The sequence below is a fragment of the Alteromonas sp. W364 genome, from assembly GCF_031846205.1.
Lineage (GTDB): Bacteria > Pseudomonadota > Gammaproteobacteria > Enterobacterales > Alteromonadaceae > Glaciecola > Glaciecola blandensis.
The window spans coordinates 288357-403699 of sequence record NZ_JAVRID010000004.1 but is presented as its reverse complement, the minus strand read 5'-3'; the positions used below and the strand labels follow the sequence as shown (position 1 = coordinate 403699).

The 115343-nt window shown below is 43.1% G+C and carries 104 protein-coding genes and 5 tRNA genes (2 of these 109 cut by a window edge); 57 read left to right on the top strand and 52 right to left on the bottom strand.

The annotated features are described in order from the left end of the window. A protein-coding gene (locus RM556_RS09090; RefSeq protein ID WP_311374411.1) for an alpha/beta hydrolase crosses the window boundary here: on the bottom strand, positions 1-404 show its 5' end (the start). It extends 586 nt beyond the left edge of the window; only the first 404 of its 990 coding nucleotides appear in the window; its start codon is at positions 402-404; the stop codon falls past the left edge of the window. Positions 405-601: 197 nt separating this feature from the next. Here RM556_RS09090 and RM556_RS09085 point away from each other — a divergent pair, with 197 nt between their 5' ends. Further along, positions 602-1786: a saccharopine dehydrogenase NADP-binding domain-containing protein gene (locus tag RM556_RS09085; protein ID WP_311360603.1), complete on the top strand. Its 1185-nt coding sequence runs from the start codon at positions 602-604 to the stop codon at positions 1784-1786. Between the two features lie 41 nt (positions 1787-1827). On the opposite strand, the gene RM556_RS09080 is transcribed toward RM556_RS09085, so the two are convergent. Next, positions 1828-2379, bottom strand: coding sequence for an NAD(P)H nitroreductase (locus RM556_RS09080; RefSeq protein ID WP_311374410.1), 552 nt, complete (start codon positions 2377-2379; stop codon positions 1828-1830). A 157-nt stretch (positions 2380-2536) separates the two neighbouring features. Here RM556_RS09080 and RM556_RS09075 point away from each other — a divergent pair, with 157 nt between their 5' ends. The 3 genes from RM556_RS09075 (at position 2537) to RM556_RS09065 (ending at position 5305) form a co-directional block, all read left to right on the top strand. Next, a complete protein-coding gene (locus tag RM556_RS09075) occupies positions 2537-2716 on the top strand; it encodes a hypothetical protein (protein WP_311360605.1) in 180 nt (59 codons plus the stop codon). 97 nt (positions 2717-2813) lie between these two features. Next, positions 2814-4679, top strand: a complete 1866-nt coding sequence (gene sppA, locus RM556_RS09070; RefSeq protein WP_311360606.1) for a signal peptide peptidase SppA — start codon at positions 2814-2816, stop codon at positions 4677-4679. Positions 4680-4798: 119 nt separating this feature from the next. Continuing rightward, positions 4799-5305, top strand: a complete 507-nt coding sequence (locus tag RM556_RS09065; protein ID WP_311374409.1) for a SprT family zinc-dependent metalloprotease — start codon at positions 4799-4801, stop codon at positions 5303-5305. Here RM556_RS09065 and yfbV read toward each other — a convergent pair. Next, positions 5273-5719, bottom strand: a complete 447-nt coding sequence (yfbV, locus tag RM556_RS09060; protein WP_311360608.1) for a terminus macrodomain insulation protein YfbV — start codon at positions 5717-5719, stop codon at positions 5273-5275. The genes RM556_RS09065 and yfbV overlap by 33 nt on opposite strands. 325 nt (positions 5720-6044) lie before the next feature. Here yfbV and trxB point away from each other — a divergent pair, with 325 nt between their 5' ends. The 4 genes from trxB (at position 6045) to infA (ending at position 8855) form a co-directional block, all read left to right on the top strand. After that, positions 6045-6995: a thioredoxin-disulfide reductase gene (gene trxB, locus RM556_RS09055; RefSeq protein ID WP_311374408.1), complete on the top strand. Its 951-nt coding sequence runs from the start codon at positions 6045-6047 to the stop codon at positions 6993-6995. 58 nt (positions 6996-7053) lie between these two features. Next, positions 7054-7851, top strand: a complete 798-nt coding sequence (gene aat, locus RM556_RS09050; RefSeq protein ID WP_311374407.1) for a leucyl/phenylalanyl-tRNA--protein transferase — start codon at positions 7054-7056, stop codon at positions 7849-7851. Between the two features lie 9 nt (positions 7852-7860). After that, the gene (locus tag RM556_RS09045) at positions 7861-8556 is read left to right on the top strand and encodes an arginyltransferase (RefSeq protein WP_311374406.1); all 696 of its coding nucleotides are present in this window, start codon (positions 7861-7863) and stop codon (positions 8554-8556) included. Between the two features lie 80 nt (positions 8557-8636). Continuing rightward, positions 8637-8855 (top strand): translation initiation factor IF-1, encoded by a 219-nt coding sequence (infA, locus tag RM556_RS09040; RefSeq protein ID WP_006010397.1) that lies wholly within the window; start codon positions 8637-8639, stop codon positions 8853-8855. Positions 8856-8961: 106 nt separating this feature from the next. Here the strand turns inward: infA and clpA are convergent, their stop codons facing one another. Continuing rightward, on the bottom strand, positions 8962-11229 hold the full coding sequence (clpA, locus tag RM556_RS09035) for an ATP-dependent Clp protease ATP-binding subunit ClpA (RefSeq protein WP_311360611.1): 2268 nt from the start codon (positions 11227-11229) through the stop codon (positions 8962-8964). Between the two features lie 13 nt (positions 11230-11242). Next, positions 11243-11566: an ATP-dependent Clp protease adapter ClpS gene (gene clpS / locus RM556_RS09030; protein ID WP_311360612.1), complete on the bottom strand. Its 324-nt coding sequence runs from the start codon at positions 11564-11566 to the stop codon at positions 11243-11245. 217 nt (positions 11567-11783) lie between these two features. On the opposite strand from clpS, the gene cspD reads away from it, so the two are divergent. The 7 genes from cspD to RM556_RS08995 all read left to right on the top strand — a co-directional run bounded on the left by cspD (position 11784) and on the right by RM556_RS08995 (position 18588). Further along, complete coding sequence (cspD, locus tag RM556_RS09025) at positions 11784-12005, top strand: cold shock domain-containing protein CspD (RefSeq protein ID WP_311360613.1); 222 nt, start codon at positions 11784-11786, stop codon at positions 12003-12005. Positions 12006-12207: 202 nt separating this feature from the next. Continuing rightward, the gene (locus RM556_RS09020; protein ID WP_311374420.1) at positions 12208-12756 is read left to right on the top strand and encodes a pseudouridine synthase; all 549 of its coding nucleotides are present in this window, start codon (positions 12208-12210) and stop codon (positions 12754-12756) included. A gap of 199 nt (positions 12757-12955) precedes the next feature. Continuing rightward, entirely contained in the window at positions 12956-14119 is a 1164-nt protein-coding gene (gene mnmA / locus RM556_RS09015; protein ID WP_311360614.1) for a tRNA 2-thiouridine(34) synthase MnmA, read from the top strand. A gap of 14 nt (positions 14120-14133) precedes the next feature. Continuing rightward, positions 14134-14760, top strand: a complete 627-nt coding sequence (gene hflD, locus RM556_RS09010; protein ID WP_311360728.1) for a high frequency lysogenization protein HflD — start codon at positions 14134-14136, stop codon at positions 14758-14760. 23 nt (positions 14761-14783) lie between these two features. Then, complete coding sequence (gene purB / locus RM556_RS09005) at positions 14784-16160, top strand: adenylosuccinate lyase (protein WP_311374405.1); 1377 nt, start codon at positions 14784-14786, stop codon at positions 16158-16160. Positions 16161-16312: 152 nt separating this feature from the next. Beyond that, positions 16313-17428 carry an adenylate/guanylate cyclase domain-containing protein gene (locus tag RM556_RS09000; RefSeq protein ID WP_311374404.1) on the top strand — a complete coding sequence of 372 codons (1116 nt, stop codon included), beginning with the start codon at positions 16313-16315 and terminating at the stop codon, positions 17426-17428. Next, on the top strand, positions 17425-18588 hold the full coding sequence (locus tag RM556_RS08995) for a JmjC domain-containing protein (RefSeq protein ID WP_311374403.1): 1164 nt from the start codon (positions 17425-17427) through the stop codon (positions 18586-18588). The genes RM556_RS09000 and RM556_RS08995 overlap by 4 nt, the downstream gene beginning before the upstream one ends. A 119-nt stretch (positions 18589-18707) precedes the next feature. Here RM556_RS08995 and RM556_RS08990 read toward each other — a convergent pair whose 3' ends face one another. Then, entirely contained in the window at positions 18708-20936 is a 2229-nt protein-coding gene (locus RM556_RS08990; protein WP_311374402.1) for an NADP-dependent isocitrate dehydrogenase, read from the bottom strand. A gap of 433 nt (positions 20937-21369) precedes the next feature. Between RM556_RS08990 and RM556_RS08985 the strand changes: the two genes are divergently transcribed. Beyond that, positions 21370-21831 carry a YchJ family metal-binding protein gene (locus tag RM556_RS08985; protein ID WP_311374401.1) on the top strand — a complete coding sequence of 154 codons (462 nt, stop codon included), beginning with the start codon at positions 21370-21372 and terminating at the stop codon, positions 21829-21831. Positions 21832-21857: 26 nt separating this feature from the next. Here RM556_RS08985 and RM556_RS08980 read toward each other — a convergent pair whose 3' ends face one another. From RM556_RS08980 to hemA, 7 genes are all read right to left on the bottom strand, one after another. Then, complete coding sequence (locus RM556_RS08980) at positions 21858-22502, bottom strand: alpha/beta fold hydrolase (RefSeq protein ID WP_311360619.1); 645 nt, start codon at positions 22500-22502, stop codon at positions 21858-21860. Between the two features lie 9 nt (positions 22503-22511). Beyond that, positions 22512-23474 carry a lipoyl domain-containing protein gene (locus RM556_RS08975; protein ID WP_311374400.1) on the bottom strand — a complete coding sequence of 321 codons (963 nt, stop codon included), beginning with the start codon at positions 23472-23474 and terminating at the stop codon, positions 22512-22514. 45 nt (positions 23475-23519) lie between these two features. Next, positions 23520-24359 carry a 3-deoxy-8-phosphooctulonate synthase gene (gene kdsA / locus RM556_RS08970; protein ID WP_311374399.1) on the bottom strand — a complete coding sequence of 280 codons (840 nt, stop codon included), beginning with the start codon at positions 24357-24359 and terminating at the stop codon, positions 23520-23522. A gap of 20 nt (positions 24360-24379) precedes the next feature. Beyond that, on the bottom strand, positions 24380-24757 hold the full coding sequence (locus tag RM556_RS08965) for a SirB2 family protein (protein ID WP_311360622.1): 378 nt from the start codon (positions 24755-24757) through the stop codon (positions 24380-24382). Between the two features lie 129 nt (positions 24758-24886). After that, a complete protein-coding gene (prmC, locus tag RM556_RS08960; protein ID WP_311360623.1) occupies positions 24887-25813 on the bottom strand; it encodes a peptide chain release factor N(5)-glutamine methyltransferase in 927 nt (308 codons plus the stop codon). 9 nt (positions 25814-25822) lie between these two features. Further along, a complete protein-coding gene (gene prfA / locus RM556_RS08955) occupies positions 25823-26911 on the bottom strand; it encodes a peptide chain release factor 1 (RefSeq protein WP_311374398.1) in 1089 nt (362 codons plus the stop codon). Then, the gene (gene hemA, locus RM556_RS08950; protein WP_311360625.1) at positions 26908-28191 is read right to left on the bottom strand and encodes a glutamyl-tRNA reductase; all 1284 of its coding nucleotides are present in this window, start codon (positions 28189-28191) and stop codon (positions 26908-26910) included. Before hemA ends, prfA begins: the two co-directional genes overlap by 4 nt. Positions 28192-28446: 255 nt before the next feature. Between hemA and lolB the strand changes: the two genes are divergently transcribed. The 16 genes from lolB to RM556_RS08870 all read left to right on the top strand — a co-directional run bounded on the left by lolB (position 28447) and on the right by RM556_RS08870 (position 38190). Then, a complete protein-coding gene (gene lolB / locus RM556_RS08945) occupies positions 28447-29025 on the top strand; it encodes a lipoprotein insertase outer membrane protein LolB (RefSeq protein ID WP_311374397.1) in 579 nt (192 codons plus the stop codon). Next, positions 29010-29888, top strand: coding sequence for a 4-(cytidine 5'-diphospho)-2-C-methyl-D-erythritol kinase (gene ispE, locus RM556_RS08940; protein WP_311360627.1), 879 nt, complete (start codon positions 29010-29012; stop codon positions 29886-29888). The genes lolB and ispE overlap by 16 nt, the downstream gene beginning before the upstream one ends. 9 nt (positions 29889-29897) lie before the next feature. Next, positions 29898-29973 (top strand) — tRNA-Gln (locus RM556_RS08935). A 30-nt stretch (positions 29974-30003) separates the two neighbouring features. Continuing rightward, positions 30004-30951 (top strand): ribose-phosphate pyrophosphokinase, encoded by a 948-nt coding sequence (locus RM556_RS08930; protein WP_311360628.1) that lies wholly within the window; start codon positions 30004-30006, stop codon positions 30949-30951. Between the two features lie 203 nt (positions 30952-31154). Beyond that, on the top strand, positions 31155-31484 hold the full coding sequence (locus tag RM556_RS08925; RefSeq protein ID WP_311360629.1) for a hypothetical protein: 330 nt from the start codon (positions 31155-31157) through the stop codon (positions 31482-31484). 22 nt (positions 31485-31506) lie between these two features. Further along, a complete protein-coding gene (locus tag RM556_RS08920) occupies positions 31507-31986 on the top strand; it encodes a hypothetical protein (RefSeq protein WP_311360630.1) in 480 nt (159 codons plus the stop codon). A 189-nt stretch (positions 31987-32175) separates the two neighbouring features. Continuing rightward, positions 32176-32820: a 50S ribosomal protein L25/general stress protein Ctc gene (locus tag RM556_RS08915; RefSeq protein WP_311360631.1), complete on the top strand. Its 645-nt coding sequence runs from the start codon at positions 32176-32178 to the stop codon at positions 32818-32820. 5 nt (positions 32821-32825) lie between these two features. Beyond that, complete coding sequence (gene pth, locus RM556_RS08910; protein ID WP_311374396.1) at positions 32826-33410, top strand: aminoacyl-tRNA hydrolase; 585 nt, start codon at positions 32826-32828, stop codon at positions 33408-33410. An 80-nt stretch (positions 33411-33490) separates the two neighbouring features. Next, positions 33491-34582: a redox-regulated ATPase YchF gene (ychF, locus tag RM556_RS08905; protein WP_311374395.1), complete on the top strand. Its 1092-nt coding sequence runs from the start codon at positions 33491-33493 to the stop codon at positions 34580-34582. A 102-nt stretch (positions 34583-34684) separates the two neighbouring features. After that, positions 34685-34951, top strand: a complete 267-nt coding sequence (locus RM556_RS08900) for a hypothetical protein (protein WP_311360634.1) — start codon at positions 34685-34687, stop codon at positions 34949-34951. Between the two features lie 222 nt (positions 34952-35173). Next, a complete protein-coding gene (locus RM556_RS08895) occupies positions 35174-36190 on the top strand; it encodes a hypothetical protein (RefSeq protein WP_311360635.1) in 1017 nt (338 codons plus the stop codon). Positions 36191-36316: 126 nt separating this feature from the next. Beyond that, positions 36317-36393, top strand: a tRNA-Met gene (locus tag RM556_RS08890). Positions 36394-36431: 38 nt separating this feature from the next. Continuing rightward, a tRNA-Leu gene (locus RM556_RS08885) sits at positions 36432-36516 on the top strand. Between the two features lie 8 nt (positions 36517-36524). Next, positions 36525-36600 (top strand) — tRNA-Gln (locus RM556_RS08880). Between the two features lie 54 nt (positions 36601-36654). Next, positions 36655-36730: transfer RNA gene (locus tag RM556_RS08875), tRNA-Gln, on the top strand. A 53-nt stretch (positions 36731-36783) separates the two neighbouring features. Continuing rightward, positions 36784-38190: an alanine/glycine:cation symporter family protein gene (locus RM556_RS08870; RefSeq protein ID WP_311360636.1), complete on the top strand. Its 1407-nt coding sequence runs from the start codon at positions 36784-36786 to the stop codon at positions 38188-38190. Positions 38191-38449: 259 nt separating this feature from the next. Here RM556_RS08870 and RM556_RS08865 read toward each other — a convergent pair whose 3' ends face one another. Next, a complete protein-coding gene (locus tag RM556_RS08865; RefSeq protein ID WP_311374394.1) occupies positions 38450-39625 on the bottom strand; it encodes an FAD-dependent monooxygenase in 1176 nt (391 codons plus the stop codon). A gap of 328 nt (positions 39626-39953) precedes the next feature. On the opposite strand from RM556_RS08865, the gene miaB reads away from it, so the two are divergent. The 6 genes from miaB (at position 39954) to RM556_RS08835 (ending at position 47352) form a co-directional block, all read left to right on the top strand. Beyond that, entirely contained in the window at positions 39954-41381 is a 1428-nt protein-coding gene (gene miaB, locus RM556_RS08860) for a tRNA (N6-isopentenyl adenosine(37)-C2)-methylthiotransferase MiaB (RefSeq protein WP_311360639.1), read from the top strand. 67 nt (positions 41382-41448) lie between these two features. After that, positions 41449-42525 carry a PhoH family protein gene (locus tag RM556_RS08855; protein ID WP_311374393.1) on the top strand — a complete coding sequence of 359 codons (1077 nt, stop codon included), beginning with the start codon at positions 41449-41451 and terminating at the stop codon, positions 42523-42525. After that, positions 42515-43060: an rRNA maturation RNase YbeY gene (gene ybeY / locus RM556_RS08850; RefSeq protein WP_409220074.1), complete on the top strand. Its 546-nt coding sequence runs from the start codon at positions 42515-42517 to the stop codon at positions 43058-43060. Before RM556_RS08855 ends, ybeY begins: the two co-directional genes overlap by 11 nt. A 46-nt stretch (positions 43061-43106) precedes the next feature. Further along, positions 43107-43967 carry a CNNM family magnesium/cobalt transport protein CorC gene (gene corC / locus RM556_RS08845; protein ID WP_311360642.1) on the top strand — a complete coding sequence of 287 codons (861 nt, stop codon included), beginning with the start codon at positions 43107-43109 and terminating at the stop codon, positions 43965-43967. Positions 43968-43982: 15 nt separating this feature from the next. Then, positions 43983-45506: an apolipoprotein N-acyltransferase gene (lnt, locus tag RM556_RS08840; protein ID WP_311360643.1), complete on the top strand. Its 1524-nt coding sequence runs from the start codon at positions 43983-43985 to the stop codon at positions 45504-45506. A gap of 196 nt (positions 45507-45702) precedes the next feature. Then, positions 45703-47352: a SulP family inorganic anion transporter gene (locus RM556_RS08835; protein WP_311360644.1), complete on the top strand. Its 1650-nt coding sequence runs from the start codon at positions 45703-45705 to the stop codon at positions 47350-47352. 62 nt (positions 47353-47414) lie between these two features. Here the strand turns inward: RM556_RS08835 and greA are convergent, their stop codons facing one another. The 4 genes from greA to dapB all read right to left on the bottom strand — a co-directional run bounded on the left by greA (position 47415) and on the right by dapB (position 53649). After that, the gene (gene greA, locus RM556_RS08830) at positions 47415-47891 is read right to left on the bottom strand and encodes a transcription elongation factor GreA (RefSeq protein WP_311360645.1); all 477 of its coding nucleotides are present in this window, start codon (positions 47889-47891) and stop codon (positions 47415-47417) included. A gap of 224 nt (positions 47892-48115) precedes the next feature. Next, positions 48116-51337 carry a carbamoyl-phosphate synthase large subunit gene (gene carB / locus RM556_RS08825; RefSeq protein ID WP_311360646.1) on the bottom strand — a complete coding sequence of 1074 codons (3222 nt, stop codon included), beginning with the start codon at positions 51335-51337 and terminating at the stop codon, positions 48116-48118. A 17-nt stretch (positions 51338-51354) separates the two neighbouring features. Then, positions 51355-52494, bottom strand: a complete 1140-nt coding sequence (gene carA, locus RM556_RS08820) for a glutamine-hydrolyzing carbamoyl-phosphate synthase small subunit (protein WP_311360647.1) — start codon at positions 52492-52494, stop codon at positions 51355-51357. A 351-nt stretch (positions 52495-52845) separates the two neighbouring features. Beyond that, complete coding sequence (gene dapB, locus RM556_RS08815) at positions 52846-53649, bottom strand: 4-hydroxy-tetrahydrodipicolinate reductase (RefSeq protein WP_311360648.1); 804 nt, start codon at positions 53647-53649, stop codon at positions 52846-52848. Between the two features lie 187 nt (positions 53650-53836). On the opposite strand from dapB, the gene RM556_RS08810 reads away from it, so the two are divergent. Further along, entirely contained in the window at positions 53837-54535 is a 699-nt protein-coding gene (locus RM556_RS08810) for a cytochrome b/b6 domain-containing protein (RefSeq protein ID WP_311360649.1), read from the top strand. Between the two features lie 433 nt (positions 54536-54968). On the opposite strand, the gene RM556_RS08805 is transcribed toward RM556_RS08810, so the two are convergent. The 4 genes from RM556_RS08805 to grpE all read right to left on the bottom strand — a co-directional run bounded on the left by RM556_RS08805 (position 54969) and on the right by grpE (position 59572). Further along, positions 54969-55436 (bottom strand): cytochrome c, encoded by a 468-nt coding sequence (locus RM556_RS08805; RefSeq protein WP_311360650.1) that lies wholly within the window; start codon positions 55434-55436, stop codon positions 54969-54971. 153 nt (positions 55437-55589) lie between these two features. After that, positions 55590-56708 carry a molecular chaperone DnaJ gene (gene dnaJ / locus RM556_RS08800; RefSeq protein WP_311360651.1) on the bottom strand — a complete coding sequence of 373 codons (1119 nt, stop codon included), beginning with the start codon at positions 56706-56708 and terminating at the stop codon, positions 55590-55592. A 220-nt stretch (positions 56709-56928) separates the two neighbouring features. Next, a complete protein-coding gene (gene dnaK, locus RM556_RS08795; protein WP_311360652.1) occupies positions 56929-58854 on the bottom strand; it encodes a molecular chaperone DnaK in 1926 nt (641 codons plus the stop codon). 94 nt (positions 58855-58948) lie between these two features. Beyond that, positions 58949-59572, bottom strand: coding sequence for a nucleotide exchange factor GrpE (grpE, locus tag RM556_RS08790; RefSeq protein WP_311360653.1), 624 nt, complete (start codon positions 59570-59572; stop codon positions 58949-58951). A 272-nt stretch (positions 59573-59844) separates the two neighbouring features. Here grpE and RM556_RS08785 point away from each other — a divergent pair, with 272 nt between their 5' ends. Both RM556_RS08785 and RM556_RS08780 read left to right on the top strand, forming a co-directional pair. Beyond that, positions 59845-63222, top strand: coding sequence for a PAS domain-containing hybrid sensor histidine kinase/response regulator (locus RM556_RS08785; protein ID WP_311360654.1), 3378 nt, complete (start codon positions 59845-59847; stop codon positions 63220-63222). A gap of 151 nt (positions 63223-63373) precedes the next feature. Then, complete coding sequence (locus RM556_RS08780) at positions 63374-64474, top strand: GGDEF domain-containing protein (RefSeq protein WP_311360655.1); 1101 nt, start codon at positions 63374-63376, stop codon at positions 64472-64474. Here the strand turns inward: RM556_RS08780 and RM556_RS08775 are convergent. Both RM556_RS08775 and RM556_RS08770 read right to left on the bottom strand, forming a co-directional pair. Next, positions 64471-65103 (bottom strand): response regulator transcription factor, encoded by a 633-nt coding sequence (locus tag RM556_RS08775; RefSeq protein WP_311360656.1) that lies wholly within the window; start codon positions 65101-65103, stop codon positions 64471-64473. The genes RM556_RS08780 and RM556_RS08775 overlap by 4 nt on opposite strands. A 133-nt stretch (positions 65104-65236) precedes the next feature. Continuing rightward, positions 65237-67522, bottom strand: coding sequence for a TonB-dependent receptor (locus RM556_RS08770; protein ID WP_311360657.1), 2286 nt, complete (start codon positions 67520-67522; stop codon positions 65237-65239). A 217-nt stretch (positions 67523-67739) separates the two neighbouring features. Here RM556_RS08770 and RM556_RS08765 point away from each other — a divergent pair, with 217 nt between their 5' ends. From RM556_RS08765 to RM556_RS08730, 8 genes are all read left to right on the top strand, one after another. Beyond that, entirely contained in the window at positions 67740-69035 is a 1296-nt protein-coding gene (locus tag RM556_RS08765; protein WP_311360658.1) for an SLC13 family permease, read from the top strand. Between the two features lie 81 nt (positions 69036-69116). After that, the gene (locus tag RM556_RS08760; protein ID WP_409220073.1) at positions 69117-70292 is read left to right on the top strand and encodes a homoserine O-acetyltransferase; all 1176 of its coding nucleotides are present in this window, start codon (positions 69117-69119) and stop codon (positions 70290-70292) included. A gap of 18 nt (positions 70293-70310) precedes the next feature. Beyond that, entirely contained in the window at positions 70311-71387 is a 1077-nt protein-coding gene (locus tag RM556_RS08755; RefSeq protein ID WP_311360660.1) for a PHB depolymerase family esterase, read from the top strand. A gap of 33 nt (positions 71388-71420) precedes the next feature. Continuing rightward, positions 71421-72194 carry a 3-hydroxybutyrate dehydrogenase gene (locus RM556_RS08750; protein ID WP_311360661.1) on the top strand — a complete coding sequence of 258 codons (774 nt, stop codon included), beginning with the start codon at positions 71421-71423 and terminating at the stop codon, positions 72192-72194. A gap of 90 nt (positions 72195-72284) precedes the next feature. Further along, complete coding sequence (gene nadK / locus RM556_RS08745; protein WP_311360662.1) at positions 72285-73160, top strand: NAD(+) kinase; 876 nt, start codon at positions 72285-72287, stop codon at positions 73158-73160. Next, on the top strand, positions 73160-74392 hold the full coding sequence (locus RM556_RS08740) for an anhydro-N-acetylmuramic acid kinase (protein ID WP_311360663.1): 1233 nt from the start codon (positions 73160-73162) through the stop codon (positions 74390-74392). The genes nadK and RM556_RS08740 overlap by 1 nt, the downstream gene beginning before the upstream one ends. A gap of 104 nt (positions 74393-74496) precedes the next feature. Continuing rightward, positions 74497-76170 carry a DNA repair protein RecN gene (recN, locus tag RM556_RS08735; protein ID WP_311360664.1) on the top strand — a complete coding sequence of 558 codons (1674 nt, stop codon included), beginning with the start codon at positions 74497-74499 and terminating at the stop codon, positions 76168-76170. A gap of 199 nt (positions 76171-76369) precedes the next feature. Beyond that, the gene (locus RM556_RS08730) at positions 76370-76726 is read left to right on the top strand and encodes an outer membrane protein assembly factor BamE (protein ID WP_311360665.1); all 357 of its coding nucleotides are present in this window, start codon (positions 76370-76372) and stop codon (positions 76724-76726) included. Here the strand turns inward: RM556_RS08730 and RM556_RS08725 are convergent, their stop codons facing one another. From RM556_RS08725 to fabB, 5 genes are all read right to left on the bottom strand, one after another. Beyond that, on the bottom strand, positions 76727-77839 hold the full coding sequence (locus tag RM556_RS08725) for a GGDEF domain-containing protein (protein WP_311374391.1): 1113 nt from the start codon (positions 77837-77839) through the stop codon (positions 76727-76729). It abuts the gene before it with no gap. A gap of 6 nt (positions 77840-77845) precedes the next feature. After that, entirely contained in the window at positions 77846-81130 is a 3285-nt protein-coding gene (locus RM556_RS08720; RefSeq protein ID WP_311360666.1) for a FimV/HubP family polar landmark protein, read from the bottom strand. Between the two features lie 206 nt (positions 81131-81336). After that, on the bottom strand, positions 81337-82353 hold the full coding sequence (locus tag RM556_RS08715; protein ID WP_311360667.1) for an aspartate-semialdehyde dehydrogenase: 1017 nt from the start codon (positions 82351-82353) through the stop codon (positions 81337-81339). A 49-nt stretch (positions 82354-82402) separates the two neighbouring features. Next, positions 82403-83542 carry a 4-phosphoerythronate dehydrogenase gene (locus RM556_RS08710; protein ID WP_311374419.1) on the bottom strand — a complete coding sequence of 380 codons (1140 nt, stop codon included), beginning with the start codon at positions 83540-83542 and terminating at the stop codon, positions 82403-82405. A gap of 118 nt (positions 83543-83660) precedes the next feature. Then, entirely contained in the window at positions 83661-84875 is a 1215-nt protein-coding gene (gene fabB / locus RM556_RS08705; RefSeq protein ID WP_311360668.1) for a beta-ketoacyl-ACP synthase I, read from the bottom strand. Positions 84876-85130: 255 nt separating this feature from the next. Here fabB and mnmC point away from each other — a divergent pair, with 255 nt between their 5' ends. Next, the gene (mnmC, locus tag RM556_RS08700; protein WP_311360669.1) at positions 85131-87155 is read left to right on the top strand and encodes a bifunctional tRNA (5-methylaminomethyl-2-thiouridine)(34)-methyltransferase MnmD/FAD-dependent 5-carboxymethylaminomethyl-2-thiouridine(34) oxidoreductase MnmC; all 2025 of its coding nucleotides are present in this window, start codon (positions 85131-85133) and stop codon (positions 87153-87155) included. A 7-nt stretch (positions 87156-87162) separates the two neighbouring features. Here the strand turns inward: mnmC and RM556_RS08695 are convergent, their stop codons facing one another. The 6 genes from RM556_RS08695 to RM556_RS08670 form a co-directional block, all read right to left on the bottom strand. Continuing rightward, entirely contained in the window at positions 87163-87924 is a 762-nt protein-coding gene (locus tag RM556_RS08695) for a FlgO family outer membrane protein (RefSeq protein WP_311360670.1), read from the bottom strand. 1 nt (position 87925) lies between these two features. After that, positions 87926-88681, bottom strand: coding sequence for a FlgO family outer membrane protein (locus RM556_RS08690; RefSeq protein WP_311360671.1), 756 nt, complete (start codon positions 88679-88681; stop codon positions 87926-87928). After that, complete coding sequence (locus RM556_RS08685; protein ID WP_311360672.1) at positions 88678-89319, bottom strand: FlgO family outer membrane protein; 642 nt, start codon at positions 89317-89319, stop codon at positions 88678-88680. Before RM556_RS08685 ends, RM556_RS08690 begins: the two co-directional genes overlap by 4 nt. Positions 89320-89440: 121 nt before the next feature. Continuing rightward, entirely contained in the window at positions 89441-89737 is a 297-nt protein-coding gene (locus RM556_RS08680; RefSeq protein ID WP_311360673.1) for a YfcL family protein, read from the bottom strand. Positions 89738-89749: 12 nt separating this feature from the next. Next, positions 89750-90880: an ATP-NAD kinase family protein gene (locus tag RM556_RS08675; protein ID WP_311360674.1), complete on the bottom strand. Its 1131-nt coding sequence runs from the start codon at positions 90878-90880 to the stop codon at positions 89750-89752. Continuing rightward, positions 90867-91400 carry an elongation factor P hydroxylase gene (locus tag RM556_RS08670; RefSeq protein WP_311360675.1) on the bottom strand — a complete coding sequence of 178 codons (534 nt, stop codon included), beginning with the start codon at positions 91398-91400 and terminating at the stop codon, positions 90867-90869. The genes RM556_RS08675 and RM556_RS08670 overlap by 14 nt, the downstream gene beginning before the upstream one ends. A gap of 123 nt (positions 91401-91523) precedes the next feature. On the opposite strand from RM556_RS08670, the gene RM556_RS08665 reads away from it, so the two are divergent. Together RM556_RS08665 and RM556_RS08660 are read left to right on the top strand one after the other, a co-directional pair. Further along, complete coding sequence (locus tag RM556_RS08665; protein WP_311360676.1) at positions 91524-92090, top strand: acyl-CoA thioesterase; 567 nt, start codon at positions 91524-91526, stop codon at positions 92088-92090. Further along, complete coding sequence (locus RM556_RS08660) at positions 92087-93247, top strand: retropepsin-like aspartic protease (protein ID WP_311360677.1); 1161 nt, start codon at positions 92087-92089, stop codon at positions 93245-93247. Before RM556_RS08665 ends, RM556_RS08660 begins: the two co-directional genes overlap by 4 nt. Before the next feature lie 30 nt (positions 93248-93277). Here the strand turns inward: RM556_RS08660 and RM556_RS08655 are convergent, their stop codons facing one another. Both RM556_RS08655 and fadR read right to left on the bottom strand, forming a co-directional pair. Next, entirely contained in the window at positions 93278-95311 is a 2034-nt protein-coding gene (locus RM556_RS08655; RefSeq protein ID WP_311360678.1) for an NADPH-dependent 2,4-dienoyl-CoA reductase, read from the bottom strand. A gap of 58 nt (positions 95312-95369) precedes the next feature. After that, entirely contained in the window at positions 95370-96080 is a 711-nt protein-coding gene (fadR, locus tag RM556_RS08650) for a fatty acid metabolism transcriptional regulator FadR (protein WP_311360679.1), read from the bottom strand. Positions 96081-96204: 124 nt separating this feature from the next. Here fadR and RM556_RS08645 point away from each other — a divergent pair, with 124 nt between their 5' ends. After that, the gene (locus RM556_RS08645; RefSeq protein WP_311360680.1) at positions 96205-96360 is read left to right on the top strand and encodes a hypothetical protein; all 156 of its coding nucleotides are present in this window, start codon (positions 96205-96207) and stop codon (positions 96358-96360) included. Between the two features lie 44 nt (positions 96361-96404). Then, positions 96405-96920 carry a disulfide bond formation protein DsbB gene (gene dsbB / locus RM556_RS08640; RefSeq protein ID WP_311360681.1) on the top strand — a complete coding sequence of 172 codons (516 nt, stop codon included), beginning with the start codon at positions 96405-96407 and terminating at the stop codon, positions 96918-96920. Positions 96921-96973: 53 nt separating this feature from the next. Here dsbB and RM556_RS08635 read toward each other — a convergent pair whose 3' ends face one another. The 13 genes from RM556_RS08635 to RM556_RS08575 all read right to left on the bottom strand — a co-directional run bounded on the left by RM556_RS08635 (position 96974) and on the right by RM556_RS08575 (position 109631). Further along, positions 96974-97513, bottom strand: a complete 540-nt coding sequence (locus tag RM556_RS08635) for a YcgN family cysteine cluster protein (RefSeq protein WP_311360682.1) — start codon at positions 97511-97513, stop codon at positions 96974-96976. 48 nt (positions 97514-97561) lie between these two features. Beyond that, positions 97562-98239, bottom strand: a complete 678-nt coding sequence (locus RM556_RS08630) for a fumarylacetoacetate hydrolase family protein (protein ID WP_311360683.1) — start codon at positions 98237-98239, stop codon at positions 97562-97564. Positions 98240-98247: 8 nt separating this feature from the next. Further along, positions 98248-99249: a lytic murein transglycosylase gene (locus RM556_RS08625; RefSeq protein WP_311360684.1), complete on the bottom strand. Its 1002-nt coding sequence runs from the start codon at positions 99247-99249 to the stop codon at positions 98248-98250. Positions 99250-99296: 47 nt separating this feature from the next. Further along, on the bottom strand, positions 99297-99593 hold the full coding sequence (locus tag RM556_RS08620) for a YcgL domain-containing protein (protein WP_311360685.1): 297 nt from the start codon (positions 99591-99593) through the stop codon (positions 99297-99299). Then, positions 99574-100752 (bottom strand): ribonuclease D, encoded by a 1179-nt coding sequence (gene rnd, locus RM556_RS08615; RefSeq protein ID WP_311374390.1) that lies wholly within the window; start codon positions 100750-100752, stop codon positions 99574-99576. Before rnd ends, RM556_RS08620 begins: the two co-directional genes overlap by 20 nt. Continuing rightward, the gene (gene fadD, locus RM556_RS08610; RefSeq protein ID WP_311360687.1) at positions 100753-102405 is read right to left on the bottom strand and encodes a long-chain-fatty-acid--CoA ligase FadD; all 1653 of its coding nucleotides are present in this window, start codon (positions 102403-102405) and stop codon (positions 100753-100755) included. Positions 102406-102615: 210 nt separating this feature from the next. Then, a complete protein-coding gene (locus RM556_RS08605; protein WP_311374389.1) occupies positions 102616-103476 on the bottom strand; it encodes an alpha/beta hydrolase in 861 nt (286 codons plus the stop codon). A 92-nt stretch (positions 103477-103568) separates the two neighbouring features. Further along, positions 103569-104237 (bottom strand): Slp family lipoprotein, encoded by a 669-nt coding sequence (locus RM556_RS08600; protein ID WP_311360689.1) that lies wholly within the window; start codon positions 104235-104237, stop codon positions 103569-103571. Positions 104238-104462: 225 nt separating this feature from the next. Then, the gene (locus RM556_RS08595) at positions 104463-104795 is read right to left on the bottom strand and encodes a hypothetical protein (protein ID WP_311360690.1); all 333 of its coding nucleotides are present in this window, start codon (positions 104793-104795) and stop codon (positions 104463-104465) included. A 16-nt stretch (positions 104796-104811) separates the two neighbouring features. Continuing rightward, on the bottom strand, positions 104812-105522 hold the full coding sequence (gene tsaB / locus RM556_RS08590; protein ID WP_311374388.1) for a tRNA (adenosine(37)-N6)-threonylcarbamoyltransferase complex dimerization subunit type 1 TsaB: 711 nt from the start codon (positions 105520-105522) through the stop codon (positions 104812-104814). Positions 105523-105525: 3 nt separating this feature from the next. Then, positions 105526-107439, bottom strand: coding sequence for an ATP-dependent DNA helicase (locus RM556_RS08585; protein WP_311360692.1), 1914 nt, complete (start codon positions 107437-107439; stop codon positions 105526-105528). 177 nt (positions 107440-107616) lie between these two features. Beyond that, the gene (locus tag RM556_RS08580) at positions 107617-108822 is read right to left on the bottom strand and encodes an ABC transporter permease (RefSeq protein ID WP_311374418.1); all 1206 of its coding nucleotides are present in this window, start codon (positions 108820-108822) and stop codon (positions 107617-107619) included. 2 nt (positions 108823-108824) lie between these two features. Next, entirely contained in the window at positions 108825-109631 is an 807-nt protein-coding gene (locus RM556_RS08575) for an ATP-binding cassette domain-containing protein (protein ID WP_311360693.1), read from the bottom strand. A 219-nt stretch (positions 109632-109850) separates the two neighbouring features. Between RM556_RS08575 and RM556_RS08570 the strand changes: the two genes are divergently transcribed. Beyond that, positions 109851-110594 carry a YIP1 family protein gene (locus RM556_RS08570; protein ID WP_311374387.1) on the top strand — a complete coding sequence of 248 codons (744 nt, stop codon included), beginning with the start codon at positions 109851-109853 and terminating at the stop codon, positions 110592-110594. A gap of 26 nt (positions 110595-110620) precedes the next feature. On the opposite strand, the gene RM556_RS08565 is transcribed toward RM556_RS08570, so the two are convergent. Next, positions 110621-111499: a DUF3025 domain-containing protein gene (locus tag RM556_RS08565; protein ID WP_311374386.1), complete on the bottom strand. Its 879-nt coding sequence runs from the start codon at positions 111497-111499 to the stop codon at positions 110621-110623. A 107-nt stretch (positions 111500-111606) separates the two neighbouring features. On the opposite strand from RM556_RS08565, the gene RM556_RS08560 reads away from it, so the two are divergent. Beyond that, positions 111607-113262, top strand: coding sequence for a M28 family metallopeptidase (locus tag RM556_RS08560; protein ID WP_311374385.1), 1656 nt, complete (start codon positions 111607-111609; stop codon positions 113260-113262). Between the two features lie 337 nt (positions 113263-113599). After that, positions 113600-115276 (top strand): asparagine synthase B, encoded by a 1677-nt coding sequence (asnB, locus tag RM556_RS08555; protein ID WP_311360697.1) that lies wholly within the window; start codon positions 113600-113602, stop codon positions 115274-115276. 59 nt (positions 115277-115335) lie between these two features. Here the strand turns inward: asnB and RM556_RS08550 are convergent, their stop codons facing one another. After that, positions 115336-115343, bottom strand: the 3' end of a protein-coding gene (locus tag RM556_RS08550; RefSeq protein ID WP_311374384.1) for an amino acid ABC transporter substrate-binding protein. Its footprint extends 889 nt past the window's final position; only the last 8 of its 897 coding nucleotides appear in the window; its start codon lies beyond the right edge, outside the window — the gene reads right to left on this strand; it ends in the stop codon at positions 115336-115338.

Below are 115343 nucleotides of genomic sequence, written 5' to 3'. Positions count from 1 at the left end.
GCAATATAAGCACGCAAGTCCAGCAATAATTGCTCAAAACTAAATTCGCTATCTTGAGGGGTGCCAGCAAAGCCTTTTATTGCCACTAGATGCACATCAAATTGCTCTTCAAATTGTTCCTTTATCCCAGAATAAACAGAAGGGTTCGACATTAAACCGGGTATAAAAATTATCGCTTGCTTGTGTAGCTCGCTAGCTTGATTCACAACGCTGAATGTCCCCATATCAGTCGTCAATTGTTCAGCTTGTGTCACTTTGGTTTTTGCTTGTAAAACTGCTGGCAATACAACTCCAAGAAGCACCATTACAATCGCAAACTGCTGCCAAATGGCGGACGATGGATTTAATTTACTTGTCTTAATGTTATTGAGCATTGCTTTGCTGGTAGTTAAAAAACGCGTCATGTTCATATTCCTTTGCATAATGAGAATGTAAAAAGCAAGAATTTTGCTGGTCTTATAGCTAAGAAACGCACTGAGAAGAAAGTGTGACAACAATTTTGGTGATATCTGTAAATAAAGGAAAAAAATATCGCTGTAGGAGTTTCAATCGTATAGTAGTAAGTCATCCAGATAAAACCCAAACAACAAGCGAGATGAATATGATAAACAACGCAGGCAAGACTTACGACGTCGTGATTTATGGCGCAAGCGGATTCACTGGTCAATTGGTGGTTGAGTACTTTCTGAGCCAATATTCAAGCAATAGTAATATTACATGGGCAATGGCAGGCAGGAATTTAGAGAAGCTAGCGGGCATAAGAGATCAGCTTGGTGCGCCCGCCGACACGCCGCTTATTCAAGCCGATGGTAAAGACGAAGAAAGTATTATCGCGATGGCATCGCAAGCTGCCGTTGTGCTCACCACCGTTGGTCCATATCAATTATACGGTGAAAACTTGGTTAAAGCTTGCGCTCAAACAGGCACTGGCTACGTAGATTTGTGTGGTGAACCGACGTGGATGCACGACATGATCGAAAAATATCAAGCCGATGCAGAAAAATCAGGGGCTAAAATTATTTTTTCTTGTGGTTTCGACTCTATCCCTTTCGATTTGGGCGTGTTCCATTTGCAGGAAACAGCCATTGCCGAAAGCGGTGAACCCATAGAATACGTAAAAGGCCGTGTGAGAAAAATGCAGGGGACATTTTCAGGTGGTACCGCCGCTAGCTTAAAAGCAACAATGAAAGCCGCTTTTGCAGATCCTGAAGTAATGAAAGTACTTAAGAACCCCTACTCACTTGCGCTTGAAACAAATGGTGTTGAGCAACCAAATGGTGATAAGCCCTATTTCGATGAAACCTTAAAGAGCTGGGTTGCTCCATTTATCATGGCAGCAATCAATACGCGCAATATCCATCGCTCAAATCAACTTCTAGGGCATCGTTATACCCACGCTTTCCGTTATGATGAAATGATGCTTACCGGGCCCGGAGACAAAGGTGAAGCCATTGCGAAATCTGTCGCCAGTGATAAATCATTGTCGAGTGATGAAGGTCCTAAGCCAGGAGAAGGTCCGAGTAAAGAAGAGCGCGAGAATGGCTTTTACGATGTGATGTTTCTGGGACAAGATACCAATAACAAAACACATATTGTCAGTGTTTCAGCGACCTGTGATCCGGGTTATGCCTCTACCTCAAGAATGATATCAGAGAGTGCAATCTGTCTTGTTGAGGAATATGACAATTTACAGGGTGGCATTTACACGCCCGCCCCCGCGTTAGGTAACGCCCTCATTAAGCGATTGCAAGACAATGCTGGCATATCATTTAAGCGTGAAACCTAAGTATTAGACTGTATGCTGGGCTTGCTGATACTAGCAAGCCGCTACTCCCAAATGCTAAAGTAATCACCACTGTTTCTCTGTGGTTTCGGCATTGTTTTCAACTTACTCGTGCCTAAATACATGAAACCCAATATTTCGTCGTGCTCAACACAACCAAAAGCCGTCTTTACGTCTTCATTTTGCGCGTAACTTCCTGTTCGCCATACTCCTTGAAAGCCCTGCGCTAGCGCTGCCATTTGCATGTTACTCATAGCACAAGCTGCAGAAGCAACCTGTTCAACCCATGGTACCTTTGGATCTTCTTTGTATTTTGCAATAGTGACAATCACCATAGGCGCTCTTAATGGGAGTTGTGGTGCACGTTCAATACTCGATTGATCAGCATTGCTATTGATCGCGGCCTGCTCAAACACTTCCCCTAAGCGGTGTAAACCTGCACCTTTACATATCACAAACTGCCATGGTGTAAGGCATCGATGATCGGGTGCTCTCAATGCCGCTTGCATGATATTTTCTAGCACGACACCTTCTGGTGCTGGTGCGCTGAGGCGGGGCTGGGAACTACGATTTAACAGCAAGTCTAAGGCGTCCAAATTTGCTCTCCAATAGGTATTGTTTGCAAGAGGTATAGCATAACCTCCAGTCAGTTCAAGAAATAGTATACTGTTTGAATGTAATTTGTACGTATACTAAGAAATCTAGTGCACAAATATCTATTCTAAATATAGTAAGTCTTATTGGGAGTAAACCTTGAGTACAAAACAAAAACTTAGGCCATTCCAGCGTATTATGAGAAAGCATGCCAAGTCAGAAAGTGTACAACAACGACAAAGCGATCTGTTAATGCAGTTTTCAGGTAAAGATCACGAAGCCGTCGCATTACTCTTGAAAGAGTGGCTAAAACAAAGTGAACGAAAAGATAAGATGTAACAGCCTCCGTAACAATCATTTACATTTAATGATTGTCGCAAGGTCATTAGTTTCGGTAGTATGAAACGTGAGAAAAACTATAAGGTAAACAAAAAGCATGTCAGAGAAAAAGAGCTGGACGAAATCGTTCTTTATTGGGTCTTGGCACCTAATTAACTACACCAGAAAATTCGTATTAAATGTAATTTTCTTCATTATATTGATCGCCATCCTTATAGGGATAAGCAATTCCGGCAGCGAACCTTTGACGGTGCCCAATGACAGCGCATTAGTGCTTAACTTGCGTGGTAATTTAGTGATTGAAAAGCAATACGTAGATCCTGCTGAAAAATTCATTGGTGAAGCGATAGGTCAAGGCCAAGATAATCCCGAAGTATTAGTGCGTGACTTAGTGAAAGTCATTAACAATGCCAAGGAAGATAATCGTATCAAAGCCCTCGTTCTTCAACTTGGCGGTCTTGGCGGCGGCGGTTTAGATAAAATGCGTAAAGTTGCCGACGCACTCACTGACTTCAAAACATCAGGCAAGCCTGTGTATGCAATGGGCGATTATTACGGACAGAGCCAATATTACCTCGCCGCGCATGCTGATAACGTGTATCTACACCCTATGGGTGCCTTGATCATTGAAGGATACGGTCGTTATAGAATGTACTATAAAGAAGGTTTGGAAAAACTGAAAGCGACTGTGAACGTGTTTAAAGTAGGTAAATTTAAATCTGCTGTAGAACCCTATTTGCGCAATGATATGTCTCCAGAAGCCCGCGCTGCAAACGAAGCTTGGTTAGGCGAGCTATGGTCGCAATATAAATCAGATGTTGCATCCGCAAGAAGTATGGATGTCAGCAACTTCGATGAAAAAATGGAACAAATTTTAGCGAAATTTGAGGCTGCAAACAGCGACTTCGCTCAGTATGCCCTAGATAACGGCTGGGTTGATGCGCTCCGCACGCGCAATGAGTTCCGCAATGAAATGATAGAATTGTTAGGTGAAGCCGACAACAAAACAGGCTACAACACGATTACTTACAACGACTACCTGAAAGTGATTACGCCACCCATTGCTTTGCCTGAATCAAGTAAGGACAAAGTGGCTATCGTGGTTGCGAAAGGAACCATACTTGATGGTAATCAAAAGCCAGGAACGATTGGTGGTGATAGTACAGCTGCGCTGCTCAGAAAAGCGCGTATGGATGACAAAGTCAAAGCGGTGGTGCTGCAAGTTGATTCGGGTGGCGGCAGCGTATTTGGCTCTGAAGTGATCCGTAAAGAAGTTGAATTGATGAAAGAAGCTGGCAAACCCATCGTTGCCTCAATGTCGACATATGCCGCTTCAGGTGGTTACTGGATTTCTGCTAGCACTGATAAAATTATTGCTGAACCAAGTACCGTCACGGGTTCTATCGGTATTTTTGGTATGATTACTACCTTCGAAAACTCTTTAGAGTACGTAGGTGTTCGCACTGACGGTGTTGGTACAACTGACTTTGCAGGCATGAGTCCTACTCGTGGACTAACACCGGGCATGAAGCAGGTCATTCAAATGAACATAGAGCGTGGCTATGAACGCTTCATTAATCTAGTTGCTACCGAACGCAATATGACGCCAGAAGCCGTGGACGAAATTGCTCAAGGTCGAGTCTGGATTGGAACTCAAGCTTTAGAACTAGGTTTGGTTGATGAACTCGGCACTTTGGACGATGCTGTAGCTTCAGCCGCAACATTAGCTGAGCTTGAAGACTACGATACAAAATATGTGGTCAGAGAGTTAAGCGAGCAAGAGTTAATGTGGCAGAAATTCCTCGCATCGGGCACATCCATCATTTCGAGCTTTAATATCGAACCTAAGCGAAGTGCAATGCAAGACATACTGTCTCAGGTTGATGCTGATTTGACACAATTTACACAATTAAACGACCCAATGGCCAGTTATGCATTGTGCACGGATTGTAAAATCGATTAATCACGCTTTTATGCTTCTGTAGTTTTAACTACTGATTTCAACTACTGAAGAAAACGGAAAACATCCAAAGTGGACAGTCTAGGCTGTCCACTTTTTTTTGTCTGATGTAAACTACGCCAATGAACGAAGAAACCCTCTTACAAATAGCAAAAGCTGAAATTGCGAACAAGATAGTGCTTGCTGAAGACTATTTTAATCAAACTTTCGAGTTACCTATGTTGAACTTAAAACAAAGAGGGAAAATAGCGGGTAGCGCTCATTTACAAAAGAATTTGATCAATTTAAATCTTAGTCTGTTTGAAGATAATATTGATGAGTTTATTCAGCAAGTCATACCACACGAAGTGGCTCATATCGTGTGCTATCAGTTATATGGAAAGGTAAAACCGCACGGGAGAGAATGGCAAGCAGTCATGCACTCAGTGTTTCAACGGCCAGCGAACGTCACTCATCAATTAGACGTTAGTAATGTGGGTATTAGTGAATATAACTACCGTTGCTTATGCCCAGAGCATGTCAAACTAAGCGCTATTCGTCACAACAGAGTGTTGAAAGGCACACAGCAGTATCGATGTAGACAGTGTAAAACAGTCCTAAAACAAGTGCTTAGTGAAAGCCTTGTCTAACTCGGAAAACGCAGTTTTAAGCAGCATAGCAAGCTCTTGAAAACGAGGTTTGCTCTTTAGACCTTCGAGCGCACAACCCTGCTGTTGCATTTTAGTGTAAATCTCTTGGTACCAAGACTTCATTGCTGGCGGCAACGTTTTTTGCGAACGCAACCCCAACCAAATAAGACCTTGTACGGGTAAACTCAGGAAAAATATACCTAAGGTAAGCGCTTGGGGTAGTTTCTCTGCACCCAAAAAATGCAGTTGAATAGCGACAGTCATCACCGCCAGTGCAGGCATCACTTTAAAACCAAACTTAGTTGCCGCGATGATTCTACACTCAGGGAAAAGGCCAAATAATTGCTTTTGCATTGGCCACGAGTCCATATATTGCTGGCCATTTTTTAAAACATCAGGGAGTGGTAACGCCATAAAGCAATTCACCTTCATCAATCTGTGGACTAATTATAAACCCATCGGGGCACAATTGTGTATACAAGTAATGTTGATACGACACAGCACCAATTTGGTTTAGCGATTGTTCAATAATATATCGACTGTTTGTTCGATAATAACACAAAAAATAAAGTTATTTCTGCAAACAAAAAGATATAGCGATTTAGGATGGTGGCTTCTGCCAAGTATGGTTATACTTCACCCACAGGGTTTGAAACCAATAGCTCAATAAGCACTATTGAAAAGCACAGTTTCATCCCAATCCTTACACAACATTTAATCCAGTTTTTCGGAGAGATACATGTCAGAAACCAGACACGTCCCCCTATTGATTTTGGGGTCTGGACCAGCAGGTTATTCAGCTGCTGTTTACGCCGCACGAGCGAATCTAAACCCGGTACTATTAACCGGCATTCAACAAGGTGGCCAATTGACCACCACCACAGAAGTCGAAAACTGGCCAGGTGACCCTGAAGGCTTAACCGGCCCTGACCTGATGGTTAGAATGCAGCAACATGCTGAAAAATTTGATACTGAAATCATTTTTGATCACATCAATAAAACTGACTTAAGCAAGCGTCCATACACATTGACAGGCGACCAAGGTACTTACACTTGCGATGCGCTCATCATTGCTACAGGTGCTTCAGCAAAATACCTAGGTTTACCCTCAGAAACTGCCTTCATGGGTAAAGGTGTTTCAGCTTGTGCTACTTGTGATGGATTCTTCTATCGCAACCAAAAAGTGGCGGTTGTTGGTGGCGGAAACACAGCTGTAGAAGAAGCGCTTTACTTGTCGAATATTGCATCTGAAGTACACGTTATTCACCGCAGAGATACCTTTAGAAGCGAAAAAATTCTCGCTGATCGTCTTATGGAAAAAGCCAAAAACGGTAACGTTGTTTTGCACTTAAACAAAGAGCTAGACGAAGTGTTAGGTGATGACATGGGCGTAACCGGCATTAATATTAAAGACACGAAAACAGGTGAAGTCTCAGATTTAGAAGTGATGGGCTTGTTTATTGCAATCGGACATTCTCCTAATACAGGCATTTTTGAAGGTCAACTTGAAATGAAAGATGGCTACATTAAAGTGAAAAGTGGTCTTGAAGGTAATGCGACTCAAACTAGCGTCGAAGGTGTTTTTGCTGCCGGTGACGTGAGTGATCATGTCTATCGACAAGCAATCACTTCTGCGGGTACTGGTTGTATGGCGGCTTTAGATGCTGAAAAGTTCTTGGACGCCCTGTAAACCGCCAACGAAGTCCTGCATTGTATTTAATAGACAGTGTGCTTCGTGGTAACTGACGATGCTTGAGCTTTTCCGGCTAGATCACACTAATCGTTTTCCAGCGCTTGAATTTGCGCTGGAAGAGCCTAATGGTTTACTGGCTTTCGGTGGAGATCTATCTACTGAGCGCCTGATTAGTGCTTACAGCCAAGGTATTTTCCCTTGGTTTTCAGATGGTGACCCCTATCTATGGTGGTCACCTGATCCTCGCGGCATTCTTATGCTCGAAGACTTCCACAAGTCAAAAAGCCTACAAAAGAGCATTCGTAAAAAGCATTTCCGCGTAACCTTGAATAATAACTTCCGCGCAGTCATTAACGAATGTGCAAACGTACCTCGTAAGATTACAGGTCTTGGGCAAGTTGGCGAAACCAGCGATCTGACCTGGATCACTGACGATATGAAGGAAGCTTATGAACGGCTCCATGAAGCTGGTGTCGCACATTCTATCGAAGTGTGGGAGCAACAAGAGTTAGTCGGTGGTTTGTATGGTGTTGCTATTGGCGGTGTGTTTTGTGGTGAATCCATGTTCCACTTACGCACCGATGCGTCAAAGGTGGCCTTGTATGCCCTAGTGCAACACATGCAGAAACATTGCTTAGGCTTTATTGATTGTCAGATGGGTACTTCTCACCTTTCGTCCCTAGGTTGCAAAGAAATTGACAGAGAAGCCTTTATTTCACTATTACACAGACATACTGAAACAAACACTAATGAAGAAGTGTGGCGTCCGCAATCCATCAGCAATTTGATCTACGCTGAAAACCATAGCTCGCCCCAAGTAGTCACAAACACTTCATCTATTTCCTTAGAGTAAGTACATTTGATGAAATTTGGTATCACGCAAGCTTTCCCATGCAACTACCTGCCCGACCGGGAGGAACGACTGCTTGTTTGTGTTGAACCCAACCCAAGTTTACGCATCGCTTTCTCTGCCTTAACTGAGTCTGGATTTAGGCGCAGTGGTGACCAAATTTATCGACCTCACTGTACGGCTTGTAACGAGTGTCAATCGGTTCGCGTCTTAGCTCGCGCATTCAAAGCGAGTAAAAGCCAAAAACGAGTATTATCGCGTAATAAAGATATTGAAGTGAGAGTCAGCCATGAGAACAAAGATGATTATTACACGCTCTATGAGCGTTATATCTCAGAAGTGCATGCTGATGGCAGTATGTTTCCTGCTTCACCAGAGCAATATTTTGGTTTTGTAAACTGTGAATGGCAAGCCCCCATATTCCTCGAGGCGCGTTTGGCAGGCGAATTAATTGGTGTAGCGGTAACAGACAAACTTGAACGTGGATATTCGGCGCTGTATACCTTTTTCAGTCCAAGTTTGGCGAAACGCTCTCTGGGGACGTTCTTCATATTGAAGCAAATCGCCTTAGCGGTCGAAGCTGATCTGCCCTATCTGTATCTTGGCTACCAAGTAGATGGTTGTCAGAAAATGAACTACAAACAAAACTTCTTACCACAAGAACGATTCTTCGAAGATAAATGGCATTTATTATTAAAAAAGCCATGAAATCCTTTACATAGATAGCTATTTGGGTTAACTTCTGCGCGGCAAAATTATTGACTAACAAATTGAGGTTGTTGCTTTAGATGGCAAAAGAAGATTGCATTGAAATGGAAGGTACGGTTTTAGACACACTTCCAAACACTATGTTCAGAGTTGAACTAGAAAACGGTCACGTAGTGACGGCGCATATTTCAGGTAAAATGCGTAAGAATTATATTCGTATATTAACTGGCGACAAAGTGACTGTCGAAATGACACCTTACGATTTAAGTAAAGGTCGTATCATTTATCGTGCCCGTTAATTAAAATCGAACATTCGATTAAGAAGCAAGCGTCTTTGCTTCGCTAACACACAGAAAAAAACCGCCTTTAGGCGGTTTTTCGTTTTCTGTTACATAGGTGAGCTAATTACGCTTCTGTTTTCGCCTTGGTTACTGGCGTGTAACTAAAGGTCAATTTCTCTTTCTTCAGACCCACTTTCACCTCACCACCCTGGCTTAACTGACCAAATAACAATTCAGTAGCCAGTTCTTTTTTCAGTTGCTCTTGAATGACTCTTCCCATCGGACGAGCCCCCATTGATTTGTCATAGCCTTTTTTGGCTAGCCAATCACGCGCCTTTTCAGTTACTTCGAGTGATACGCCTTTTTGATCAAGTTGCGCTTGAAGCTCAATGATGAACTTATCAACAACTTGAAGTATTACGTCTTCGTCCAAGTGATTAAACCAAACAATACCATCGAGTCTATTTCTAAACTCAGGAGAGAACGTTTTGTTTATTTCAGACATTGCATCATGGCTATGGTCTTGTTGCTTGAAGCCAATCGATTTACGAATAGTTTCTTGCACACCAGCATTGGTTGTCATTACCAATACCACATTTCTGAAATCAACTTTTCTGCCGTTATTATCAGTCAATGTTCCGTGGTCCATTACCTGCAACAGAATATTGTAAATATCCGAGTGTGCCTTCTCCATCTCGTCTAGCAAAACCACACAATAAGGATTTTTTATCACGGCATCGGTTAGCAAGCCACCTTGGTCATAACCTACATAACCCGGAGGAGCTCCAATTAATCGAGAAACTGCATGACGTTCCATGTATTCCGACATATCAAAACGTACCAGCTCAACGCCCATTATTTTGGCCAATTGTTGCGTCACTTCTGTCTTACCAACGCCTGTCGGGCCGGCAAACAAGAAGTTACCAATCGGCTTAGATTCATTCCCAAGCCCAGAGCGAGATAGCTGTATGGCGTCAGAGAGCGTTTCAATCGCCTTGTCTTGACCAAACACCACCATTTTAAGGTTACGTCCTAGGTTCTTAAGCACTTCTTTGTCAGAGGCTGATACAGACTTTTCAGGGATACGTGCAATTTTGGCAATAATTTGCTCAATATCACCCACATTAATTGTTTTCTTGCGTTTAGATGAAGGCAATAGTCGTTGACTAGCGCCGGCTTCATCCATCACATCAATGGCTTTATCTGGCAAATGACGCTCGTTAATGTATTTCGCTGACAACTCAGCCGCAGCAGCAAGTGCTTTCTGGGTGTAGCGCACACTGTGATGCTCCTCATAACGTGATTTTAAGCCCATCAAAATCTTAGTGGTATCACTCACACTTGGCTCAACCACATCAATCTTTTGGAATCGTCTGGCCAATGCGCGATCTTTTTCAAAAATGCCTTGATACTCTTGATAGGTTGTTGAACCGATACAGCGTAACTCGCCGCTGCTCAACTTAGGTTTCAGCAAATTCGATGCATCCATCACACCACCAGAAGCCGCACCAGCCCCAATAATGGTGTGTATTTCGTCAATAAATAATATGGCATCAGGGTCTTTACTGAGTTCTTTTAAAATGCCTTTAAGACGTTTTTCAAAATCGCCTCGGTATTTCGTTCCTGCCAATAGACCACCAAGGTCCAAGGAATACACGGTTGAAGATGCGATAACGTCTGGCACTTCGTCTTGTACGATGCGATAGGCCAAACCTTCTGCAATCGCTGTTTTACCCACCCCAGCTTCTCCAACCAGTAGTGGGTTGTTTTTGCGGCGGCGGCATAACACTTGAATACTGCGTTCCACTTCTTTATCGCGGCCAATAAGAGGGTCGATTTTGCCCTCTTTTGCGGCAACGTTTAGGTTACTCGCATACTTAGAGAGCATAGACTGGTTCTCTTCGCCTTCGGCTCCCTCTTCTTGAATTTCTTCTTGTGGCTCAGCTTCATCGTCTGTTTTGCTCACCCCATGAGAGATGTAGTTCACAACATCTAAGCGGGTGACGTCTGCTTTTTTAAGAATATAAACTGCTTGCGACTCTTGTTCACTGAAAATAGCAACAAGCACATTTGCACCAGTCACTTCACCTTTACCCGATGATTGAACGTGGAAAACTGCGCGTTGCAGGACACGCTGGAAACCAAGCGTCGGTTGAGTCTCACGCTCGACACTTTGTTGTTCGGACATAAGTGGCGTGGTTTCATTGACGAAATCAGTTAGCTCTGAACGCAGTGTTTCGATACTTGCGCCACAGGCCTTCAGCGCTTCTTTAGCGGCAGGGTTGTCAAGGAGCATGAGTAGCAAATGCTCTACAGTCATGAATTCGTGACGGTGCTGACGCGCGAAAACAAAGGCTTCATTCAATGTTTGTTCGAGATCTTTATTTAACATTACTTCCCCTTAATTATAGCGCCGGTTCCATTGTACACATCAATGGATGTTGGTTCTTGCGTGAATATTGATTCACTTGCATCACTTTTGTTTCTGCTATCTCTGCAGTATATATGCCACAAACGGCTTTGCCATGATAATGAACTGTCAACATCAGCTGATTCGCTTTTTCGGTATCCATATTGAAAAAGGTCACCAGAATTTCAATAACGAAATCCATAGGCGTGTAGTCGTCGTTGTTCAGCATCACCTTGTACATCGGTGGCGGCTCAACTTTCTTTTTGACTGTGTCGAGTTGCTTTTCGCCGTCAATATTAATGGTGTTTTCTCTAGTCATAGTTACTATAATAGTGTTAAAAGTGAGAACAAGAACAGTTTTTTAATCATTTTGTTTTTAAGTTGCTTTTAAGTGTAATTTAGACTTGACAACAAGTGGTCAAAAAACCTACAGTTTTAAATAGTGATGCTTCAGCAGTGAGTCACACCTTTCGCTTATCTTCTATTGTGAGGGCAAGCTAGTGGTATTTCAAGGTTCAAGAAAAGGAAGTAGTAGTATGGCAGTCGGCAAAGTTAAATGGTTTAACAATGCTAAAGGTTTTGGTTTTATCGTCCCAGAAGATGGTGGTGAAGATATTTTTGCTCATTATTCAACGATTAAGATGGATGGGTATCGCTCTCTGAAAGCAGGCCAAGAAGTGACGTATGAAGTTCAGCAAGGGCCCAAAGGTTTACATGCTGAAAACATTGGACTCAGCGACGACGAACCAGAAAGATAAAAACCTGGCGAGTATAAAGCGAAAAAGAAATGAAAAAGCAGGCTTACGTCTGCTTTTTTGTGTCATAATTTCGTCATCTACATGATGAACGATACAGTTGTCACCTGTGAAAAACACTCGAAATACTTTTTATCGCCAAAAGTCATCCACCTCGACAAAAGCGAAAAGATCTAAACCCTCTCATGGCGCTCAACAGCAAAATGTGCTTAAGCCCAAAGACCGGAAGGTACTGCTGTTCAATAAACCTCACATGGTACTCACTCAGTTTACCGACCAAGATGGCAGAGCCACTCTCAAGGATTACGTCAATATACCCGATGTTTACGCAGCAGGTCGTCTAGATAGAGATAGCGAAGGTCTTCTCGTGCTGACTAATGACGGTAAACTTGCACACAAGATAGCTGACCCAAAACAAAAAACTGAGAAAACCTATTGGGTGCAAGTGGAAGGTGAACCCAGTGAACTAGACTTGGATAAACTGCGTCAAGGCGTTGAACTCAAAGACGGTATGACCGCTCCAGCGAAGGTTTCTATGATGGCAGAGCCAGATGTGTGGGAAAGAGATCCCCCTGTGCGCTTTAGAGCAACAATACCAACGACATGGTTAAGGATCGTGATTAAAGAAGGCCGAAATCGCCAAGTACGCAGAATGACAGCGCATATCGGTTACCCTACTTTACGTTTGATTCGGTATCAGATTGGCGAGTGGACCATTGACAACATTCCCTCTGGCCACTTTGTTGAAATTTAAGCTACTCCACTTACGTTTATATGTATTACCGACTGTTATTGCTTTGCTTATCCTAAGTTAAGCTAATATAGACAAATTATCGCTATGAGAATGCTATAAAAAAGTAATATTTATTGGTACAATCCGTGCCCGAATTTACATGTGTACTAAACCCCTGTTTAGCGCTTTTCCCAATATTGCGAATTAAGGTAATTTGTCATTGACTAACACGCAGCAAAGTAATCAAAAACCCAAATCTGAAACCAAAGTAATCGTTGGCATGTCTGGCGGTGTCGACTCATCTGTATCTGCCTACTTGTTGCAACAAGAGGGATATCAGGTCGAGGGGCTTTTCATGAAAAACTGGGAAGAAGATGACAACGATGAATATTGCGCAGCAGCGGAAGATTTGGCTGATGCTCAAGCTGTTGCTGACAAACTTGGCATTTATTTGCATACCATCAACTTTGCAGCTGAATATTGGGATAATGTTTTTGAGTACTTTTTGCAAGAATACAAAGCAGGTCGGACGCCTAATCCCGACATCATGTGTAACAAAGAAATTAAATTTAAAGCCTTTTTAGAATTTGCAGCAGAAGATCTAGGTGCAGACTACATTGCAACTGGTCATTACGTTCAACGTCGTTATGAAGACGGCATATGGAAAATGATCCGCGGAAAAGACAGCAACAAGGACCAAAGCTATTTCTTGTACACGCTGAGCCACGAGCATATTGCTAAAACGCTGTTTCCTGTGGGTGACATTGAAAAGCCTCGAGTACGCGAAATAGCAGAACAACAAGGGTTAGTTACCGCAAACAAAAAAGATAGCACTGGCATCTGTTTTATCGGCGAAAGAAAGTTTAAAGACTTTTTAGCCCAATATTTGCCGGCTAAACCCGGCATCATTGAAACAGCTGAAGGTGAAGAGATTGGCGAACACGAGGGCTTGATGTATCACACCCTTGGCCAACGCAAAGGTCTATTAATAGGTGGTAAAAAAGAGCACGGTGATGAGCCGTGGTATGTGGTCGACAAAGATGTTGCTAGGAATGTGCTCATTGTCGGTCAGGGTGCCAATCACCCTCGCTTATTCTCAGACGGACTCGTCGCTAGCCAATTGCATTGGAATGACCGCAAAGGTCCGCAGGAACCGATAAAGATGTCGGTAAAAACTCGCTATCGCCAAGAAGATATAGCCTGCCTAGTGGAGCCGCATTTAAATGGTACTGTGACAGTGCATTTCGATGAGCCACAAAAAGCCGTCACGCCAGGTCAATCTGCGGTTTTTTATCAAAATGATGTCTGTTTAGGTGGTGGGATCATTGACGGGTATATCGTTAATAATGAAGTCCAAACCATGCCCTCCGCTGGTAACCTCTAGGAACAATACACATGATGATAAGCGCTGATATTGAACGTCAACTCGCTTTAGCTGGTGTATGTCAAGCGGCTGCGCTGGTGAAAAGCATAGCACAAACCGGTGAAGCTGATGCCGCAGCGGTAGAAGCGAGTATTTCGAGCATTTTAGTCGTTAACCCTGATAGTCCACAGCAAGTATACGGCTCCTTGCCAAACTTAAAGTTGGGCTTCATGACCTTAGTTGAGCAATTGAATAACGATACTCGTCAAAAAGATGCTCAAATAACCCGTTATGTTGCGTCGATTTTAAGCTTAGAGCGTAAACTATCGAAAAACAAAAAAGCACTTGGCGAATTGGGCGATCGAATCTCTCATGTGCAGAGACAACTCGCGCATGTTGATTTTGAGCACCAACAAATCATGTCATCTTTAGCGAGTGTTTATACCGACGTTGTCAGCCCCCTAGCCCATAAAATCCAAGTCGCTGGCGGTCAGCAACACTTAGGGCAAATTACCAATCAGCACAAAGTGCGGGCGCTACTACTAGCAGGTGTTCGCTCGGCCGTACTATGGCGACAAATGGGTGGTAAGCGTCGTCAAATACTATTTAACAAAAACCAAATTTTGAAAGCCGCCAAACAGGCTGTTCGAGTTATCAATTAATAAACCGTTTTTAAGGACCCATAATGAATTTATCTGCACTTACTGCTTTATCCCCCGTTGACGGCCGCTACGGCAGTAAGACCAGTGAACTAAGAGAGTACTTCAGTGAATATGGACTGATTAAACAACGCGTCGTTGTGGAAGTTAGATGGCTCCAAGCCCTGTCTAAACTTGAAGATGTGACAGAAGTACCCGCTTTTTCTGCAGAAGCAAATGCATTATTAAACGATATCGTCGACAATTTTTCCGAAACTGACGCTCAGCGCGTTAAGGACATCGAAGCGACTACTAACCATGATGTCAAAGCCGTAGAGTACTTTTTAAAAGAAAAAGTAGCGGGTAACGCTGAGTTAAACGCTATAAACGAGTTCATTCATTTTGCTTGCACTTCAGAAGATATCAACAACCTTTCCCATGCTTTAATGCTAAAAGGTGGCCGTGATGAGGTCTTATTACCCTATTGCGATAAACTCATTTCGGAACTCACTCGTTTAGCAAAAGAATACAAAACCATTCCTATGATGGCGAGAACACACGGGCAACCGGCTTCTCCAACTACCATGGGCAAAGAAATGGCAAATGTAGCCGTTCGCCTACGTCGCCAACGCGATCAAATAGCAGACATCGCTTTACTTGGTAAAATTAATGGCGCAGTCGGTAACTATAATGCTCACCTTAGCGCCTATCCAAACACTGACTGGCATAGTTTCGCAGCGTCATTTGTAGAGAGCTTGGGGATTACATGGAACGCCTTTACAACTCAAATTGAGCCGCATGACTATATTGCTGAATTATATGATGCTATTGCACGTTTCAACACTATCGTCATTGACTTCGACCGTGATATTTGGGGCTATATAGCACTCGGGCATTTTAAACAAAGAACGATTGCGGGTGAAATTGGCTCCTCAACAATGCCGCATAAAGTAAATCCAATTGATTTTGAAAATTCTGAGGGTAACTTAGGCATTGCTAATGCGATACTGGGACACCTTTCGAGCAAACTGCCGGTGAGTCGTTGGCAACGTGATTTAACTGATTCAACTGTGTTACGTAATCTTGGTGTTGGCTTGGCATACGCAGTAATCGCCTATCAAGCCACGTTGAAAGGCATCAGCAAACTGCAAGTAAATGAGCAAAGTTTAGCGGACGAGTTAGATAACAACTGGGAATTGCTAGCGGAACCTATCCAAACAGTGATGCGCCGCTACGGTATTGAAAAACCATACGAAAAACTCAAAGAGCTTACTCGTGGCAAAAAAGTCAACGCGACCGTTATGGCAGAATTCATCGACACCTTAGCATTACCGGACACTGTTAAGGCGGATTTGAAGCAACTCAGTCCTGCAAACTATATTGGTGATGCAATTAGGCTCGTTGACCAGTTGTTAAACGAGTAATTCTTTAACAAACTACTGTTGATGCGATGACTACTTAGGAAGAGCTTTAACAATGACTCACAAGGAAGTGTGTTGTGAACAAAATGATTAATCACCATAGCAATGGTCTTTTGCTAAGATGCATTTCACTGTGTCTTATAGGCATGGTTTGCTTGCAATCGATTAAGCTAGTTTGGCAAGCTGAGCTTATCGATATTCAAGCGCAGGTGATAAGTCTCCTACTTCATCTAATGTGCTTTATGAGTGCTAGCTTTTTAGCTTACAGCACTCATCGAACATTATCGAGGGTTCTACTCATTGGTGGCTTCATAAGCTTCCTTTGCACCGCTATCTTGCTGTGGCAAGCAGATTTACACATTCAATATTTTTTCATCGTCGGTTTGTTTGTTTGTCTCTTTTTATTTGAAGATTCAGAACGAATAGCAATGTGGGTAACTCTGTGCATACTCGGTGGATTATTTCTTTATTTTCAAATTATTCACGACTTCACCACACCCATTAATGCAGAGTTTACAGACGATATAGCAACCGTTAATGCCATTGTATTAGTACTCTCTTTTTTGGTTTGCGGCTTTTGGGTAAAACGACAACTCACTCATCAGAACACCACGACAAAACAAGAACTTATCCATACAAAAAAAGTGGTTGAGGCAATCATTCCCATGAATATGCAAGCTAATATTTCACATATAGCCAATAGGGACAAAAGTGCTCTTAACGTGGTAGAACATAATTATTGTGCTGTGTTGTTCGTCGATTTTGCAGGCTTCACTCCTTTTAGCTTATCTATGTCTGATGCCGAACTCGTCAGCTTTTTGCATCGTGTTTATTGCGAGTTTGATGATATTGCTAGCCAATTAGATGTGACTAAAATTAAAACTAACGGCGACCAGTATATCGCTGCCATTGGTATTGAAAATACGAAACTAAATGCTTACAACATTAGTCAATTAGCCTGCTATTTTAGCTTGCAGTTGCAAAGTACTTTTGCAAAAGCCTGTGACAACAAGTTACGTTTAAAAATAGGTATTGCCAGTGGCAACGTACTGTGTGGAATTATCGGTAAACTCCGTCCAGCCTTTGATTTGTGGGGCAATAGCGTAAACTTATCGTCTCGACTAGAGTCTTCGGCTAAAGGTGGCGAAATTCGAGTCTGTCCACAAACTATGCTGTATAGTAAACAGCATTATGCATTCTCGGAAGAACAGAAAGTCGAGTTAAAAGGCATAGGTAATGTTACGAGTTATAAATTACTAGGGCACAAATGATACTGAAGCAATTAGACCAAGCGGTATTCCTTCGAGATTACTGGCAAAAGAAACCCTGCATTATTCGCGGTTTCATTCCTGACTTTAACGATCTAATCGATGAAAATGAATTAGCAGGTTTGGCCATGGAAGATGATGTCGACTCAAGAATTGTGTCCAATAACAATGGCCAGTGGTCGGTTGTTCAGGGCCCAATAGAGGACTTTGAGCAGCATTGTACCGGCAGTTGGTCCCTATTAGTTCAAAGTGTTGACCGCTTTATAGACGAGATTGATGAGCTAAGTGACATCGTGAATTTCATTCCGCATTGGCGACTAGACGACGTCATGATGAGTTATTCCGTTGCGGGGGCTGGTGTGGGTCCGCACATCGATGAATATGATGTATTTATTATTCAGGGAAGCGGTAGCCGACGATGGCAAGTAGGTTTGCCGGATGCATATGAAACGGTGCTGCCTCACCCCCTATTGAAACAAATTAAGGGCTTTGAGCCAATTATTGACGAAGTCTTGTTGCCTGGTGATGTTGTATATATTCCTCCAAAACATCCCCACAATGGTGTAGCACTTGAAGCGTGTATGAATTACAGCATCGGTTTTAGAGCGCCGACCGATATCGAATTACTCACTGGGCTCATTGATGAAAATGCATATGAGATCAAAGAACCACAAAGATATACTGATGCTGATAGCATACTTGCACGCGGCATCAATAGTATGCCTAGCGCTGTTAGCTCCCATGAAATAGCAACACTGAAATCTAGTTTACGAAAACTGCTTGAATCTAAGGAGACAGATCGAGCGATCATGCAATACTTGAGTCATCAAGCTCTACCCGATTGTGAACCTTTAAGTGAGCCCTATTCAGCAGAAGAAATTCAAGACAAACTGCGAAGCCGAGCACAACTAAATAGGTTGGCGGGTGTAAAACCTATCTATCAGTCAGAACAGGGTGATGAGCACTTTGAATTCTTTATTGATGGAAACATGTTTAAAACCTGTGCTTCTATACGACCAGTGATAGAAAACCTTCTAAACCAAAGAAACGTTGATTTGAGCCAAGCTTGTTTTGATAAAGCGGTAGAAGATCCGCATTTTGTCAGTATCGTAACCCAACTGGTCAACAGCACGTATTGGGATATAAGCGATCTCCTTAGTTAACGGTCTTTCCACAGTTAACTATCCCTTCATCTCTTCATGAGACTCAAAAAAAAAGCTAAGTCGCTCGACTTAGCTTTTCACAAAACATTGTGAGAGTCATACTCTCGAGACTACCAATATTATACCGATGCTAGTACTGAATTTAAGGTTGCGCTAGGACGCATCGCCTTTGCTGCTAGAGCGTCATCAGCAAAGTAATAACCATTGACGTCAACACTGACACCTTGTGCTTCGTTCAACTCCGTCACAATTACATCTTCTTGTGAAGTTAAGCTTTCCGCGATAGGCCCAAATTGTGCTTTCAAGTCAGCATCACCATCTTGTGCAGCAAGCTCTTGAGCCCAATATAAAGCTAGATAGAAATGTGAGCCACGGTTATCAAGTTCATTGACCTTACGCGAAGGAGACTTGTTTTCCTGTAGGAATTTTGCGGTTGCACTGTCTAATGTATCAGCAAGCACTTTTGCTTTAGGTTTGTCATAATTCACGCTTAGGTGCTCTAAGGAAGCAGCTAAAGCCAAAAACTCACCTAAAGAATCCCAACGTAAGTGATTTTCTTTTTCGAACTGTTGAACGTGCTTAGGCGCTGAACCGCCGGCACCAGTCTCAAACAAACCACCGCCATTCATTAATGGAACGATTGACAACATTTTAGCACTTGTACCTAACTCTAGGATTGGGAACAAATCAGTTAGGTAATCACGCAGTACGTTACCCGTCACAGAAATTGTATCTTCACCTTTTGCACAGCGCTGTAGAGTAAACTCGGTCGCTTCAACCGGACTCATTATCTGAATGTCTAAGCCAGCTGTGTCGTGTTCCTTCAAGTAAAGGTTAACTTTCTTAATCATCTGCGCATCATGTGCACGGTCTTCATCCAACCAAAAGATAGCTGGCGTATCGGTTGCACGAGCGCGAGTCACTGCAAGTTTTACCCAGTCTTGAATAGGCGCGTCTTTTGCCTGACACATTCTCCAAATGTCCCCCTCTTCCACTTCGTGTGACAACAAGGTATCTCCTGCGGTGTTAACAACACGCACAGTGCCCGCTCCTGACATAGTGAAGGTTTTGTCATGCGAACCATATTCTTCTGCTTTCTGTGCCATTAAGCCAACATTCGGTACGGTACCCATTGTTCTTGGGTCAAACGCACCATGTTTCTTACAGAATTCAATCACTGATTGAAAAACACCTGCATAATTACGATCAGGGATCATAAATTTGGTATCTTTCTGCTTACCATCCGGTCCCCACATTTGACCTGAAGCGCGGATAGCTGCTGGCATTGATGCATCAATGATAATATCACTTGGCACATGAAGGTTAGTAATACCGCGGTCAGAATCAACCATTGCCATCGGCGGGCGAACGGCATACACGGAATCGATATCAGCTTCGATTTCGGCCTTTTTATCAGCTGACAAATTAGCAATTTTGGCATACACATCACCAAGACCGTTTTTAACGTCAACACCAAGTTCTTTGAAGGTTTCAGCGTGTTTTGCAAACACATCTTTATAGAAAACTTCTACTGCATGTCCGAAAATCACAGGGTCAGACACTTTCATCATCGTTGCTTTCATATGCAGCGAAAGTAAAACGTCTTGCTCTTTCGCAGCGTTAATTTCTTTGTCAAAGAACGCCATTAATTTAGACTTGCTCATTAAAGATGCATCAATGATTTCTTTGTCTAATAGCGATACTTTTTCTTTAAGCACTGACACTTCGCCAGATTGGCTAACAAACTCAATACGTACATCTTGTTCACCTGAAATAGTAGTCGACTGCTCGCTACCATAAAAATCACCCGCTTCCATGTGTGATACATGCGATTTCGAATCAGCAGACCAAGCACCCATTGAGTGAGGGTTGTTTCTTGCGTACTGTTTTACCGAGCTAGGAGCACGACGGTCAGAGTTGCCTTCACGCAAAACAGGGTTAACAGCAGAACCTAATACTTTTGCGTAGCTTGCTTTGATAGCTTTTTGTTCGTCAGTTTTAGCATCTTCTGGGTAGTTTGGAAGCGCGTAACCTTTTGCCTGCAATTCTTTAATTGCCGCCTGAAGCTGTGGTATGGATGCACTGATATTCGGCAACTTAATGATATTGGCTGCAGGTGTCTTAGCAAGTTCACCCAACTCAGCAAGTGCATCGCCAATGCGCTGTTCTTCAGTCAGGTAGTCTGGAAAGTTTGCAATGATACGACCAGCTAATGAGATATCACGCGTTTCAACTTCAATGCCTGAAGATGCTGTGTACGCTTTGATGATTGGTAACAAAGACTGGGTTGCCAATGCCGGCGCTTCATCTGTGATTGTATAGATAATCTTTGGTGTATCAGTAGTCATTAAAATTCCTAATGCTGGTTAACGTAAAGTAGATGTGCTTCAAAAGCACAGCCATGCGCAGTAATGTTTGCTTAAGAGCTAATTTGTTGTTTGTTTTCATCCAAAAACAAAAATTAACGCGACTTTTTTCAAACACAACGCAAAATTCTGGAGCGTGATTTTAAAGGAAATCGAAGCATTTTTATATAGCTATCAGACCAATTGCGCACATGAACCGAACTGATCGGACGAGTTATGAACAATTCCTGTTGCCGATAACCCGGGCAACAGGCACCTCAGGGCTCTCATCATGTCATTTTTTGTGTTTATGTAATAAAACAACAGTTTTTACATGATCACTTTCCCTCCCTTGAGTTTTAGCCCGCTATCAAACCGCTAAGCAATCTTTTATACTTCAATTTTTAAAATTTGGATGTTCTACGAAGAGGCCTTCATGCAATGCTACTGCGGAAGTAAAAAAGCGTTTGCGGAATGCTGTGAACCGATTATCGACAAGCGTTGCGCTGGTTCAGCGGAACAATTGATGCGTTCACGCTTCAGCGCGTACGCGTGTGCACGCTATGACTATATTTTGGCAACTTACACCCCTAAAAAGCAGCAAGAGTTAACCATTGCTGAACTTGCTCAAAGTGCAGAAAATACAACATGGTTGCAGCTAAGAGTGCTCGATTCACAAACAACTAACACAACTGCTTCTGTTGAATTCATTGCAACATACCGCATGGCTAATGAATTTTGGCAAATGCACGAATGCTCTAGCTTCGAGCATATTGACGGACACTGGTTCTACAGTGAAGGTAAGGAAGGTGAACAATCAGGCAAGCTCAAGCCGGAGCGAAACGCACTTTGCCCGTGTGGTAGTCTAAAGAAATTTAAAAAGTGTTGTTTAAGCTAAGACACGATTAAAAAAATCAAGCTTACTTAGTGGACGAATTTACCGCTTTGCAAAAAGCATAAAACTTGTTCAATGACTTTTTGGTTTCGCATCATAAATGTGTGTGTAACCGGCAAGGTAACATGGTCTGCCATCCCCTCTAGCTTTGAGCTTTCTACAGACACTTTGCCATCATTAGGCATCGGTAGCATAGTTGACAATATTAAGTTGATACTGCGTGAGCCTGCGATAATGCCTAACTCAAAATTTGCAGGGCCTAGTTGTGCAGGCAGGCCGTTTTCACTGGCTGATAATTGCAGTCCCGCCGGGCCGTTAATGGTTTTAAAGCCAGGTAAGGTATTTAAAGCATCAACAACTTCGCTACCTTGATTAGGTGGCCCTAACATCACAACCCTTCCAAGGTTTTCAAGTTCGTTGTCTTGTAAAAACTTTCTAACTAAAATGCCACCCATGGAATGTGTAACAAAATGAACTTTTGAATCAGGCGCTTGTTTCTCAATCGTTTTCTGGATAGCTATATCAACTAATGATTCTATGTCGTGTTTAGTGGACGGATAATCGACGTTTACAACATGGTAGCCTTCGTTTTCGAGCGCGGAAGCAAGCTTGTTCATCGAGCCGGCGTTGCGGGCCAAACCATGCAATAAAACGACTGTTTCTGCCTGTTTCATCAAGCGAGGTCACATAAATGTTGCGATGAATTGTTTAATAAGAGGTCCTAATCCAAAGTAGTGATAAGCCCCCGCAAGTATTCCTGCTGCAACGACCATTGCCATAAAGATAACAAAACCATCCTGTCGCTCTGTTTTTTCAGCTTCAGTTTGTGCGTCTGAATCGCTAGGTCCTTCAACGTCAGCATCTGTTTCCTCAGCTATAATGACTTCTGGAACACTACTTCCATTTTCAGCCAGTGCATCAGATGTACTTTCTTGTTGCTGGGCCTCTTGTTGGCCTGCTTGTTCAGTCTCTGCATCTAGCGTGAACACTGGGTCAATGCGCTCGTTCGATTCAGTAAGAGGTGCTTCAGTGGGCTGTTCTTCTGGTTCAGAAGTTTGCGCGGTGTTAGGCACTTCCTGTGTTGCTGATGCCCGTTTTTCATTGAGGTATGAATTAAGAGACAATTCGTCTTCTGGACTTAACGCGACTTCTACTTTGGAATCTGGATTGCTTTCTAGCGCTGCTTCATATACAAGCTCTGCTTCAGGTTCAAGCTCTGACTCAGATTCAAGTTCTGCTTCAGATTCAAGCTCTGATTCAAGTTCAAGTTCTGCTTCAGGTTCAAGCTCTGCTTCAGGTTCAAGCTCTGCTTCACTTGCCAGTTCTGGTTTAGGTTCGCCCGCCAATTCAGCGCTAATATCCGCTTCGATCATGGCTTGTATATGGTCAACATCTTCTTGATAGGTATCTTCGTCAGCATCTACCACACAAATGAGTGACTCTTGTTCTAAGCTCTCGCCAACTGCCACATTGATCGACGTTATCACGCCATCTTCTGGCGCCACGATATCTAAGATGACTTTGTCCGTTTCAATTTCAAATAATACGTCTTCTCGTTCAACTCGTTGACCGACTTCACAGTGGATAGTTACCACTTTCACCTGCTCTGCATCCTCAGGTAAAATGGGTACTCTCATCTCAATCATGATTGTCTGTCCTTGTTCATTATTCGAAACGTTAGGGTTTACTAATTATTTAATATTTAGGGGCTCAAAGCTTTTGATGAGTTCATCTACAGCTTTCATTTGCGACAAATATCCCTCTAACTTATCGAGAGGCAAGGCACATGGGCCATCACATTTCGCTTCATCAGGGTTTGGATGCGACTCAATAAATAATCCTGCAATCCCCAAAGCCATTCCGCTTCTAGCCAGTTCTGCCGCCTGTTGACGTCTGCCGTCAGCCGAATCTGTTCTACCGCCGGGCTTTTGAAGCGCATGCGTGGCATCAAAAATCACTGGAGCCATTGCCTTCATCTCGTCCATACCCAGCATATCAACCACTAAGTTGTTATAACCATAGCAGGAGCCTCGTTCACATAAAAGTACTTGCTGATTGCCAGCCTCAGCAAACTTATTAATGATATGGCGCATTTCATGAGGTGCTAAGAATTGCGGCTTCTTAACGTTAATGACTGCACCTGTTTCAGCCATTGCAACTACTAGGTCAGTTTGACGCGCTAAGAAAGCAGGTAGTTGAATGACATCCACAACTTCAGACACCGACTTTGCTTGGTGCGGTTCATGAACATCAGTAATGATTGGCACATTAAATGTTTGTTTGATTTCTTCAAAAATCTTCAATCCCTCGTCCAAACCAGGGCCGCGGTAAGAGTTCACAGAGCTTCGATTCGCTTTATCAAAAGAAGCTTTGAAAACGTAGGGAATACCAAGTTTGTTAGTTACCTCGACATAGGTCTCTGCAATACTCATTGCCAGATCACGAGACTCTAAAACATTCATGCCTCCGAATAGAACAAACGGTGTCTTATTGTCGACATTGATATTCTGTACTTTTACATTGGAAATCAAATTACTTACCTTTTAATGACTTATGCTAAAAACGAAAACGGTTGTTTTGATACTGCAATAGAAGCAGTTAAGCCTACCCAAATGATGGCAGAGGCAAAACCAATGACGCGAGAACGGTTGTTTTTCGCCCATTTCAGTGCGAAAAGACCAGACACGATGTATAAAACGACACCAATGACTTTACTGGCAACCCAACCATCTACCTGCATCATACTAGACATGGTAAGCAACCAAACAGCAGAAGCTAATAACACTGTATCCACGACATGTGGCACAATTTTCAGCCATTTCTGTTGGAGCATCCCGTGCCCTTTTATCGTTAACACGAAGCGAAACGAAAACAGAGCTAGACTTATCACTACTGCCGTTACGTGAAGGTGCATTGCCATTTGATACATTTTATCTTCCTTTCATTTTTATTTTTATTGTTAGTGGTAGTGTTAGCTGTAATGTTAGTGTCGCTCTAAACCCATGTTCAGCTCGTCACTGCCACTTAATACAAATAAGAACAAAGAGTTTATAACCTACTAGCCAGGAAATTTACCCATTGTTGCTCTATCTAATTTGTTTAAATCTTGTTTTGTTTCTACCTCAACAAACCCTGCTTGGTTCATCAACTCTTGTATAGCTTTCGACTGCTCAAAACCGTGTTCGATGAGCAAATAAGCGTTTGTTTTTAGAAACTTGCTTGCTTGGCTGATAATATGCCTGATATCAGACAAGCCGTCTAGCCCCGATGTCAACGCAGAATCAGGTTCAAAACGCAGATCACCGCGCTCTAAATAGCTAGAATCGGATTCAACATACGGCGGATTAGTGACGATCAAATCAAAACGCGCCTGCTCTTCAGGTCTGTTCAGCCTTGGCTCAAATGCGCTAAACCAATCACTGAGAATGCACTGTATGTCAATGCCGTTTCGTTTAGCATTGTCTTGCGCGAGAGCCACTATTGAGGGTTTAAAATCACAAGCTGTTACTTGCCAGTTAGCTCTTTCTGACTTTATCGCCAGCGCAATCGCGCCAGTTCCGGTTCCCATATCCAAGACCTGAGCATTTTCGCACAAGGGTAACCCAATTGCAGTTTCGACTAAGGTTTCGGTATCTGACCGGGGAATTAAGGTGTCTTTAGAAACGGCAAGTTCGAGCGTCCAGAAAGCCTGTTTACCCGTGATATAGGCGATCGGCTGCCCCTCTACTCTGCTCTGTAAACACGTGCTCAATCTGCTTAACTGAGCGTTTGTTAAACGCGTGTTGGCATGCGTGATCAATTGAACGCTAGATAGCTCGCAGGCATGCTCAAGGAGCACCTTGGCCTCAAAGTCAGGTTCATTGAACTCAAGTTCAGTTTGGTTTTCTCTCAGAATTTGTTTACTGAGCTTGAGCGCATCATCAACGCTGACACCAGGTTGAAGGCGCTCATTGATACGTGTGCTTATGTCGACACTAGTTTGCATCTACGCTACTTAGTATTCTTCTGACAAAGACGCGAGCATATCCGCTTGGTGCTCTTGTCGAATTGGCTCCATTAACGCGCCCAAATCCCCAGCGATGACATCGTCTAACTTATATAGGGTAAGGTTGATGCGATGATCGGTTACTCGACCTTGCGGAAAATTATAAGTACGAATACGTTCCGAGCGATCTCCGCTACCCACTAAAGAGCGACGTGTACTTGCTTCTTCTGCATTGCGTTTATCGTCTTCAATCTGATTCAAGCGTGCTTGCAATACTGACATAGCGCGAGCACGGTTTTTATGTTGCGAACGCTCGTCCTGACACTCTACAACGACACCGGTAGGAATGTGCGTTAATCGTATCGCAGAATCCGTTTTGTTAACGTGCTGACCACCCGCACCAGACGCTCTGAAGGTATCGACGCGGAGATCAGCTGGATTAATTTCAATGGCTTCAGACTCTGGGATCTCGGGTAATACCGCGACGGTGCATGCCGAAGTATGTATGCGACCTTGTGACTCAGTTTCTGGCACACGCTGCACACGGTGGCCGCCAGATTCAAACTTCATCACACCATAAGCACCATCACCACTGATGTTAACAATGATTTCTTTGTAGCCGCCATGATCGCCTTCATTGGCACTCATCAGTTCTAAACGCCAACCTTTGGTTTCTGCATAGCGACTGTACATACGGAATAAATCACCCGCAAAAATAGCCGCTTCGTCACCGCCAGCACCGGCACGGATTTCTAAGAAACAACTATTGTCATCGTTAGGGTCGGTGGGTAACAACAAAATTTGCAGACTGACTTCTAACTCTTCCACTTTTGCCTTAGCGTCTTTTAATTCTTCTTGCGCCATTTCACGCATTTCTGCATCGTTTTCCTGTAGCATTTCAAGCGCTGACTCAATATCTTCTTGCGCACTCTGGTAAGCACCAAATTGCTTAACCACTTCTTCTAATTGTGAATATTCTTTTGATAAATTTCGGAATTTATCCTGATTACCAATCACTTCAGGGTCACCCAAAAGGGCCTGTACTTCCTCGAAACGTTCAACTAAGGATTCTAATTTACTGACAACTGACTGTTTCATTCTTTTCCTGTTTCTCTATTTTCCGACACGTCTAAACCTAAGGATTTCGCCAGTAAATTCAGTTGTGTTTCTTTAGGCATCTTACTCGCCTGCTGCAACGCTTTTGTGGGCCCATGCAACATAGCTTGAGTGAGTTTAAATGCTAATTCCTGCATGGCCTCTTCCGCCGCCACACCATCATTGATTTTATTTAAGGCTTTTTGAAGCAATTCATCTCTTTGTCCATGCGCTTTTTCACGATAAGACTTAATTAAATCGACATTTTGAAAATGCTGTTGCCAATTTGCAAACTCTTGCACTTTGCTGGCAATCATTTGTTCTGCTTGCTGAGCGGCGACTTCTCTATTCGCAACGTTTTGCTCAACGATATTTTGCAAATCGTCAACCGTGTAAAGATAAGCGTCGTCCAATTCGCTCACCTCTTGTTCTATATCTCTTGGAACCGCTAAATCTATCAATAGCATGGGTTTGTGTTTACGCTGCTTCAAAGCGGTAGCGACCATTCCCTTGCCAATCAAAGGCAAGGAACTCGCAGTTGAACTGATCACAATATCGGCATGCGCTAGGTGCTCTGGTACCTGGCTGATTGTTATCCCTTCCCCGCCTAGCTTTTCAGCTAAATCAGACGCTCGAGATAAAGTTCGATTCGCCACTGTGATTGATTTCGTCTCTGCATCAACCAAATGCTTTGCCACTAACTCAATGGTTTCGCCCGCACCGACAAGAAGCACTTGGCTTTTATCTAAGCGTGAGAATATTTGTTTGGCTAATTGTACTGCAGCAAATGCGACTGATACTGCATTCGCACCGATGTCTGTGTCGGTGCGTACTCGTTTGGCGATAGAAAAAGTCGATTGAAATAGTTTTTCAAACTCGGTGGCGATTTTTCCCGCATTCTTAGACTCTGTATATGCTTGCTTTACTTGACCTAAAATTTGTGGCTCGCCGATAATCAATGAATCAAGGCCACATGCAACTCGCATCAGGTGCTCGATCGCCTCGTTATCATGCTTCACATACGAATGCTGAAGCACTAACTCACTGCCTGTTTGATGGAAATCGGCTAGCCAATGACTCAGTGCGATTGCATCGTCTTTGTTAGTCGCTTTTGCATACACTTCAGTCCGATTACATGTAGACAAAATGACCATTTGCTCTGCATTTGTCGTTCCTGGGAAGGACTTTAAAGCTTGAGCAAGTTTATCTGGAGAAAAGGCAACTTTTTCCCGCAGCTCTACCGGTGCAGATTTGTGGTTAATGCCTAGTGCAATGATGGTCATTTAGTCGGTTTAGCTTGCCAAGATTAGTTTAGTCGCGGCATTGTACGAAAAAGCGAATATGATTGAAAGAAATAGCCAATAAAGATTTTTTGTCGATTTATCGCGTAAAACTGATAATCTTATAACAGTCTAGGGCGGCAGGAGTTTACACACGCTCACAAGCACTGACTGCCAATATCGAAACTAACAACAGAGGTTCTCCTTATTCAATCATTTCATCTACATCGCCTGCTAGTCTTGCTGGGTTTTATCCTGATGTTAGCTGCGTGTAAAACAGCGCCTCAACAAGCCCAAAAAAGCGTATTCCCGGACAACTACGATAGCCTTTCGAATCAAGAAAAGTTGCGCTGGCTAAGTCACTGGGAACTAAGCGGAAAGATAGCCGTCATTACGCCTGACGAGAGAAAAAGCGCTTATCTCAACTGGGAACAACGCGAGCGAGAATTTGATTTCAAACTCAGCAACCTCATTGGGGTCACACTTTTGGATCTCAATTACGACGGCATAATAGCTAGTATTGAAGCAGACGGTGAGACTTATACTGATAGCTCAACCGAAGCCCTAATTTATCGCACCACTGGTTGGATATTACCGCTGGAAAATCTACCACAGTGGATAAAAGGCCAAACCAACGAAGAAGATCTGGTCGAACTCAACGCCGACAATTTACCGAAACGCCTCACTCCCGTTTGTGCCGCGTGTTTTGGCTGGGAAATCACTTATTCGGATTACAAAGAAACTGATGGTGTATGGCTACCCTACGCCATTACTGTACGGAACCCACAGAAAAAGACACAATTGAAATTTAAGGTAAATCAGTGGACTCGACAATAAACTGGTATCCCAGCCCCGCTAAACTGAATTTATTTCTGCACATTAATGGTCGCTATGACAATGGCTATCACCAATTGCAGAGTTTGTTTCAGCTCTTAGATGTGGGCGACGAGATAGGAATATGTGCTAACCAATCAGGTAAAATAGAGTTAAAGACCCCCATTCAGGGCGTTGCTTACGAGGATAATCTAATAGTAAAAGCGGCTAAAGCATTGAAAGCTCATGCTCATGGTCAGGCTGGCTGTGAATTATACGTGCGCAAAAAACTCCCAATGGGCGGCGGTATTGGCGGCGGTTCATCAAACGCAGCCAGTGTATTAATGGTGCTCAATCAAGCGTGGCAATGCAATTTGTCATTAGACGCACTAGCAGAGATAGGTTTAGCACTCGGTGCAGATGTCCCCATATTCATTCACGGAAACACAGCATTCGCTGAAGGTGTCGGAGAGGTACTCGTGCCAGTAACTATCCCAACGGTGTGGTATCTGGTAGCAACACCCCCCATTCATGTTTCAACGAGAGATATTTTTACTGCTATCGATTTACCCAGAAATACGCCCAAAATTAACTTTGCAGATTATAAATTTGAAGAAACGCACAACGATTGTGAAACTTTAGTCGCGAAAATGCACAAGGAAGTTGCAAATTTATTACAGTGGTTGGTAAACTACGCACCGTCTCGGATGACTGGAACAGGTGCGAGTGTTTTTGCTGTTTTTGATGCGAAAGAAAACGCTGAAAAAGTACTCAACATGCTGCCTGACTCTTATACTGCTTTCATTGCTAAAGGTGTAAATCGTTCCGGTTTACATGAAGCCATGGGTATTGAAAGTCATAGTGAACGTTTAATCCTGACAAGCTAAAACCTATATTGGGGTATAGCCAAGTTGGTAAGGCAGCGGGTTTTGATCCCGCCATTCGTAGGTTCGAGTCCTGCTACCCCAGCCACCGCCAAAATAACGCACTGAGGAATATCTTGTGCCTGATATGAAGCTTTTTGCAGGAAATGCTGTACCTGAACTCGCCCAGAAAGTCGCCGAACGTTTATATACCAAACTAGGAAACGCCAGTGTTGGCCGTTTTAGTGATGGTGAAATTTGCGTTGAAATTCATGAAAACGTACGTGGCTCCGATGTATTTATCATCCAGTCTACTTGCGCACCTACAAATGACAATCTAATGGAATTGATTGTTATGATTGATGCGTTTCGCCGCGCATCTGCAGGCCGAATCACGGCAGTGATCCCCTACTTTGGCTACGCTCGACAAGACCGTCGTGTCCGTTCTGCTCGTGTTCCTATTACCGCAAAAGTCGTCGCTGACTTTTTGTCTAACGTGGGTGTTGATCGTGTATTGACGATTGATCTACACGCAGAACAAATTCAAGGCTTCTTTGACGTACCAGTAGATAATGCATTCGGTACGCCTATTTTGTTAGATGACATGTTCCAACGCGACTTCGTTCGTCCAATTGTTGTCTCGCCTGATATTGGTGGTGTAGTCAGAGCTCGCGCAACAGCAAAGCTATTGAATGACACAGACTTAGCCATTATTGATAAACGTCGTCCGAAAGCGAATGTCGCTCAGGTAATGAATATCATCGGTGATGTTAAAGGTCGTGACTGTATTATTGTTGACGATATGATCGATACCGGTGGTACTTTGGCAAAAGCAGCAGAAGCCCTAAAACATAACGGTGCCGCTCGTGTATTTGCATATGCGACACACGCAATCTTCTCTGGGAACGCTGCACAGAACTTACGTGACTCAGTCATTGATGAAATCATCATTACTGACAGCATCCCATTGAGCAAAGAAATAAAAGCCTTGAAGAAAGTGAAGCAACTCACGCTTTCTGAAATGCTAGCTGAAACCATTCGTCGCATTAGCAACGAAGAATCAATCTCAGCAATGTTTGAGTATTAAGTAAGCGAAATATGCCTCAAACATCAATGTTTGAGGTATATTGCCACCGTTTATAAAGAGCCGTTCATGTATTGAATTCTGATCTAACAGTTTTAATACATGAACGGCTTTTTTGTTTTCCCAACTTGTCTCTTTTTGCACAAAGCGCTAAGTGCATGTATAACTAAGGTAACTCAGGATAATAATAAAAAGAAACAGTCCTTATGAGCCTTATTCGCGAAATGAAAAGAAAATACCTTGAATACCAATTCAAGCGTGACAAACTGAACATTATTCAGGAAATTCCTACCGATAGATTTGAATACATCATTCAAACCCTGATTGAACAAGGTTGGGAAATTGCGGCTGAATATCGTCATAAAGACGCATGGGTTTTGCGTTGGCACGGTGAACTACGCAAAGGCACTAGTATATTGAAGTGCAAATGGAAAAAAGACGAACTTGGCTCAATCTATGGCCCAGAACGCATTATTAAAAGTATTGGTGATGATTTTGGTTTTGGCATCAGAACGCTACCAGAGTGGTCACACTAAAATGATATAAAAAGGAGATTTTATGAGAAATTCACATATTTCATCATTGATAAAACAAAAGCGCCCTACTGCTGTCTTGATTGCATTAAGTTTATGCTTTTTCACTAGTGCCTGCACAGAGCAATCAAATATGAAAGAATCTAGTGCAACAAATCAAGAAAGCGCGGCAGAGAAAAAAGAAATTAGCGAATTAAGCTTGAAAAACGACCTCAATGAAAATCAGAAAACAGCAAACATGACTATTCAGGGCACCTTAGTCTTCCAAGAAATGGAAGGTGGTTTTATGGGGTTTATTGCAAATGACGGCAAAAAATATACACCAATGGGAATACCCAAAGAGCACATGCGTGACGGCCTTGTTTTAGAAATAAATGGCGAACTTAAACCGAATATGATTACCATTACACAATTCGGCGAAGTGATTAAAGTAAACTCTGTTCGTGTGATTGATGATTCTAAGGCAAAATCAGCCGACAAAGAAATAAACCCTCAGGACTTGTAAATTGGGTAAATGAGCCATTTTTAGTTTGTGTGTTCCTAGCCTCAGTGATAGAATGCGCCGCCCGTTTTGATAAGGGCTTCCTTTTATTACAGTTTTTGCAGTGCAAAAGCACGCAGTGTAAGAAAGGAATAGCACTCAATTTGGTCGCAAAATTGAGTATCACATTTATTTTTATTTTGGAGACATCACATGTCTGAAGCAATTTTCAATTTGGATGCTACTGTCCGAACTGACCTAGGGAAAGGTGCGAGCCGCCGCCTTCGTCATCAAGACAAAGTACCAGCAATCCTTTACGGTGGCGATGAAGCGCCAGTATCTTTAACACTAGATCACAACAAAGTGATTCAAGCGCAAGAGTTTGAAGCATTCTATTCTCACGTTTTGACAATAAATGTCGACGGTAAAAAAGTAGAAGCACTAGTAAAAGATATGCAACGCCACCCTTACAAGCCGAAAGTAACGCACATTGACTTTCAGCGCGTAATTGCAGGTCAAGCGTTAACAACTAACGTACCATTGCACTTCATGAATGAAGAAGCTGCACCTTCAATCAAAACTGAAGGCGGTCACGCTGAACACCACATGGCTGATATAGAAATCACCTGTATGCCTAAAGATCTTCCAGAGTACATCGAAGTTGATTTGATGGACGTTGCGCTAGGTCAAACACTTCACATTTCTGACCTTACCCTACCTAAAGGCGTTGAGTCTGTAGAGTTAACAAAAGGTGAGTCACACGACTTAGCTGTTGTTACTATTAAGACTGCGAAAGGTCCAAGTGTAGAAGAGGAAGCTGCTGAAGAAGGCGGTGAAGAAGAGGCTACTGAGGAATAATCAGCTTGTCTGACATTCGTCTAATCGTGGGCCTGGGTAATCCAGGCCCCGAATATCAAAATACTCGACACAATGCGGGAGCAATGTTTGTTGAGAGCTTAGCTTCAAGATTCAACTGCCCGTTGAAGTTTGAAAGTAAGTTTTTTGGCTACACCGGCCGTTTTACGCTTCATGGACAAGACATTCGTCTACTTATCCCTACCACATTTATGAATAAAAGTGGCCAAGCCGTAGGTGCATTAGCTAATTTTTATAAGATTGATTACACCCAACTTTTGGTTGCATTTGACGAGCTTGATTTTGAACCAGGCATTGCCAAATTCAAAGTGGGTGGTAGCTCAACGCAAAACGGTATTCGAGATATCGTGGCGAAGCTTGCCAATCAGCGTGAATTCTTAAGATTACGCATAGGTATCGGCCACCCAGGCCATAAAGGTAAAGTTACCGGTCATGTGTTGGGAAAAGCCTCGCAAGCTGAGCAGGAAAAAATTGACGCTGCAATTGATGAAGCTATACGCTGTACTGAAATACTCATCGAGAAGGATCTCGTCACAGCGACACAACGCTTGCATTCATTCAAAGCAGAATAAACACATTTTATAAGAGATTAACCATGCAGTTCAGCTAAGCCTCGAATTGTATTGAACATAGAAGATTAAGGAATTCCATTATGGGTTTTAAATGCGGCATCGTTGGTTTGCCAAACGTAGGTAAGTCGACATTATTCAATGCATTAACCAAAGCTGGTATTGAAGCAGCAAACTTTCCATTCTGCACTATCGAACCAAATACCGGTGTTGTTCCTGTACCAGATGAGCGTTTAGACGCGTTGGCAGAAATTGTGAACCCACAACGTGTCATCCCAACCACTATGGAGTTTGTGGACATTGCAGGCTTAGTTGCGGGTGCTTCTAAGGGTGAAGGCTTGGGTAACAAGTTTCTTGCTAATATCCGAGAGACCGATGCTATTGGCCACGTGGTGCGTTGCTTTGATGATGAGAACATCGTACATGTTGCAGGCAGAGTTAACCCTCAAGAAGACATTGACGTTATTAATACAGAGCTCGCCCTCTCAGACTTAGAAACTACTGAGAAAGCAATTTTGCGCGTAAGTAAACGTGCAAAAGGCGGTGACTCAGAAGCCAAATTTGAATTGAAAGTACTTGAGAAGCTGCTTCCCCACCTAAACGAAGGTGAGTTGTTACGCTCTGTTGACCTAAGTAAAGAAGAACATGCCGCAATTGCCTACATGAACTTCCTAACGTTAAAGCCGACCATGTACATTGCCAACGTGAACGAAGATGGCTTTGAAAACAACCCATACTTGGATCAAGTTAAAGCTATCGCGGAAAAAGAAAATGCCGTTGTAGTGAGTGTATGCGCTGCCATTGAATCGGATATCGCCGAACTAGATGACGAAGAAAAAGCGGAGTTTATGGAAGAACTAGGTTTAAGCGAGCCAGGTTTGAACCGTGTTATTCGCGCGGGCTATAGCCTACTAACCCTAGAGACTTATTTCACTGCTGGCGTAAAAGAAGTGCGCGCTTGGACTTACCCTATCGGTTCTACTGCGCCTCAAGGTGCAGGTAAGATCCATACCGATTTTGAAAAAGGCTTTATTCGCGCAGAAGTCATTGGATACAATGACTACGTTGAAAACAAGGGCGAATCAGGTGCAAAGGATGCTGGTAAGTGGCGCTTGGAAGGCAAAGAGTATATTTTGAAAGACGGTGACGTTATCCACTTTAGATTTAACGTTTAAGCATTGCTTTAATACATTGAAGCCTACTATTCGGCGTATGTGTCAATTTGAAAGAGATAAGCGGTTACCATGTTAGGTAGCCGTTTTTTTTAGGAGAATGCAATGGAACTATCAGAATTAGGCGATGGCGGCGGAGCCACATATGATAAAGAGCATCTATGCGATAAAAATGATTTCCCTAAGAATGATCGTATCGCTCATTGCTGCGAACTCGAAGGTGAAGAACAAGATGTCTGGCACTTGCATAATATTCATTACGCAGTTGAGGAAGAAGTGAATATGGGTGAAGCCGAATTTGTAGGTGAAATCACCTACCACACGGTCATTTCGATTAACTACTGTCCTTTTTGTGGTGAAACTTTAGACTAAGCTTCTTTAGAGCTTAGTCTCCCTCCTTTTACTCACTCTTTTTATGAGACCTTTCATAAATAATTCATACTCAATAAAGAACCTAAACAAATAAATGCGCGTATTGTTTCTTCAAGAATGAAATATCCCCTGCGTTTTGTGGGTCTATTATGGCTTATGGATATTGGTGCATCGTAATTATAAACGATACAAGAATGCAGACATTAAAATGAAGAGATTAGCATGAAGACACAGCTTCCTTTATTACCAGGCGAAAGCCCAATGCCCAAAGCGCCACAAGTCATATTAGATGATGGCACGAATTGCATTCCACAACACTACTTGTCATATCATCATACTCGAGAGTCCGTCGAGGCAATTGTGGCAGAGATTAACTATGATCCTAGCTACTTATTATTTGTAGACGAAGACCATGGTGGCTTGTTTATTCAAGTGGGTATTATTGGCTTAGACAATTACATCGATAAACAAAGTCAGGGCTGTAAAAAGATTGTCTATGGCAGACGATGGCGTGTAGAACCTCAATTACCCTCTTCTGAAATCATACAAACAGCGTATCTGGCACTATGTAAAGCAAGAGAGCATGAAGTGCGTGAATTGGTAAAGTTTGACGAAGCTGGCAAAGTTACCACACCATTTAGCTGCCACCATGACTTGCCTTTGATGGCCATGTCGAGTGCGACTAATGCGGATGATAACAAAGGGAGTATCGACGGCGCTCAACTGAAGGCCACTATCGCTAAATTAACGTACGACAAAGCCAAGTTTGAATTGGCTAATTTATTGCCTCTGCCTGGCGGTCAATATTTACTGAGCTTAAAGCCGATAGAAATTGAGAAATCCTCATTGCCAGAGCTTCATTCCATCACTTGCTTGAATATTGTGATGGATGATTTAACCGAAAACGCTTTCTTATTCAGCTTTATGGACGCGTTGTTGCACTTAAGTCAACGGGATGTTGAAGAACGGTTTTCATTTAAAGGCTTTGCTCGCTTTTCGCGGGAAAATAGTGTGACTAAAATTAGCAAATTATCAGCCCAAACCAGACATAAAGGCCTTACAGAGGGCAATATCGATTTCGCCAACATGTTTAAACAAAATAACTATGAAACCGACGAAACAAGAGTGCCAAAACTGAGAGACTCTGCTTTAGGCCGAAAACTTGTACAACAAATGAATCAGTTTGAGATTGGCGGCGGTATTCTGCCTCGTTCTAGTGATTCTAATCTCGACAAATAGGCCTTAACTGATTATTTAGTGCGCAACTGATTATTTCATGCAAAAAAGGGGTTGACGACCACACTTCAACTAAGCATAATACGCGCCACTCTGAAGCGGACAAGCATCGCTGATGAGTAATTTGATGGCTACGTAGCTCAGCTGGTTAGAGCACATCACTCATAATGATGGGGTCGCAGGTTCGAGTCCCGCCGTAGCCACCAATTCACTTATTACCTAGTAATTTGTGACTGAGAGATATGCGGGAGTGGTGGAATTGGTAGACACGCTGGATTTAGGTTCCAGTGCTTCACGGCGTGAGAGTTCAAGTCTCTCCTTCCGCACCATACATTGTTGGGGTATAGCCAAGTTGGTAAGGCAGCGGGTTTTGATCCCGCCATTCGTAGGTTCGAGTCCTGCTACCCCAGCCATCTCAGTTTCATGTTTAATTAGGTATTGTAATCTAAGTCATCGTTGATTACTCTTGGGGTATAGCCAAGTTGGTAAGGCAGCGGGTTTTGATCCCGCCATTCGTAGGTTCGAGTCCTGCTACCCCAGCCATATTCTACAAACGTCGGTTTTCCGGCGTTTTTTGCGTTTTAAGGGATGATATTTTGATACATGACATAGTAAATGCCGTAAATAATTTATTATGGGGCGACGGACAAGTCCTTATTTATATGCTGCTTATCGCCGGTATCTGGTTTACTTTCAAGCTCAAATTCATTCAAATCCTTAACTTTAAGCACATGTTCAGTTTGCTTAAAGGCAGCACCAAAAGTGACAAAGCTGGCATCAGCTCATTCCAAGCCCTTTGTACGAGTTTATCAGCGCGTGTTGGTACGGGTAATCTCGCAGGTGTCGCTGTAGCAATCTCCTTAGGTGGCGCTGGGGCCATATTCTGGATGTGGGTCATCGCGTTACTGGGCATGGCGACCGGTTATGCTGAGAGCCTCTTAGGTCAAGTATATAAAATTAAAGACGATCATGGTGAATATCGCGGTGGACCGGCTTACTATATCAAGCAAGGCCTGAAGAACTCTTGGTTTGCAGTGTTGTTTGCACTTTGCCTATTCTTTGGTTATGGCTTTGTTTTTTCTGCTGTCCAAGCCAATACTATTACCGATGCGCTGAACAATAGTTATGGCATATCGACCACTTATTCTGGACTGGTTATTATCGTGTTAGCTGGTGTGATTGTTATTGGTGGTCTACGAGCCATCGCGCGATTCGCCGAGTACATCGTGCCGTTCATGGGGATCGCATATGTGCTCGTTGCTCTTGGTATCACCATTATCAACATTCAGTTCTTACCAGGCGTGCTTTACGACATCATTACCTCTGCGTTTGGCCTACAAGAAGCAGGTGCGGGTGCGTTTGCAGCTGCCGTCAAAAACGGTATTCAGCGCGGTTTATATTCAAATGAAGCAGGCTCTGGTAGTGTTCCTCAGGCGGCTGCCTCAGCCACTCCACATCCTAACCACCCCGTTTCGCAAGGTTATGTGCAAATGCTTGGGGTGTTCATTGACACCATGATCCTTTGTACTGCTACCGCTTTTATTATCCTGCTAGCGGGCAATGGAATGACCGGTGAAAGAGAAGGTATTCGACTTACTCAAGCAGCAATGGAGACACACCTAGGCGTGTTTGGCGGTGATTTTGTATCGGCTGCTATTTGCTTGTTTGCCTTCACATCTGTGGTAGCGAACTATGCCTATGGTGAAAGTAATCTTCATATGTTTAAGCTAGACAATAAATTTGGAAGATTATTCTATACCTCAGGCTACTTGCTTATGATCTTTTGGGGCTCGAGAGAAAGCCTACAAACTGTCTGGAATATGGCTGATATGGCGCTAGGCTTGATGACGGTCGTCAATATTATTGCCATCGTTTTACTCACGCCCACCATCGTTTCAGTGACGCGAGACTACAATGAAAAACGTAAAGCAAACGCTAAAATGGATTTCATTGAAGATGATTGCGATATTCAGGGCGAGACCGAAGATAAGATTTGGAAGTAATGCCCAGTAAAACTCAGTAAAAAAAGCGTTGTTAAGAACAAACGCCTAGAGAAATAAAAATAACTGCACAACAACCATGACAACCAACAAGGGTATTATCCACTTTGCTATTTTGCTCTGAGTTTCTGGAGAGATCCGTACTTCGGATTTCTCCAACATCGGTACAATAATAATTAATGAGATAAATAAAACGGCTAAAATACCTAAAATTGCTGTCACGTTAATACTTCCTTAAAAATTTATAGTGTTTATTCGGGCTTTATTCCATACCCATCGCATACTTCAATACTTTATGTTTCACTGGGCCAGCGTTATCCGCTATTTGAACGCCCATATTCCTTAATAATTTTAACGGTAAGATATCATTACTAAATGTCTGATAGAACACATCCATCGCGGTCATCATTGCAAGGTTAGGACCACGTCGACTGCGCTCGTAATCAATAAATGCTTGTTTATTTGTCAGGCTCACCGGATTATTCTTTATAGATTCAATCAGTGCGCCTACATCCTTAAACCCTAGATTAACACCCTGCCCGGCTAAAGGATTAATCTGATGAGCAGCGTCCCCGACCAAAACAACATTCTTTCTCCAATATTGATTCGCATGCATTCTTCGCAACGGGAACGCTGTTTTATCAATCACTTCAAAGTCACCCAAAACCTTTGGAAAAATAGCCTGCACTTTCGCCTTACACTCGCTGTTAGAGGCTTTCTTCAAAGTCTCGCTTAGCTCATTGTCGCCGTACCAAACTAAACTGGCATAATTGTCGAATAAAGGTAGAAACGCGATAGGTCCTTTCGGTGTAAATTGCTGCCACGTTGCCGCTTCAAATTCTGTTAACATTTTGACCAACAACACATTCGCATTTTGTTGGTACTGCCATGCGGTGGTGCCTATGTTCACAGCCGACCTTAGTTGCGAAAAGCCGCCATCGGCAGCCACGAAAACGTCAGCTACAACATCGCTACCATCATCTAATGAGATTAGCCCGCCCTCTTCGCTGTCGTTTAGCTTGATGCGCTCAGGCGATTGATAAAGTACCGTGACGTTGTCAGCATACTCGTCTTTCAATTTGTTCAGTAAAGCGAGTTGTAAAATTCTATTTTCAACAAAGTAACCTAAGTATTGTTCACCAATCTCATCAGCCTTGAAGTGCAGCGCTTTACTGATGTCTTCCCAAACCGACAGACGACTATATTGTTTGGCTCTCATGGCTAGGACATCGTCCCAGACACCAAATGAACTTAGCAGAGATTGAGTGTAGCGATTTAAGGCAGATACTCGTAAATCTGGCGTCGACTTCGGATCAAAAGCATCAGGACGATTAGGCTCAATGACTACCACCTTATGGCCTAATTTCGCTAAGCCGATCGCGCATGCAGCACCGACCATGCCTCCGCCGAAAACGCAATAATCAACTTGATACCTCATAGTTTGCTTTTCCTTAAATCTTTTTGATGTTTCTATTACACTATATACCACAGACTAGCACAAAACAGTTCACGTTCTATTGCGCTAAAGCAATGATTTTTATCCTGTTTTGTTTACACCTCTTCTTTGTGTAAGCCATTAAGTCCAAACGACGAGAATTATTATCAAAAATTCAAGGAGTTCACCTTGCAAAACTAGCTTAAAAGGCGCTTTCAGTTTAAAATACTGGGTTACGTTAATTCAATACCGCCGGCGTTGATTGAATAGCCATCCAAGAAGGACTGGTGCTAATCCGCCCGCGACCTAATATAGAAGATACAAGCTAACTATGAGCAAGAAGTTATTCATTAAAACTTGGGGCTGCCAAATGAACGAGTATGACTCGGAAAAAATGGCTGACCTACTAGATTCTACACATGGCTATACGCTTGCAGATGAAGCAGAAGAGGCGGACGTCATCTTGCTTAACACTTGTTCAATTCGCGAAAAAGCGCAAGAGAAAGTGTTTCATCAATTGGGCCGTTGGAAAAACCTAAAGAATGACAAGCCTGAACTTATCATTGGTGTTGGTGGCTGCGTGGCTTCGCAAGAAGGAAGCGAAATCAGAAAACGTGCCCCTTATGTCGATATCGTGTTCGGTCCTCAAACCCTACATCGCCTACCAGAGATGATCAAACAGATCAAAGGTGGTGACAAATCAGTGATTGACGTGAGTTTTCCTGAAATAGAAAAATTTGACCGGCTACCTGAGCCTAGAGCTGAAGGTCCTAGCGCGTTTGTCTCTATCATGGAAGGCTGCTCTAAATACTGTAGCTTCTGCGTTGTTCCTTACACACGCGGTGAAGAAGTTAGCCGCCCGGTGGATGATGTATTATTAGAAGTAGCGCAACTCGCTGCTCAAGGTGTGCGTGAAGTCAATTTGCTTGGACAAAACGTGAATGCTTTTAGAGGCCCGCACTACGACGGCAGCATTTGCCGATTTGCTGAATTATTAGAACTTGTTGCATCGATTGACGGTATTGACCGAATCCGTTATACCACCTCACATCCGGTGGAGTTCACAGATGACATCATTGAAGCTTACAAACACATTCCAGAACTGGTTGATCATTTACATCTGCCAGTTCAAAGTGGCGCTGACCGCATTCTAAATCAAATGAAGCGAGGCCACACTGCGATTGAATACAAATCAACCATTCGCAAACTAAAAAAGGTAAGACCTAATTTATGTATGTCGTCTGACTTTATCATTGGTTTTCCTGGCGAAACCGATGCGGATTTTGAAGCAACGATGGACCTTATCAATACGATTGGCTACGACATGAGCTTCAGTTTTATCTACAGCTCACGTCCCGGTACACCTGCTGCTGATATTGTCGATGATGTAAGTGAAGAAACTAAAAAGCAGCGATTACAAATTTTACAGCAACGCATAAACCAAAATGCACAGCGCATTGCTCGCAATATGCTAGATACAACACAACGCGTGTTGGTTGAAGGGCCGTCTAAGAAGAACCTGATGGAATTAACGGGTAGAACAGAGAATAACCGAGTCGTTAATTTTGAGGGTAGTCCAGACATGGTTGGTGAATTTGTTGACCTTGAAATTACAGAGGTTTACAGTAATTCATTACGCGGCAAAGTCGTATTGCGCGAAAAGGATATGGGATTGCGCGTTGCGGTGTCACCGCAAAGCATTTTAGCCAAGCAACCTGTAGCCGATGAGACTGGTGTTACCCAAGTTATACCAGCGTAAATAGTGATAGGCGGCTAATATGCTCGCTATCAAAAGTAACGATTAAACACTGATAAAAGAGAACAGATTGAGTAAGTTAGTAAGTAACGAGATAATTTTACAACCTGAAGATAATAAGCGCCTTTCTAGCCTTTGCGGCCCGTTTGACGACAATATTAAACAAATAGAGCGTCGTTTAGGTGTGGAAATCACTTACCGGGCTAATGAGTTTAAAGTCCTTGGGGATCCGCAACAAGCGAACGGTGCGAGCGAATTATTAAAGCTTCTATATATCGAAACGCAGCCTGTAAAAGGCAGTGTACCGTCGCTCGAACCGAACCAAGTTCACCTTGCGATCCAAGAAGCAAAATGCTTAGAACGCGCTGAAGCTGGGGACTATGGCAAAGAAGTCCATATCAAAACCAAACGAGGTGTGATTAAGCCGCGTAACCCAAATCAATCACGCTACGTGGCAAATGTCATCAACCACGATATTACCTTTGGTATTGGCCCTGCTGGTACAGGTAAAACGTACTTGGCAGTTGCTTGTGCTGTGGATGCGCTTGAGCGTCAAGAAGTGCGCAGGATACTATTAACACGACCAGCCGTTGAAGCGGGTGAAAAGCTTGGCTTTTTGCCTGGCGATTTGTCACAGAAAGTCGACCCTTATTTACGCCCTTTATACGACGCACTCTTCGAGATGTTAGGTTTTGAAAAAGTTGAAAAACTTATCGAACGAAATGTGATAGAGGTTGCTCCACTTGCATACATGCGCGGTCGTACCTTGAACGACGCGTTTATTATTCTTGATGAAAGTCAAAACACGACCGTTGAACAAATGAAAATGTTTTTGACGCGAATTGGGTTTAATTCACAGGCAGTGATTACTGGTGATATTACTCAGATCGACTTGCCTCGCGGTGCGAAATCGGGTCTGCGTCACGCCATAGAAGTGTTAAGTGAAGTCAATGACATCTCATTTAACTTCTTCAATGCGCAAGATGTTGTGCGACACCCTGTTGTCGCTCGTATCGTGCAAGCCTATGAAGAGCATGATGCAAAAAAAGAAGCGGAAGCAATTGAGAAAAAGCGATTGAGAGACGAACAAATCCGCAATCAAAGTGATCATAGTGATTTAACGCCCCCTAATGACAATCAATCTTGATCTTCAAAACGTGCTTGAGCAAGATTCGCTTGAACACGATGTACCCACTTCCGAACAAATAAGTGGATGGCTGTCACTGGCATTGGTCGTGTTAAAAGAGCAACAAGATGCAGTGGCAAATCATCTCGAAGAGAGTAATCAGCCATATCAAGAGACTCAACAGCAGAGCGATGCTCTTGAATCCACATTTGAAGTCACTGTGCGGATATGCGATAGCGCAGAATCGCAACAGTTAAATAAAGATTATAGAGGCAAGGATAAGCCAACAAACGTCCTTTCCTTTGTTTTTGAAGCACCAACGCACATTGACTCTCCTTTCTTAGGAGATTTGGTCATTTGTGCAGCGCTGGTTGAACGTGAAGCTAAAGAACAAAACAAAGCTATTTTGGATCATTGGGCACATTTGTGTATCCATGGCCTATTGCATTTACTCGGCTATGACCATATTGAAGAAGAAGAAGCGTTAGAGATGGAAAATCTCGAAACCCATGTTCTTGCGCAATTAGGTATTGACGACCCTTACCAAGATCACTGACTATAGGTGTCAGCTTGGGCAACATTAACTTAATAACGAAGAGATTATGAGCGACGACAATCCCCACTCTACCAACGGTTCCACCAATAAAAGCTGGTTAGAAAAACTAAGCCAGACTTTCAGGGGGGAGCCGAGAAACAAAGAAGAACTTTCTGAAGTCATTTCTGATGCTGAACAACGTGAGTTAATCGACCCGCAAACGAAAGAAATGATCGAAGGGGTAATGTCGGTCAGTGAAATTAAAGTGCGCGACATCATGATCCCGAGGGCTCAGATGGTCACGGTTGATGTCGAGCAAGAAGTCGATGAGTTTTTACCCATATTGCTAGACAATGCTCACTCGCGCTACCCCGTCATATCGGAAGACAAAGACCACATTGAAGGTATTTTGTTAGCCAAAGATCTACTACCTTACGCGTTTATACCAGGCAAAGAATTCAAGCTCAAAGAAGTACTTCGCGAGGCAATCATTGTGCCTGAGAGTAAGCGCGTTGACGTGCTTCTGAAAGAGTTTCGGCAACAACGTTATCACATGGCGATTGTCGTCGATGAATACGGCGGTGTATCTGGGCTGGTTACAATAGAAGATATTCTTGAACTGATCGTCGGTGAAATTGAAGACGAATTCGACACTGAGATAGACGAAAGTGATGAAATTCGCCCTTTAAATAAACACACCTATTCTGTGAAAGCACTTTGTTCCGTAGAAGATTTCAATCGCTTCTTTGAAACAAAATTAAATGAAGATGATTCGGATACGATCGGTGGCGTAGTACTTCGTGCTTTTGGTCACATGCCTGAAACAGATGACTCAGTTGAAATTGAAGGCCTTACGTTCAAAGTCACTAACTCTGATAAGCGTCGCATTATGCAACTGAAAGTTACCTTGCCTGAAAACGAGGACTAAATCCTGAATATTTATGTGAAAGCATTAATATTGGTAGTTTTAGGGGCAAGCAATACGCTTGCCTTTTCGCCTTTCAATTGGTGGTGGCTACCCTTTATTAGCTTCTCCCTATGGTTTTACCTACAAAGTCGTTCTGAAGATAAACACTTTGCACTCGCGTGGTGCTTTGGTTTCGGTTACTTTGGTGCGGGGATAAGTTGGGTCCATGTTAGTATCGCTGAACACGGTGGCTTACCACTTATAGCCTCGGTAGGAATGATGATGCTGCTTTGCGGCTATCTCGCTATTTTTCCTGCTATTACGCTTTGGCTAAGCAATAAATTCATGAAAAGAGCGGCATGGCCACTTGCCCTGCCTTTCTTATGGTTAGTTCTGGAGTGGTGTCGTGCGCACTTCTTGACCGGATTCCCTTGGCTATCCATTGGCTATAGTCAACTCTATTCACCTTTGCAGGGCTGGCTGCCGGTCATTGGAGAAATAGGTGTCAGCGCTTTATTCATAATGATAGCGGTGAGTATTGGTCAGAACCTACGCGTTCAAAAAATAGGTAAATCTTGGCAATTCTCTGGTCTTAGAAGTCTGTTCATCTTAGCCATCGCGATGATTTCTGGTGCTGTTTTAAATCAAAATGAATGGGCTACACCAAGAGGTCAATCGACCGAAGTTACGATGGTGCAAGGTAATATTGCGCAAACAATGCGTTGGATACCCGAGCAAGATCGTCCAACAATGAATAAGTATCGGGAACTGACTCAAGCCCATTGGTCATCCGATATCGTGATTTGGCCAGAAGCCGCTATCCCCAAACTAGAGGTAGCAACAAAAGGCTTTCTACGCGAACTTGATGAGCAGGCAAATGGCACTAATACGGCGCTCATCACAGGCATTGTCGACTATAACTACGAAACAGGAAAGATCTACAACAGTCTGTTAGCCCTTGGTAATGATCTGCGCAACGAAAACACGATCCCTTATCGTTATGGACACAATAATCGCTTTTCCAAGCACCACTTACTCCCTATTGGCGAGTTTGTTCCCTTTGAATCAATATTACGTGAAATCGCGCCTATTTTTGATTTACCGATGTCTTCATTTACTCGTGGCGACTTTGTTCAACGAAACTTAGCAGCCAATGGTACAAACCTAGCGCCAGCAATCTGTTTTGAAATTGCTTTCCCAAAACAAATATCAGCGAACCTAACAGAGCAAACTGATGCCATTATTACCGTGAGCAATGATGCTTGGTTTGGTAACTCTCATGGCCCACATCAACATCTGGAAATAGCCCAAATGCGGGCAAAAGAGTTTGGTTTACCCGTGTTACGAACAACTAATAATGGCCTAACCGCATTTATCGATCACAAGGGTAAAATAACGCAACAAGCTGAGCAGTTCGCTGCAACAACGATCACTGAAACCATTTCATTAGTCAGTGGGAAAACCCCATATAGAATGTTTGGAAATATTCCAACATACTTTGTTTTTGGGCTTTTGTTTGTCTCAGGCTTATTTTTACAAAGAAAAAAACCGAACGAATAAAGTGAAGCAGTCGATATTGTCAGCGGTATCGTCGCTCTTGCCTGTGTAAAAAATACAAAAAATGCAAGCGCGGAAATATAGCAGATCAAACCACTGTATACGTGTTTTACAGTATACTAAGCCACGGATATTCAGGGCGCTCAATGAGCGCCTTATTTTTGCCAAAATATAAGAACAATAATGATAGGTGATTTACGTGCAGATTTTTAACACCATAAACCGCTCCAACCTGAGAGGCGATATCCTTGGGGGTGTCACTGCAGCGATTGTCTCGCTGCCTCTCGCTTTAACCTTTGGTGTTGCCTCAGGTGTAGGTCCTGAAGCCGGTTTATACGGTGCCATTATCATTGGTCTCTTTGCATCTCTATTTGGTGGCACACCCACACTGATATCTGAGCCAACAGGCCCTATGACAGTCATCATGGCAGCGGTAGTGACTACGTTGATAGCGGACAATCCTGATAACGGCCTTGCGATGGCATTTACGGTAGTCATGATCGCAGGCTTAACGCAAATAGCGTTTGGTGTAATGAAGTTAGGTAAATACATCACTATGATGCCCTACAGCGTCATATCTGGGTTTATGTCAGGCATTGGCTGTATCCTTATCGTAATGCAGCTAGCCCCCGCGATGGGTTCCGCTGCGCCAAGTGGAGGTGTTAGTGGCACACTGACCTCTCTGCCTGAGATTATTTCAAATATAAGCTTTGTTGAGTTAGGCATGGCGCTGGCCACCATTGCGATTTTATTCCTCACTCCGAAGAAGTTAAAAAATATTCTGCCTCCACAACTGATCGCGCTTGTCATGATTTCGATTGTGTCAGTGATATTTTTTCAATCTGTAGATATTCGCCGGATTGGTGAAATTAATGTTAGTTTGCCATCTCTCGTTCTCCCTGAGTTCACACCTGAACAAATTAAAACCATGGTCTTGGATGGTATCGTGCTTGGAATGCTTGGTTGCATCGACTCTATGCTGACGTCGGTGATTGCCGACAACCTGACACGCAGCGAACACAAATCCGATAAAGAACTTATTGGACAAGGCGTCGGTAACATGATGTCTGGGCTTTTTGGCGGCTTACCAGGTGCTGGCGCGACAATGGGTACAGTAGTTAATATTCAAGCTGGGGCGAAAACCGCGCTATCCGGCTTAGTGAGAGTGTCTGTGCTAGTGGTAGCTATCTTTGGTGCCTCTGGTTTGATATCAGTCATCCCTATTGCGGTGCTTGCTGGTATTGCAGTGAAAGTTGGCATAGACATCCTTGACTGGAGCTTCATTAAACGCGCTCACAAGGTTTCTAAGCAGTCTTCTCTTATCATGTATGCTGTTTTGTTACTTACTGTCTTTGTCGACCTTGTGGTTGCTGTAGGTATCGGAGTGTTCATTGCTAATATTATTACGATAGAAAAGCTCAGTGCATCACAAGCCAAAAACATTAAAGCGATTAGTGATGTTGATGGTCGCCTGCCCTTAACCATAGAACAGCGACAACTATTGAATAAAGCCAACGGTGAGATACTGTTCTTCTACCTGAGCGGCACGATGATATTTGGCGTATCCAAAGCACTCTCTCGCGAACTCAGCAGTATGACGGAGCATAAAGTGATTATTATCGACTTGAGCGATGTCTCGTTTCTAGATGACACAATAGCGTTAGCAATCGAGAACTTGATCAAAGATGCTAATCAACTAGAAAAACACATTATTATGTTGGTGAAGCAAGACAGTTCTAAAAAGAAACTGCAAAAGATGGGCTTTACTGAAATACTTCCGCCAGATGCTTTTGTACAAAATCGTACTGAAGCACTGACGAAAGCGACTGAATGGTTAGGGCACCATTAACGAGTAAAAACTTGTGGGGCCCCAATGTAGATAAGGGGCCAAATAAAGGTTTACATAAGGGCTTAGATATATTCGACTTCGATAATTTCGAACTCTACTGCACCCTTTGGTGTTTGGATCGTGACTACGTCATCGAGTTCTTTACCAATCAAACCACGTGCGATTGGCGAATTTACTGAAATCAATTGGTTCTTAATATCAGACTCATCGTCACCGACAATTTTATAAGTAATCTCTTCTTCATTCTCAGTATTTAATACTGTCACTGTTGTGCCAAAAATGACTTTACCTGTGTTTGGCATTTTAGTGACGTCAATAATTTGAGCATTCGACAGTTTGCCTTCAATATCTTGGATACGACCTTCACAGAAACTTTGTTGCTCTCTGGCAGCATGATATTCAGCATTCTCTTTCAAATCACCATGTTCGCGCGCGTCTGCAATAGACTTCACGATTTCAGGACGTTTTACCGACTTTAGTTCTTTTAATTCTTGGCGCAACATCTCTGCACCATGCGCAGTCATTGGATATGTAGTCATGTATCTACTCTTTAATTATTCTATTTGTTTGATTGGACGAGTGAGTTTCTCACTGTTGTCTATAACTCTTAATACTAGGTTAGTTTCATATTAGTATCAAAATAGACAAAAATGCGCCAGTGAAGGCGCATTTTTCATTTTTAGCTCTAGTTGCCATGATAACCTATTTTGAAAAAGTCAAAAACAGCTATCTGCTATAGCGCATCAAGATAAACGATATCTTGTTAAGCATTCACACGTTGATGCAATTCTTGAACAGAGCTTACATTCACTTTGGCATCTGCTGTTCGTGCACGTATTGTGGCAAAAGCAGCGTTAAGTGTTGTGGTATAGCTCATTTTGTTTAACAGTGCTTCGCGGCGAATATAGACTGAGTCAGTTATCGCTTGGCGTCCCTCTGTTGTGTTGACTACGTAACAGTACTCACCATTTTTTATCGCATCTACGATATTTGGACGGCCTTCAGATAGCTTATTAACGATACCGCACTCAACACCATGATCACGCAAGAAAGACGCTGTTCCTTTGGTCGCTTCGACAGTAAAACCTTGCTCTATCATTTCCCGAGCCAAACCTATTAGGCGTTGTTTGTCGTTATTTCTAACTGACAATAGCACTTTACCCTCTACCGGTAATGGTGCTGATGCGCCTAAGTTCGCTTTTGCATAGGCTTCATCAAAGCCATTACCTACACCCATGACTTCGCCTGTTGAGCGCATTTCAGGGCCTAAGAGAGGATCGACACCTTGGAACTTAGCAAAAGGTAGCACAACCTCTTTCACCGAGAAAAACGGAGGTATGATTTCTTTGGTCACGCCTTGAGAAGCTAAACTCGTCCCAGCCATTGCTCTTGCAGCAACTTTAGCCAGTGGCACGCCGGTCGCTTTAGACACAAATGGCACTGTTCTTGCTGCTCTGGGGTTTACCTCAATCAGATACACTTCGTTGTCTTTAATAGCAAACTGGGTATTCATCAAACCAACGACCTCAAGCTCTAAGGCCATTTCGGTCACTTGCTTGCGCATCACATCTTGAATCTCTTCAGACAAGGTATACGGAGGTAAACTACATGCTGAATCACCCGAGTGAACACCTGCTTGTTCAATGTGTTCCATGATGCCGCCAATCACGACTTCTTTGCCATCACAAATCGCATCAATGTCTACTTCAATAGCGTCATCTAGGAAGCGATCTAAGAGCACTGGGCTGTCATTGGAAACCTTAACCGCTTCGTTCAAATAACGACGTAAGTCTTTTAGGTCATAAACAATTTCCATGGCACGGCCACCAAGAACATATGAAGGACGAACCACTAATGGAAAGCCAATTTCAGTCGCTCTCTCAAGCGCCTCTTCCATATTGCTAACCGTTGCATTCGCTGGCTGCTTCAAACCTAGTTTGTTAACCATATGCTGAAAGCGTTCACGATCTTCTGCTCGGTCAATCGCGTCAGGAGACGTACCAATAATCGGTACACCGTTTTCTTTCAGTGCGCGAGCCAATTTAAGCGGCGTTTGTCCGCCATATTGCACAATGACACCTTTTGGTTTTTCAACCCTAACGATTTCCAGCACATCTTCTAAGGTGACGGGCTCAAAGTAGAGCCTATCAGATGTGTCGTAGTCGGTAGAAACAGTCTCAGGGTTACAGTTAACCATAATCGTTTCGTAACCATCTTCACGCATGGCAAGTGCCGCATGTACACAACAATAATCGAACTCAATACCTTGTCCAATTCTGTTTGGACCGCCACCTAAGACCATTATCTTATCGCGATCTGACGGTTGTGATTCACACTCTTCATCGTATGTGCTGTACATGTAAGCTGTTGAAGTACTAAATTCTGCAGCACAAGTATCAACGCGTTTATATACCGGCAATATATCAAACTTATTGCGCATATCTCTCACGTCACTTTCGGCAACATTCGTAAGCTCAGCAATCCTAGCGTCTGCAAAACCCTTACGCTTCAGCGTGCGCATTAATTGTTGATCAATTTCTGACAGGCCGATACGCTCAATTAATTGCTCGAGTTGCACGATTTCTTCTAGCTGTACAAGGTACCAACGGTCGATGTTAGTTAACGCGAATATTTCTTCAACGGACATGCCCATTCTAAAAGCATCACCGATATACCAAATGCGTTCAGCACCTGGCTCACGCAATTCATAAATCAGTTTATTTTTCGCTTCAGGGTCATTCAAATCAAGGATGGGATTCAAACCAGACACGCCGACTTCCAATCCTCGTAAAGCCTTTTGTAAAGACTCTTGTTGATTGCGACCAATCGCCATGACTTCACCAACAGACTTCATCTGAGTGGTCAGTCTATCGTTTGAGCCAGCAAACTTTTCGAAATTGAAACGCGGTATTTTGGTCACAACATAGTCAATTGCAGGTTCGAAGGATGCAGGTGTTAGGCCGCCAGTAATATCATTTGCTAACTCATCCAAAGTAAAGCCAACTGCCAGTTTCGCTGCAATTTTTGCAATTGGGAAGCCAGTCGCTTTTGATGCTAGTGCTGATGAGCGCGACACACGTGGGTTCATCTCGATGATGACCATGCGGCCTGTATCTGGACACACGCCGAACTGTACGTTTGAACCGCCAGTTTCAACGCCGATTTCACGCAATACTGCCATAGCGGCATTCCGCATAATCTGAAACTCTTTATCAGTTAAGGTTTGTGCAGGAGCGACTGTGATTGAATCCCCGGTATGCACGCCCATTGGGTCAAAGTTTTCAATTGTACAAACGATGATACAGTTGTCCGCTTTATCGCGTACAACTTCCATCTCGTATTCTTTCCAACCGATTAATGATTCGTCAATAAGCAGTTCGGAAGTGGGTGATAAATCAAGGCCGCGAGTACAAATTTCAGTGAATTCGTCTTTGTTATACGCAATTCCGCCGCCCGTGCCGCCCATTGTAAAAGACGGTCTAATGATACACGGGAAACCGATGCGGGTGGATACGTCGTAAGCTTGCTCTAATGTATGCGCAATCTCAGCACGAGGACATTCTAGCCCAATGGATTTCATTGCTTTATCGAATCGCTCTCGGTCTTCGGCTTTATCGATAGCATCCGCCGATGCTCCAATTAGCTCTACATTGAACTCTTTGAGAACACCATGCTTATTTAAGTCGAGTGCACAATTAAGGGCTGTTTGACCGCCCATCGTTGGCAATACTGCATCCGGGCGTTCTTTGGCAATAATATTACGAACAACTTCCCACTGAATTGGCTCTATGTATGTGGCGTCAGCCATCTCAGGATCGGTCATTATTGTTGCTGGGTTAGAGTTTACCAAGATAACTCGGTAACCCTCTTCTCTTAGGGCTTTACACGCTTGAGCACCAGAATAGTCAAACTCGCAAGCTTGACCAATAACAATAGGTCCAGCGCCAAGAATTAAGATACTCTTGAGGTCGGTACGTTTTGGCATAGTCTTTATTCCTACTGTTAAGCTTGAGTTTTAGATTGAACGATTAAGTCTATGAACTTGTCGAATAAGGGCGCAGCATCATGAGGACCTGGGCTCGCTTCTGGGTGACCTTGGAAGCTAAATGCCGGTTTATCTGTGCGTTCAATACCTTGTAATGACTTATCAAATAAAGACACGTGAGTGACTTTAACGTTTTCGGGTAGTGAGGATTCTTGTACGGCAAAACCATGATTTTGACTGGTGATCATTACCACATCTCGAGCCAGGTCTTTCACTGGATGATTTGCGCCATGATGGCCAAACTTCATCTTTTCAGTATTCGCGCCACTTGCCAATGCAAGTAATTGATGACCGAGACATATCCCAAAGATTGGAATACCTTTATCTAAGAATACTTTTATCGCTTCAATTGCATAAGTACATGGCTCGGGATCGCCAGGGCCGTTTGATAAAAAGATACCATCGGGATTTAGCGCAAGGACATCGTCGGCGCTAGTTTCAGCAGGTACTAAGCTTAGCTTGCAACCTCGGTCAACTAACATTCTTAAAATGTTGCTTTTGGCGCCAAAGTCGTAAGCGACAACGTGATAAGGCAAATCGGTTTTGTTAGTCGCATAACCTTTACCTAGTTCCCATGAACCATCAACCCATTGTGTTTTTTCGGTGCGTGAAACGACTTTTGCGAGATCCATTCCTTTTAAACCAGGAAATGCTTTCGCTTGTTCTAAAGCATCGCTTTGTGACAGCGCATCGGCCGAGACAATACAGCCGCGTTGAGCACCCTTGTCTCGTAAAATCCGAGTTAATCTTCGCGTATCAATATCTGCAATCGCGACAATATTATTGTCACTTAAATAGTCAGAAAGAGATTTTTCACTGCGGAAGTTGCTAGCAATTAAGGGCAAGTCTCTAATGACAAGGCCTTTGGCCCAGATTTTATCAGATTCAATATCTTCGGAGTTTGTTCCGGTGTTACCTATATGAGGGTAAGTGAGTGTGATGATTTGTTCGGCGTATGAAGGGTCAGTAAGAATTTCCTGGTATCCAGTCATGGATGTATTAAAGACAACTTCTCCAACACTGTAACCAGAAGCGCCAATGGAAGTACCGTTGAAAACAGAACCATCTTCAAGCACTAAAAGGGCAGAAATAGCCAAGTCAACCTCCTAAAAGTAAAGGTAACAAGGGAAATAGCGGCGAAACACCATTATTTCCGAAAAATACGATAAATCAGTGATTAAACTGTACTTTATCGAAGCTTCTTCGCGTTGTTTTGCATTCTCAATGCAGTCACGTTGACTCGCGTCCACGGCTAAAATTGCCATGTGTGCGTGCTTTCGTCCTGCGCGAAATTGCAAATTAGTGGCAAATTCCGATGAGTATATATGAACGAGAGCGATTGATCTATTTTTTTCTGAAATTTACTTAGTAAACATCAAAAAATGCGGACTTAGGCATGATTTCATGCTTAAACACTTAAAACAAGCAGATTAATCACTCTTAATGGCTTACTTTAAATTGAGCACTTCTTGCATCGTATACAAGCCTGCCGGTTTGTCCTTTAACCAGCCCGCGGCTTTCAAAGCACCGTTGGCAAAGGTCAATCGGCTAGATGCCTTATGAGTTAACTCAATCCTTTCGCCAATCGCGGCAAATATTGCGGTATGTTCACCGACGATATCTCCAGCTCTTACCGTGCTAAAACCAATTGTTTCAAGCTTCCGCTCGCCGGTATCTCCTTCTCGCCCATAAACAGCACATTGTTTAAGGTCGCGACCTAATTCATCGGCAATCGCTTCGCCAATCGCCATTGCAGTTCCTGAAGGCGCATCCTTCTTGAAACGATGGTGAGCTTCAACGATTTCAATATCAGCGTTATGCCCCATAACTGCGCTAGTTTGCTTGGCTAAACTAAGCAACAAGTTTACGCCTACACTGTAGTTTGCAGCGAACACAATCGGGATGGATTTGGCAGCTTCGTCGATTAGGGCTAAGCCACTTTCGTCTAAGCCTGTTGTGCCGATCACGATAGGTTTACTGTGTTTTACACACCAAGCTAAATTATCTGCCAGCGCCTCTGGTAGTGTAAAATCGATGACTACATCTGCTATATCAGAGGGCTTGTGCTGGTTCTCGCAAATTGCAATATATTGTTTTGCGATACCGGCTAACTCACCCGCATCAATTCCAACGAAACTAGAACCATTGCGCACACTCGCAAAACCGAGAGAAACATCGGTATGTTGATAACATGCATCAATTAATACACGCCCCATTCTTCCATTAGCACCTAATACACCAATTTTAGTCAAATCTTTATCCTCACAGTATTATTAACGCAATTATCCACGAAAGGACCGCATGTGAACACCCAATAAACACAAAATGAACAATTTTTTGAGCGCCAATTTGAATTAATTGACCTAAATAGAAGAATTGATTGAGCAAGTTCGATTGAATCCTTACACTATTGTTTTTTGTTCATACAACAGAGGGAATATGACAGTTTACGTTTGGGATTTTCCAACTCGCATTTTTCATTGGCTGTTAGTAGCAACCTTAGTATCGCAATATCTAACGGTTGAAGTGTTAGACAATGCCATCCAATGGCACTTCTATGGTGGTTATTTCATGATGGGACTCATCATATTCAGACTACTTTGGGGGATTATGGGTGCTTATTACGCGCGTTTCTCTGCATTTATAGTATCGCCTGCTGTTGCCCTCACTTATGCAAAGTCTTTAAATACCTCGCACTATAAAGCTAGCTTAGGCCACAATCCTCTGGGCGCGTATTCTATTATTTTTGTCCTGACTGCACTTATCACTCAAACTATCAGTGGTTTGTTTGTTAGTGATGATATTTTTGACTCTGGCCCCTATTATTCTGCAGTTTCAGCCTCTACTCAAGATATTATGAATTGGTTGCATCACAACTTGTTTAATGCCATTTGGGTGTTTTTGGTCTTGCATATCGGCGCGATGATTTTTTACAAGTTTAAGATGAAGCAAGATTTAGTGAAAAGCATGCTCAGCGGTTATAAAAAAATAAATGACTCAAATAATGAATCTAGTGAGCCTATTGATACTCAAAATTTTTGGCTACGCGCTTTTATATTTGCCGGATTATCTGCAGGCTTGGTGTATATGATAGTGGTCGTGCTTGCGCCAGAAGCCAGTGACGAGTTTTATTACTAATATAAGTACTGTTCTAGTGACTTATCATCGAACAAAAAAAAACAGCCGAGCAAGGCCTGCTCGGCTGTTCATTTTCTAAAAGTGACTTTTAGTTACTTGTTGTTTGTAATGTCTAAAAGAACATGTTCGCTTGTGAGATTGTTAAACCATATAGAATAGTCAATCCCACCGCCAACGCTGTTTGTTTTAAAGCATGTTTTGACATAATAGCCAATCCTTTTATTTTTTTTATTAGGATTAAGCACTATTAACTTCCATTTACTACTTCGCTTCTCTCAGGGTACAGAGGAGCGCTTGTTACATACTTGTAAAGACTCTCAGTAGCAATAGCACTGAAACGATTCTGAACTTCTCCCAAAAAGCCATCATCGTTAACAAGATTGTTACATATTATAAAGTAAAAGCAAACGCTACTTTGGTCTAAGAACTCAATTTAGTCCGTTTTGTATTTGTCATGACAAGCTTTACAAGTACTTCCAACTGAACCGATAGCAGCGCGAAATTTAGCTTCATCACCGGCTGCGGCAACACTTTGCAAGGACTTGGCTGCATCAACCATATCTTGTGCTTTGGCATTAAAGTCGGCCATGTTCTCCCAGATATCATCTGCAGCTTCTGTTTTTATACTAAATTTGCGAGTATCAGTTTCGAAATAGTCCGGCATCATCATGCCAAGTTGTTCTATACGTAATCCATATTTTTGCATTGCATCAGCGTCATAAGGTATTTGTCCTTTAGCCATACCGCCAAGAGGACCCATGTTGCTTCTTACTAATTGTAAAAGAGCTTGGCGAAATTCTGCGGATGTTTTCGCTTGTTTCTCTGAACTAGCCTCTTTGCTTATTGCAGTACCTGTAAAAAGTGTGGCTAAGATGGCAATCGCCGACAGCGTTTTTCTCATGATAATTCCCTATTGATAATGATTAGAAACATTGCACTCTTGGGTGCAATTAAGATTATAACGTGCTCGAACTAAATAATAGACCATTTCCATAGTGTCGGTAAAAAAAACGCCTATCTTTTCAGATAAGCGTTTGATTAGGTGTTTTGATTGTTACTTAGTTAAATCGTCAAAGAACTTTTTAACCCCGTCAAAGAACCCCTGTTCCTTTGGTCGATGTTTACCACCACCTAAGCTGGCATCAAACTCTTCCAACATTTCTCTTTGTTTAGTCGACAAGTTTACTGGCGTCTCTATCACAACCTTACACATAAGGTCGCCGACACTTCCGCTTCGAACAGACTTAACGCCTTTGCCTCGTAAACGGAACATCTTGCCGGTTTGAGTTTCAGGTGTAATTTTTAATTTAACCTTACCATCTAAGGTCGGCACTTCAATTTCACCGCCAAGTGCCGCTGTTGCAAAACCTAGCGGGACTTCACAGTATAGGTTGTTGCCATCTCTGGCAAAAATATCATGCTCACGAATATGAACCTGAACATATAAGTCACCCGCTGGTGCACCTGTTTCCCCGGCTTCACCTTCGCCAGTTAAACGAATACGATCACCTGTGTCGACGCCTGCAGGCACTTTAACCGACAGTGTTTTCGTTTTTTCTGTGCGGCCCTGACCACGACAAGGTGTACAAGGATCGCTAATAATTTGTCCTTTACCAGAGCATGTTGGACACGTTTGCTGAACGGCGAAGAAACCTTGGCGCATTTGCACCTGACCATTGCCCTTACATGTCGGACAGGTTGTTGGAGAAGAGCCTTTTTTCGCACCTGAGCCGTGACAAACTTCACACTCAACTAAAGTTGGCACTCGAATTTCAACTTCTTTGCCACGCACGGCTTCTTCTAATGACATTTCCAAATTATAACGCAAGTCAGAGCCCTGACGTGCTCGTGATTGACGACCGCGACCACCACCAAAAATATCACCAAATACGTCACCAAATATATCGCCGAAATCGGCGCCATGTCCATGACCACCGCCACGGTTTGGATCAACACCGGCATGTCCGTACTGATCGTAGGCTGCACGCTTTTGGTCATCGGTTAGAATTTCATGAGCTTCTTGAATCTCTTTGAATTTTTCTTCCATACCTTTGTCGCCCTGAGTTCTATCAGGGTGGTATTTCATGGCGAGCTTTTTATAGGCCTTTTTAATAGTGCGCTCATCTGCACTCTTTGGTACGCCTAATACTTCGTAGTAATCTCGTTTGGACATAAATTCAAGGTTTCCTGCTATCTAATCTATTTACATGGATGAAACTATTTTTATAAAGGCTCTTTATTACTATTTGCTGATTCTGAATGGATCTAAGCATTGGGTAAAAAGCATTTATAAAACATCGGTTTAACTAAAATTTTCAGTTAAACCTGATACGAACAAGGCGCAACTCGTCTTCACTCGCTGCGCCTATGTTTATTGAAAAGCGTTAGATGACTTATTTTTTGTCGTCTTTCACTTCTTCAAATTCAGCATCAACGACGTCATCATCAGCTGGAGCTGCTGCACCGTCGTTACCTTCAGGAGCGCCTTGGCCTTCTGCCGCAGCTTTCGCCTGTGCGATTTCCATTAACTTGGTAGATGCTTCCATTAGCGCTTGTACTTTCGCATCGATTTCAGCTTTGTCGTCGCCCTTACGCGCGGTTTCAAGAGCTTCAAGCGCTGCTTCGATAGTCGCTTTATCTTCTTCTGGAAGTGCATCACCAGCTTCTTCAATCTGCGTCTTCGTGCCATGGATCATGCCATCAGCTTGGTTTCTCGCTTGAACGAGTTCTTCAAACTTAGCGTCAGCGTCTTTGTTCGCTTCTGCATCTTGTACCATTTGCTCGATTTCATCATCACTCAAGCCTGAGTTCGCTTTGATCGTAATCTTCTGCTCTTTACCTGTATCTTTATCTTTTGCTGATACATGTAAAATGCCGTCAGCATCGATATCGAAGGTGACTTCAATTTGAGGGGTACCTCTAGATGCTGGACGAATGCCTTCAAGATTAAACTGACCTAAAGACTTGTTGCCTTGGGCTTGCTTACGCTCACCTTGCAGCACATGAACAGTTACCGCAGCTTGATTATCTTCAGCCGTTGAGAACACCTGAGATTTCTTCGTAGGGACGGTGGTATTTTTCTCAATCAATGCCGTCATTACGCCACCCATTGTCTCAATGCCCAGTGACAATGGCGTTACGTCTAACAATAAAACGTCTTTCACGTCACCTGCAAGTACACCACCTTGAATGGCTGCACCAGTCGCTACCGCTTCATCAGGGTTAACGTCTTTACGCGGTTCTTTGCCGAAGAATTCAGTAACATACTTCTGAACAAGCGGCATACGTGTTTGACCACCAACCAAAATAATGTCGTTGATGTCGCTTACTGACAAATCAGCATCAGCTAACGCTTGCTTCAATGGCTGTAGTGACTTTTTCACTAAGTCTTCAACTAAAGATTCTAACTTCGCGCGCGTCACTTTGATAGCTAAATGCTTAGGACCACTCGCATCTGCAGTGATGTATGGCAAGTTCACTTCTGTTTGTTGCGCAGAAGATAATTCAATTTTTGCCTTTTCACCCGCTTCTTTCAGACGCTGCATAGCTAAAGGATCTTTGCGTAAATCGAAACCTTGGTCTTTCTTAAACTCTTCAACAAGATAATTGATCATGCGATTATCGAAGTCTTCACCACCTAGGTGAGTATCACCATTCGTCGCTAGTACTTCAAAAGTGTGCTCGCCATCAGCTTCGTCAATTTCAATGATTGAAATATCGAAAGTACCACCACCAAGGTCATAAACAGCAACGACGCTGTCGCCTTTTTTCTTGTCCATACCGTATGCTAGAGCTGCGGCAGTAGGTTCGTTGATGATGCGCTTCACTTCTAAACCTGCGATGCGGCCTGCATCTTTAGTTGCTTGACGCTGAGCATCATTAAAGTAAGCAGGTACCGTGATAACGGCAGCTGTCACTTCTTCGCCTAAGTAATCTTCGGCTGTCTTCTTCATTTTTTTAAGCACTTCAGCAGAAATCTGTGGAGGTGCCATTTTCTCGCCGTTTGCTTCGACCCAAGCATCACCGTTATCTGCGTTGATGATTTTGAAAGGCATGATATCGATATCACGCTGTACTTCTTCATCTTCAAAACGACGACCAATCAAACGTTTGATTGCGAATAGTGTGTTTTCAGGGTTTGTTACTGCTTGACGTTTCGCAGGCTGACCTACTAAGGTTTCGCCTTCTGAACTGTAGGCAATAATCGACGGAGTTGTACGATCGCCTTCTGCGTTCTCAATAACTTTTGCTTTGTCGCCGTCTAATACTGCGACACATGAATTTGTTGTACCTAAATCGATACCAATGATTCTACCCATTTGTGTGTCTCCAAAAATGTGTTAATGCTCTTTGCATTAATAAGTGGGGTTAATACCCATGTTTTCAATACGTGTTTTAAAAAAATTTACAAGTTTACACTTGTGTATCTACGCCATCACTCGCTGCACGTGACACCATAACCATGGCGGGACGAAGCAAACGACCGTTTAGCGTGTAACCTTTTTGCATGACTGCCATTACGGTATTTGGCGCTAAATCGGCAGACTCTTGCATTGACATCGCTTGGTGAAGTTCTGGGTTAAAAGACTCACCTTGCGGGTCAACCACCTGCATTCCAAACTTTTCAACAGTACTTGTGAATGACTTCAGAGTGAGTTCAACACCCTCAATCACTGGCTTAATGGCATCATTTTCAGCGTCCGCCACTTGCATTGCACGCTCAAGGTTGTCCAATACCGGCAATAATTCGCTAGCAAATTTTTCTAAAGCAAACTTACGTGCTTTATCTACCTCTTGTTCGGCTCTGCGCTTGGCGTTTTCCATGTCTGCGCGGGCACGCAACACTGCATCTTTCTGACCATCAATAGTGCCGTTAGCAATCTCCAACTCAGCCTCAAGCTCAGCGATACGAGCGATGTTGTCATCGTCGTTGATACTCTGCTCAAGCTCATCAGCAGTCATCGTTTGCTCATTTTCGGTCAGCTCTTCGGCGCTAAGCTCTTCAATGTTTTCAGGATTGTTTTTGTCTTCACTCATTACTTTCTCCGCGGATACTTCTTAGTCTTACGTTCAGACGCTTTCTAGGCCGAACTTTATGCATGGCGGATAGATGGGGATAGAATTATGAGCTTCAAGTAAAAAAAACAAAATAACTGCATTTTTTCTCTTTTTTTGCTGCCGTATTCAGTTCAGACTCGGGGAATAACGAAAGTCTGATATCGTTTTCCTAAAAAGTTAGGTAAGTTAACGGCATTCGCTGAAGTCAAGTAACTCAGTGTTAAGTGACATTTTTGTATCAGGAGCACTGTTTGTTTTCGATTTATACCATCGCCTTTATTACACTCTCATACCTAGGGGTGTTGTTTGCCATTGCGTTTTACGGTAATCGCAAAAAGTCGCCCTCTCCTATCGTTTATTCACTTGCTCTAGGTGTACATTGCACATCCTGGGCATTTTTCGGTACAACGACGCAAGCCTCTCAATTCGGTTGGGCATTCGTGCCAACTTACCTAGGCGTTATTCTTGTGATGCTGTTTGCCTTCCCTGTCGTGTGCAAAGTCGCGCGCTTGTGTCGACAATTTAATATTAGTTCTCTGGCCGACTTTATCGGCATTCGATACCAGCACAGTCATTTAATCGCTGGAATTATTACCCTTATTTGCTTTGTTGGTGTCGTCCCCTATATCGCACTACAGCTTGATGCTATTACACTTATGCTCAGCTTAATTACCAAAGATAAGCTAGCTTTTGCGCCTAGTATTGGTTTTTATGTCGTTGCGTTCATGGCTTTGTTTGCCATTATATTTGGTACCCGAACGCTAGACCTTACCGAAAAGCACACAGGCTTAATGTATACGATCGCCTTCGAGTCCATTGTGAAACTCTTAGGTTTACTGATTGTCGGCATTTACGTTTGTTATTATTTGTTCAATGGCTTTTTTGATGTTTTCGTTCAAGCTGCAAAGGAGCCAGCAACCACTGAAATATTGCAGGCAGACTTTTCTGTTTGGATTTTTGTAAGTCACGTCATACTGGGTATTTGCTCGATGTTTTGTTTACCTCGACAGTTTCATATTAATTTTATTGAAAATAATAATGAAACAGAGCTTGTGCTAGCCCGCTGGCTTTTCCCGCTCTTCCTATTAGCGATGTCTATTTTTGTTCTGCCTATCGCACTTGCAGGTAATTTACTACTCGATACCGCTCAATATTCAACAGATAGTTTTGCCCTATCAATTCCCGTTCATTTTGACAATGAACTTGTCGCACTCACCTCTTTCATTGGGGGCTTATCCGGAGCGACAAGCATGGTAATCGTAGCGACTTTAGCTTTAGGCATTATGGTTGCGAACAGTTTAGTCACACCTCTTTGGCTTTCTACTCAAGTCACACCGCATCTGAAAAAAAGCTTAGCGCCTAGCAATATTCTGAGGATCCGCCAGTTTACGGTAATGTTAGTGTTCAGTATTGCCTATTGGTATCACTTAAACATTAGCCAAACAGCACCATTAGTTAAAAGTGGCTTTATTGCATTATCGCTCCTAGCGCAGATGTTTCCTGCTTTAATTATTGGTTTGTATTGGGGTAAAGCAAATAGAAGTGCAGCTTTGTTAAGCACTCTCAGTGGGGCCGGTTTATGGGTCTACTTCATTCTGTATCCAAGTATTTTATCGAGCTACTATTTTAATGAAATTCCGACTGATAGTGAGTTATCTCAGGGATTTTACTTAGCATTTGGCTTCAACATATTAGTATTTGTAGTGGTATCGATGTTCAATCGCCAAGCCCCCTCGGTAATTAACAACCCCTTTCTAATAAGTGACTCTCAACAATCAAAAACGCCTTATCAAATTGTCACTAATGAACTTGAAAGATTGATCGACAAAGTGATCCCCGCGAATTTGTCCGCTGCATTTTCTTCAAGGATCGAGCGCTCCAATGCGAATTTATTGGGTTATGCTGAACCTTCTACCTTGGCGCATGCAGAAAGACTACTTTCATCTCATATCGGTAACGCGGGCGCGAGGATATTGCTTGCGGCTATTTCGACTAATAAGAAGGATGATGTGCATGAGCTTAGTCATTGGGTAGAAGAAGCCTCTCAAAGCTTTCAGTTTAATCATGAATTACTGCAATCCTCGGTTGCGCATATTCCCCAAGGGATAAGTGTAATAAACCAAGAAATGAAATTGATAGCTTGGAACCAGAAATATGTCGATATGTTTGATTACCCTCAACACTTTTTAAAAATTGGTATGCCTATTATCGAGGTGCTCAAATACAATGCGTCGCGTGGTTTAATGAATGGCAAAGAAGATGAAAGGCTGAGTGTCAAAGAGCAGATACAACGTAGAATAGACCACATTAAATCAGGCAGCGCCTATAAGTTTCTGCGTGATAATACCAACGGTAATGTCATCGAAATTGTCGGAAGTCCTCTGCCTGGTGGTGGCTTCGTGACTACCTACAATGATATTAGTGAATACATTCATATCCAACGTGAATTACAGGAGTCTAAGCAAGAGCTAGAAAACCGCGTGGAACAACGAACAGCAGAATTGAATATTGCTAAACTCGATGCAGAGATGGCAAGCACAAGTAAAACCAAGTTTCTCGCAGCCGCGGGGCATGATTTAATGCAACCTTTTAATGCAGCCTCTTTATTTGCATCTATGTTGCATCAAAAAATCCAAGATACTGAAAATAGCGAATTAACAAAAGGGTTGGTGGGTGCGCTAGAAAATGCAGACCAATTACTCTCCATGTTACTTGATATGACAAAATTGGAATCAGGACTAATCAAGCCACATAAACAAGCCATAGACCTAAATGATTTACTGAAAAACTTAGTGAATGAATACCAAGTGCTGGCTCGCCAAAAAGGATTAAACATTCATTATGTGCCAACTAATATATGGGTGATTAGTGATCGACGTTTGCTAAATCGAATCATTCAAAACCTGATCACTAATGCGATTCGTTATACCGACCGCGGAAAGATTCTGGTCGGTGTAAGACGCCGCTCTCTTAACAATGTTGATATATGTGTTTTAGATTCAGGACGAGGTATTGCTGACGAACAAAAGAGTCTTATTTTTGACGAGTTCAAGCAATTAGATAAGCATGAAAACAATCAAGGTTTAGGCCTTGGTTTAACTATCGTTGAAAAAATGAGTGCCTTATTAGAGCACGATATCAAAGTGCGCTCAGAGCTAGGCAAAGGAACGCAATTCCAAGTTCAACTCCAACGAAGCAAGAACAAAAACCCAGTGTCCGCGCCGCTTAATCAAGCAAGTCAAGTTGAAACCTTCCTTGAAGGAAAATATGTCCTTCTCATAGAAAATGAACCACTTATTCAAGCCGCCATGACAACCCTATTTACTGATTGGGGAGCTAGAGTACTTGTTGCACGTGATCACGCTAGCGCTATGGACGCGTATCAGGACAACATAGATATTATCATTGCCGATTATCACTTGGATAACGCAGACAATGGTATTGACGTCTGCAAAGCCGTGCTATCGAGGCAGGATGCCGACGGAGTGGCTCGCTCTATCGTTGTGCTGAGTACAGCAGATAGAAGCCCCGAGCTTAGAGATGAAGCGTCTAATTTAGGTATCATGTTTTTACCTAAACCAGTGAAATCGCTCGCTTTGAAGCGACTACTTGGCAAAGCAATGAAATAATAAGCAGTCTAGGGCCTGTTGTCCTCTGGTGTATGAAACAGAATAAATCTTAGTGACTATAATTTATTCAGGTATACTTGGCGAAAATCCAACATTGGCCTATGATTTTCGCCATTTGAGTACAAGCAGTTAACGGTAACGAGATACCTCAGTGACAACACCACGTTCTAATATCAGTAGTAAGCAGCAAGTCACCCCTTTGGATGCTAGATATCAATACTTGAGTCAAGACCACTCAAATGTTCGTTTGTATTTAACCCTTAGGAATGTGTGTTTCTTAGGTGCTAGTGTACACATTTTATTTATTTTCTTTTTCTTAAGTATTGGTGCTATTTATTTATCGCTCATTAATATACTGAGCGTAAGCACTTGGCTTTTTGCTTTATATAAAAACCATCAAGGTCGATACTTCATCGCCACTATCGTATCGGCAATGGAAATTGTCGTGCATGCGGTGCTCGTCTCTCTTATTTTGGGCTTAAGCATGGGGTTTCATTACTTCCTTTGGCCTGTCGCAGCTCTACTCATGATGTCACCGCTGTTTTCAGCAAAAGTATCCTCAATCATTGGCTTCAGTATCATTAGTTTATTTGGCTTCTTGGAAGTTTATGCTGAACACATTGAATACAGCTTCGCGTATGAAGCCCTTGCGAGCTATGTTCAGATTGGCAACATTATGTTTGCGGCAGTAGGGTTTGTGTTGGTCACCCTGAGTGCTCGCTCAAAGAACGTAAAGACTGAAAAACAGCTATATGAGCTTGCCAATCAAGACGGGTTGACCGAAACCTATAATCGTCGTTTCGTTTATGATCTTGTAGAACAGATGCAGAAAGAACGCCGTCGCTCCAGTTCACTCAATTACACAGCAATGATTTGTGATATCGACGACTTTAAACAAATTACCGACCAACTTGGACACTTAGATGCTGACAAGGTCATTAAAGATGTCGCTGCGTATATTAAGTCTACCGTTAGAGAAACTGATCTGGTTGCGCGTTGGGGTGGAGAGCAATTTTTAATATTATTGATGGATATTGATGCCAAAGGCACCGTGTCTTTAAGTGAAAAAATACGTAAAAATGTGCGCTACCATGTTGACCTAAAGAGCAATACTGACCACATTACGACCTTGAGTATCGGCATTGCTAAAGCCAAAGAGAGTGAAGACTTCGAAGATACCCTCAGGCGGGCAGACATCAGCATGTACAAAGCGAAAAAACTAGGTAAAAACCGTATTATTAACGCCGACTAATCTAGCGCCATGAGTTGTTTGAAAATAACACCAGCTTGAGTTCGGTTGTTTACGTTCAGCTTTTTCAAACAAGCCGATGCATGTTGCTTTACAGTACTTTCTGAAATATTCAATTCATAGGCAATTTGTTTATTTAACAGACCGTCAGCCATCAAACCAAGTACTTTTAATTGATGCGGCGTGAGTTGCTCTATTCGCGTTAACAATGCCTCTTCTTCGTCAAAAGCACCATCCACACTCAGCATTAACTCATTCGGTAGCCATTCCCGACCATCAAGTACTTCAGCAACCGCTTCATTAATCATATCAAGAGATGTCGATTTAGGAATAAAAGCACTCGCACCTAAGGTCAGCGCTTTAGAAATAAGCCGAGGACTTTCTTCGGCTGACACCACAACAATTAATAAGTTGGGGAATTCCGCTCGTATTTGACTTAGGCCGGTTAAACCAGACTTGCCTGGCATCTTTAAATCTAAAAAGATGAGGTCGATATCGTCGTTCGCGGAGAGTGTTGCCAAGGTACTTTCGAAGTCTGCTGATTCAAACAGTTGCTCACCAAATACACCGCCAAGCGCTTGCTTCAGGGCATTTCTAAAGAGTGGATGATCGTCTGCAATAAGTGCTTTCATAATAGGTGGCTAATAGGTAATGCTATTGGAAATTGATAAAGACGTGACAACAGTAATCAAAAGCACACTTTTGTGCAAGAAACAAAAAAGGGGCCGAAGCCCCATAGGACACACAAATAAATCGATGTGTTTTTTAGAAGCGGTAACCAACAGTTAAGTGAACTGTACGTGGATCGCCATAATAACCGATTAATGTAGTATCACCACCCAAGCCAGGCAGTAATTCGCCATTAGGGCCAACACCTACAAAGTCATATCCACCGACTAAGTACTCTTCATCTGTTAGGTTTTTACCGTGCAGACTTGCGTACCAATCGCCTTCATTGCTTTCCCAGCTAACACTCACATTGAACATGCCGTAAGCGTCCTGTTCCAGCAGGTCACTGGTTTCGAACAATAGGTAATCGCCTCTGTAGTAATAGCCCGCATTGATCACAAAGCCACCAACGTTAGTTTCCAAGAAGTAGTTTGCTGACAAGTTAACAGTCGTCTCAGGGGTGTTAGACAAACCAATTAATGGCGGAATTGCATTGTTTACTTCAATTTTTTCGTCGATATAACCCAAGGCTAAATCAAAGGTCAAATTATCAGTTGCCACGTAGGTAACTTCAGCTTCAAGACCGGTTGCAGATGTTTCTGCAACATTTCGTAGCACTTGCTGTAAATCCGTTGCACTATTTCCTTCTCCAAACCCTACGTACTGTCTGTCTTTATGATCGAACGAGAACAGGGTGACATTCGTCCGCAGTCTATCATTCCAGTCTGCTTTCATGCCCACTTCAAGTGAATCAACGATTTCTGGATTAACACCGTCTTCGTTAATCGTCGCTCTTGGGTTAAATGTACCTGACTTGAATCCTTGTGAGTAACTCGCGAATAGTAAAATATTATCTGCCGCTTGATACTCAAGACCTAATCTTGGTGTGAAACGAGACCAACTTTGGCTCTTCGGCCCATCTAATACACCATCACCATTGGCATCATCACCCAGCACAGTCGGGACTAATTGTCCATCAGGGCGAACATAACCAGGGATCCAACCGCTTTGTGGATAAACGTTCGCAAAAACTAAACCATTATTTACAATGGCGGTTTTTTCTTCGTCAGTGTAACGGGCGCCCACTGTCATGCTAAGTGTTTCAGATATATCGAAACTTGCTTGTGTGTATGCAGCCCAGCTCTCTGAATTATTGCAGCCGGTCACTTCACGAGTTAAACCCGGAGTGCCGAACGCGGCTCGACCGAGGAAGCCAAGAATGGCGTCAAAATTACCGCATGACTCACCGTCATACAAATAGATACCGCTGACTAGAGAGTAACCATCAGTGCTGTAATTAGCCTGAATTTCATGTGTGCTGTTCTCATCTTTATACTCTGCTGGTACATCAAAAATATCGAGTGCCGTATTATCAAAGTCTATATTAGTTGGCGAGTAACCTTCTCTGCGTGACGCAATATATTTCAGTTCTAGCTCATCACTGTAATCATAAGAGATCATCAGGCTATACCCTTCAAGCTCAACCAAGTTGCTGGTCGGCAAGCTAGTGTATGAGTCGTATACCGAATCTGGCACAGGCGCATTGGTTAACAAGCTTGGTAAAAGTCGATACCCTCCCTTAGCGTTAGACGTATCGCGTGTTTTGTCCCAGTTTAATTTTATAAATAAATCATCTGCAGGGCGAAATTCAAGGTCAACTCTAGCGGCCCACAAGTCTTTGTTGTAGTTTTCGCGATCTTGATTTGCTAAAGCAGACTGCAAGTATTCACCAAAGCCGTCTCTACTCAAATCGGCGAAACCAAATCCAACATAGACTTTATCGTCAACAATAGGCAGTTGACCGGTAAGTTTAACATCGCGCTGAGAATAGCTACCCACAGTCGCTTCTGCGTTAAACTCGGTGCCGCCTGACATTGGTTTAGTCACATATTTTATCGCACCACCTATGGTGTTTTTTCCATAAAGTGTGCCTTGAGGGCCACGCAAAACTTCGATGCGATCAACGTCAAGTAAATCAAGCACAGCACCCTGTGGGCGAGCAATGTATACGTCATCAATATAAATACCGACACCTGGTTCATATCCCCAAAGCGGGTCTTGCTGACCTACGCCACGAATGAACGCCGTTAAGGTAGAGTTTGTACCACGGCTGGTTTGTAATGTTGTATTTGGGGAAAATTGTTGTATCTCAGTAATTTGAGCAATCCCCTTTTCACTGAGCTCTTTTGCACCAATGGAGGTGACTGCTAGTGGTACTTCTTGGAGGTTCTCGCTGGTCTTTCGAGCGGTAACCTGAATTCTTTCTAGTCGGATTTCTTCTTTGACTTCCGTCTCTTGAGCAGCAAGTTGCGGTGCGCTTAATGCCGTACTGACGGCGATAGCAAGTAATGCTAGTTGTGGTGTTCTTTTTGCAAGTTTCATTTGTTGGTGTCCCCTATCAAACTTCTTACTTCGTTATTGTCGATTATGTTCTATTTTTTATAGCTACGACTGCGGTCCTTATTTAATCTAGGTTAAAACTGATAAAAGGTAACTAGTACCATCGTACTATGGGCATTATGCTAAGGATAACGCACACTTAGGCATGCCTTGCGCTCTGCGGTCACAGAGAATTCACTCGGCAATTAGGAAAATAATAATGATAAGTTTACTCGGCTTAATCGGTGGCTTGGGCCTTCTGATTTGGTTAACGATTAAAGGAATGAACCTGTTTATTGCAGCCCCGTTGTGCGCGCTGTTAGTCGCCTTGACCAACGGGCTACCTATATTCATTGGCGATACGAATTTTGTCGCCACTTACATGTCTGGCTTTACTGGCTTTATCGCCTCTTGGTTTTTTATGTTTTTGCTTGGCGCACTGTTCGGCAAATTCATGGAGGATACAGGAGCAGCTGACTCTTTAGCAAAATGGATAATCGACCGACTCGGCTACAAGCAAGCAGTTTTCGCGGTTGTCGCTGCATGTGCCATTTTGACCTATGGCGGCGTTAGCGTATTCATTGTTGCGTTTTCAGTCTACCCGATGGCCTTGAGTTTATTTAAAGATGCCAACCTGCCCCGTCGCTTCATACCCGCTACGATGGCCTTTGGCTCCGTTACTTTTACGATGACATCAGCAGGTTCACCTGAAATACAGAACTGGATCCCCATTAAACATCTCGGTACGTCTCCTTTTGCAGCGTGGGAAGTTAGCTTCGTTGTTGCCGTTTTCATGGCACTATTTGGCTACTGGTGGCTGAAAAAGATGATTGGTAAAGCGGTGGATGCTGGTGAAGCCTTTGAAGCGAAACCAGAAGACCCAGAAATAAAACAACGTGCGCTACCTAAACCATACACTGGCCTAGTCCCGTTGCTTGTAGTACTACTCCTTTCATTCTTCCTACATGAATCTTTAGCTCAACTCGCCTTAATTGTTGCTCTAGGTGGCGGCGTACTGACCTTAATGGCAATTAACTTCTCGTATTTCCAAAACCTTGCAAAAGCTGTGAATTTAGGTACGACGGGTGCATTACTTGCAATAGGAAACACTGCTGCGGTAGTTGGTTTTGGCGCAATTGCAAAAACGACAACGGCATTTCAAGACACTGTTGAGGTGATGACTCATTTACCAGGCAATGAACTCATTGGTGCAGCAATAGCCGTGAGTGTTATTGCTGGCTTAACGGGCTCTGCTTCTGGCGGCCAAGCTATCGCACTGCCTCTTGTTGGTCCGCATTACCTCGACCAAGGCGTCGACCCAGAAGAACTACACCGTATTGTGTCAATCTCTTCTGGCGCACTCGACTCATTGCCACATAACGGCTATGTTGTTACTACCATCAGAGCTATCTGTCATGAAACGCATCAGCGTGCATATGGTCCAATGGCTGCGTTGACGGTGGTTGTGCCACTTATTGGCTTAGCGCTGGCAATTGCTTTGTTTATTTTATTCTAAAGGGATAGAAACGTGAGTTTATCGTCAATAAAAAATGTATTGAAAGCCTATCATCGTTCTCAGCAACAGAAAGCGCTCACAATGAGTCTTTGTTTTTGCCTTTTGTTTAGTTGCAATGCTATTTCTAAGCAAGAGAACACTTTGCCCTATGTTGATAAGAAGACACATCATATACCGGTATTTGACACGTTCAACGGAAAACAGATTAAAAATGTCAATTTGGGTTGGGAGAGTTACGGCGAGTTAAATGCTGACAAAAGCAATGCAATATTAATTACTCATTACTTCACAGGCAATTCCCACGCAGCGGGCAAGTACAGTAGTGATGATGCCGCGGCTGGGTATTGGGACAGTATCATTGGCCCGGGAAAAGCCATTGATACAAATCGCTTTTTCGTACTCAGTATGGACAGCTTTGCTAACTTGAGTGTCCATGACCCGATGGTGGTAACCACTGGGCCTGCAAGCATCAATCCAGAAACAGGAAAGCCCTATGGCCTTAGCTTCCCAGTGATTACCATGCGCGATATGGTAAATGCACAAAAATCCTTACTCGATAGTCTAGGTATCGATTCCTTGTACGCCGTTGCTGGCCCCTCTATGGGCTCGATGCAAGCGATTGAATGGGCAAGTGCCTATCCGGACAAGGTACCTCGTCTTATTTCGGTGATTGGTTCATCCTTTAGTGACGCTTGGACAACAGCGGCACTAGAGCAATGGTCTATCCCTATTCGCTTAGATCCTAAGTGGAATAACGGTGATTATTACGGTAAGGAAGGCCCAAAAGCTGGACTGACAGCAGCGCTAATGTTTATAACGCAAGTAGCGCTGACACCCGAGTACTTTAATAATACTGGCAAGAGCCTTAATCACTCGCCATTAGAATTGGCACCTCTGCAAGATATTCATGCCAGCCACAAAATCAACCAATGGTTACTTGAAAGAGCGAGTAGTCGAAGTGAGAAAATGGATGCGAATAGCTTGCTTTACTTAGTGCGAGCTTGCCAGCTTTTTATGGCAGGACAACAAAGCTCATGGCAGGATGGCTTACGCAATATTAAAGCGAAAACGCTATTTTTGCCGGCGACTCAAGATTTATTATTGATGCCATATCATGCCCATGATACCCATCAACAACTCAAGACCTTAAAAAAACAAAGTGAACTATCGGAAATACCTGGCGCATTAGGTCACTTAGAAGGTGTCATTGGTATACAAAAGCATGCCGAGACAATTGCAGAATTTCTGTCTAACTAAGGGAAAACAAGGAAAACCATGACTTCATTCAACAAAACCCGTTGTGCCGGTGCCATATGTCTGTGTTTAGGACTTCTCTCTTGTGTTGACAGTCAATCCACCAGTACGGCGGAAAACGCTGATATTAATGATAGTGTAGCAATCACCTTCCCTGCCATACAAACACAGAACATTAGCTTATCAGGTCTTTCTTCAGGTGCTTACATGGCACTGCAATTTCATTTATCACACTCTGAGATTGTCAATGGTTCAGCCTTAATTGCTGGAGGTCCTTACTATTGCGCTCAGAATGATATTGGCACAGCGCTAAAAAATTGTGTTTCTGACGATTCGGGTGCACTCACGCTTTCACCCCTAAATGACTATTACGATAGTGTCCTTGCATCTAAGAAAGTTGCATCTGCTAGTGACAATGTGAATGACAAGCTATGGCTATTTCACGGTACGAAGGACACTCGAATTATCGCAAGTGTGGCAGATCAACTATATGCACAAGTGATGACACTATTTACGCCAAGCAATATAAAATATGTTAACGATAAGCCGTTTGCTCATTTAATGCCTACGCTTGAATCGGGAATTGATTGTAACGTGTCTGAGGCACCGTTTATCGGTGCGTGTAATTATGATGCAGCTGGCGAACTCCTTACGTATTTAGGGCTGATTGAGACTGCCCGCAGTGAAGCCTCATCCGAAACGCTCAAAAGTCACTTAAATGCTTTCTCACAAGCGAGCTATGCGGGAGAATATGCAAACACGCTTGCTGAGAGTGGTTATGTGTTTGTACCTCCACAGTGCCTTGATGCAAAAGCCTGTCAGTTACATGTTAGCTTTCACGGTTGCAACCAAAACGCTGAAACAGTCCAAGACCAGTATGCGATGCAATCAGGCTTAAATGAATGGGCCCTAAGTAACGATATCGTAGTGCTTTATCCTCAAACTAAGAAATCTATGTTTATGCCTCTGAACCCACAATCATGCTGGGATTGGTGGGGTTATACAGGTTCAGAGTATGCAAATAAGGAAGGGCAACAAATTCAAGCTATCAAGAGTCTCGTTGAGCGCATTGACGATATCATTTTGAAGCCTCAATAAGACTTATCATTTATAAATTTAATAGGAAAGCCCATGGAAAGTAAACAACTCAATATATTTGTAACCGGTGGTGCAAGTGGAATCGGCTTTGGTATTGCCGAACATTTGGCTGGCGAAGGTCACCATATCGTCATTGCTGATATTAATGATACTGCGGCTAGCAATGCTGCTGAGAAGCTAAGCGCAAAGGGATTGTCAGCACAAGCTATTGCAGTAGATGTGTGCAATGCCGCACAAGTGGCCTCCCTGCCTGCAAGCCTGGCACCACTTAAGATAGATGTGTTAGTTAATAACGCAGGTATTCAACATGTCAGCAAATTAGAGGATTTCCCAGCAGATAAGTGGCAGTTGCTCATTAATGTTATGTTGGTTGGCCCAGCGCTTTTGACTCAAGCCTTTCTACCTCATATGCGCGAACAAAACTTTGGTCGAATCATCAATGTTGGGTCAATTCATTCAGTCATCGCCTCTCCATTCAAGTCAGCCTATGTTGCTGCCAAACACGGTTTACTAGGGTTTGCAAAAACAGTGGCACTTGAAACGGGTGACGTTGATGTGACGATTAATACGCTCTGCCCTGCTTATGTTAAAACGCCTTTAGTTGAACAGCAGATTTCGGCACAAGCAAAGGAGAACAACATGTCCGAACAGGATGTCGTTGAGAAAATCATGCTCGAGCCTATGCCTAAAAAAGCGTTTATTGAAATTGAAGAGTTAGCACAAACCGCGTCATTCTTGATTTCTCCAGCCGCAAAAAATATGACGGCGCAAACAATCATATTAGACGGCGGTTGGACGGCTCGATAAATACCAATTATCAGCACAATACGCTTGCAACTGCCTCACATTTAAGTGAAAGTTAGCACATATTCGCCGCGTTAAGTGAGAAACTGAAATATGAGCTATACAACCGTTGGCCTAATAGGGAAAACAGACCACGAAGGTAGCCGCGTCAGTCTTAATGCTTTGGTGACTGAGTTAAAAGAACGTAATTGCACGATTTTAGTAGAAGCACGCATTAAAGAAGAACTCGATGATCGCTCGTTAGAGGTTTGCGCTTTAGAAACCTTAGGAGAGCGAGCTGAGTTAGCGATTGTTGTAGGCGGTGATGGTTATATGCTCGGTGCTGCTCGTATACTCGCTCAATTCGATACAGATGTTGTTGGCGTTAACCGTGGTAATTTAGGCTTTCTGACTGATATCAACCCAGAAGATATTACCCGTCAAATCGCCAATATTTTTGAAGGTAAAGTGCACCGCGAAGAGCGCTTTTTGTTAGAAGCAAACGTCTTCAGAGAAGATAAACATCAAGAAACTAACGCTGCCGTCAATGAGATAGTTCTGCATCACGAAAAAGTGGCTCATATGATGGAATTTGAGTTATACGTCGACAATCAGTTCGTATTTAGTCAGCGCTCCGATGGTATTATTTGCGCTACTCCAACAGGTTCAACGGCTTACTCCTTATCCGGTGGTGGTCCTATATTGATGCCACAACTTGATGCACTCACTCTCGTTCCGATGTTTCCTCATACACTCAGCAGTCGACCGATCGTTGTTGATGCGAAAAGCGAAATCACACTGAAAGTGTCAAATGTGAATACCGACAATTTACAAGTGAGTTGTGACAGTCATATCGTGATTTCCTTGAAGCCCGGTGACGAAGTGCGAATTAGAAAGAATCCAAACAAGCTAAACTTAGTGCACCCTTTAGATTACAACTACTTTAATGTGCTGAGAACAAAGCTTAATTGGGGCAGTAAGCTTTACTAATGCAAGATCGTATTCAAGCACTGTATGAGCTATCAAGAAAGAACGAACGACTGATTATTGGCCTGATGAGCGGAACATCCCTCGACGGCTTAGACATAGCGCTTTGTTCTTGTTCTGGAAGCGGCAGAGACACCCAAATATCTTTATTGGCATTCGAGACCCAAGCTTATTCTTCAGAGTTTAGATCAGCAGTATCTCAAGTATTCGCAAAGCAAGCAGTAAAACATGACCTTATTTGTTGGTTAAATGCCTACATTGCACGTGAACATGCTGCAATGGTAAACCAATTCTTGCGTAAACATGAATTCCAACGCGATGATATCGATTTAATTGCCAGTCATGGGCAAACCGTTTATCACCGTCCTTTGTCACTAACCAGTATTGAGGGCCACATATCCAATGTCCCCTCTCATTCGCCTTGCAACAGCACACTACAGCTAGGAGATGGTGACCATATTGCCTCCCTAACAGGGATAATAACCCTCAGTGACTTTCGGCAAAAACACATTGCTCACGGAGGTGAAGGTGCGCCGTTGGCAATGTATGGAGATTACTTGTTACTTGCAGACAAACGTGAGAACCGATGCTTAGTCAATATCGGTGGCATTGCTAACTTCACGTTTTTACCCGCCAATAGTGCGTTTTCAGATACTGTTTGTTCTGATATAGGGCCGGGTAACACATTAATGGATGCTCTTGTGCAGCAAGCTCTTGGCGAAGCTTTTGACCGAGATGCGAGACTCGCGCGCACTGGCAAAGTCAATAAAGCCCTGTTCGCACTACTATGCAAAGAACCCTATGTTTGCGCCCCTTTGCCTAAAACCACGGGTCCTGAACTATTTAATTTGGCATGGTTATCAACCATTCAAGCCAATCATGACTTAACAGAACTCCCATTGGAAGATTTGCTCGCAACACTAAATTACTTCAGTGCTTGGTGTATTGCTAGCCACATCGAAAAATTAGACCGCCCCGTCGAGGTTTATCTGAGTGGCGGTGGCGCGCACAACCCATTGCTATGCGACAACCTAAAAACCCTGCTCGGTCAAACACTGCATACTACCGACGAGCTGGGGCTAGATGGAGACGCTAAAGAGGCCATACTCTTTGCCCTGCTGGCGAATGAATGTGTTTCCGGTAAGCCTACTAGCTTTGGTACAGGTGATACAGCGAACAATATCGCGAATAATCGACCTGTTGTAAGTATGGGCAAAATTTCTCTACCAGACTAGGGCTTACCTAATCATTTCTTTTTTTACTTTCACACAAAACCATTCTTTACATACAGCAAAACACTGTATATATTAACAGTGCACTCATAATCGGAAAAAATACAATGTTAGCGCATATTTCTGTCAAAAATTTCGCCGTAGTAAAACAAATTCAAGTTGATGTTGCACATGGGTTGACCGCAATTACAGGTGAAACCGGCGCAGGTAAGTCTATCGCTATTGACGCGCTTAGTTTATGTCTGGGCGATAGAGCCGATGCATCTAGTGTTCGCAAAGGTGCAGAGAAAGCAGAAATAATCGCGCATTTTGATATTGCCAAGGTTCCACTAGCCAAAGCATGGTTATCGGAACACGAGCTAGAACAAGAAGATAACCCTAATGAATGCTTTATACGCCGTGTAATCAACCAAGAAGGCCGATCAAAGGCATTTGTAAACGGTATCGCTGTATCATTAAACCAGCTGAAAGCCTTAGGCCAGTATCTAGTCGCTATTCATGGTCAGAATGCACATCAGCAACTTCTCAAAGTTGACAATCAACGTCGTCTTTTAGATACCTTTTCCGAACACACAAACTTATTATCGTCAGTGTCGACAGCCTTTCATAGCTTAAAGTCGAAACAGGCCGAGTTGAATCAGTTACAAGCTGAGCAACAACAACGTAATGATCGTAAAAACCTACTAGAGTACCAAGTTGCAGAGCTTGATGAATTTAGCATTGAAGAAAATGAATTTAGCGAACTAGAAATAGAGCATAAGCGCTTGAGCAATAGCCAAACTCTACTTGAACAAGCTCAATTGAGCTTTCACCAGTTATATGAAGGCGATGAGTTTAATGCTTTATCAGCCATTCGTTCGTGTATAAATAACCTGTCTGAGATGCAAGAACATGACTCGCAGCTATCACCCATTGTTGATGTTCTCTCCGAGGCAGCAATACAAGTAGACGAGGCAGCACAAGAATTAAGGCAATATAGCGAACAATTAGAAATCGATCCAATGCGCATGCAGCAAGTTGAACAGCGATACAGCCAAGCAATGGATCTCGCTCGCAAACACTATGTCTCTCCTGAAAACCTGTACGCTAAGCATATGGAGCTGGCGAATGAATACGCCAGTTTGCTAAAGGATGAAGACAGCTTGTCGGAATTGGTCATAGAATGTGAAGCGCTATTCAATGAATACAATCAACAAGCAGAGCTTCTTTGTGAGTCACGTACCAAGCACGCAAGTGTATTAGCAGGTAAAATTCAAGCTTATATTAGCGAAATGAATATGCCTCACGCTAAGGTAAGCATTGACGTTAACCATAGTATTGAGCAGGCACCGAGTGCGAATGGTCGTGACCATGTGCAAATAAAGGTCTCCACTAACCCTGGTCAGGCAGCTGATGCATTAGATAAAGTCGTCTCAGGGGGTGAGTTATCTCGAATCGGTCTAGCAATACAAGTCATTACTGCTAGCGGTAACAATATCCCTACGATGATATTCGATGAAGTAGATACTGGTATCAGCGGTCCAACAGCGTCTATTGTCGGTCGCTTGCTACGCAAGCTTGGTGAAGTATCACAAGTCATGTGCGTCACTCACTTACCGCAAGTTGCCGCACATGGACATAACCAAGTTTTTGTGACAAAGCTCAGCGATGGAGACTCCACAGAAACGAGAATGTTGAAGCTGTCTGAGCCAGAAAGAGTTAACGAAATCGCCCGCTTGCTAGCCGGTGATAAATTGACCGATACAGCAATCGCCAATGCAAAAGACTTGCTTAAATTGTAGTTCCAGCTTTGGTTTAGGACACAAAATACCCCAAACCTCCAGGACGAAAGCAAAATAGAACTAATTAAGAGTTGAATGGTCTCAGTTTAGTGGGTAGCATCTGCCCTCAGTAGAAACGAGGTAATTCCTATCTCACTTAATAGTACAGATTAAATTTTACGCAATGGCGTGGTTTAGCAACACAAACTCGGACAAATAAATGAAGTTAACGCACATCCTCATCATCTTAACGATAGTTTTTTCAACAACAGCGTGTAAAAACTGGATATATCGTATAGATATCCCTCAGGGCAATTATCTGGACGACCGCGACGTACAAAAACTGCGTATCAGTATGACCAAAGAGCAAGTTATTTATGTACTTGGGCACCCTGTAGTAGAAGATTCGTTTGATCTTGATACTTGGTATTATGTTTACGAAATGAAACGTGGCATGAGCAAACGTGGTGAAGACTTCAAGAAAGAGCTGATTATCCGCTTTGAGGGTGACAAGTTAGTTGAAGTGGTAGGCGACTTTGAATTGTCAGAAGAGTTTAATACACCGCTAGATGCTTAATTATCGAAGCGAAGGCGCAGTCACGAAGGTATTGCGCCCTCTTCGCTTGGCTTGATACATCGCAGCGTCTGCATCTTTAAACAACCTATCCTTTATTTCTACTGAGTTTTCTCCCTCTTCTATCATACTAACAGATGTGCCAATAGATACTTCCAAGTCTATAAGCTGGATGTCCGTCAGAATATCTCTACAGGCTTGTGTCAGCTCCTCAGGCTTTGCGTCGTACATAACAATAGCGAACTCATCCCCAGATAGGCGCACGGCATAATTGTGCACCCCATCGCAGCGCTTTACCAATACTTCAGCAAGGTTGATGAGACAATCGTCCCCATAAGCATGACCGAAACGATCGTTAATATCTTTGAAGTTATCAACATCTACCACAATCAGTGATACTTCTTTGAACTCTGTTCGCGCTTTATCAATTAGCAAAAGAAGTTGCTTACCGAAATAACGGCTATTTTTTAAACCGGTCAGGCGGTCCGTAATCGAATCTCCATATAGTTCATGGATCATCTGATAGTTTTCCGCAAGTTGACCGACGATGCTTTTATTTATCAGTAAACACATCGCCATGATACAAGCGTAAATAAAACATTGAAAAATGACCGCGGGATAAGTCCAGCCGACAATAGGATAAACCAACATAATGAGCGCAAGCAGAATTGCGCTAATGATTGCGGTGGGTTTTATTGGCATGGTGGTCATCAGGCAGCCAATTAGGATGAGCAAGACAAAGCCTAATTCAGAAAAGTTGACGTCGTATGTTCTAGCGAGAGCAAATACAAAGATATGGACAACACCAGCGCCCAAATATACATAAAGTGACAAGCCTAGATTAGTGCTTCTTGATTTGAATTCTTTACTCCAGAAAAAATAGACAAGCACAGCTAGTGGAATGATGACAAAGATTGATCTGACTAGTATCGTAATTTGATGAACACTAGGTTCAAAACGGTAATAGTCCATCACGGTGAAAGCGAGATAAATAATAAGAGCAAATGAAAAGGACCAACGTTTGAAGCTGAGTGTTGATTGAGCTGTAAATTCATCGAGTCCGCTTTGATAGTCTTTCTTATCGCGCACACTCTGAAAAGTACGTAAGCTATCCAAGATGACTTACCCTTTTAGCTGCGCTAGCAATAACCTAGCTTCTTCTTGTTGTTCATCATCACCCTTCTCAGCAACTTCCTCGAGTAGCTCTGACGCAGCTTCATTGTCTTCCATATCGATGTAGACACGCGCCAAGTCAAGGTTACTGGCCTGATCCGCATTCATATCAACATCAATACTGGTGTCATCATTTAAAAAGCTATCTAATGACATATCTATATTTAGCTCAATTTCATCATCACTGGCAGGCGGCAGCTTTTCACTCTCTTCAATTAAGTTATCAACATCAATGAAGGCTGAATCAGGATCATTATTATCATCTGATTCATCGAAGAGCGCAGTCAAATCTAAATCTGGATTATCTAGCTCCAAATCCTGTTTCGGCTCTTTCTCCGCTTTTGTATTACTCGCCTCTTGTGTTTCCGCTTGTTCTAGGTCTGCTAGTTTAGAACCAGTGTCATCTTCTAGCGCCCCCATATCAGCTAACAAGGAGTCAAAATCTGCGTCTTCTATTTCTTGCAGCACTTCATCTTCGGTGCTTCGGTCAGCCTCTTTGTCTGTGCTAGTACCTAAATTATCTGAATCAAGGAAATCGCCTTCATCTAATTCGGATTTATCGTCATCTAACCAGTCGTCAAGGTCGGGTAGATCCAAGATACTGTCGTCGATAGTTTCATCCAAGTCGCTTGTACTTGGTGCAGTTTCCACATCAGCTTCTGGTTCTGGCTCTATTTCAGGTTTTGGCTCTAGTTCTGCTTCTGGCTCTAGTTCAGGTTCTGGCTCTAGTTCAGGTTCTAGCTCTGGCTCTTGGTCTGAGGGAAGCTCAATATCTAACTCACTCAAATCAATGTCATCTAACTCGTCTGTATCAACTTCTAAAGAATCATCAAGTTCATTATCTAATTCAGTTAATAACTCATCCGTTAGGTCAGACAGATCATTTGTCTCTTGAGAACTTTCAGCATCAACGTTAATAAAATCATCAACGTCATCGAAATCTGAGCCTGTTACCTCTGACGCTAGTTCGCTTTCAGAAGGGCCATTTTCTTCAGTCTGACCTGCTGTTGTTTGGACTTCGTCTTGACTCTGAGAGTCTACAGTTGAGTTCGCTCTGTCTGGCTCGAGTATCTCGTCCAACAATGCATCTCTGTTAGAATCCAAATCTTCATCTTCAACATGATTATTCAATAAATCATCAAGGCTGTCGTCCAAAACAGAGTCAATATCAATTTCCTCCGCCTCTTCGTCAGCGTCGAGATCAATCGTAAAATCTTCTTCATCAAGACCGCTGTCGCTCAGATCAAATACGTCGTCATCATCGTCGTCAGGCATTTCAACACCTAATTCAGATAAAAGTTCGTCGCTCAAGGGGTCACTGAGTTCTTTAACATCGACATCATCGGAAATTTCATCAAGTTCCGCTTCTGACTCAGCAAGCACTTCAGCAATATCCGCTTCAACATCTTTCGTCAGTTCGTCAATGGATTGTATTGTTCTTTGAGATTCAGCAGAGCTTGATGCTTGAGCATCTTGTTCATCAAGTGAATCTAAGTCTAGGTCATCGTCTTCTTCATAATTGTTATTGTCGATATCATCAATCAAACTATCTGTAAGCGTGTTGATTTCGATATTCTTTTCGGTAATTTCAGCTTCAATTTGTTCAATTACATTTTCTGTTATTTCACCAGAAGGGTCGAGTGAAATACCGTCTGGCACATCACCATCAAGCGCGTTCTGCTCTAAGAGGTCGTCAATACTAATTTCGTCTTGCTCATCTTCACTCTCGGTCAGATTGGTCGACGCACCGACGTCAACATCAGCCTCTGATAGCTCCGCAAATTCATCTTCCAGTCCAAGATCATCATTGTCTATACTACTCGCATCAATTGCGTTGGTAATATTGACATCACCACCTTCCAACATTTGGTCAATATCGACCTCCGGTGGCTCATCGTCTGCGTCTGCTTTCTTCGCTTCAACGTCACCGTCGAGGGCGCTTTCTAGTTCATCATCTAAACTGATTTCGTCTTCATCTAAACTGAAGTCATCTTCATCAACAGGCGATTCGAGGTCGCCAAGATCAGAATCAAGGCTATCTAAATCTAGATCATCAATATCTAGGTCGTCATCGTCGGGAAGCTCACTACCTTTGTTATCATCCTTCTGATCCGGCACCAACATTTCATCTTCTAAATCACCGAAATCATCGATATCAGGAGAAATTTCGTCAATCGTTTCTTCTAACTCGTCAGAAAGGATATCGTCAAGGAGGTCGTCATCGGATACAGTTTCGCTTTCAAGCATTGCCAACAAATCGTCTGCATCTTTACTAGCAGCATCATCTAATACAAGCTCATCCTCGTCTAACACGCTCGATTTAGGTTCATCGTTTGCATTTTGTGGCTTCGGTTTTCTTAGCAACAGTAAAGCAATCAGGACAAAAATAAGGAAACCGGCGACGGTAGTAGAAATAATGATGAAAAATGGATCTCGAATCAAAGAGCCCATCGAATCTTGCTTTGATTGCTCTTCTCGCAACTGCATAAGACGAACGAACTCTTTTAGCTCTTCGATCTCTGCGGCTTGTTGATTCAATTCTGTTTCAAACTGGTCACTCAGTTCTGTTTTTAGAGTGTTGAACTCTTCATCTTTCGCCGCCAATGTCTCAAGTACAAGACGATTTTCATCAACGATGCTCTGCGTAGCTTGAATAGATACGTCTAGCTGCTCTCTGAGTTGCTTAACAACTTGGCTTTGCTGGTTGCGTAAACGGTTTATTTGTTGTTGAAAACGCTGTTGTGCTTCATCAAGCTCTTCTTTGTTTACCAGAGGCACATCTGGTTTAAGATTGGTTTGAGTTTCTGGCGTTGTGTTTTCTGATGCTACGCTTCTACCTTGCCTGCCGGTCGCTGCCGCAAAATCACGGTCATCTTGCTGTGCTTTCGCTAAAGCGCGTTGAGGGTCGATCCGAGCAATATAACGGTCGGTAGGCAACTGCAACATTGAACCATTCACCATCGTATTGAAATTTCGATTGTTGAAGGCGCCAGGGTTCAATTCGTAAATCGCCAACATAACTTGATAAACGGTGAATTGTTGATTCTTTCTATATTGGCTTGATATAGCCCATAAAGTATCAGATTGGTCTATTGGCCCATATACAACCCCTGAATAAACATCAGCGGCATTCCTTGGACCTTGAATTTGTGTTCCTTGTGCGGCCGCATTTGCTGAAGCGATAAGCAACAGAATGAAACCAAGCGAACGAATAAGCATTAACGACCACTTCATAATAACTTTTTCGACTCTCCAAATAGGATAATATTTTAGTAATGCGTCAGGATAAGCTTACGACTCAATAACTTGGTCAGACACTATTTGCCGACAAAGCAGGTTATAGTAACTCACCTATGCGAGTTACACTTTCATCACTTTATCGGCAGTTTTGGCTCAATGTTTACTAGCATTATCTATTGCTAGATGAACATTCACTCTACTTACAAATAATCTTTAATAAGTGTTTCGGCAATTTGCACGCTGTTAGTGGCAGCGCCTTTACGGATATTGTCCGACACAACCCACATATTAATACCATGGCTATGAGAAATATCATTCCTCACTCGTCCAACATGAACCGAGTCATTGCCACTAGCTGATGACACTTGTGTTGGGAAGTCTTCTGGCTGACTGTAAAATGTAATGCCTGGCGCGTTGCTGAGTAACTGCTTCACATCTTCCGCATCAATTTGCTGACGTGTTTCAATATGAATAGCTTCACCATGACCGTAAAAAACAGGCACTCTCACTGCAGTTGCATTCACTAAGATACTATCATCGCCCATTATTTTTTGCGTTTCCCACACCATTTTCATTTCTTCTTTGGTGTAATCATTGTCTAGGAAGACGTCGATTTGTGGAATCACATTAAACGCCATTTGGCGAGAGAACTCATCACCAGTCACTGCTTTTGCATTCAATAGCTCAGCCGTTTGTCTTGCCAAGGCTTCCATTGAAGATTTACCAGCGCCTGATACCGACTGATATGTACATACATTAATTCGCTCAATACCGACAGCATCATGAATCGGTTTCAAGGCCACCATCATCTGGATAGTAGAACAATTCGGGTTAGCGATAATATTTCGATTTCTAAAATCAGCAAGTGCGTGCGCATTCACCTCTGGCACAACTAAAGGAATATCTGGGTCGTAACGGTAATGTGAGGTGTTATCAATAACAACGCACCCTGCTTCTGCAGCCATTGGTGCGAATTTCTCTGAAACACTACCACCGGCAGAGAAGAATCCGAATTGCACTAAGGACCAATCAAATTCATCGGCATTTAATACCGTCACTTTTTCACCCTTGAACTTAATTTTCCCGCCAGCTGAACGCTCACTAGCAAGAGGGTAAATCTTATTGATAGGGAAGTTTCTTTCTTCAAGTAACTCTATCATTGTCTGGCCAACTAAGCCTGTGGCGCCTAAAACGGCAACGTCGAACAATTGCGACATGAATCTGTATCTCCAAAATAATTAATTAACTAGGGCTGAACTACTGTCGTTAGTTGGCGATTAAAAACCCTAAAGCCGCTGCGGTAGAAACCATTGTTTTGTTATTGTTGGTTTCAGATTGGGCACCATTAAAATGCACCTTAGCAGCGCTACATTCTCTCCGCTGAGGATAGTTTTGCCTTATCTCTGCGAAGGCCTCTGATTTTGCCATGCGCGAGCGAAAATTACCATCATCCTTTTCAATGTCGTACATATGTTTAAGCATATGAAATACCTGATGAAAACTATCTTCTTTTGAATCAAGCGCAATTACTCTATCGTCGATTGGCAGATAATCTGATAGTTGCTTAGTAATCGGCGTTCCTGAAAACGCACAAAAGGCATCATAAACCATTGATGTGCCCCGCGCTTTCCCTTCAATTGAGTGCCCTGCAATATGCGCTGTAGCTAGACGCAAATAGGGAATCAAGCGTTTTTCAATCAACGGTTCATGCTCCCAAACATCTAGCACAATATTGAGTGCTCGCCCCTGTTCAAACAAGCTAAGTAAGTCTTGATTGTTGACCACTTCTCCACGGCATGCATTAATTAAATACTGGCTTTTTCTTAGTTGACTTAAACGACTGAGCTCAAACATATCGCGCGTTGGAAACTCTCCTTCATCAACCAAAGGAGTGTGTAAACAAATCACGTCAGCTTGCATAACAGAATCAAAACTGACGAACGCCCGCGGATCGCCTGACTTTTCTAAAGGTGGGTCATACAGAGCACAAGAAATTCCTAAAATACGAAGACGCTCAGCCACTGCGCTACCCACATTACCAGCACCGACAATCGCGACTGTTTTATCCTGTGGTATAAACCCATCTTGCTTCGCTAGATGGTAGATCGCATTAAGGACATACTCTGCTACCGCAACAGCGTTGCAGCCACCTGCAGCGTACCACTTGATCCCACGTTCTTTGAGCAAACTAGTATCAAGATGATTGAAGCCCGCCGTCGCAGTCGCAACAAAACGGAGTCTTGTGGCTTCACTTAGGAGTTGTCCATCCACTTTCGTTGTTGAACGCACGAACAGTGCATCCACGTCACGCAGTTGGTCTGTCCTTAACTCTCCGGCCGTAAAACTCTCAGCAACACCAAGGTCAGAGAAAAATTCATCAGCGTAGGGCATTGCATTATCGTAAATTATCTTCAGACCCTTCTCCTTTTAGTCTTTGTTGTGCTACTAAGGTTTTTATCGTTGTAGGAATGTAAAAAAGCCATTCGTATAGAATGGCTTTATCTCACAATTCAGCAGTAGAAACTTAATCTGTATACTTCTTAAATGCCAAACTCGCATTCGTGCCACCGAAGCCAAAACTGTTAGACATAATAAGATCTAACTTTGCATCTCTGGTGGTGGTCACAATATCTAAACCTTTAGCCGCTTCATCCAGCTCTTCAACGTTAATAGATGGTGCAATAAAATCATTTTCCATCATTAACAAACTGTAGATTGCTTCATTCACACCAGCAGCCCCTAAGGCGTGACCCGTTAGTGATTTAGTCGCACTCATTGGTGGGCTATCCTCACCAAACAGCGCTTGGATTGCTTCTAACTCTTTCACGTCGCCAACAGGTGTCGAGGTACCGTGAGTATTCAAATAATCGACTTTTTGATCAATGCCTTGCAAGGCTTGCTTCATGCATCTTACCGCACCTTCACCAGAAGGAGCGACCATGTCATAACCATCAGACGTTGCACCATAGCCAACTATTTCAGCATAAATTTTCGCGCCTCGTGCTAGCGCATGCTCTAGTTCCTCAACAACGACCATACCACCGCCACCAGAGCTCACAAAACCATCTCTTGCTGCATCATAGGTACGCGACGCTTTTGTTGGATCATCGTTGTATTTGGTCGACAAAGCACCCATCGCATCAAACTGGCTAGACAGTGCCCAATGCAATTCCTCGCCACCACCGGCAAACACCATATCTTGTTTACCCAACTGAATCATCTCAAGTGCATTCCCTATACAGTGCGCACTCGTGGCACATGCCGAAGAAATACTATAATTCACACCCTTTATCTTAAACGGTGTTGCCAAACATGCAGATACCGTTGAGCCCATGCAGCGTGTGACCATATATGGACCGATACGTTTTACACTTTTCTCACGTAAAACGTCTGCTGATATCACTTGGTTTTCTGAAGACGCTCCACCAGAGCCCGCAATGATACCAACGCGCTCGTTCGAGTATTGCTCTTCACTCAAGCCAGCATCTTCAATTGCTTGTTGCATTGCAATATATGCGTAACTTGCCGCATCACCCATAAAGCGCAGGGCTTTACGGTCAATGTGTTCTGATAATTCTAGCTTTAAGTCACCCCAAACTTGGCTACGCAGGCCCATATCAGCAAATTGCTGAGAAAAAGTAATACCCGAGCGCCCTTGTTTTAGAGAATCCGTCACTTCTTGTTTGTTGTTACCTATGCTCGATACAATGCCGAGACCAGTAATTACTGCTCTTCTCATTTTTCACCCAATTTGTTGTTGCTTAATTATTATTGTTTTGACGAGAAAATCACGCCGTTATTCAGCGCGCCATATTAACTTGTTTTGTCTTGCAAGTGGTCTGATATTTAGCATCATCATTTCAAAAGCCATGATATACTTTTTCAGTATAATTTTAATAGTTAATTATCTGTTAAGAAAAATTGAGACCCAAAAGTCGCGGTCTTTGCTATGAGTTTCCGTGTTTTCAGCTAAATTTATTTGAGTGTTATCGCTTTGACCATCCAAACTGCATCTATCAAATTCAATGAACAAGGCACCCCTATCGCAACTGAGTTCGACGATGTGTATTTTTCGAACGACAATGGTTTAGCTGAAACTCAATATGTGTTTATTGATGGTAACCAACTCGCAAGTCAATGGCAAAATACGAATGCCACTTATTTTTGTATCGGTGAGACAGGATTTGGTACGGGACTTAACTTTCTTCTAAGCGCGAAGCGTTTTCTTGAATTTCAGGCACAGAATCCATCTTCAACACTTGAACGTCTTTTCTTTCTCAGTACAGAGAAATACCCGCTTAACCCGGATGATTTGGAACTTGCTTTGCGACTGTGGCCCGAGTTAAATACCGAAGCCACGGAATTGCTGAATGCCTATCCATCCCTACTTCCTGGTTTTCATCGTTTGAGCTTATTCAATGGCAGTGTGATCCTCGACCTATTTCTGGGCGACGCCACCGAAGGTTTTTCAGCAGCGCATTCATATGAGCAAGGAAGAGTCGACGCTTGGTTCTTAGATGGATTTGCCCCCAGTAAAAACAATTCTATGTGGCAACCCGCTCTGTTTAATGCCATTGCTAGATTAAGTAGGCCAAATGCCAGTTTCGCCACATTCACAGCAGCTGGTGCAGTCAAACGTGGACTACAGGAATATGGCTTTGATGTAAGGAAGCAAAAAGGATTTGGCAGAAAACGTGAAATGTTAGTAGGACACTTTATTGCCAATAGCACTGACACAAAGCAAGCCCCCATCTTCTACCGACATACTTTGCTTGATACAAATAAGGCCGGGCAACACATTGGCGTCGTTGGTGCAGGTATTGCTGGTGCAATCACCGCATTAAAACTGATTCAACGCGGACACAAAGTTACCCTTTATTGTGCAGACGATGCTATTGCCAAAGGGGCTTCAGGCAATGACCAAGGCGGTTTTTATCCTCAGCTAAATGCTGAAGCTGGCAACGCAAGTCTAGTCCACGCCCATAGCTTTTTGTATGCACGTCGCTTTTATGACGACTTGTTAAACTCGGGTCACCATTTCGCTCACCAGTGGTGTGGCGTTCTGCAATTAGCGTTTAATGACAATGTGACAAGCCGCTATCAGAATATGATCCGCAACAATACTTGGCCTACAAGCCTAGTGCACAAACTAAACGCCAAAGAAGCAAGTGAAGTCGCAGGGGTAGAAATACCCTATCAGAGTTTATTCCTACCATTAGGGGGATGGATATCTCCTCCCGAGTTAGTACACAGCTGTGTTAACGCGTGCATTACTGCAGCAGCAAAAGATACTTTTTCAGTTAAAACAGACTTTCGTTTAGATTCTTATGACACAGATCCACAAACTCTGCAGTTACACTTTTCAAATGGACGCAGCGAGTGTGTCGATGCCCTTGTTCTGGCTTGCGGCGCTCAGTCTCCACAGTTCGAACATTTGTCACTTCCCTTTCGTCTAACACGAGGGCAAGTAGAAAGTATTCCAAGTAAAAATGAATTTTCGAATTTAGCAACCGTATTGTGTCACAAGGGATATATGACACCCGCCATGAAAGGTTTTCATGCAATGGGGTCAACTTACGTCAAAAACGAATTAAATACACAATATCGAGTTAGCGAAGCCGAGATTAATTTGGCCATGCATCAAAAAGCAATGCATGCAGCCAAGTGGTCTGATGCACTGACATTAAATCAACAAACATCACCTGGCAGAGCAGCGCTGAGGTGCTCTTTACCCGATCATCTTCCTGCGGTAGGTGCACTGCCGAATTTTGATCTTCAGCAAGATGAGTTGAATGAACTGTATAAAGCGAAACCAGACAGTTATTACCCCATACCGTCAGTAAAGAAAAATGTCTTTATGCTAACAGCCTTAGGTTCTCGGGGATTAACAACAGCGCCCTTAGCAGCCGAGGTTTTAGTTAATCAAATGATGGGCGAACCACTGCCGATGGACAATACCTTGCTAAATGTTCTCAATCCCAACCGCTTCCTTATTCGAGATTTGATCAGGCGACGATAGCTTGACGTTAATTTGTACTGTGCTCAACTCGACTAACAAACTCAGGGCGAAGACTATCAGCAATAAAGTGTGGAATTAAGACTGATGCACTGGCAACCACACGTTTACTATCGATAGAAATAATACGGGCATTGATTTGCACCCCTTTGGCTTTATCGATAAGAGTCCCAGACAACATATGGTCCATTTGCAGATCTTTCGCTAGTTCAAAGGAGTTTCTTGAAAAAACAAAGTCGCCTCTTTCAGTCACACTGATTGCGTCCATTGTTTTGAAGTCAACGACGGCCAAACCAAATTGCTGAATTTCTGAAATAAAGTATTCCGACAACTGATTACCCAACACATTAGTCTGTTGCAAGCTACGATCTAACCTAACAAACGAGGCGACACCGATTAAGTCATCTTGTTTCATCCCTGAGCTGTTTTTCAGTAGCTCCATGGATAATTGTGCAGCGTAATCTGCCAATGACTTATGCACAAAACTAGGACGGAACAGGCTAGATGGCGTATGCCAAGGCTGAACACTATGAGCTGCCGCATTTGGCAATAATGGAGCCGGCGCTTCTCCTTTATAATTATCCAAGGAAATACCGTTACGCACATTAACACCTGGCTTAGGCTGTTCTAATTCTTCCGAATAATCTGACGGTGACAACCCTTCAACCAATGGTGGTGGTGTGTAGCCCGCTGTCAGCATTCTGCCAACAGCACAAGCATTGAGCACCAACACGGCTGAAGTCAAGGCCACTAATTTGACGAAGCGACTCATATTACTCTCCTCTGATTAAGCGGACGCCATCAACGATTTCAGCCGTTTTACTCGACTCGCTAGGGATCAGCGCATCTACCACGTAAAAAGGAATAAACATTTGTGAGCTAGCAACAATCACATTTGACTCCATACCTAACATACGCGCATTAACGATATACCCACCTTGATGTTTGGTCATCGTGCCGGTGAGCACATACTGAATAGGTGTGGTACTGGTTAAATCAAGAAAATCTCTCGATAAGACGAAATCACCAGTGTCTGTCACTCGAATAAATTGGGTTGCTTTAAATTCAACAACCGGCATTCTGAATTTGTGGAATTCGTGAGTAAAAGACTCCGCAATTTGGTAACCCAAGAGGTTAGTTTCTTTCAAGTCGCTATCTATCAACGAAAAATGTGTCACTGCAACCGGTGTTCTCTCAGTGACATATTCCATATTTGAAACTAAATCTTGAGCCATGTTTCTTACATAATCACCGATGTGCTTAGCCAAAGGACGACTCTTATATGCACCATTTACGCTTGAATAAACTGCCGGACGAACAATAGCGCCAAACTCATCAATCGCATCCTGCTGCTGTTCTGTCTCTTGCATAGCAGTTTGCGTATCCAGAGCATCAACGTTTACAATTTCGTCGCTTTCAGATACAACAACTTCCTCATCAGCCGAATACAAACTGAATTGATTCATATCAGGGAGCATTGTGCAGCCCTGTATAAGCATTAAAAGTGCAATGGTAGTGAGTAGCTTCATAATGTTGCTCCGTCAGATGGATTTTCAATTCGATACAATTTGCCGCCACGCGTCGTGACTTGTTCTGTTTGCCAAAAAATATCACCAGGGAAGAACTTCGTTGCAGCAGCAACCACGTCTTTGGTTCTTGCATTGATGACGCGGGCATTGACAACTGCGCCCTGTTGTTGATGTGTAATTGTGCCAGTAATAAAAAAGTCGACACGTTGAACTGGATTCAACTGAGCAATGTCTCGAGTCAATATGCGGTCAGAATTTTCCGTAATGGTGATACTATTTGCCGCTTTATAGTCAGTGGCGATAAATCCCCTTTTTACAGCTTCAGTAATGAGACCTTGCTCTAACTGTTGGCCCAACAACATCAGTGGACCTTGGTGCTCGGCGTTCGGTTTGAAGGTATCTACTGGGACAAAGCCTGCAACAGCAAATCGATAGTTCCGATCTGGTCGCATCGCCGCAAACAGTTCATTGGCGAGTTCGTGCGTGTGCAGCTCCGCATTGCCAAGGGCAACTTTAGGTTTTATAGATTGCGCGTTTGCCGAGGGAGTGATCACTGAACACCCCGACAATGCAAACAGCAATATCAGGCTGGCAACACTCAAAACAAACAGGGCAAAGCTATTAAATGTATTTTTCACAATAGATGCTCACATAGTGGACATTGGTTTTCATGCTCATGAACTGCAAGAAAAGTTCCAATATGCAAAAACGCATCTTTTTAATTTAAATCGAGTGCTAAGCAGCCACTGAAGGGAAGAGTTAAAACAGATTATTTAGAAGTTCGCGCACTTGAACAGCATCTTTATCACTTAGCTCTTGATTTGCGAATGCATTGTCTAAAGCTAAATGAAGGATATCATGAAGACTCTGCAACGCAGCATCTGGAACGAGTTCTTGAGATTCTAGTTTCTTTTCTGTCTCGGCTACCGCAACATCGAAATGGCCGTGAAGATAACTCGCTATGAATAGTTCTTGGTCTGAGCCATCAACGATAAACGAATCTAGGTGGCTTTGCATCTTATCTACATTTTCAAAAAAGCGTGTGTCGCTAGTCATTCACTTCACCTTCTAAACATCAATTACAGGATATAGCACCATGTCATGGAACCCAGTAATGACAGGGATGGGGCCAGCCATCATTTTATCAACCTCCGGACTACCGCTATCAGAAATTAAAGGTCGTCCGTCGAGCCTTTCAAGCTTTCCTTTGCTCGCTACAACCAACACATTGCTCTTACCCACTTGAGCGATGAGTTCCGGCGATAACTGTTGGTTTCCTCTGCCAAGAATATGACCTTGGCCACCAATTAAGGTGATCAGAATTTTGACGCTCTTACCCGCACAAGCAGAAAGAATTTGAGTTGCTGTTAAGTCATTGGCAAGTAGCGCTTGGTCTTTCACTAAATCAACGCCCAACAAAGTATTTGGTAGTCCCAGCTCCCCCATAATTGCATCAACAGTAGAACCTGAGCCCATAACAAATAGCGTCTCGGGTTCATCGTCCATCAACTCAATCACATGGGCAGCAATATCGCTAAGCACCAGTTCATCGGATTCTTTACCCCCCATTTTAACGGCTTGGATATATTTCAGTTCTTCTGGTACCCGCATTTCACCATAGTGTTTTGCAATGACTTTACCTGTCCTGAACGCGGCTTCATCAATGTCTTTCACTTCGGCTTGCATCAATGTGACCAATTCGCCTTTCACTACTTGAGACAATACTTTTCCTGCAGCTCTTGGTGTAATCGCATAGACACCGCTATGGATTTTGCAGCCTGCAGGCACACCAATGACAGGGACCGTAGTGCCAACAATTTCGCAAACGTTACGTGCAGTCCCATCGCCACCGGCAAAAATAATCAGATCAACATCGGCTTCAAGTATCTTTTCTAGCGCTAAACACGTATCTACTGCTTCTGTTTGTTCGTGCTGTTGGCGATAAACGCATTCATGCTGCAATCCCAAGGTTTTCACTAGATTGCCACCGAGTTCTCCCTCTGCAGTGTACACAAAGATATCTGGAAACAAGTCTCGACATTCTTCCAGTGCCATTTGCATTTTCATCGGAGCTAGCTTTTCCGCTCCCGCATTCAGCGCTTCTTCTCGGATTTTAGCACCATCGCTCCCCTTTAAGGCCAAAGCACCGCCAATACCTGCGTAGGGGTTGACGATAAGACCTAATTTACATTGTCGCATCTATGCTTAACTCCGGCGTTTGATAAAATGCGTGAAGTGCATTCAAAAAAACGCTTGTTCGTTGGTTAAATCCATTCATGATGTAGCTTTTTAGTTGCTCGCTCACCGCATTTTCAAATGGACGACTGCAACTTGTCTCTCCACTTAAATTATCTATGCTTACCCGAAACGGAACATTACATGCTAGTGAGAATGCGTACTCCAATGCTTGAGGCTTCACTTCTACTGACTCAAATTTCGCTTGTTGCTGAGCATTGCGACCGTCTGGTAGATACCAATAGCCATAATCCACTTTCTGACGTCGGCTCTCGCCGGCTACGCACCAATGGGCCACTTCGTGCAATGCACTTGAGAAGTAATCTTGAGTAAAAATAATACGGTGATGGGCGTTTTCAGCATCTGCTGGCAAGTAAATTGGCTCTTTTCCATTTCCTATTAGTATCGTATTTAATGAGGTTTCGAAGCAGGCATTAAACAGTCGAATAAGGTCTTGTGCATCAGGTTCGCAATGTTGAGTCATACTTAGCGTCATAAGCTGCGTTTACATTTTTTATAGATAAATTGAATATTTCTGGTGCCATTGTATCTCATTTCAGGCTAACCTGAGTATTCAATTGCGGCAAAACACGAGTTTATCAAAGGAATGTCTACTAAGCACTCTGTCAACAAAGAACTACACTCTCAGGCAATCGCTCACGAACTGAAACAAGACAGCGCATACTATGCCTCTCTAGCATGGGAACGTCCTGGTGCATTTGTATCTTTGTGGACCATTAGTGAACAACACATCGACCATTATGAACACGTCAACAATGTGGCTTATGTCAGCCAACTTGAAGCCTTGGCATGGCAACATTCCAAGCATCTTGGTTTGAGCATGCAAGACTACAGACGGCTAGATCGCGGCATGGTTATTCAGCAACATGTATTGAATTATCACGTTGCAGCTCATTTGGGTGATGAGCTTGCTTGTGCAACGTGGATTACCGATTGTGATAGCAAGTTTAGATTAAGTCGCGCTTTTCAGTTTATTTCACTCAAGCATCAAAAAACGGTTTTTACCGCACAAACACATTTTGTGTGTGTCTCTTTATCCAGAGGCACACCCAAAAAGATGCCTTCGGAATTCACTGATATTTATGGCACGGCTTCTGAAGGTAGTCATGCATTCGTTTTTAATGAAAATAAAAACGAGGCAGAAGCACAATGACGAAGTTTTTGTCACTTTTACTGGTCCTATCCTTAGCACTCAATGCATACTTGATCGTCAATTTAGACAGAAAACAAACAGGCCAACTGAATATAAGTGATACTGACACTGAGCGAGATAAAGCCCCCCAGGAAGTGATTGCTGCTAAAGAGCTCCCCTCCCTGTCGAATGATGTTCAGGAAGAAAATATACGTCTATCCCAAGAAGCAGAAGTTGCTTATCAATCACCTCAAACACTGAGCGCAGACGAACTCTTTAACTTATTGACTCGCCTGCAAAAAAACAGTCAATTTGTAGAGCTGATCCTTCCTTTACGTGAATACCTAAAACGCTATCCCGATGATTATCGTGCATGGCTAATCGAAGCCGACATGATTTTACATACAGAAAGTTTGAATGTCGCTATTGCCAATTATTACAATCTGTTAGATAAACCACTGCCTGCACAAGAAATAGAAAACATTCAAAAAATTATTACTGTTAATACAACAAGTGTTATTCGTCAATTGACGGGAGATGGAGCATGGGAGTTACTCGCAACTTTTCTCGAGCCTCTCATTCAAATAGATCCACTGAATAAACGCTATATACTCGCTCTAGCTCGCGCCTATGGCCAATTAGAACAATTTGTACTCATGGAAAACGCGCTGGCAGCATTGCCATCCAATGATGCAAGAGCGCAAGGTCTGCGAACTCAAATGTACCAGCGTAACGAAACGCCCGAGCTCGACGAAATAGCCCCGAATGAGCTAGAAGAAACCGTGTCCTTAAGTAAGCGTAGCGTGCCTGTTGCTGGCAATGGAGAGCAGTTCTTTGTGCCTGCGAAAATTGGTCCGCGACGATACACATTGCTTTTAGATACCGGGGCCTCAACAACTGCAATTAATCAAAGCAGTTTCGAAAGGATTGCTTCCGCTGAAAAGGAGTTTATTGGCTATTTCAATGTACAAACAGCTGGCGGTGGTATTCAGGCTCCATTGTATCGCTTAGATAAGCTAGTATTGGGCGAGATTGAAGTGAACCAAGTGAGTGTGATAATTTTACCCGACGAAAATTTAAAAGGTCGCTTCGCCGGATTGCTGGGTATGAACGTGCTGCGTGCTTTTGAAATGCGGTTTGACCCAGAGAAACAAACAATGACGCTCTTTGAACGATAGCTCGATCAAAGAGCGACAACTTTCTTTCGCTTAAAGACTCGCCGCTAAGCGCGTACCTTGGTCGATTGCTCGTTTCGCATCCAATTCAGCAGCAACATCCGCACCACCGATTAAATGGCAAGGCGCATTGAGGCCTTCGGACAACTCACGACGCGGCAACTGACCAGCACAAATGACCACATTATCTACCGGCAATACTTGCTCATCATCATTGATCCGTATGTGCAGACCTGCGTCATCAATCTTTACATATTCGACACCAGCGAGCATGTTAACGCCTTTCATCATTAAACCTGCTCTATGTGCCCAACCTGTCGTCTTACCTAAACCCGCACCAACTTTGGACGATTTACGCTGAAGTAAAAAGATCTCTCGCGGCGAAGGCTCAGGCAAGGCTTTCACTCCTTCAACACCGCCTCGCGATGAGAACGTCATGTCAATACCCCACTCTTTCATAAAGGCTGGGATATTTGTACTGGTCGATTGTTTGCCATGAGATAAGAATTCTGATGTATCAAAACCGATACCGCCTGCACCCATGACAGCCACACTTTTACCCACCGGCTTTTTATGTTTCAGCACGTCAATATAAGACAACACTTTTGGATGGTTGATGCCTTCAATTTCTGGTGTTCTAGGCACTATACCCGTGGCTAGTATCACCTCATCAAAATTGGCATTGTTGAGATCCTCTACTGACACTTTAGTGTTCAATTGCACATCAACCCCATACAGATTTAGCATCACACCGAAATAGCGGATTGTTTCGTAAAACTCTTCTTTCCCCGGTACTTGCTTGGCAATGTTAAATTGCCCTCCAATCTCACTGTCGGCATCAAACAGAGTCACTTTATGACCTCGCTGTGCCGCTGTTGTTGCAGCCGCTAAACCCGCTGGACCCGCGCCAACTACTGCGATTTTTTTCACTGCAGTGCATGGTTCAATGCTGAACTCAGTCTCGTGGCAGGCTCTTGGGTTAACCAAACAACTGGTCATCTTGCCTTCAAATGCGTGATCTAGGCAGGCCTGATTACAGCCAATACAAGTATTGATTTGACTGGCTTTATTGGCTTTTGCTTTGTTTACAAACTCGGCGTCTGCTAAGAACGGTCGCGCCATAGAGACCATATCAGCATCGCCACGTGCTAGTACTTCTTCAGCCACTTCGGGCGTATTAATACGATTCGAAGTAATGACTGGGATATTTAAAGCCTCTCGGAACTTAGCGGTTACCCAAGTAAAAGCAGCGCGAGGAACTTTTGTTGCGATAGTTGGGATCCGAGCTTCGTGCCAACCAATACCGGTATTGATAATCGTCGCTCCGGCTTGCTCTATGGCTAAACCAAGTTCAACCACTTCTTCATAGGTAGAGCCACCCTCAACTAAATCCAACATGGACAATCGATAAATGATAATAAACTTTTCACCGACTGCCTCACGCACTCTGCGTACCACTTCTGTGGGCAGTTTTATTCTGTTTTTATACTCACCGCCCCATTGGTCAGAACGAAAGTTGGTTCGAGCGGCAATAAACTGGTTTAAGAAGTACCCTTCCGAACCCATAATTTCAACGCCGTCGTAACCCGCCCGTTTGGCCTGTTCAGCGGTAAACACGAAATCATCAATTTGCTTTTGAATGCCTTCTTCATCCAGTTCTTTTGGCGTAAAAGGGTTGATAGGTGCTTGTACTGCTGAAGGAGCAACTAGGTCTTTGTTATAAGCGTAGCGGCCGGTGTGCAAAATTTGCATACAAATCTTACCACCCTCTGCATGCACTGCTGCGGTGACTTCTTTGTGGTGCTCTACCGCTTCGTCCGAATCCAAACGCTTAGTAATGGCATGAGTAGCCCCTTCATCATTCGGTCCGATACCACCTGTCACAATCAAGCCCACACCGCCTTTCGCACGTTCTGCAAAAAACGCCGCCATACGTTTATGGCCGTTTGGCGCCTCTTCAAGGCCGGTGTGCATTGACCCCATCAATACTCGATTCTTAAGAGTAGTGAAGCCTAAATCAAGTGGACGAAATAAATGTGGGTATGGTGTGTCAACAGAATGTGTCATGCTGAGCCCTCAGAAAGTCTATGGAATTATTACAGTGTCACGATACGATGAGTCGCGGCTAGTCTACGATATTATTAGGCAAATCTTTACGAACTTGTTGCCAAATTTTACCACTCTCAATACCATACTTCCGCACAACAGCGATAACACGGTCTGCATCATCAGTGCTTAGCACTTCAAGTAAGTGTTGGTAGTATTCGGTAGCTACGTCACGAGCTGCTTGGTGAGAGAAAAAGTAACCACCAATACGCGCATAAATACTTCTAAAACCATTCATCATAAGCACGTATACAGGGTTATTTGATGCAAACGCTAAATCGTGATGCATTTGGTAGTCGAAGTGTGCAAATGCTTTACCATCTTGGCTCACATCTGAATATCTGGCGATAATCTCTTTACACTTTTCAGCATTCTGCTTAAAAGCAGCGCGCATAAATACGGCACTTAAATTTGTTCTCGCAGAAAGTAAATTATCAACGAGTTGGGGACGGCCATCTTGGTCAAGGCGCGCAAGCGTTTCGAGAATATTCAAACCGCATGTTTCCCAAAAATTGTTTACTTTCGTCGGTTTGCCATGTTGAATAGTCAACCAGCCATCTCTAGCAAGACGTTGTAAAACCTCACGTAATGTAGTTCTCGTTACACCAATAAGTTCAGACAATTCACGTTCTGCAGGCAAAATAGTTCCCGGTGGGAAACGGCCGCTCCAAATAGACTCGACAATATATTCTTCTGCGAATCCTGCAGGGCTTTGTGACTTATATATCATTCTTCTCTCAGACAACATGTAACGAAAAAGTTAACTGATTGTACCAGATGGTTTTGACAAAGAAAGTAATAATCCTTTAGTTATTCACAAAACAAGCGAAAACCTAGACAAGCAAACGATTTGTATGGCATTGCCATATAAGATAATGTTAGCCATCGCGGGGCAACTTGCGGTATATTTCGATTTATTCGAGGGCACGGAACAGCTATATGACCAGCATCTGATCGAACACTATAGTGCGAGTGAGATGCTTGATAGTGGCACAAACAAACGCCATTAGGGACGCTAGCGTATATTTAACTATCTGAAAATAAGTAGGTTTTGATGTTATACAAGATTCAACTTTGGTCACACACTCGTTCAGCTTGGCAACTGTTATTTTTATCTGGCGCTATCTTATTAGCTGCTGCTTTATATTTTCAACACGTTGTTGGTCTTGAACCATGCGTAATGTGCATCTATCAACGAACTGCGGTCGTCGGTATTATGCTTGCCGGTTTATTGCCAGTAATTAGTAATATCTTCTTAGTGCGCATGATGGCCTATGCGATATGGGGAACGTCAGCTGTTAAAGGTTATGTCTTAGCCTCTGAACACAAAGAAATTTTGTTCAGCGAAAATGCCTTTTTCGTACCCTGTCCTGTTGAACCTCAATTCCCTTCGTTCATGCCATTGCATGAGTGGATACCCGATGTCTTTGCCGCTCCAGGTAGCTGTTTAGAAAATACTTGGCAGTTCTTCTCGATGGGCATGGCTGAGTGGATGCAAATCATCTTCGTTATGTATATTGCAGTGTTTGGCCTAATGTTTATGTCTCAATTTGTGAGCAAAAAGGTCTAAGAAGGCGATAGCTAAAAAGGCGCTATATAGCGCCAATCCAGGATATAGGCATGCTACTCTACATCGTTCAAAGGCCAAGTGACGATGTAGTCTTCAAACTTTTGCATGTCTACATCATTTTCACTCACTGTCTGTCCTCTCACCGAAATGCCATTTTCATGCATTTTGCTTTTTTTACCCTTATTCAATAAAGGGTGCCACGACGCCAACCCTCGCCCTTCATGCATTCTGCGATAGCTACATGACTTCGGCATATAGAAAATGTCTTTTAAGTTTTCTTTCGTTAACGTAACGCAATGCGGGACCAACTCACTGCGCTTATCATATTGGGTACATTCACAATGTTTGGTATGCAAAAGCTCGCAAACGATATTCGTAAAAAATACTTCTTCACCATCCACGCCTTGACTGGTTGGCATGGGCTCATGTTCGGCAACATCGCCAGCGTCATCATCGTCCATGAACTTGTGAAGACAGCATTTAGCACAGCCATCGCAAATAGCTTCCCACTGCGATCTGTTCATATCCTCTAATGCTGTATCCAGCCAAAATTCTGACTCGATTAACGATTTTGTATAAGGTGTTTTTCTCATTTCATGAACCTTTGAAGGAATTGCGAGTTGTGATTCAAATTATGGAGCTTATTCAGCCAGTAAGACATTGCTAGACAGCTGTATCTTATCATCCAGCGTCAATTGGAGTGAGTCCCCAACTTCAAGTGGCCCTACTCCTTTGGGTGTTCCCGTTAACACTATATCACCTGGGAGCAAGGTAAACACGGCTGAAATCTCAACCAATAAATCAAGCATAGGTCTAAGCATCAATCGAGTATCGCCTGATTGCCTTGTGACACTATTCACGTTTAAGCTGAATTCAAAATGGTCGTCCGCCTTTAAACCCTGCGTTAAAACGAAAGGTGACACTGGACAACTACCATCAAAGGCCTTAGCTCGCTCCCAAGGTTGCCCTTGAGCTTTCAGTTCACTTTGTACATCGCGTAAAGTGAGATCTAATGCCAAGCCTATTCCAGCGATTACATCCCCCGCGTCATTCAGCGATAACTTGCTCGCCCGTTTACCAACTAATAGGGCAATTTCAAGTTCATTATGACACTCGCCAAGACTTTGCGGGATATAAACGGCTTTTTGAACATCACATAAAGCACTTGCTGGCTTCATGAATAACATGGCTTTGTCGGGCACAGCATTGTTTAGTTCTTGAATATGATCAAGGTAGTTTCTACCGACACAAATAGCCTTTCCTACAGGAAGCTCAATCGGCGTACCGTCTAATGTTGTATGTTGATAGTCCACCTGCATGCTTAGCCTTAACTACCTTTTCGAATACGATCAGCTAGGTAACCAACAGAAACGCCAAAATACATAGAGCGATTCCAACGCATCAGGGTATGAAAGTTATTGTAGACCAAGTAAATCCTGCCGTTAATATCATCTGGAAGAATCAGAGAGGCATTTAGATTAACCTGCGGTAAGGCGGTTTCATCGAACCGTGTGACGCCCAAATTTTGCCATGCTTGCAAGGGTAGCATTTTACTTTTTGCTAAACCCGATAGCGCATTAATTTGCGTTTTATCAAAATTATCACTGAGTTTTACCTGACGTCCCCACGTTTGACTGCCATTCCACCCCTCTTGAGATAAAAAGTTAGCGATGGAGGCGAACACATCTTCTGGTGTACCCCATATATCCTTCTTACCGTCACCATCGCCGTCCACCGCGTAAGTTAAAAAAGAGCTAGGCATAAACTGGCTTTGTCCCATTGCGCCGGCCCAAGAGCCAGTAAACTGCTCGACAGAAATATGCCCTTCGTCGAGAATAGTCAAAGCGGCGAAGAACTGACGTTTAAATAATGCTTCACGTCTGCCGTCATAAGCCAGTGATACTAAAGAAGATAGTACCGGGTGCGAACCTTGAATGCGTCCAAAGTTGCTCTCATTCCCCCACAGAGCAACGATAAAACGTTTTTGCACATTGTACTTTTTCGCGACTTTAGTCAGTAAGGCATCATGTTCTTGCAGTTTTTCTACTGCTTGTTTGACCTTCCAGTCCGGCACTCTAGTTTGCAAGTAGGTGTCTAGCGTTAGCTTTTTCTCTGGTTGATTTTTATCCGCAGTCACTACCTTTTCACGTAGCTGAATCGTGGCAAAGGCCTCATCCAGCACCGCTTTGGAATAGCCTTTTTGCTCGGCTTCGAGACGTAAGGAAGCAAGATACTCATCGAAGCTACTCTGTTGCGCTGTGACACACGTGCTCACTGTGATGAATACAATGAATAATAAAAATTTCAGTCCAAGCTGAGTTTGATTCATGAAGAACTCCATAGAGAATAAACTAAATAAGGCGGGCTAATGCACAATTAGAATTTTTTATCGGGTTGATCGCTCAAGCCTTTTTGCCGACGGTGTTTAACCAGCAGACTATCTTCTGTGGGAGGCAACTGTAAATAAAACCCTTTCTCTTTTAGGGCGTCAGCCAATTGCTTCGTATCGATAGGTCCTATTTTTCTGTCTTTATGCATCGGTATCAGCATAACAAAAATAGGCTTACCAAACATATCTAGCAACGCTTGCGGCACATCACTGAAATCAGCTTTTTTCGGGGTATAAAGGTAAGTGTCGGCTTTTTTAGAAGACTTATATACTGCGCAAAGCATTGAATTGTCCTGTATTGTCTTTTGCGAAAAGTGTTTGTAGTTTAGGTACAAACAATGCCTTTCGCCACCCACTTATAATATCAGGTTGGAGTGCCATCGCGTCTAACTCATCAAAATCAAACCAGCACCACTTTAACCACTGATTCAACTGCTTTTTAGATGCCAAGACTTCAGCCCGCGTATTGTTCTCAACAGCTAACTCGTCACATATACGTTTCAATTCAGATAGTGCTTTTTTATAAGCTGAGAAGTCAATCAGTCTTTGAATTCTGCCGGGACAATCAGCCTGCTCAGTAGCACGAGCTTGCATCACAAATTCTAGCAAGGTGTCGCAATGGATCCTCGCTTCTTTCGGTGTTATCGATTGCAACTGAAATAACTTTGCTTTGGTATCTGGCAGCTTCATTGCGACTTCTAGCATAGACTGCTCTCGTAGCACAAAGTTAATGGCCATATCCCTTTTTTGTGCCTGTTCTAATCGCCATGCAGCAATCAATTTAAGCGCTTGGCGTGAGTGAGCACCTAATTTCCAGTTATTTTTTATAGATAAGTAGGCATACTCAGAAGGTAAGTCAGTGCGCTTTTTTTGCGATAAAAAGGCGGATTCAGCGAAAACCCAATCTGTTTGCCCTAAGCTTTCTACCTGCTTTGCCAAGTCATGATAGACCGGCAGCAAATAAAATACATCTGCAGCTGCATAGTGGAGCTGCTCTGACGATAAAGGACGTGCAATCCAGTCAGTGCGAGATTCTCCTTTATCTACATGAACTTCTAATATTTGCTCTACGAGGTTTGCATAGCCCAAAGTTTGCCCCATATCTAATAGATTCGCTGCAAACTGAGTATCATATAAGGGCGATGGAACGACGCCTAGATTGTGCCATAAGGCATCGAGATCTTCAGAACAAGAATGCAATACTTTAACAACGGATTCATCACAAAGAATATTCGAGAATATGCTTAAATCAGCAATGGCAACGGGATCTATCAGAGCTAAATGTTCACCATCATAAACCTGGATTAAACCAAGTTGAGGCACCAATGTTCGCGTTCTGACAAATTCCGTATCGATCGCTAGCGCGCTCGCCGACTTTATCTTTTCGCAGTATTCTATTAGTGCTTTTTGTGTATCGATGTATTCAAATTCAATCAACGCCAATTAGTCTCTTAGTTCACGACGCAGTATTTTACCCACGTTCGTTTTAGGAAGCTCGTCGCGAAACTCTATAGTTTTTGGCACTTTATATCCAGTTAATAAAGACTTACAGTGTTCAATAACTTGCTGCTCGGTAACGTCATCGCTTTTCTTAACCACAAATAATTTCACAACTTCACCCGAGACTTCATGTGGAATACCGATCGCAGCAGCTTCCATGACACCGTCATGCATTGCCGCAACCTCTTCAATTTCATTTGGAAATACATTGAACCCCGAGACCAAAATCATATCTTTTTTGCGGTCGACAATATAGAAAAAGCCGTCTTCATCCATCTTCGCAATATCGCCCGTTGCTAACCAGCCATCTGACATAATTTCGTCAGTTGCTTCAGGACGATTCAGATAACCCACCATGACTTGCGGACCTTTAACAAACATTTCACCGGCTTCGCCTTCAGCAACGTCCTCACCTTCATCGTCAACTAAACGAATATCCGTTGATGGTACAGGCAGCCCGATTGAGCCCTTGTATTCGCTAATATTTGTTGGATTAACTGTTACGACGGGTGAACATTCAGTGAGGCCATAACCCTCAAGTAATACAGTGCCTGTTATCGCCTGCCACTTTTCAGCTACAGGCCTTTGCACAGCCATGCCACCGCCAAGTCCGAATCTGAAATTACTAAAATCCAACTCTGCAAACCCGGGTGTATTGATCAGGCCATTAAATAAGGTATTCACGCCAGTGATGATAGCAAACGGGTATTTATTGAGTTCGCTAACAAAACCCTTCATATCTCTAGGGTTAGTGATCAAAAGGTTTGGACAACCATATTTTAAGAAAGTGAGGCAATTGCTAGTCAAAGCGAAGATATGATAAAGCGGTAATGCTGTCACTACCATGTCTTTGCCGATGGACACCGAACTCTCCAAGGTTCCTGAGACTTGTTCTAAGTTTGCGACCATATTCTGATGGCTTAACATTGCTCCTTTAGAAACACCTGTTGTACCGCCAGTATATTGAAGAAATGCGATATCTGAAGGGAGTACTTTCGGTCTTGAATATGTTTGATTCTCGCCAATAGCCATTGCCTGTGTGAAGCGTTTCGCCTTCGGCAAATCATAATCAGGCACCATCTTTTTGATGTATTTCACTGCAAAATTAACAATCCAACGTTTGGGTGCGGGAAGCATATCAGCAATACTGGTCAACAGAACTTCTTGTACAGGCGTATCTTGAATCACTTTGGCCAATGTATGAGCAAAGTTATCAACTATCACAATCGTTTTAACGTTGGCATCAGTCAGTTGATGCTGCAATTCTCTCGGCGTATACAAAGGGTTCACATTGACAACCGTCATGCCGGCTCTAAGGACACCAAAAAGCGCGATTGGATACTGAAGTAAGTTTGGCATCATAATAGCCACGGCATCGCCTTTCTGTAAGCCTTGGCTTTGCAAGTAGGCGGCAAATTGCATCGATAATACATCTAAGTCTTCAAAAGAAATTTCGTGCCCCATATTGATAAAGGCAGTTTGGTTAGCGTATTCAGTTACAGAAGTTTCAAATATTTCTAAAATAGTAGGCAAATTTGCTACATCTATTTCAGGTTTCATGGCTTTGTCGTAATGCTTTAACCAGACTTTTTCCACATTGATGTCCTTTAAAAAAGTAATGATACGCTGCACTTCGACATAAACAGTCCGGTACAGTCTTATTCTTCTTAATTTGTTTTTTGAATTAACGAGGGTGTCGTGCCCCTACTTAACCCCGTAATACTAAAGGATGATTGCATAAAGATAAACTTTCCTGCTCATTCATCTCATGAATAGGAACTATATTTTATATCAAGCTGGCTATTTTTAATCTGAAATTTTCAACTGACAATGATTCTTAACGATACTCGCTAGTTCGTTAACTGACTCCATGTGCACGTGATGCCCGCCTTTCAAGCTAGTAAGCTGTAAATTTTGAAATAAACCTTGGCGTTCTTTCATTAGCTTTTTCACTTTTTCAAAGCCGCTTTCGCCCAACACAACATGTATGGGACAAAGTATGCTTTTGACGATATTTTCAGCTTGAAGTGATGTTAATCTAATCGACGATTGAGTGCGGAGTCGTTTATCAGTTGTCCACTCTAGATCACCATTGTCCAGTTCTCGAACATTTCGCCTCAAAATAGTCTCTGCATTCATTTCACATAAATCGCTTACTCTCCGCCGCGCTTGAACAATAGAAGCAAAGTCATTTGGTTGTTTTATTGGTTTTGCATTCGCAGCGATACGACTTTCTATCGAACCACGTATTTGTGAAATCGTCGTTGATTCATCTTCGGTCAGTGGTCCGGCAGATTCGATACAAACAAAACTGCTCACTTTTTCAGGGAAACTTGCGCTGTAAATACTCGATATAATGCCCCCAAGCGAGTGTCCAACCAATGCGATCTTGTCCCATCCATTTTGCTCTACTAGATTGTGTAAGTCATTCACGTAATCTAGTAAATGGTAATGCGCATCAGGACTGCGATGAGAAGACAGACCATGGCCCGGCAAATCAATTGCAATCGCATGATATGCTTCTAATTCTGGGAGTAAGGCCGAAAAGCTAGCAGCATTATCCAACCATCCATGGACCAAAATTAGCAATGGCTTTCCCTGATTATTATTGCTTAAGGCAGCGATCGTTTGATTTCCTAGCTCAAATTGTATTTGCTCTATTGGCATGCAAAAAACTCTTGTATAACGTCAAAAATAAAAAAGGCGATAGATTAATCTGATCGCCTTATTTCGAGAACAAGCAAAGCAATAATGCTGAGTTATTTCTCTTGAGTGCCTCTGGCGGGCTGATCTTGCGTAATATCACCCTGAGATGGTCCCACAGGTCGCGATGCTTCAACAGTTCCCGATGCACCATCTTTCACTTTCACGCGAACGGTGCCACTGTGATGATGAAATCCCCAACCTCGGTGATAGCCATAGCGCGGACCAAATGCCCAGTAAGGTGAAAATGGAGAAAAAGAGAAAGCGGTTACTTCGTAATCAACTGTTTTTTTCCACATATGATAACCATCTGCAATCAGCACAGGGTATACATATGCTTGCTCTCCAATCAAACCTTCGGCAGGTTCACCTAGCTCGCCAATAAAGGTCACTAATCGGCCTTTTTCAAATACAAGTGGGTCAATAAAATCACGTACTCTAACTTTAAAACGGCCAGCACTCTCCGATGATAATCTTGGTTTTCCATAATGGTTGTTTGGGTAATGTAGGATTTCGATTTCCGAATAGTCTTTTTTATTGACTACGGCCACAATTTCACCGCCCCAACGGGCTTTTAAACCAACGCCGGCCTGATCGCCATTGACAATCGTCTCATAACTAACGAGTTCAACTTCTTCTCCAATATCGATAGGGTCAGGATAGATAGCGCAGCCACCCAAAGTCAGGGCAAGTGCGGCAATGGAAACTTTGAAAATAGAAGGCATATATTTACTCCCAGTGAGTATTGCATATTAGTCAGTGGGTACTGATTTTTTGTATTTATTTTTTTACATATCGTTGATGTATGTATTTTTTTTCGTCTTTCAACAGCGAGTGAGTCAATAACTGAACACTTAACGAATCACTATTCATTGATACTACTATATCGCAAAATTTGACCAATAAAAGCGACAACAGTTCAGAACAAGATGGCAAACGCGACTTTACGTTTAAGCAAAGATATCGACACCGAGCAGTTGAGAAATATCTTCCCGTTGATTTTGCTTGTCGATGCTTTGATACAATTCGAGCTCTTTCCTGACACGGAGATTGACAGTGTCGTCGTAGTTACTAGTTTGCTTGAAGTCTTCAGCACGCTGAAACACTTCTTCATTTCCAACGACTAATTTTGTTGACTCGAGTTGTTCGCCTTCGATAAGCGCAGCTTTTTGCTGCTCGCTATCAAAGTCTCTGCGGCGCAGCAGTGGCTTATCTTGCGTTGTTTGAACCGCATCTTTGCTAATATAAATAGCACTAGTATTGTTGATATTCGCTGTATCCACTCACTCACCTTTAAGGCTATTCTTTACCTGGCAGCTTTTTCCACGTCACTTTATCTCTCAAATAGGTGGGCGATAAATCGTCTACAGACTTTATATCTCCGGATTCAAGTGACTGCATAGCTATCGACAACATGAACTTTGCGGAGGGATACAGCACCTTAATCGACTCCACTTCACGCTCTTTTTCTTTTTGCTTCAGTTCGTCTGGATATGCGTCCCAGCCTGTCCCTACTTTCCCAATGGTAACACCCTTACTAGTGCTTGTAGTAGCATATTTTTTGAGCGCCTCTGTAGGCGACAACACTGCCTCATCCTGTAAGGCAACTACGACACCGTTCACGACTTCGAAGTCACCCACATAAACTTCAGCCATCCGCGCGTCGATCAATGCATGGGTTCGAGTGAAACCATGTTCTTCATAGTTTTGCTGCGCCATTGCTGCTAATGTTGATACTTCTACCACTGGAAGGTCAGCTCCGAGAGCTAAACCTTGCACGATACCAGTCGCAATACGAACGCCTGTAAAACTGCCCGGCCCACGACCAAATGCAATGACATCCAGCTCCTTGAGCTTGATATTATGCCGTTTTAACAAAGTATCTATCATCGGCAAGACTTTTTGACTGTGTTGCTGCGGACATATTTCAAAAATATCATCTATTTTATTGTCTATCATCAATGCGACAGAGCAGGCTTCAGTGGCAGTATCAATAGCTAAAATTTTCATGGTTTAATCAATCTGTTGTAGGAAGTCATATACAGTTTCTAAACTGCGAGTTCGTTTCATGGCTGGCAGACTACTCAAAAATGTCTGGCCATATTGTTTAGTAACTAAACGATTATCACAAATAACCAATACACCCTTATCGGTTTCATCTCTAATTAAGCGCCCTGCTCCCTGCTTAAGTGTTATGACTGCTTGTGGGATCTGAATTTGAGCAAAAGCATTGCCACCTTGTTTCTTGCAGTCTTCTATTCGCGCTTGAAGCAAAGGATCGTCAGGAGAAGCAAAAGGCAGTTTGTCTATCATTACGCACAATAAGTCATCACCTTTTACATCGACCCCTTCCCAGAAAGCTCCGGTGCCAAACAGCACAGCTTGCTGATCGCGCAGGTACTCGTCTAATAATGCTTGCTTTGTCGTACTTCCTTGAACCAAAATTTGATTTTCAATTTTCTCTTCAACCAGTTCAGCAACCTCTCGCATCATCGCGTGACTCGTGAACAGAATAAAAGCGCGGCCCTTACTAGCATCAATTAACCCACATGCAATATCCACAAGTTTACTCTTGATACTCCTGTCGTTCGGTTCGGGTAAAAAGCGAGGAATACACAATATCGCCTGATTGGCGTAATCAAAGGGGCTATCTAGTGAGAGCGTTTTCGCATTGAAAAGCCCCATCAACTGACGATAATGATCAAAGTTTTCATCTACCATAAGCGTGGCGGATGTAAATACCCATGCAGAGTTCTGAGATTCCATAATCCCAGAAAACTTATCTGCGATACTTAATGGCGTGAGATGCAAAACGACATGTCTTGGCGTAGTTTCATACCATAGACTCACCCCGTTGCTGCTGTCATCGGTCACTTTATCCAAGCGCTCCATGAAGTCGACAATGCGCTCAATCATTAAGTCTAAATCTTTATCTCTGCCTTGCTGAACTATGGCTACTTCAGCCAGTTGCTTCAAGTTTTGCTTTATAATTTCAATCTGTTTAGAGACATCTGTCTCTTTTAATTTTTCCAGCCAATTACCTCGTGCAGGGTTGTGCGGAAAAAGCATGCGTAAATCAGCCATATGCAACTGACACTTTTCAGCAACCTTACCGAGTTGGTCAGCATCTTTCAGCCCAGTTCGCTGTATAGCTATAATATCTTTTGTTAAATCTTGGATCTGCCGACTAGAAATATTCACACCAAAATATTCGCTAGCGATATCTGGTACTTGGTGAGCTTCATCAAAAATCACGACGTCGACTTCAGGCACCAACTCACCAAACCCGGTGTCTTTCAATGCAAGATCAGCAAAGAACAAATGGTGATTGACAACAATCACGTCAGCTTCCATGGCCTTTCTTCTGGCTTGAACCAAGTAACAGTCTTCATAACTTGGGCAATCTTTACCTAAACAGTTATCAACCGTCGACGTAACAATAGGCAAGACTTTGGCGTCTTCCTTAATCGTTTTCAGTTCACCTATATCGCCTGTATTCGTCGTTTCCGCCCATCGACGTACCGAACTAAACTCATTTAACACCTCTTTCTCGAGTAAGGTATTCCCACCGCCATGCTGTGATAAACGATGCAAGCACAAGTAATTTGAACGACCTTTTAGCAAAGCTGTTTTTTTTGTTTTATCTATCGCTTTTTTAACAACAGGCAAATCGCGGTGAAACAATTGTTCCTGCAGGTTTTTGGTCCCCGTAGAAACGATAAATTTCTTTTTTGACAGCAGCGCGGGCGCTAAATAGGCAAAGGTTTTTCCCGTGCCTGTTCCAGCCTCAACAATGAGAGAGCCCTTATCTTTAATGGTATCAGCGACAGCAACTGCCATTTCAGTTTGTGCAGCACGAGGGCTAAAACCTGGAATAACGTCGGCGAGTGGTCCCGGGTTTGAAAAAAAGTCGGCGATATCAATCATTAAAATACAGCTAGATCCATGCAAAAGCGTAAGGGCGAGCATTATGCCAAAGAAAAAACAAATGTACGACTACTCAAGAGGATAGATTTTGCGTCGTGAAGGGAATTTGAAATTGATGACTGGAAACAAAACAGCCCTGTCAGTGGACAGGGCTGTTTATTATTCGTGATACCAAACTTATCTAAACAAGACTTTCTCTTGTTTAAACCAATGGATACAGAATGCTAACAAGCCGCCAGCAATAATTGCTGTTGACCCAAATATAGCAAATAGCTGCACGTAGTCCATGGTGCCTTTAATAAGCTCTTTAATTGCCAATGCGACATTGGTTAATGGCACCCATGCCCAGATTCCTTTTAATTCAACCCCAGGTAACATGGCGAAAATCACAGGAATGATGACAACAAAAACCAAAGGCGTCATATACCCTTGTGCTTCTTTAAATGACCTTGCGTAAATTGATAAGGTAAGTAAGACCGCAGCAAAAATAGCAACCACAGGCACTAACATCAAAAAGACGAGAATAAAGTCAATAGCACCAATAGAAGACATAAACTTCATGACAACTTCGTTTGCCGCACCTTGACTCAGTACGGTCGTCCATATCGCAATACTCAATACTGTCACCAGCGCGGAGGTCACCCCAGCAAAAGCAATAGTAAAAAACTTACCCAATACAATTTTGTTTCTTTCAATGGGTGTGATCAACAATGTCTCGAGTGTGCCTCGTTCTTTTTCACCTGCACCAAGGTCACTGGCTGGCAACATTGCGCCCTGTAAGCACAACATAAAGATAAAGTAAGGAATAAGCCCACCGATATTCTCACCTTGTGTCTCTCGCTCATCAGCAACGTTGACTTGTTCAATCTTAATAGGTTCTAACAGACTTTTTTGTTGCTCTTCGTTTAATGTGAGGTTTTCAAAAGCGACGTTTTGATACTCTTCTGAAAATTCATCCACAATCTTGTTTAACACACTTTCAACGACGGCTAAGCCTGCTTGATTGCGGTAAAGCGTCAGTACAATTTTACCGTTTGTTAGTACATCGCGACTGTAGTTTTCAGGGATTTCAATGACGAAATCAACATTGTCTGCCTTCACATAGGCTGTGATTTCCTCTTTCGTGTCAATATCAGCAGGCAATTCAACTAGTTTAAATTGCTCAACATCGTTGAGTTTCTGAGTGAATTCGCTGCTATATTCACCACCAATAATAGCAAAAGAGCGTTCTTCTGTTTTTGCCCCTTCGACCACTTTAGAGCCAACATAGATAGCTCCCCCAATGATTAAGGGAAACAACAGAATCGGCAGCGCGATCATAAAAAACAAGGTTTTGCGATCTCGAAGGAGCTCTTTAATTTCTTTTTGGAATACTAACCACATCATTATTCTCCCTGTGCCACTGGCTTATTGTTTTTGTTATGTCCAATAGACTCTAAGAATGCCTCATGCAATGAAGGCCCGGCAACGGCCTTGAAGGTATCGAATGTATCATCAAACATCGTCTCACCTTTATCAATGATGGTGACCATATCACATAGCTCTGAGACCTCGTCTAGATGATGGGTCGAGAAGATAACTGGTACATTCTGGCTCTTCAAATCACGAATAAAGTTCAGTACGGTTTGAGTCGCCATTATATCCAAGCCCGTCGTTGGCTCATCCAGAATGACAACCTTTGGCGAGTGTATGACTGAGCGGGCAATAGACGCCTTCTGCTTCATCCCAGTTGAATACGTTTCACTGCGACGATCGAGGAAAGTATCCATATCTAGGCGCTCTGAAAGCTCACTGATACGCTTATCAATTTCTTTCGGACTCATGCCGTTTAGCTGACCGAAGTATGCAATATTCTCACGGCCACTCAAACGCCCATAAAGGCCAGTGCCACCCGACAAAAAACCGATTTGGCGACGCGCTTCTACTGGATTTTGAAGAATATCAATGCCCCCTATTTCAATACTCCCACTATCGGGTTGTAATGCCGTAGACAACATTCGTAAAGTGGTGGTTTTACCTGCACCATTGGGGCCTAATAAACCAAGCACTTGACCATTTTGACAAGCAAAACTCACTTCCTTCACTGAGTGGAAGAATCGTCCTTGCAAACGGGGGTCTTTTTTGTCTTGCTCACTGAGCTTTTTGGGGTTTTCTACTTTGAATTTCTTAGCGAGTTTGTTTATTTCAATCACACTCATGTCCTTATCAAATTCTTGTTATTATTTGGCATGCGAGAGCTTGCCTTATTTTTATACCGCATAGACTAAGTCATATTAGGGTCAAAAGCGAAGGCAAAATACAGTGGTAGGAGCTTTAAATGTTTCAAATTGCTACAAATTCAGTTTTTCGCTTGAGTTGTTTTCCAATACATTGAATACTTTCCATTCAACATACACAAGAACGGACCCCTGATGAGCGAAATGCAAAACGACCACAATAACTCGAACGCAGTTACCAACCCCATACAGGCATGTAACGATATATTCATCCGGCCTTCAGAAGTGTTCAAAGCGCTTGCGGTAAAAGATAACTGGTCGTGGTTACCGTTCATTTTAATCGCTGTGATCAGTTGTCTGCCAGCGTATTTATATTTTGGCGTCATTGACTATTCTTGGTATGTCGATGCGCAATTGAGTGTGCTTGCCCCCAATGCTAGCCCTGCTGAATTAGAAATGCAGAGAAGTTACATGGGTACTGCAGAGTCTGCAAAAAGCAGCGCGCTCTACCTAACACCTGTGATGTTGGTGATTGTTTCTGCTATTTCAGCGCTCTACTATACCATTGTGACCAGAAACGACGACAAGAGTATTCATAGTTTTATGGATTGGTATGGCGTTCAATGGTGGACGATGATGCCATACATTATTGGGGCAGTTGTTTCCTTAGCCATTTTAGTGATGACCGAGCCTGGGAGCCAATTATCACCTTCAGCAATGGCTCCTCTTTCTATGAGCTTTATACTTGGCCTTGATATTACAAACCCTTGGTTAAGTGTGATGAATGAAATACGAGTCGACCGAATTTGGGGCATTATTCTCGGTGCTTCATGCTTGCAACAATGGACTAATTTCAGCCGCAACAAAGCGTATATTGTGGCAACGATACCGAGTATTATCTTAATTGCGTTTTTAACATTGCTCGCGAGCCTACGGTAAGCCTGCCGGCCGAAGCATCCGTATGTCTAAGGTCGGCGCTTCGGCATAAAATATCGCTTGTTGCCGTAAAATGCTAAGGTTTGGGCCTCATAATGCCATCCTGGTACTCCTAGAATTGGCAAGGGATAGAACGGTTTATTTTGCTCAAAAACCGCATTTTCGATTAAGTGCTTGTGCAATAAGTGATCATACTCAACTCGCTGATCCTGCCATGCTCTCAGCTCACCATTTGTTTTCTTACTATCAAGCAAAGACTCTGGTGTAGACACTAATAAGACCTTACCAGTGAGGCCAATAAACGGGTTGAGTAACATCTCATAATTTGCATGGCCGATCACAACAGGCATTATTTGCTTATGCCAGTGCGCTTTTAAAGAGATAAAAATTGCCTCCCAATTCTGCTCTGAAAAGTAGGCATGTAAAGACTTGAGTAAGGTGTCGCCATGAATGAAAAGCACAAGACCGCATTCGTCAAAATGGGTGACGTGATTCCTAACTTTTGTGCGTGGCACAAGCCCATACTTTTTGCTCTGTTCTATATGCAATTGATTCATATAAGCTTTAGTCTTGTTGAAACTTAACCACATAAGACCATTAAAGAAATCGTGCCACGTGCCTGCTCGCGTTGGTATTACATTATCTTCAAATATAATTTCTTCATAATAGCGCGGATCATTGCTCAATTGATCTTGGCAGACAAATCGCTTTTGACAATTCGACTGAGTCTCTTGTGCCACTTTATTTAAATAGGTAGCAGTCAGCAAACTGTCTATTTTGCAGTCAATTCCCTTCCTCTCAATCATTGACGCCTTTATTTGATTCTCAGGCTTCATTTCAGGGGAGTAATAAGAGGCTAATTGATTGAGCGGAGCAGAATTTAAGCGATTTATGTCAGAAAATGTCACGGTTATTGTCTTGTCTAGTTTATTCACGTCAGATGTTTGTTATATTGTGCCACAACAAGTAAGACGATATTCAATAAGTAAGCAAAAATAACAATAAGGAACACGAAATGATTCGACAGAAATCAGGTTTCACTTTGGCATTGTCAGCCGCAATGCTGCTCAGTCTGGGTGCATGCTCACAGCAAAGTGAAGAAGCTGTATCAGAAGCGCCTCAAGCAAACAATTTTGAGGAAGTGTATAACAGTATCAGCACGGAGACCCTCAAACAACATACGAAAACTCTCTCTTCAGATGAGTTTGGTGGTCGTCTACCGACAACGCCTGGCGAGAAGATGACCTTAGATTACCTCACTACTGAGCTTACCAAAGTAGGTTTTGAACCGGGTAACGGAGATAGCTTTTTTCAACAAGTCGACTTAATGCAAATTACTGCATCCCCTGATATGACGCTCACTTTGGGTGAAAATAAACTCGCTTATAAAGAAGACATGGTAGCGGGTTCAAAACGCGAAGTCTCTGAAATCAACTTAAGTGATTCAGAAGTCATTTTCTTGGGCTATGGTGTTAACGCACCGGAATACGACTGGAATGACTACGAAGATATCGATGTGAAAGGAAAAACGGTTATCGTTTTAGTCAACGACCCCGGTTTTGCGAGCCCTGAAGGTGAGTTATTCCAAGGTTCTACCATGACCTATTATGGTCGTTGGAGCTATAAGTATGAAGAAGCCAGCAGACAAGGTGCTGAAGCCGTTTTCATCGTACATGAAACTGCGCCAGCGTCTTATGGCTGGTCAGTTGTTGCGAACAGTTGGAGTGGCCCTCAGTACGGTTTAGTCACCCCAGATGGTGGTGCTAGTCGCGTTGCCGTAGAAGGTTGGATTTCTCGCGAAGCGGCAGTCAAACTTTTTGCCGATGCAGGCTTAGACTTTGATGAGCAAAAAGACTACGCAGCCCAAGGTGCTTATTCAGAGCCACTGAATCTGACAGCATCAGTTACCGTGAAGAACGATTTTGAAAAATCAAAAAGTTATAATGTCCTAGCGACCCTTCCCGGTTCAGAAAAGCCCGATGAGCATATTATCTACACCGCACACTGGGACCACTTGGGTACCGATGAAACTAAAGAAGGTGACCAAATCTATAACGGCGCACACGATAATGCGACCGGCACAGCTGCGATCTTAGCGATGGCAGAAGCCTTTTCAAAATTAAATGAAAATCCGAAACGTTCAGTGAGCATGTTAGTTGTCACCGCTGAAGAACAAGGATTGCTTGGTTCGAAGTATTATGCAGAAAACCCCGTCATCCCTTTGGATAAAACGGTTGCAAACATCAACATGGATGCGATGAATGTGCTTGGAAGAACAAAAGATGTTGCGGTCATCGGCATGGGCAAGTCCGAACTTGAAACCTACCTCGACAAGGCAGTCAAACGCCAAGGCCGTGTATTAACCCAAGAAGACACACCACAAGCAGGCTACTATTACCGCTCTGACCACTTCAGTTTTGCAAAACTAGGCGTACCTGCGTTGTATGCAAAAGGAGGTAGCGAGCCAATTGATGAAGCGACTGCTGACTATCGTAAAAAAACGAATTTAGTTGTTAGAGGGTGTTACCATCAAGTGTGTGACCAATTCCGTGAAGGTTGGGACTTTGGTGGCATTCAAGAAGATACTCAAATGTTGTTTGAGGTCGGTTATGACATCGCAAACTCTGACGATTGGCCAAAATGGGCACCAACAAGTGAGTTTCAGCGATAAGCTGACGACATGAAAATAAGACTTAAATAGCCTCACATGAGGCTATTTTTTTGCCCTTCGGAAATGGCCAAAAAGCCTTACCCTCTTCGATTTTGATTTGTGCATGAATGAAATTTTTTAGTTCCCTCGCTTCATAATAATCATAGCTTGATGCAAGGGCTAACAAATTCCTGCTTTGGCGCAGAAAAGGCTTGCATTTTCTACTCAAAATGGCACATTCAATACCGAGGTAACATAAATAATAATAAACGCGAACATTAGTTCCACATACCTACCTTATATCGACAGAAAACGATAACCCAATCTAATAACCTAGCAAGAAAAGGCGAACCAACCTATGTGTGGTATTTTCGGTATCCTTGATATCAAAACTGATGTGTCTGAGTTGCGCACACAAGCACTCGAATTATCAAAACTTTTACGCCATCGCGGCCCCGATTGGTCAGGCATTTGGCATAATGACAACGCTATTTTATGTCATGAAAGACTCGCTATTGTCGATGTCGATACTGGCGCTCAGCCCCTCATCAGTAATAATGGTAATCAAGTGTTAGCCGTCAATGGCGAAATCTATAATCACAAAGATTTAGAAGCAGGCCTTTCATCACCTTATGAATTCGCGACGAAATCCGATTGCGAAATTATATTGCCTCTATACCAACAAGAGGGCGTTAACTTTATTGATAAGTTAGAAGGTATGTTTGCCTTTGTGCTTTATGACGAAGAAAAGAATACTTATCTGATTGCCCGCGACCACATAGGCATTATTCCACTTTATACCGGTTTTGATGAATTCGGTAACTTCTATGTTGCTTCAGAGATGAAAGCGCTTGTACCGGTCTGTAAGACTGTTCAGGAATTTCCACCAGGACATTATCTCGATAGCACTGACGGGAAACTCGTGAAGTATTACCAACGTGACTGGATGTCGTATGACGCAGTAAAAGATAACGAAACCAACCTAGATGATTTAAAGGCCGCCTTTGAAAAAGCGGTAAAATCTCATTTAATGTCTGATGTCCCCTACGCTGTTCTGCTCTCTGGCGGCCTCGATTCCTCTTTGGTTTCCGCTGTTGCCGCCCGATATGTGGCAAAACGGGTTGAAGATGGTGACCAAAGTGATGCATGGTGGCCTCGACTGCATTCATTCGCAGTTGGCTTAGAAGGTGCGCCTGATTTACTTGCCGCGAAGAAAGTAGCGGACATGATTGGCACTGTCCACCACGAAATCCACTTTACGATCCAAGAAGGTTTGGATGCTATTCGTGATGTGATTTACCACCTTGAAACCTTCGATACTACTACTATTCGTGCAGCCACCCCTATGTACTTGATGACTCGTAAAATTAAAGCGATGGGCATCAAAATGGTGCTATCAGGTGAAGGGTCGGATGAAATTTTTGGCGGTTACTTGTACTTCCACAAGGCGCCTAATGCCAAAGAGCTGCATGAAGAAACTGTTCGCAAACTAGACCGGCTGCATATGTTCGATTGTGCAAGAGCCAACAAGTCGACAAGTGCATGGGGTGTAGAAGCTCGTGTTCCATTCTTGGATAAAAACTTTATGGACGTCGCAATGCGCTTAAACCCACAAGATAAAATGTGTGTCGATGGCCGCATGGAAAAGTGGATATTGCGAAAGGCCTTTGATGATGAAACCTACTTGCCTGCAGAAGTCCTATGGCGCCAGAAGGAACAATTTGGTGATGGCGTTGGTTACTCGTGGATAGACTCTATTCGCGATTTCGTTGAGCAAGAAGTATCTGACCAGCAAATGGCAACAGCTGAATTCCGCTTCCCAATTAACACACCGGACACGAAAGAAGGTTATTATTATCGCACTATATTTGAAGACTACTTCCCACAAGAAAGTGCTGCTAAATGTGTACCTGGCGGCAAATCAATTGCTTGTAGTACGGTTGAAGCCTTAGAGTGGGATGCTAGCTTTAAAGCAGCAGCAGATCCCTCAGGTCGTTCAATGAAAAACGTGCATGGCGGTGAGTTTAAAGGCTAATTGGCCTAAGCAACAGAGTAAACACAAAACGGCATGGGTTCTATTACCTTTGCCGTTTTTTATTGCC

Bases quoted from the DNA above. Each gene is read 5' to 3' on its own strand.
- RM556_RS09085 (WP_311360603.1), top strand. From the start codon at position 602: ATGATAAACAACGCAGGCAAGACTTACGACGTCGTGATTTATGGCGCA.
- sppA (WP_311360606.1), top strand. From the start codon at position 2,814: ATGTCAGAGAAAAAGAGCTGGACGAAATCGTTCTTTATTGGGTCTTGG.
- RM556_RS09065 (WP_311374409.1), top strand. From the start codon at position 4,799: ATGAACGAAGAAACCCTCTTACAAATAGCAAAAGCTGAAATTGCGAAC.
- yfbV (WP_311360608.1), bottom strand. From the start codon at position 5,719: ATGGCGTTACCACTCCCTGATGTTTTAAAAAATGGCCAGCAATATATG.
- trxB (WP_311374408.1), top strand. From the start codon at position 6,045: ATGTCAGAAACCAGACACGTCCCCCTATTGATTTTGGGGTCTGGACCA.
- aat (WP_311374407.1), top strand. From the start codon at position 7,054: ATGCTTGAGCTTTTCCGGCTAGATCACACTAATCGTTTTCCAGCGCTT.
- RM556_RS09045 (WP_311374406.1), top strand. From the start codon at position 7,861: ATGAAATTTGGTATCACGCAAGCTTTCCCATGCAACTACCTGCCCGAC.
- infA (WP_006010397.1), top strand. From the start codon at position 8,637: ATGGCAAAAGAAGATTGCATTGAAATGGAAGGTACGGTTTTAGACACA.
- clpA (WP_311360611.1), bottom strand. From the start codon at position 11,229: ATGTTAAATAAAGATCTCGAACAAACATTGAATGAAGCCTTTGTTTTC.
- clpS (WP_311360612.1), bottom strand. From the start codon at position 11,566: ATGACTAGAGAAAACACCATTAATATTGACGGCGAAAAGCAACTCGAC.
- cspD (WP_311360613.1), top strand. From the start codon at position 11,784: ATGGCAGTCGGCAAAGTTAAATGGTTTAACAATGCTAAAGGTTTTGGT.
- hflD (WP_311360728.1), top strand. From the start codon at position 14,134: ATGATAAGCGCTGATATTGAACGTCAACTCGCTTTAGCTGGTGTATGT.
- purB (WP_311374405.1), top strand. From the start codon at position 14,784: ATGAATTTATCTGCACTTACTGCTTTATCCCCCGTTGACGGCCGCTAC.
- RM556_RS08995 (WP_311374403.1), top strand. From the start codon at position 17,425: ATGATACTGAAGCAATTAGACCAAGCGGTATTCCTTCGAGATTACTGG.
- RM556_RS08990 (WP_311374402.1), bottom strand. From the start codon at position 20,936: ATGACTACTGATACACCAAAGATTATCTATACAATCACAGATGAAGCG.
- RM556_RS08985 (WP_311374401.1), top strand. From the start codon at position 21,370: ATGCAATGCTACTGCGGAAGTAAAAAAGCGTTTGCGGAATGCTGTGAA.
- RM556_RS08980 (WP_311360619.1), bottom strand. From the start codon at position 22,502: ATGAAACAGGCAGAAACAGTCGTTTTATTGCATGGTTTGGCCCGCAAC.
- RM556_RS08975 (WP_311374400.1), bottom strand. From the start codon at position 23,474: ATGATTGAGATGAGAGTACCCATTTTACCTGAGGATGCAGAGCAGGTG.
- RM556_RS08965 (WP_311360622.1), bottom strand. From the start codon at position 24,757: ATGTATCAAATGGCAATGCACCTTCACGTAACGGCAGTAGTGATAAGT.
- prmC (WP_311360623.1), bottom strand. From the start codon at position 25,813: ATGCAAACTAGTGTCGACATAAGCACACGTATCAATGAGCGCCTTCAA.
- prfA (WP_311374398.1), bottom strand. From the start codon at position 26,911: ATGAAACAGTCAGTTGTCAGTAAATTAGAATCCTTAGTTGAACGTTTC.
- hemA (WP_311360625.1), bottom strand. From the start codon at position 28,191: ATGACCATCATTGCACTAGGCATTAACCACAAATCTGCACCGGTAGAG.
- lolB (WP_311374397.1), top strand. From the start codon at position 28,447: ATGTTAGCTGCGTGTAAAACAGCGCCTCAACAAGCCCAAAAAAGCGTA.
- RM556_RS08925 (WP_311360629.1), top strand. From the start codon at position 31,155: ATGAGCCTTATTCGCGAAATGAAAAGAAAATACCTTGAATACCAATTC.
- RM556_RS08920 (WP_311360630.1), top strand. From the start codon at position 31,507: ATGAGAAATTCACATATTTCATCATTGATAAAACAAAAGCGCCCTACT.
- RM556_RS08915 (WP_311360631.1), top strand. From the start codon at position 32,176: ATGTCTGAAGCAATTTTCAATTTGGATGCTACTGTCCGAACTGACCTA.
- ychF (WP_311374395.1), top strand. From the start codon at position 33,491: ATGGGTTTTAAATGCGGCATCGTTGGTTTGCCAAACGTAGGTAAGTCG.
- RM556_RS08900 (WP_311360634.1), top strand. From the start codon at position 34,685: ATGGAACTATCAGAATTAGGCGATGGCGGCGGAGCCACATATGATAAA.
- RM556_RS08895 (WP_311360635.1), top strand. From the start codon at position 35,174: ATGAAGACACAGCTTCCTTTATTACCAGGCGAAAGCCCAATGCCCAAA.
- RM556_RS08865 (WP_311374394.1), bottom strand. From the start codon at position 39,625: ATGAGGTATCAAGTTGATTATTGCGTTTTCGGCGGAGGCATGGTCGGT.
- miaB (WP_311360639.1), top strand. From the start codon at position 39,954: ATGAGCAAGAAGTTATTCATTAAAACTTGGGGCTGCCAAATGAACGAG.
- corC (WP_311360642.1), top strand. From the start codon at position 43,107: ATGAGCGACGACAATCCCCACTCTACCAACGGTTCCACCAATAAAAGC.
- greA (WP_311360645.1), bottom strand. From the start codon at position 47,891: ATGACTACATATCCAATGACTGCGCATGGTGCAGAGATGTTGCGCCAA.
- carB (WP_311360646.1), bottom strand. From the start codon at position 51,337: ATGCCAAAACGTACCGACCTCAAGAGTATCTTAATTCTTGGCGCTGGA.
- RM556_RS08810 (WP_311360649.1), top strand. From the start codon at position 53,837: ATGACAGTTTACGTTTGGGATTTTCCAACTCGCATTTTTCATTGGCTG.
- RM556_RS08805 (WP_311360650.1), bottom strand. From the start codon at position 55,436: ATGAGAAAAACGCTGTCGGCGATTGCCATCTTAGCCACACTTTTTACA.
- dnaJ (WP_311360651.1), bottom strand. From the start codon at position 56,708: ATGTCCAAACGAGATTACTACGAAGTATTAGGCGTACCAAAGAGTGCA.
- dnaK (WP_311360652.1), bottom strand. From the start codon at position 58,854: ATGGGTAGAATCATTGGTATCGATTTAGGTACAACAAATTCATGTGTC.
- grpE (WP_311360653.1), bottom strand. From the start codon at position 59,572: ATGAGTGAAGACAAAAACAATCCTGAAAACATTGAAGAGCTTAGCGCC.
- RM556_RS08775 (WP_311360656.1), bottom strand. From the start codon at position 65,103: ATGAAAGCACTTATTGCAGACGATCATCCACTCTTTAGAAATGCCCTG.
- RM556_RS08770 (WP_311360657.1), bottom strand. From the start codon at position 67,522: ATGAAACTTGCAAAAAGAACACCACAACTAGCATTACTTGCTATCGCC.
- RM556_RS08765 (WP_311360658.1), top strand. From the start codon at position 67,740: ATGATAAGTTTACTCGGCTTAATCGGTGGCTTGGGCCTTCTGATTTGG.
- RM556_RS08760 (WP_409220073.1), top strand. From the start codon at position 69,117: ATGAGTCTTTGTTTTTGCCTTTTGTTTAGTTGCAATGCTATTTCTAAG.
- RM556_RS08755 (WP_311360660.1), top strand. From the start codon at position 70,311: ATGACTTCATTCAACAAAACCCGTTGTGCCGGTGCCATATGTCTGTGT.
- RM556_RS08750 (WP_311360661.1), top strand. From the start codon at position 71,421: ATGGAAAGTAAACAACTCAATATATTTGTAACCGGTGGTGCAAGTGGA.
- nadK (WP_311360662.1), top strand. From the start codon at position 72,285: ATGAGCTATACAACCGTTGGCCTAATAGGGAAAACAGACCACGAAGGT.
- RM556_RS08740 (WP_311360663.1), top strand. From the start codon at position 73,160: ATGCAAGATCGTATTCAAGCACTGTATGAGCTATCAAGAAAGAACGAA.
- recN (WP_311360664.1), top strand. From the start codon at position 74,497: ATGTTAGCGCATATTTCTGTCAAAAATTTCGCCGTAGTAAAACAAATT.
- RM556_RS08730 (WP_311360665.1), top strand. From the start codon at position 76,370: ATGAAGTTAACGCACATCCTCATCATCTTAACGATAGTTTTTTCAACA.
- RM556_RS08720 (WP_311360666.1), bottom strand. From the start codon at position 81,130: ATGAAGTGGTCGTTAATGCTTATTCGTTCGCTTGGTTTCATTCTGTTG.
- RM556_RS08715 (WP_311360667.1), bottom strand. From the start codon at position 82,353: ATGTCGCAATTGTTCGACGTTGCCGTTTTAGGCGCCACAGGCTTAGTT.
- fabB (WP_311360668.1), bottom strand. From the start codon at position 84,875: ATGAGAAGAGCAGTAATTACTGGTCTCGGCATTGTATCGAGCATAGGT.
- RM556_RS08695 (WP_311360670.1), bottom strand. From the start codon at position 87,924: ATGAGTCGCTTCGTCAAATTAGTGGCCTTGACTTCAGCCGTGTTGGTG.
- RM556_RS08690 (WP_311360671.1), bottom strand. From the start codon at position 88,681: ATGAAGCTACTCACTACCATTGCACTTTTAATGCTTATACAGGGCTGC.
- RM556_RS08680 (WP_311360673.1), bottom strand. From the start codon at position 89,737: ATGACTAGCGACACACGCTTTTTTGAAAATGTAGATAAGATGCAAAGC.
- RM556_RS08675 (WP_311360674.1), bottom strand. From the start codon at position 90,880: ATGCGACAATGTAAATTAGGTCTTATCGTCAACCCCTACGCAGGTATT.
- RM556_RS08670 (WP_311360675.1), bottom strand. From the start codon at position 91,400: ATGACTCAACATTGCGAACCTGATGCACAAGACCTTATTCGACTGTTT.
- RM556_RS08665 (WP_311360676.1), top strand. From the start codon at position 91,524: ATGTCTACTAAGCACTCTGTCAACAAAGAACTACACTCTCAGGCAATC.
- RM556_RS08660 (WP_311360677.1), top strand. From the start codon at position 92,087: ATGACGAAGTTTTTGTCACTTTTACTGGTCCTATCCTTAGCACTCAAT.
- RM556_RS08655 (WP_311360678.1), bottom strand. From the start codon at position 95,311: ATGACACATTCTGTTGACACACCATACCCACATTTATTTCGTCCACTT.
- fadR (WP_311360679.1), bottom strand. From the start codon at position 96,080: ATGATATATAAGTCACAAAGCCCTGCAGGATTCGCAGAAGAATATATT.
- RM556_RS08645 (WP_311360680.1), top strand. From the start codon at position 96,205: ATGGCATTGCCATATAAGATAATGTTAGCCATCGCGGGGCAACTTGCG.
- dsbB (WP_311360681.1), top strand. From the start codon at position 96,405: ATGTTATACAAGATTCAACTTTGGTCACACACTCGTTCAGCTTGGCAA.
- RM556_RS08635 (WP_311360682.1), bottom strand. From the start codon at position 97,513: ATGAGAAAAACACCTTATACAAAATCGTTAATCGAGTCAGAATTTTGG.
- RM556_RS08630 (WP_311360683.1), bottom strand. From the start codon at position 98,239: ATGCAGGTGGACTATCAACATACAACATTAGACGGTACGCCGATTGAG.
- RM556_RS08625 (WP_311360684.1), bottom strand. From the start codon at position 99,249: ATGAATCAAACTCAGCTTGGACTGAAATTTTTATTATTCATTGTATTC.
- RM556_RS08620 (WP_311360685.1), bottom strand. From the start codon at position 99,593: ATGCTTTGCGCAGTATATAAGTCTTCTAAAAAAGCCGACACTTACCTT.
- RM556_RS08605 (WP_311374389.1), bottom strand. From the start codon at position 103,476: ATGCCAATAGAGCAAATACAATTTGAGCTAGGAAATCAAACGATCGCT.
- RM556_RS08600 (WP_311360689.1), bottom strand. From the start codon at position 104,237: ATGCCTTCTATTTTCAAAGTTTCCATTGCCGCACTTGCCCTGACTTTG.
- tsaB (WP_311374388.1), bottom strand. From the start codon at position 105,522: ATGAAAATTTTAGCTATTGATACTGCCACTGAAGCCTGCTCTGTCGCA.
- RM556_RS08585 (WP_311360692.1), bottom strand. From the start codon at position 107,439: ATGATTGATATCGCCGACTTTTTTTCAAACCCGGGACCACTCGCCGAC.
- RM556_RS08580 (WP_311374418.1), bottom strand. From the start codon at position 108,822: ATGTGGTTAGTATTCCAAAAAGAAATTAAAGAGCTCCTTCGAGATCGC.
- RM556_RS08570 (WP_311374387.1), top strand. From the start codon at position 109,851: ATGAGCGAAATGCAAAACGACCACAATAACTCGAACGCAGTTACCAAC.
- RM556_RS08560 (WP_311374385.1), top strand. From the start codon at position 111,607: ATGATTCGACAGAAATCAGGTTTCACTTTGGCATTGTCAGCCGCAATG.
- asnB (WP_311360697.1), top strand. From the start codon at position 113,600: ATGTGTGGTATTTTCGGTATCCTTGATATCAAAACTGATGTGTCTGAG.